The sequence below is a fragment of the Bhargavaea massiliensis genome, assembly GCF_050480245.1.
Lineage (GTDB): Bacteria > Bacillota > Bacilli > Bacillales > Anoxybacillaceae > Anoxybacillus.
Genome location: NZ_JBCNEQ010000019.1, coordinates 115344 through 200839 on the forward strand (window position 1 = coordinate 115344; position 85496 = coordinate 200839).

Annotated in this window: 94 protein-coding genes (1 of these 94 only partly in view); all 94 read left to right on the forward strand. The window is 42.4% G+C overall.

Annotated elements, in window-relative coordinates:
- Nucleotides 1-601, forward strand: partial view of a signal recognition particle protein gene (gene ffh, locus ABEV15_RS05260; protein ID WP_498852565.1) — the end only. Its footprint begins 740 nt before the window's first position; the window shows 601 of its 1341 coding nt (coding positions 741-1341); its start codon lies off the left edge, out of view; the stop codon is at nucleotides 599-601.
- A 95-nt stretch (nucleotides 602-696) separates the two neighbouring features.
- Nucleotides 697-969 carry a 30S ribosomal protein S16 gene (gene rpsP / locus ABEV15_RS05265; protein WP_004891099.1) on the forward strand — a complete coding sequence of 91 codons (273 nt, stop codon included), beginning with the start codon at nucleotides 697-699 and terminating at the stop codon, nucleotides 967-969.
- Nucleotide 970: 1 nt separating this feature from the next.
- Nucleotides 971-1198, forward strand: a complete 228-nt coding sequence (locus ABEV15_RS05270) for a KH domain-containing protein (RefSeq protein ID WP_192954014.1) — start codon at nucleotides 971-973, stop codon at nucleotides 1196-1198.
- Between the two features lie 82 nt (nucleotides 1199-1280).
- A complete protein-coding gene (locus ABEV15_RS05275; protein ID WP_429631757.1) occupies nucleotides 1281-1664 on the forward strand; it encodes a YlqD family protein in 384 nt (127 codons plus the stop codon).
- Nucleotides 1664-2185: a ribosome maturation factor RimM gene (gene rimM, locus ABEV15_RS05280; protein ID WP_498852612.1), complete on the forward strand. Its 522-nt coding sequence runs from the start codon at nucleotides 1664-1666 to the stop codon at nucleotides 2183-2185. The genes ABEV15_RS05275 and rimM overlap by 1 nt, the downstream gene beginning before the upstream one ends.
- A complete protein-coding gene (trmD, locus tag ABEV15_RS05285; protein ID WP_498852566.1) occupies nucleotides 2182-2919 on the forward strand; it encodes a tRNA (guanosine(37)-N1)-methyltransferase TrmD in 738 nt (245 codons plus the stop codon). The genes rimM and trmD overlap by 4 nt, the downstream gene beginning before the upstream one ends.
- Nucleotides 2920-3044: 125 nt before the next feature.
- Nucleotides 3045-3389 (forward strand): 50S ribosomal protein L19, encoded by a 345-nt coding sequence (rplS, locus tag ABEV15_RS05290; RefSeq protein ID WP_429631761.1) that lies wholly within the window; start codon nucleotides 3045-3047, stop codon nucleotides 3387-3389.
- Between the two features lie 72 nt (nucleotides 3390-3461).
- The gene (gene lepB / locus ABEV15_RS05295) at nucleotides 3462-4013 is read left to right on the forward strand and encodes a signal peptidase I (protein ID WP_429631763.1); all 552 of its coding nucleotides are present in this window, start codon (nucleotides 3462-3464) and stop codon (nucleotides 4011-4013) included.
- A gap of 14 nt (nucleotides 4014-4027) precedes the next feature.
- The gene (gene ylqF, locus ABEV15_RS05300; RefSeq protein WP_429631765.1) at nucleotides 4028-4882 is read left to right on the forward strand and encodes a ribosome biogenesis GTPase YlqF; all 855 of its coding nucleotides are present in this window, start codon (nucleotides 4028-4030) and stop codon (nucleotides 4880-4882) included.
- Between the two features lie 58 nt (nucleotides 4883-4940).
- Nucleotides 4941-5720, forward strand: coding sequence for a ribonuclease HII (rnhB, locus tag ABEV15_RS05305; RefSeq protein WP_498852567.1), 780 nt, complete (start codon nucleotides 4941-4943; stop codon nucleotides 5718-5720).
- Between the two features lies 1 nt (nucleotide 5721).
- Nucleotides 5722-5991: an EscU/YscU/HrcU family type III secretion system export apparatus switch protein gene (locus ABEV15_RS05310; RefSeq protein WP_429631769.1), complete on the forward strand. Its 270-nt coding sequence runs from the start codon at nucleotides 5722-5724 to the stop codon at nucleotides 5989-5991.
- A 115-nt stretch (nucleotides 5992-6106) separates the two neighbouring features.
- Nucleotides 6107-7267: an ADP-forming succinate--CoA ligase subunit beta gene (gene sucC / locus ABEV15_RS05315; RefSeq protein ID WP_183241586.1), complete on the forward strand. Its 1161-nt coding sequence runs from the start codon at nucleotides 6107-6109 to the stop codon at nucleotides 7265-7267.
- A 19-nt stretch (nucleotides 7268-7286) separates the two neighbouring features.
- The gene (gene sucD / locus ABEV15_RS05320) at nucleotides 7287-8189 is read left to right on the forward strand and encodes a succinate--CoA ligase subunit alpha (protein ID WP_498852568.1); all 903 of its coding nucleotides are present in this window, start codon (nucleotides 7287-7289) and stop codon (nucleotides 8187-8189) included.
- Nucleotides 8190-8250: 61 nt separating this feature from the next.
- The gene (dprA, locus tag ABEV15_RS05325) at nucleotides 8251-9138 is read left to right on the forward strand and encodes a DNA-processing protein DprA (protein ID WP_498852569.1); all 888 of its coding nucleotides are present in this window, start codon (nucleotides 8251-8253) and stop codon (nucleotides 9136-9138) included.
- Between the two features lie 104 nt (nucleotides 9139-9242).
- Nucleotides 9243-11312, forward strand: a complete 2070-nt coding sequence (gene topA, locus ABEV15_RS05330) for a type I DNA topoisomerase (protein ID WP_498852570.1) — start codon at nucleotides 9243-9245, stop codon at nucleotides 11310-11312.
- 46 nt (nucleotides 11313-11358) lie between these two features.
- Nucleotides 11359-12657, forward strand: a complete 1299-nt coding sequence (trmFO, locus tag ABEV15_RS05335) for an FADH(2)-oxidizing methylenetetrahydrofolate--tRNA-(uracil(54)-C(5))-methyltransferase TrmFO (protein WP_498852571.1) — start codon at nucleotides 11359-11361, stop codon at nucleotides 12655-12657.
- A gap of 60 nt (nucleotides 12658-12717) precedes the next feature.
- Nucleotides 12718-13620: a tyrosine recombinase XerC gene (gene xerC / locus ABEV15_RS05340; protein ID WP_498852572.1), complete on the forward strand. Its 903-nt coding sequence runs from the start codon at nucleotides 12718-12720 to the stop codon at nucleotides 13618-13620.
- Nucleotides 13621-13632: 12 nt separating this feature from the next.
- Nucleotides 13633-14181 (forward strand): ATP-dependent protease subunit HslV, encoded by a 549-nt coding sequence (hslV, locus tag ABEV15_RS05345; RefSeq protein WP_429631781.1) that lies wholly within the window; start codon nucleotides 13633-13635, stop codon nucleotides 14179-14181.
- Between the two features lie 13 nt (nucleotides 14182-14194).
- Nucleotides 14195-15574 carry an ATP-dependent protease ATPase subunit HslU gene (gene hslU / locus ABEV15_RS05350; RefSeq protein WP_498852573.1) on the forward strand — a complete coding sequence of 460 codons (1380 nt, stop codon included), beginning with the start codon at nucleotides 14195-14197 and terminating at the stop codon, nucleotides 15572-15574.
- A gap of 14 nt (nucleotides 15575-15588) precedes the next feature.
- The gene (codY, locus tag ABEV15_RS05355) at nucleotides 15589-16368 is read left to right on the forward strand and encodes a GTP-sensing pleiotropic transcriptional regulator CodY (RefSeq protein WP_429631785.1); all 780 of its coding nucleotides are present in this window, start codon (nucleotides 15589-15591) and stop codon (nucleotides 16366-16368) included.
- A gap of 159 nt (nucleotides 16369-16527) precedes the next feature.
- Nucleotides 16528-16908: a flagellar basal body rod protein FlgB gene (gene flgB, locus ABEV15_RS05360; RefSeq protein ID WP_498852574.1), complete on the forward strand. Its 381-nt coding sequence runs from the start codon at nucleotides 16528-16530 to the stop codon at nucleotides 16906-16908.
- A gap of 3 nt (nucleotides 16909-16911) precedes the next feature.
- On the forward strand, nucleotides 16912-17349 hold the full coding sequence (gene flgC, locus ABEV15_RS05365) for a flagellar basal body rod protein FlgC (protein WP_429631789.1): 438 nt from the start codon (nucleotides 16912-16914) through the stop codon (nucleotides 17347-17349).
- 11 nt (nucleotides 17350-17360) lie between these two features.
- Nucleotides 17361-17654 carry a flagellar hook-basal body complex protein FliE gene (gene fliE / locus ABEV15_RS05370; protein ID WP_498852575.1) on the forward strand — a complete coding sequence of 98 codons (294 nt, stop codon included), beginning with the start codon at nucleotides 17361-17363 and terminating at the stop codon, nucleotides 17652-17654.
- A 29-nt stretch (nucleotides 17655-17683) separates the two neighbouring features.
- The gene (gene fliF, locus ABEV15_RS05375; RefSeq protein WP_498852576.1) at nucleotides 17684-19270 is read left to right on the forward strand and encodes a flagellar basal-body MS-ring/collar protein FliF; all 1587 of its coding nucleotides are present in this window, start codon (nucleotides 17684-17686) and stop codon (nucleotides 19268-19270) included.
- 13 nt (nucleotides 19271-19283) lie between these two features.
- Nucleotides 19284-20303 carry a flagellar motor switch protein FliG gene (fliG, locus tag ABEV15_RS05380; protein ID WP_429631795.1) on the forward strand — a complete coding sequence of 340 codons (1020 nt, stop codon included), beginning with the start codon at nucleotides 19284-19286 and terminating at the stop codon, nucleotides 20301-20303.
- Complete coding sequence (gene fliH, locus ABEV15_RS05385; RefSeq protein WP_498852577.1) at nucleotides 20287-21066, forward strand: flagellar assembly protein FliH; 780 nt, start codon at nucleotides 20287-20289, stop codon at nucleotides 21064-21066. The genes fliG and fliH overlap by 17 nt, the downstream gene beginning before the upstream one ends.
- Nucleotides 21063-22376, forward strand: coding sequence for a flagellar protein export ATPase FliI (fliI, locus tag ABEV15_RS05390; protein ID WP_429631799.1), 1314 nt, complete (start codon nucleotides 21063-21065; stop codon nucleotides 22374-22376). Before fliH ends, fliI begins: the two co-directional genes overlap by 4 nt.
- A gap of 7 nt (nucleotides 22377-22383) precedes the next feature.
- A complete protein-coding gene (fliJ, locus tag ABEV15_RS05395) occupies nucleotides 22384-22827 on the forward strand; it encodes a flagellar export protein FliJ (protein WP_429631801.1) in 444 nt (147 codons plus the stop codon).
- Between the two features lie 6 nt (nucleotides 22828-22833).
- A complete protein-coding gene (locus ABEV15_RS05400; protein WP_498852578.1) occupies nucleotides 22834-23442 on the forward strand; it encodes a MotE family protein in 609 nt (202 codons plus the stop codon).
- A gap of 14 nt (nucleotides 23443-23456) precedes the next feature.
- Complete coding sequence (locus ABEV15_RS05405; protein ID WP_498852579.1) at nucleotides 23457-24692, forward strand: flagellar hook-length control protein FliK; 1236 nt, start codon at nucleotides 23457-23459, stop codon at nucleotides 24690-24692.
- Between the two features lie 10 nt (nucleotides 24693-24702).
- Complete coding sequence (gene flgD, locus ABEV15_RS05410) at nucleotides 24703-25170, forward strand: flagellar hook assembly protein FlgD (RefSeq protein WP_498852580.1); 468 nt, start codon at nucleotides 24703-24705, stop codon at nucleotides 25168-25170.
- 13 nt (nucleotides 25171-25183) lie between these two features.
- A complete protein-coding gene (locus ABEV15_RS05415; protein ID WP_498852581.1) occupies nucleotides 25184-25546 on the forward strand; it encodes a TIGR02530 family flagellar biosynthesis protein in 363 nt (120 codons plus the stop codon).
- 82 nt (nucleotides 25547-25628) lie between these two features.
- The gene (gene flgG / locus ABEV15_RS05420; protein ID WP_498852582.1) at nucleotides 25629-26450 is read left to right on the forward strand and encodes a flagellar basal body rod protein FlgG; all 822 of its coding nucleotides are present in this window, start codon (nucleotides 25629-25631) and stop codon (nucleotides 26448-26450) included.
- 44 nt (nucleotides 26451-26494) lie between these two features.
- The gene (locus tag ABEV15_RS05425; protein WP_429631813.1) at nucleotides 26495-26722 is read left to right on the forward strand and encodes a flagellar FlbD family protein; all 228 of its coding nucleotides are present in this window, start codon (nucleotides 26495-26497) and stop codon (nucleotides 26720-26722) included.
- A gap of 1 nt (nucleotide 26723) precedes the next feature.
- Nucleotides 26724-27137, forward strand: a complete 414-nt coding sequence (gene fliL, locus ABEV15_RS05430; protein WP_429631948.1) for a flagellar basal body-associated protein FliL — start codon at nucleotides 26724-26726, stop codon at nucleotides 27135-27137.
- Between the two features lie 31 nt (nucleotides 27138-27168).
- Nucleotides 27169-28167: a flagellar motor switch protein FliM gene (fliM, locus tag ABEV15_RS05435; RefSeq protein ID WP_498852583.1), complete on the forward strand. Its 999-nt coding sequence runs from the start codon at nucleotides 27169-27171 to the stop codon at nucleotides 28165-28167.
- Nucleotides 28157-29323, forward strand: coding sequence for a flagellar motor switch phosphatase FliY (fliY, locus tag ABEV15_RS05440; RefSeq protein WP_498852584.1), 1167 nt, complete (start codon nucleotides 28157-28159; stop codon nucleotides 29321-29323). Before fliM ends, fliY begins: the two co-directional genes overlap by 11 nt.
- Before the next feature lie 19 nt (nucleotides 29324-29342).
- Nucleotides 29343-29702, forward strand: a complete 360-nt coding sequence (gene cheY, locus ABEV15_RS05445; protein ID WP_003394872.1) for a chemotaxis protein CheY — start codon at nucleotides 29343-29345, stop codon at nucleotides 29700-29702.
- Nucleotides 29703-29714: 12 nt separating this feature from the next.
- Nucleotides 29715-30347: a flagella biosynthesis regulatory protein FliZ gene (fliZ, locus tag ABEV15_RS05450; protein WP_429631817.1), complete on the forward strand. Its 633-nt coding sequence runs from the start codon at nucleotides 29715-29717 to the stop codon at nucleotides 30345-30347.
- A complete protein-coding gene (fliP, locus tag ABEV15_RS05455) occupies nucleotides 30340-31005 on the forward strand; it encodes a flagellar type III secretion system pore protein FliP (RefSeq protein WP_429631819.1) in 666 nt (221 codons plus the stop codon). The genes fliZ and fliP overlap by 8 nt, the downstream gene beginning before the upstream one ends.
- Nucleotides 31006-31019: 14 nt before the next feature.
- Nucleotides 31020-31289, forward strand: coding sequence for a flagellar biosynthesis protein FliQ (fliQ, locus tag ABEV15_RS05460; RefSeq protein ID WP_498852585.1), 270 nt, complete (start codon nucleotides 31020-31022; stop codon nucleotides 31287-31289).
- A complete protein-coding gene (gene fliR / locus ABEV15_RS05465; protein WP_429631823.1) occupies nucleotides 31286-32065 on the forward strand; it encodes a flagellar biosynthetic protein FliR in 780 nt (259 codons plus the stop codon). Before fliQ ends, fliR begins: the two co-directional genes overlap by 4 nt.
- Before the next feature lies 1 nt (nucleotide 32066).
- Nucleotides 32067-33149 (forward strand): flagellar biosynthesis protein FlhB, encoded by a 1083-nt coding sequence (gene flhB / locus ABEV15_RS05470; RefSeq protein WP_498852586.1) that lies wholly within the window; start codon nucleotides 32067-32069, stop codon nucleotides 33147-33149.
- Nucleotides 33150-33179: 30 nt separating this feature from the next.
- Complete coding sequence (flhA, locus tag ABEV15_RS05475) at nucleotides 33180-35216, forward strand: flagellar biosynthesis protein FlhA (RefSeq protein WP_498852587.1); 2037 nt, start codon at nucleotides 33180-33182, stop codon at nucleotides 35214-35216.
- Nucleotides 35213-36313 (forward strand): flagellar biosynthesis GTPase FlhF, encoded by a 1101-nt coding sequence (gene flhF / locus ABEV15_RS05480; protein ID WP_429635260.1) that lies wholly within the window; start codon nucleotides 35213-35215, stop codon nucleotides 36311-36313. The genes flhA and flhF overlap by 4 nt, the downstream gene beginning before the upstream one ends.
- On the forward strand, nucleotides 36310-37179 hold the full coding sequence (locus ABEV15_RS05485; RefSeq protein WP_498852588.1) for a MinD/ParA family protein: 870 nt from the start codon (nucleotides 36310-36312) through the stop codon (nucleotides 37177-37179). The genes flhF and ABEV15_RS05485 overlap by 4 nt, the downstream gene beginning before the upstream one ends.
- Nucleotides 37180-37191: 12 nt before the next feature.
- Complete coding sequence (locus ABEV15_RS05490) at nucleotides 37192-38262, forward strand: protein-glutamate methylesterase/protein-glutamine glutaminase (protein ID WP_498852589.1); 1071 nt, start codon at nucleotides 37192-37194, stop codon at nucleotides 38260-38262.
- Between the two features lie 14 nt (nucleotides 38263-38276).
- On the forward strand, nucleotides 38277-40280 hold the full coding sequence (locus ABEV15_RS05495; protein WP_498852590.1) for a chemotaxis protein CheW: 2004 nt from the start codon (nucleotides 38277-38279) through the stop codon (nucleotides 40278-40280).
- A 25-nt stretch (nucleotides 40281-40305) separates the two neighbouring features.
- Nucleotides 40306-40737: a chemotaxis protein CheW gene (locus tag ABEV15_RS05500; RefSeq protein WP_498852591.1), complete on the forward strand. Its 432-nt coding sequence runs from the start codon at nucleotides 40306-40308 to the stop codon at nucleotides 40735-40737.
- 7 nt (nucleotides 40738-40744) lie between these two features.
- Nucleotides 40745-41380, forward strand: coding sequence for a chemotaxis protein CheC (locus ABEV15_RS05505; protein ID WP_498852592.1), 636 nt, complete (start codon nucleotides 40745-40747; stop codon nucleotides 41378-41380).
- A complete protein-coding gene (locus tag ABEV15_RS05510) occupies nucleotides 41373-41873 on the forward strand; it encodes a chemotaxis protein CheD (protein ID WP_429631841.1) in 501 nt (166 codons plus the stop codon). Before ABEV15_RS05505 ends, ABEV15_RS05510 begins: the two co-directional genes overlap by 8 nt.
- On the forward strand, nucleotides 41873-42187 hold the full coding sequence (locus tag ABEV15_RS05515; protein ID WP_429631843.1) for a hypothetical protein: 315 nt from the start codon (nucleotides 41873-41875) through the stop codon (nucleotides 42185-42187). The genes ABEV15_RS05510 and ABEV15_RS05515 overlap by 1 nt, the downstream gene beginning before the upstream one ends.
- Nucleotides 42188-42224: 37 nt before the next feature.
- Nucleotides 42225-42956: a FliA/WhiG family RNA polymerase sigma factor gene (locus ABEV15_RS05520; protein ID WP_429631845.1), complete on the forward strand. Its 732-nt coding sequence runs from the start codon at nucleotides 42225-42227 to the stop codon at nucleotides 42954-42956.
- A 34-nt stretch (nucleotides 42957-42990) separates the two neighbouring features.
- Complete coding sequence (locus ABEV15_RS05525) at nucleotides 42991-43248, forward strand: hypothetical protein (RefSeq protein WP_498852593.1); 258 nt, start codon at nucleotides 42991-42993, stop codon at nucleotides 43246-43248.
- 10 nt (nucleotides 43249-43258) lie between these two features.
- Complete coding sequence (locus tag ABEV15_RS05530) at nucleotides 43259-43714, forward strand: hypothetical protein (protein WP_498852594.1); 456 nt, start codon at nucleotides 43259-43261, stop codon at nucleotides 43712-43714.
- 139 nt (nucleotides 43715-43853) lie between these two features.
- Complete coding sequence (gene rpsB / locus ABEV15_RS05535) at nucleotides 43854-44561, forward strand: 30S ribosomal protein S2 (protein WP_004891029.1); 708 nt, start codon at nucleotides 43854-43856, stop codon at nucleotides 44559-44561.
- A gap of 130 nt (nucleotides 44562-44691) precedes the next feature.
- Complete coding sequence (tsf, locus tag ABEV15_RS05540) at nucleotides 44692-45573, forward strand: translation elongation factor Ts (RefSeq protein WP_429631849.1); 882 nt, start codon at nucleotides 44692-44694, stop codon at nucleotides 45571-45573.
- A gap of 62 nt (nucleotides 45574-45635) precedes the next feature.
- A complete protein-coding gene (gene pyrH / locus ABEV15_RS05545; protein ID WP_009732917.1) occupies nucleotides 45636-46358 on the forward strand; it encodes a UMP kinase in 723 nt (240 codons plus the stop codon).
- 1 nt (nucleotide 46359) lies between these two features.
- Complete coding sequence (gene frr / locus ABEV15_RS05550) at nucleotides 46360-46911, forward strand: ribosome recycling factor (RefSeq protein ID WP_429631852.1); 552 nt, start codon at nucleotides 46360-46362, stop codon at nucleotides 46909-46911.
- Between the two features lie 93 nt (nucleotides 46912-47004).
- Entirely contained in the window at nucleotides 47005-47769 is a 765-nt protein-coding gene (gene uppS / locus ABEV15_RS05555) for an undecaprenyl pyrophosphate synthase (RefSeq protein ID WP_429631854.1), read from the forward strand.
- 6 nt (nucleotides 47770-47775) lie between these two features.
- The gene (locus ABEV15_RS05560; RefSeq protein WP_429631856.1) at nucleotides 47776-48543 is read left to right on the forward strand and encodes a phosphatidate cytidylyltransferase; all 768 of its coding nucleotides are present in this window, start codon (nucleotides 47776-47778) and stop codon (nucleotides 48541-48543) included.
- A gap of 15 nt (nucleotides 48544-48558) precedes the next feature.
- On the forward strand, nucleotides 48559-49704 hold the full coding sequence (dxr, locus tag ABEV15_RS05565) for a 1-deoxy-D-xylulose-5-phosphate reductoisomerase (RefSeq protein ID WP_429631858.1): 1146 nt from the start codon (nucleotides 48559-48561) through the stop codon (nucleotides 49702-49704).
- A 15-nt stretch (nucleotides 49705-49719) separates the two neighbouring features.
- Entirely contained in the window at nucleotides 49720-50976 is a 1257-nt protein-coding gene (rseP, locus tag ABEV15_RS05570; RefSeq protein ID WP_498852595.1) for an RIP metalloprotease RseP, read from the forward strand.
- 25 nt (nucleotides 50977-51001) lie between these two features.
- A complete protein-coding gene (locus tag ABEV15_RS05575) occupies nucleotides 51002-52696 on the forward strand; it encodes a proline--tRNA ligase (protein WP_498852596.1) in 1695 nt (564 codons plus the stop codon).
- A gap of 104 nt (nucleotides 52697-52800) precedes the next feature.
- Nucleotides 52801-57093: a PolC-type DNA polymerase III gene (locus ABEV15_RS05580; protein ID WP_498852597.1), complete on the forward strand. Its 4293-nt coding sequence runs from the start codon at nucleotides 52801-52803 to the stop codon at nucleotides 57091-57093.
- 148 nt (nucleotides 57094-57241) lie between these two features.
- Entirely contained in the window at nucleotides 57242-57712 is a 471-nt protein-coding gene (rimP, locus tag ABEV15_RS05585) for a ribosome maturation factor RimP (RefSeq protein ID WP_498852598.1), read from the forward strand.
- A 27-nt stretch (nucleotides 57713-57739) separates the two neighbouring features.
- Nucleotides 57740-58843: a transcription termination factor NusA gene (nusA, locus tag ABEV15_RS05590; protein WP_429631868.1), complete on the forward strand. Its 1104-nt coding sequence runs from the start codon at nucleotides 57740-57742 to the stop codon at nucleotides 58841-58843.
- Between the two features lies 1 nt (nucleotide 58844).
- Nucleotides 58845-59129 carry an RNase P modulator RnpM gene (gene rnpM, locus ABEV15_RS05595; protein WP_429631870.1) on the forward strand — a complete coding sequence of 95 codons (285 nt, stop codon included), beginning with the start codon at nucleotides 58845-58847 and terminating at the stop codon, nucleotides 59127-59129.
- Nucleotides 59119-59418, forward strand: coding sequence for a YlxQ family RNA-binding protein (locus tag ABEV15_RS05600; RefSeq protein ID WP_429631872.1), 300 nt, complete (start codon nucleotides 59119-59121; stop codon nucleotides 59416-59418). Before rnpM ends, ABEV15_RS05600 begins: the two co-directional genes overlap by 11 nt.
- An 18-nt stretch (nucleotides 59419-59436) precedes the next feature.
- Nucleotides 59437-61620 (forward strand): translation initiation factor IF-2, encoded by a 2184-nt coding sequence (gene infB / locus ABEV15_RS05605; RefSeq protein WP_498852599.1) that lies wholly within the window; start codon nucleotides 59437-59439, stop codon nucleotides 61618-61620.
- Nucleotides 61617-61895, forward strand: a complete 279-nt coding sequence (locus ABEV15_RS05610) for a DUF503 domain-containing protein (protein ID WP_429631876.1) — start codon at nucleotides 61617-61619, stop codon at nucleotides 61893-61895. Before infB ends, ABEV15_RS05610 begins: the two co-directional genes overlap by 4 nt.
- Before the next feature lie 14 nt (nucleotides 61896-61909).
- Nucleotides 61910-62269 carry a 30S ribosome-binding factor RbfA gene (gene rbfA / locus ABEV15_RS05615; protein ID WP_003394813.1) on the forward strand — a complete coding sequence of 120 codons (360 nt, stop codon included), beginning with the start codon at nucleotides 61910-61912 and terminating at the stop codon, nucleotides 62267-62269.
- A gap of 47 nt (nucleotides 62270-62316) precedes the next feature.
- Nucleotides 62317-63213 carry a tRNA pseudouridine(55) synthase TruB gene (gene truB, locus ABEV15_RS05620; protein ID WP_498852600.1) on the forward strand — a complete coding sequence of 299 codons (897 nt, stop codon included), beginning with the start codon at nucleotides 62317-62319 and terminating at the stop codon, nucleotides 63211-63213.
- 9 nt (nucleotides 63214-63222) lie between these two features.
- The gene (gene ribF / locus ABEV15_RS05625; RefSeq protein ID WP_498852601.1) at nucleotides 63223-64194 is read left to right on the forward strand and encodes a bifunctional riboflavin kinase/FAD synthetase; all 972 of its coding nucleotides are present in this window, start codon (nucleotides 63223-63225) and stop codon (nucleotides 64192-64194) included.
- 82 nt (nucleotides 64195-64276) lie between these two features.
- Entirely contained in the window at nucleotides 64277-64546 is a 270-nt protein-coding gene (rpsO, locus tag ABEV15_RS05630; protein WP_429631883.1) for a 30S ribosomal protein S15, read from the forward strand.
- A gap of 109 nt (nucleotides 64547-64655) precedes the next feature.
- Entirely contained in the window at nucleotides 64656-66764 is a 2109-nt protein-coding gene (pnp, locus tag ABEV15_RS05635) for a polyribonucleotide nucleotidyltransferase (RefSeq protein ID WP_429631885.1), read from the forward strand.
- A gap of 156 nt (nucleotides 66765-66920) precedes the next feature.
- Nucleotides 66921-67847: a polysaccharide deacetylase family protein gene (locus tag ABEV15_RS05640; protein WP_498852613.1), complete on the forward strand. Its 927-nt coding sequence runs from the start codon at nucleotides 66921-66923 to the stop codon at nucleotides 67845-67847.
- The gene (locus ABEV15_RS05645) at nucleotides 67840-69081 is read left to right on the forward strand and encodes a M16 family metallopeptidase (RefSeq protein ID WP_498852602.1); all 1242 of its coding nucleotides are present in this window, start codon (nucleotides 67840-67842) and stop codon (nucleotides 69079-69081) included. The genes ABEV15_RS05640 and ABEV15_RS05645 overlap by 8 nt, the downstream gene beginning before the upstream one ends.
- Before the next feature lie 57 nt (nucleotides 69082-69138).
- Nucleotides 69139-69375 (forward strand): YlmC/YmxH family sporulation protein, encoded by a 237-nt coding sequence (locus tag ABEV15_RS05650; protein ID WP_429631889.1) that lies wholly within the window; start codon nucleotides 69139-69141, stop codon nucleotides 69373-69375.
- A gap of 114 nt (nucleotides 69376-69489) precedes the next feature.
- Nucleotides 69490-70392, forward strand: a complete 903-nt coding sequence (gene dpaA, locus ABEV15_RS05655; RefSeq protein WP_429631891.1) for a dipicolinic acid synthetase subunit A — start codon at nucleotides 69490-69492, stop codon at nucleotides 70390-70392.
- The gene (gene dpaB / locus ABEV15_RS05660; RefSeq protein WP_429631893.1) at nucleotides 70389-70982 is read left to right on the forward strand and encodes a dipicolinate synthase subunit B; all 594 of its coding nucleotides are present in this window, start codon (nucleotides 70389-70391) and stop codon (nucleotides 70980-70982) included. Before dpaA ends, dpaB begins: the two co-directional genes overlap by 4 nt.
- Nucleotides 70983-71086: 104 nt before the next feature.
- Nucleotides 71087-72136, forward strand: coding sequence for an aspartate-semialdehyde dehydrogenase (asd, locus tag ABEV15_RS05665; protein WP_498852603.1), 1050 nt, complete (start codon nucleotides 71087-71089; stop codon nucleotides 72134-72136).
- 22 nt (nucleotides 72137-72158) lie between these two features.
- Nucleotides 72159-73388, forward strand: a complete 1230-nt coding sequence (gene dapG / locus ABEV15_RS05670; protein WP_498852604.1) for an aspartate kinase — start codon at nucleotides 72159-72161, stop codon at nucleotides 73386-73388.
- Between the two features lie 12 nt (nucleotides 73389-73400).
- Nucleotides 73401-74270, forward strand: a complete 870-nt coding sequence (dapA, locus tag ABEV15_RS05675) for a 4-hydroxy-tetrahydrodipicolinate synthase (protein WP_429631899.1) — start codon at nucleotides 73401-73403, stop codon at nucleotides 74268-74270.
- 109 nt (nucleotides 74271-74379) lie between these two features.
- Nucleotides 74380-76041: a ribonuclease J gene (locus tag ABEV15_RS05680; protein ID WP_429635507.1), complete on the forward strand. Its 1662-nt coding sequence runs from the start codon at nucleotides 74380-74382 to the stop codon at nucleotides 76039-76041.
- A 110-nt stretch (nucleotides 76042-76151) separates the two neighbouring features.
- A complete protein-coding gene (locus tag ABEV15_RS05685; RefSeq protein WP_429631903.1) occupies nucleotides 76152-76865 on the forward strand; it encodes a ClpP family protease in 714 nt (237 codons plus the stop codon).
- Complete coding sequence (locus tag ABEV15_RS05690; RefSeq protein ID WP_429631905.1) at nucleotides 76862-77086, forward strand: YlzJ-like family protein; 225 nt, start codon at nucleotides 76862-76864, stop codon at nucleotides 77084-77086. Before ABEV15_RS05685 ends, ABEV15_RS05690 begins: the two co-directional genes overlap by 4 nt.
- 65 nt (nucleotides 77087-77151) lie before the next feature.
- The gene (locus ABEV15_RS05695; protein ID WP_498852605.1) at nucleotides 77152-79392 is read left to right on the forward strand and encodes a DNA translocase FtsK; all 2241 of its coding nucleotides are present in this window, start codon (nucleotides 77152-77154) and stop codon (nucleotides 79390-79392) included.
- A gap of 201 nt (nucleotides 79393-79593) precedes the next feature.
- Complete coding sequence (locus ABEV15_RS05700) at nucleotides 79594-80319, forward strand: GntR family transcriptional regulator (RefSeq protein ID WP_498852606.1); 726 nt, start codon at nucleotides 79594-79596, stop codon at nucleotides 80317-80319.
- 112 nt (nucleotides 80320-80431) lie between these two features.
- Nucleotides 80432-81490, forward strand: coding sequence for a BMP family lipoprotein (locus ABEV15_RS05705; protein WP_498852607.1), 1059 nt, complete (start codon nucleotides 80432-80434; stop codon nucleotides 81488-81490).
- 120 nt (nucleotides 81491-81610) lie between these two features.
- Nucleotides 81611-83140, forward strand: a complete 1530-nt coding sequence (locus tag ABEV15_RS05710) for an ABC transporter ATP-binding protein (RefSeq protein WP_498852608.1) — start codon at nucleotides 81611-81613, stop codon at nucleotides 83138-83140.
- Nucleotides 83137-84183 (forward strand): ABC transporter permease, encoded by a 1047-nt coding sequence (locus ABEV15_RS05715; protein ID WP_429631915.1) that lies wholly within the window; start codon nucleotides 83137-83139, stop codon nucleotides 84181-84183. Before ABEV15_RS05710 ends, ABEV15_RS05715 begins: the two co-directional genes overlap by 4 nt.
- Nucleotides 84184-85137 (forward strand): ABC transporter permease, encoded by a 954-nt coding sequence (locus tag ABEV15_RS05720; RefSeq protein ID WP_429631917.1) that lies wholly within the window; start codon nucleotides 84184-84186, stop codon nucleotides 85135-85137.
- 213 nt (nucleotides 85138-85350) lie between these two features.
- Nucleotides 85351-85496 (forward strand): malate:quinone oxidoreductase (locus ABEV15_RS05725; RefSeq protein ID WP_498852614.1); only part of this gene is annotated, 146 nt, incomplete at its 3' end.

Consider the following 85496-nt stretch of genomic DNA (forward strand, 5'->3'; position numbering starts at 1 on the left):
TTTGACGAAGCTCGATGGCGATACGCGCGGCGGGGCGGCATTATCGATTAAAGCGGTCACAAACACGCCAATTAAATTTGTCGGAATGGGCGAAAAACTCGATGCGCTAGAGCCGTTTCATCCTGAGCGGATGGCGTCGCGTATTTTAGGCATGGGCGATGTGTTGACGCTCATTGAAAAGGCGCAAGCGGCTGTCGATGAAGAAAAAGCAAAAGAGCTCGAACAAAAAATGCGCACCGCATCATTCACCCTTGACGACTTTTTAGAGCAGCTTGGCCAAGTGCGCAAACTCGGCCCGCTCGATGAAATTTTAAAAATGTTGCCCGGTGCCAATAAAGTGAAAGGGCTCAACAACTTACAGATTGATGAAAAACAAATTAGTCGCGTCGAAGCGATTATTCGCTCGATGACAAAAGAAGAAAAAATGAATCCAGACATCATTAACTCAAGCCGCAAAAAGCGGATCGCCAAAGGAAGCGGAACGACGGTTCAAGACGTCAACCGCTTATTGAAACAGTTTGATGAGATGAAAAAGATGATGAAAATGATGACGACGATGCCAAAAGGGAAAAAGAAAGGATTCCGTTTCCCATTCATGTAAACAAAATAGCAGTGTTAAGAAAAAACACTTTACAAACAAATCGTTTATTGCTAATATACTATCTTGTGTGAAATATTTTCGGAGGTGCTATCATTATGGCAGTAAAAATTCGTTTAAAACGTATGGGTGCAAAAAAATCACCATTTTATCGTATCGTTGTTGCAGACTCCCGTTCTCCACGTGACGGTCGTTTCATTGAAACAATCGGCACATACAATCCGTTAACAGAGCCTGCAGAAATTAAAATTAACGAAGAGCTTGCATTAAAATGGTTGCAAAACGGTGCAAAACCATCTGACACTGTGCGCAACTTGCTTTCAAAACAAGGAATTTTAGAAAAATTCCACAACTTAAAGTACGGAAAGTAATATGAAAACGTTGCTTGAGACGATTGTTCGGTCACTTGTCGATCATCCACAATGCGTCGTCATTCGCGAAACGGAACAACAACAATCGATCACATATTCGATTGCCCTTCATCACGAAGACGTTGGAAAAGTGATCGGAAAAAACGGGCGAATCATTCAAGCGATTCGCACCGTTGTTCAAGCAGCAAATGAGTCGAAGAAGCGAATAGACGTACGCATCGAAGAGTAAGGGAGAGGGAGATACCTCCCCTTTTTTCGTTGTTATGTCGAGGGAAGTTGCTTTCCGCTCTTCTGAAGAAAGGCGGTGCGCCATGAAAATTATTCAAACGGTTGAAGTGAGACAACGATTAACGGAAAAAAGCAAGCAACAACTCATGCAACAATTTACGGCACAAAAACAGCAACTTGAACAACAATGTGAACAGCTCATTTTTGAGCAAAAACGAATGGAAAGACAAACATCGTTTTCACCGAAACAAATTAAAGAAAAATTTGAGCGGGAAATGCAAGTCCGCCGCCAAAAAATAGCGGAACTTGATTTCCTTCTTGAACAATTGCGCATATTACCGATAGGAAGCGAAATTAAAGAACGAGAAGTCGAGGCGATCATCGACGTTCAAATCGGCGCGCGGTGGGCGCCTCTGAAAACAATCGTCATCGAAGACGGAATCGTTGTCGACATACGTGAGGGGTGATTGTTGTGAAATGGTTTAATGTCGGAAAAATTGTCAATACGCATGGCATCCGCGGTGAAGTGCGCGTCATTTCACGCACAGATTTTGCGCAAGAGCGGTATAAAATCGGAAATGTGCTATATATTTTTATGGAAAACAAACCGCCAATTGAAGTAAAAGTGGCGAGCCATCGTGTGCATAAGTCATTCGATTTATTAGCGTTTGAAGGATACGACAACATTAACTTAGTCGAAAAGTTTAAAGGGGCGATGATTAAAGTGCCCGAAAGCCAACTGCAGCCGCTAGATGAAGGGGAATATTATTTCCACGAAATTATCGGTTGTACGGTTGTAACTGAAGATGGTGAAACGATTGGCGAAATAAAAGAAATTTTAACGCCAGGCGCTAATGACGTATGGGTTGTCAAACGAAAAAAAGGTGGGGATGTGTTAATCCCGTACATTGCAGACGTTGTCAAACAAGTCGATGTTGAAAATAAAACGATTACGATTCATGTGATGGAAGGATTGCTTGACGAATGAAAATCGATGTGCTCACCTTATTTCCAACGATGTTTACGGGCGTGCTGAACGAGTCGATTTTGAAGCGAGCGCAAGAAAAAGGGGCGGTCGCGTTTCAGCTCGTCAATTTTCGTGAATTCGCCGATAATAAACACCAAACAGTAGACGACTATCCTTACGGCGGGGGCGCAGGCATGGTATTAAAACCGCAGCCGATTTTTGATGCGATCGATCACTTAACGAAACAAAGCGACCATCGTCCGCGCATTGTTTTACTTTGTCCACAAGGCGAACGTTACACACAAAAAAAAGCAGAAGAACTTGCTAAAGAACAACATATCATTTTCATTTGTGGACATTATGAAGGGTACGACGAGCGTATTCGTGAGCATCTGGTAACCGACGAAATTTCTATTGGAGATTACGTCTTAACAGGTGGGGAGCTCGCAGCGATGGTCGTCATTGACAGCGTCGTTCGTTTGCTTCCTGGCGTGCTTGGCAATGAACACTCGCCCGTACACGATTCGTATAGCTCTGGCTTGCTTGAGCACCCTCATTATACGCGCCCTGCGGATTTCCGCGGCATGAAAGTGCCAGACGTCCTTCTTTCTGGCAACCATCGATTAATTGAAGAATGGCGCCAAAAAGAATCGTTGCGTCGCACATGGCTGCGCCGTCCCGACTTGCTTGAGACGTATGAACTAACGGAAAAACAAAAAAAATGGATTGAACAATGGGAAAAAAATGAGCGGTAACTCTTGCATCCTGTACATCTTTATGCTAGTATAAACGTTGTGACTTATGTCGCACGCAAAACGATGTTCCGCTGCTATGAACAATAAACATAAGCATGAGCATCTGTTGGAAGGAGATGAATACGATGCATCATTTAATTCAAGAAATTACAAAAGAACAACTACGTAACGATCTTCCAGAATTTCGCCCTGGTGACACAGTGCGCGTTCACGTGAAAGTTGTTGAAGGAAGCCGTGAACGTATCCAAGTATTCGAGGGCGTTGTAATCAAGCGTCGTGGTGGTGGAATTAGCGAAACATTTACAGTTCGTAAAGTATCTTACGGTGTAGGTGTTGAGCGTACATTCCCATTACACACGCCGAAGATTGCTAAATTAGAAGTTGTTCGTCGCGGTAAAGTTCGTCGCGCGAAATTGTACTACTTGCGTCAACTCCGCGGTAAAGCAGCACGCATCAAAGAAATCATCTAACAAACGAAACGATTGCGAGGAGCTTGATCATCAAGCTCCTTTTTCAACATTCATCATATAGGTGGGAGAAGGATGGCAAAACAAAAAAATGAATGGTTTGAATGGCTGAAAGCGATTTTGATTGCGGTGGCGTTAGCAGGTGGTATTCGCTATTTTATTTTTGCCCCGATTATCGTTGAAGGGGAATCGATGATGCCGACGTTACACAATCAAGACCGGATGATTGTCAATAAAATGGCATACAAAATTGGCGAACCAGAACGATTTGATATTATTGTGTTCCACGCAGAAGAAGGAAAAGATTATATTAAGCGCGTCATTGGGTTGCCGGGCGACCAGATCGAATATAAAAACGACACGTTATACGTCAACGGAAAGCCGTATAAAGAACCATACTTAGATGAAGAAAAAAAACAACTGTTTGACGGTCCGTTAACGGAGTCATTTACACTCGAAGAACTATGGGGACGAAAAACGGTTCCAGAAGGTCATTTATTCGTGCTCGGGGATAATCGCAGATACAGCAAAGATAGCCGCCATATCGGATTTATCCCGATGGACAAAGTTGTCGGCAAAACGTCGGTCGTCTATTGGCCCCTTTCTGATGCTCGCATTGTCGAATAACATAATAAAAGTAGGTGGCAACGATGACGATTCAATGGTTTCCCGGCCATATGGCGAAAGCGAAACGGGAAGTAACGGAAAAGCTAAAGCTCATTGATATCGTATTTGAACTTGTTGATGCGCGCATTCCGCTTTCATCGCGCAATCCGTTAATTGATGAAATTGTGGCGAATAAACCGCGCATCATGCTGTTAAATAAAGCCGATATGGCTGATCCAGACGTCACAAAACAATGGATCGACTTTTTCGCTGCGCAACAAATTGAAGCGATTGCGATCGACTCACAAAGCGGAACAGGTGTCAAGCAAATTGTAGCGGTAGCCAAAGAGAAATTGCGTCCGAAATTTGAGAAAATGATCGCCAAAGGGATTAAACGCCCACGTGCGATGCGCGCGTTAATTGTCGGCATTCCAAACGTCGGAAAATCAACGCTCATTAATCGACTCGCAGGAAAGCATATTGCCAAAACAGGCGATACACCGGGAGTCACGAAAGCGCAGCAATGGATTAAAGTGGGCAAAGAGCTTGAGCTACTTGATACACCAGGGATTTTATGGCCAAAATTTGAAGATGAAGAAGTCGGATTAAAGCTTGCTACAACGGGAGCGATTAAAGATACAATTTTAAATTTACAAGACGTTGCTGTTTATGCGTTGCGCTTTCTAGCTGCTTATTATCCTGATCGTTTAAAAGAGCGATATGCTCTTTCTCATCTTCCCGACGACATCGTCCAATTATTTGACGAAATCGGGAAAAAACGAGGCTGTTTAGCTTCTGGTGGCGTCGTCGACTACGATAAAGTCGCTGAGCTTGTGTTGCGCGACATTCGCACAGAAAAATTAGGACGGCTTAGTTTTGATCGCTTGTAAGGTTCGCATACGCGAGCCTTTATTTTTTTATGAATGAGCCGATATAAAAATGTAAGGAGTGATGGCGGTGAACATACAAGAGATTAAGCAACGACTACAAACGATTCACGATGAAACGGATGAATGGTTTCAACAACTATTGCATGACGAACGAAAAGGCGTCCAGCGCCTCGTTCAACTATGGTATAAGCAAAAAGAAGAAGAAAAACGGGAGCGGGAACGTTTTTTGCATATGTTGCAATATGAGCAGGCGCTATACGAAAAAGGGGTACGCTACATTGCCGGCGTAGACGAAGTGGGACGCGGTCCGCTTGCCGGTCCGGTCGTTGCTGCGGCAGTTATTTTGCCAAAAGACGTGTTTTTACCTCATGTAGATGATTCAAAAAAACTATCGGAAACGAAGCGCGAACAACTGTTTTCTGTTATTCAACAAACGGCGCTTGCGATCGGCATTGGCGTCGTCAGCGCGCGTGAAATTGATGAGCTAAACATTTACGAAGCAACAAAAAAAGCGATGGTGCAAGCCGTCAAAGCGCTTGCGATCGTTCCAGAACATTTGCTCATTGATGCGATGCACATTCCGCTATCGATTCCACAAACGTCAATCATTAAAGGAGATGCGCATAGTGCATCCATTGCGGCAAGTTCGATTGTAGCGAAAGTGACGCGCGATCGGATGATGAAACAGCTAGGTGAAAAATATCCGCAATATGGCTTTGAACAACATATGGGATACGGAACGAAAGCGCATTTACAAGCGATTGAACGATACGGAGTCATTGAAGAGCACCGTCGCTCCTTTGCGCCGATTCGCGAGCGATTAAAGCGGGGGAAATAGGATGAAACGAAAGTGTGCGGTTGCTTTGTCGTACGACGAACAACATATTGCACCAGTCGTTGTCGCCAAAGGAGAAGGGGCGGTTGCAGAGCGCATTATTGAACGCGCGAAACAATACGATGTCCCGATTTACGAAGATGAAACGCTGGCTGCGATGCTCGGGCAACTGCAGTTAAACGAAACGATTCCTGAGGAACTGTACAAAGTCGTTGCCGAAGTATTCGCGTTTATTTATCAAGTCGAAAAAAAGGCAGAGGGGCGATTGGAATGATCGCTTCTTTTTTATTTGTTAAAGAATTTTCTGTCTAAATGGTAGACAACTGACAAAGTATCATTATACAATGAAAGCGCTAGTACTTTTATTTTTATACATAGGAGGATGGGGTATGAATATTCATGAGTATCAAGGAAAAGAGATCCTCAGAAGCTACGGAGTGAGCGTGCCGAACGGCCGTGTCGCGTTTACGGTTGAAGAAGCGGTCGAAGCGGCGAAAGAGCTCGGCAGTAGTGTTTGTGTCGTCAAAGCGCAAATTCATGCCGGCGGTCGCGGAAAAGCAGGGGGGGTAAAAGTCGCAAAAAGTTTAGAAGAAGTTCGTACATATGCGAGTGAGCTATTAGGCAAAGTGCTTGTCACGCATCAAACAGGTCCAGAAGGAAAAGAAGTGAAGCGCCTTCTTATCGAAGAAGGATGCGACATTAAAAAAGAATATTACATCGGGCTTGTTGTGGATCGTGCGACGTCCCGCGTCGTTTTAATGGGCTCAGAAGAAGGCGGAACAGAAATTGAAGAAGTCGCAGCAAAAACGCCAGAGAAAATTTTTAAAGAGTATATCGACCCAGCTGTCGGCTTACAAGCGTTTCAAGCGCGCCGGATGGCGTTTAACATCAACATTCCAAAGGAGCTTGTCAACCAAGCGGTAAAATTTATGTTAGGATTATATCAAGTGTTCGTTGAAAAAGACTGCTCGATCGCTGAAATTAACCCGCTCGTTGTGACAGGCGACGGAAAAGTCATGGCGCTTGATGCAAAGCTCAACTTTGATTCTAATGCGCTATATCGTCATAAAGACATTTTAGAATACCGCGATTTAGATGAAGAAGATCCAAAAGAAATTGAAGCGTCGAAATACGATTTAAACTACATTTCGCTTGACGGAAATATCGGCTGCATGGTAAACGGTGCGGGCTTAGCGATGGCGACGATGGATATTATTAAATATTACGGTGGCGAGCCAGCAAACTTTTTAGATGTTGGTGGCGGTGCGACGACAGAAAAAGTAACAGAAGCGTTTAAAATCATTTTATCTGACCCGAAAGTAAAAGGCATTTTCGTTAACATTTTCGGGGGCATTATGAAATGTGACGTCATCGCAAACGGCATTGTTGAAGCGACGAAGCAAGTCGGCTTAAATCTTCCGCTTGTCGTCCGTTTAGAAGGAACGAACGTTGAATTAGGGAAAAAGATTTTAGAAGAGTCTGGACTAAACATTACAGCCGCTGAATCGATGGCAGACGGCGCGCAAAAAATCGTTTCGCTAGTAAGCTAATAGAAGGGATGGGAGAAACGTGAGCGTTTTTGTTAATAAAGAGACGAAAGTGATCGTGCAAGGAATTACAGGTTCACAAGGATTGTTCCATACAAAGCAAATGATCGAGTACGGCACAAACATCGTTGGCGGTGTGACACCAGGAAAAGGCGGTACAGAAGTTGAAGGTGTATCTGTTTTTGATACGGTTTCTGAAGCGGTTGAAAAAACGGGAGCGAACGCTTCAGTCATTTACGTTCCGCCTGCGTTTGCAGCAGACGCGATTATGGAAGCTGTCGATGCGGAAATCGACCTAGTTGTTTGTATTACGGAAGGCATTCCTGTATTAGATATGGTGAAAGTGAAGCGCTACATGGAAGGAAAGAAAACGCGCCTCATCGGACCGAACTGCCCTGGTATTATTACACCAGAAGAATGCAAAATCGGCATTATGCCAGGTTACATTCATAAAAAAGGGCATGTCGGCATCGTTTCGCGTTCAGGTACGTTAACGTATGAAGCGGTACACCAATTAACGCAAGCGGGCATCGGTCAATCGACAGCGGTTGGTATCGGCGGTGACCCAGTCAACGGCACAAACTTCATCGACGTATTAAAAGCGTTTAATGAAGATGAAGACACGTATGCGGTCATTATGATCGGTGAAATTGGTGGAACAGCGGAAGAAGAAGCGGCAGAATGGGTAAAAGCGAACATGACAAAACCGGTTGTCGGCTTTATCGGTGGGCAAACTGCTCCTCCAGGAAAACGCATGGGACATGCCGGTGCGATCATTTCTGGCGGAAAAGGAACAGCAGCAGAAAAAATTAAAACGATGACAGCATGCGGTATTAAAGTTGCGGAGACGCCGGCAGTCATCGGCGAAACGCTTATCTCGGTATTAAAAGAGCGCGGCTTATACGAAAAATGTAAAACACATTAATAATCGCGAATCGTCCTAAGGCACAAACCTTAGGACGATTTTTATAAATAGGAGGGATATCATGTACGATACAACTCGCGAACGGCTTATTCATTTACATCATTGTCGCGGCATTGGATGGAAAAGCATAGCACGCTTACTTCATTTTGACCCATCGCTATCCTCGATTTTTCACCTTTCTTATGGGCGACTTCAACGCTTACTTCCCATTCCACAAAAACATTTTACTGTCTTTTTCCATGATTTGCATTGTCACAAGTTGAGACGTATGATAAAAACATATGAGGAGCAAAACATTCATATTGTGACAATAAAGGATGATAGTTATCCGAATTGGCTCAAACATATATACGATCCCCCGTGGGTACTATATGCGAAAGGAAACGTGCAATTGTTAGCGCGACGAAAAATGATTAGCGTCGTTGGCACACGGACTCCAACGCGTCAAGGGCTTGTAGCGATGCAAACCGTTCTTCCTTCGCTCATTCAAAACGGTTGGGTCATTGTGAGCGGACTAGCAAAAGGCATTGATGCAGAGGCGCACCGTTTATGTTTGCGCTACAATGGCGAAACAATTGCGGTCATTGCTGGTGGACTGCATTACATGTACCCTCCCGAAAATGAATCATTATTTCGACAATTAGCGACAACACAACTTATTATTTCTGAATATCCGCCAGTTGTTCGACCACAAACGTGGCATTTTCCGATGCGCAATCGCATCATTAGCGGTTTGTCTGTCGGCACGCTTGTCGTACAAGCGAAAGAGCGAAGCGGTTCGCTTATAACAGCTGATTTTGCGTTGCAGTACGGGAGAGAAGTGTTTGCGATTCCTGGTGACATATCGACAGAAGAAGCGCGTGGGACGAACCGTCTCATTCAACAAGGAGCGAAATTAGTACTGTCAAGTGAGGATATTGAAGAGGAATTTCGACATCTTTTTACATGAACGAAAGAAAAAATCGAAAAATGATGTTTGACAAATGAACGAATCATCATTAATAATAATGAGGATTTTACTTTACGAATTACCTCTTGAGGGAGGACAAAATGATGTCAGACTACTTAGTCATTGTAGAATCGCCAGCGAAGGCGAAAACGATTGAACGATATTTAGGAAAAAAGTATAAAGTAAAAGCATCAATGGGTCATGTGCGCGATTTGCCAAAAAGTCAAATGGGCGTTGATATACAAAACGACTATGAGCCAAAGTATATTACGATTCGTGGAAAAGGCTCCGTGATTAAAGAGTTGAAGGCAGCAGCGAAAAAAGCAAAAAAAGTATTTCTTGCCGCCGACCCAGATCGTGAAGGAGAAGCGATTGCTTGGCATTTAGCACATTTGCTTGATTTAAATACAGACTCACCATGTCGCGTTGTATTTAACGAAATTACGAAAGATGCCATTAAACAATCATTTGAACAGCCGCGCGCCATTAACATGCATTTAGTTCATGCCCAACAAGCGCGGCGCGTGCTAGATCGCCTTGTCGGCTACAACATTAGCCCGCTGCTTTGGAAAAAAGTTAAAAAAGGATTAAGTGCAGGGCGTGTACAATCCGTTGCGCTTCGCTTAATTATCGATCGGGAAAAAGAAATTCAATCGTTCCAGCCCGAAGAATATTGGACAATTCAAGGAACGTTTGTCAAAGGGAATGACATATTTGAAGCACAATTTTACCGACTTGATAGCGAAACGTTCGATTTAAAAACAGAGCAAGATGTCCAACATGTGTTAAGCCATATTCAAGGCAATGAATTTGTTGTTACGGCGGTAACGAAAAAAGAGCGAAAGCGCAATCCCGTCGCCCCGTTCATTACATCGTCGTTACAACAAGAGGCGGCTCGGAAATTAAATTTCCGCACGAAAAAAACGATGATGGTTGCACAGCAGCTATATGAAGGCATCGATCTTGGAAGCGAAGGAACTGTCGGTTTAATTACATATATGCGTACAGACTCGACACGCGTGTCCGAAAGCGCTCAACAAGAGGCGATTCAGTATATTGAACAGACGTTCGGCATATCATATGTAGCAACAGAAAAAAGAAAGGAAAAACAAAAAGCGAACGCGCAAGATGCGCACGAAGCGATTCGTCCAACGTCCGTCTGGCGTCATCCTAGCGCGATTAAGCCATATGTGACACGCGATCAATATCAGCTATATAAACTCATTTGGGAGCGTTTTATCGCGAGCCAAATGGCGCCAGCTGTGCTCGATACGGTAGCAGTTGAGCTTTCAAACGGCTCGGTCGTCTTTCGCGCGACAGGTTCGACAGTAAAGTTTCCGGGTTTTATGAAAGTGTATGTCGAAGGAACGGACGACCCAAAAGATGAGCAACAGCGATTATTGCCGGACTTTGTGGAAGGAGAGCGCGTCTTTAGCAAAGATATCGAAGGGAAGCAACATTTTACGCAACCTCCGCCACGCTACACGGAAGCGCGCCTTGTGAAAACGTTAGAAGAACTCGGCATCGGCCGCCCATCGACGTATGCCCCGACGCTCGATACGATTCAAAAACGCAATTATGTAACGCTTGAAAATAAGCGATTTGTGCCAACGGAACTTGGCGAAATTGTACTTGATTTAATGATGCAATTTTTCCCGGAAATTTTAGATGTCGAATTTACAGCAAAAATGGAAAAAAACTTAGACGACATCGAAGAAGGAAAAGTCGAATGGGTGCGCATTATTGATGAATTTTATCGTGAGTTTGAAAAACGGTTAAAGATTGCTGAAGTAGAAATGGAGAAAGTAGAAATAGCCGATGAATCAGCAGATGTAGATTGCGACGTATGCGGAAGCCCGATGGTATATAAAATGGGGCGCTTCGGAAAGTTTATCGCTTGTTCAAACTTCCCACAATGTCGCAATACAAAAGCGATTGTCAAAGATATTGGCGTGAAATGTCCGCGCTGTCATGAAGGAAACATCGTCGAACGAAAAAGTAAAAAGAAACGCATGTTTTATGGTTGCGACCGTTTCCCGACGTGCGATTTTGTTTCGTGGGATAAACCGATCAGTCGACCGTGTCCAAAGTGCGGCGGCATGCTTGTTGAGAAAAAAGGGAAAAAAAGCGTGCACATTCAATGTACGCAATGTGAATATAACGAACAACAGTAAGGTGAGGCGCATACCCTCACCCATTTTATCGAGGAGGGACTATTCTATGGAAGTCACAGTCATTGGAGCAGGATTAGCAGGAAGTGAGGCCGCATGGCAACTGGCGAAGCGCGGTGTTCGTGTTCGATTGTATGAAATGCGTCCGGTCAAACAAACCCCAGCGCATCATACCGACAAATTTGCTGAACTCGTATGCAGTAACTCGTTGCGTGCGAATACATTAACGAATGCAGTTGGCGTGTTAAAAGAAGAAATGCGTCGATTAGACTCTGTCATTATGAAAGCAGCAGACTCTTGTTCTGTCCCAGCCGGTGGGGCTTTAGCAGTCGATCGTCACGAATTTGCTGCAAAAGTAACAGAAATGGTGGCAAATCATCCGAATGTGACTGTTGTGCGTGAGGAAGTGACGTCGATTCCAACAGGTCCGACGATTATTGCGACAGGTCCGTTAACATCGCAACCGCTTTCGGAACAGCTTCAGGCGTTAACAGGAGAAGCATATTTATATTTTTACGATGCCGCTGCACCGATTGTTGAGAAAGAAAGCATTGATATGGAAAAAGTATATATAAAGTCTCGCTATGACAAAGGGGAAGCAGCATATATTAACTGCCCGATGACAGAAGAGGAGTTTGAACGATTTTACGATGCGCTCATCTCTGCTGAAACGGTGCCGTTAAAAGAGTTTGAAAAAGAAATTTATTTTGAAGGATGCATGCCAATTGAAGTAATGGCGCGACGCGGAAAGAAAACGTTGCTGTTTGGACCAATGAAACCTGTCGGCTTAGAAGATCCACGTACAGGCAAACGTCCTTTTGCTGTTGTCCAACTTCGCCAAGATGATGCCGCAGGAACGTTGTACAACATTGTCGGGTTTCAAACGCATTTAAAATGGGGGGCGCAAAAAGAAGTCATTCGGCTTATTCCCGGGCTTGAACAAGCAGAAATTGTGCGCTACGGTGTGATGCACCGCAATACGTTTATTAATTCGCCGAAGTTACTAAAACCGACATACCAATATAAAGAAAGAGACGATTTATTTTTTGCAGGACAAATGACCGGTGTCGAAGGATATGTTGAGTCAGCGGCATCAGGACTTGTGGCGGGGATTAATGCGGCACATTACGTACTCGGAAAAGAACTTGTGGTGTTTCCGCAAGAAACAGCGATCGGCAGCATGGCGCACTATATCACATCAGCCAATCCGAAACATTTTCAACCGATGAATGCGAATTTCGGCTTATTTGCGCCGCTCGATGAGCCGATTAAAGATAAAAAGAAAAAAAATGAACAGTATGCAGAACGAGCATTGAGAACAATTCAGAATTTTTTAAAAAAGTTGTGAAATTCATTGCAAGAGCTGCTAAATTATGCTACTATTTAGTAGCTCTTGTGAGGTGATCGAATGGAAAATGTGAATTTTACGTTACATTTGTTCATTGAATATTTACAAATAGAAAAAAATTATTCAGAATATACAATTGCGTGTTATAAGCATGATATTGGCGAATTTTTTGAATTTATGGAGCGCGAACAAGTGAAACGATTGCAAGATGTTTCTTATAGCGACGTTCGCTTGTTTTTAACCGAGCTTCATCAGCGAAAGCAATCAAGCCGTTCGATTGCCCGGAAAATGTCGAGCCTGCGCAGCTTTTACAAATTTTTAGTGCGGGAGAAAATCGTTTCTGAAAATCCGTTTGCGCTTGCTTCGTTGCCGAAGAAAGAACAGAAAATTCCACATTTTTTGTATCCAGATGAATTAGAACAATTGTTTGTTGTCAATGATTTGAATACAGCGATCGGTCAACGAAATCAAGCGATCATCGAGCTGTTATATGCCACAGGCATTCGTGTAAGTGAATGTTGTAACATTCGCCTGTCGCACATTGATTTTTCTGTATGCACCATTTTAATTTACGGAAAAGGGAACAAACAGCGATATGTCCCGTTCGGTACGTATGCCAAAAAGGCGCTCGAACGATATATACAAGACGGACGTCAGCAACTTGTCAGCAAGGCAAAGGTGCCCACGGACGTACTTTTTTTAAATGCGCGCGGTGGCGCGTTAACGCCAAGGGGAGTGCGTCACATCTTAAACGAGATCGTCGAACAGGCAGCCCTTTCGTTAAAAGTAAGCCCCCATGTGTTTCGGCATACGTTTGCAACGCATTTATTAAACGAAGGCGCTGATTTACGTTCTGTACAAGAATTGTTAGGACATACGCATCTTTCATCGACGCAAGTGTATACACATGTAACGAAAGATCATTTGCGCCACATTTATTTACATTCCCACCCGCGCGCATAATGAAAAAGGAGGATGTTTATGAGTCAATTTCATGCGACGACGATTTTTGCGATTCGCCATCAAGGAAAAGGAGCGATGGCGGGCGATGGTCAAGTGACGTTCGGCAATGCCGTAGTGATGAAACATACAGCGCGAAAAATTCGTAAACTTTTTCATGGCAAAGTATTAGCTGGTTTTGCAGGAGCAGTAGCTGATGCGTTTACGCTGTTTGAAATGTTCGAAGGAAAGTTAGAAGAATATAACGGAAATCTACAACGGGCTGCGGTTGAACTAGCGAAAGAGTGGCGAAGCGATAAAGTGTTGCGACGATTAGAGGCGATGTTAATCGTCATGGATGCAACACATGTACTGCTCATTTCTGGAACGGGTGAAGTCATCGAACCAGATGACGATATATTAGCGATCGGTTCAGGCGGCAACTATGCGCTAGCCGCAGGTCGTGCATTAAAGGCGTATGCAGGTGAACATTTAACAGCGAAGCAAATTGCAGAAGCCGCATTAAAAGTAGCGAGCGATATTTGCGTGTACACAAACGATTGCATTATTGTCGAAGAGCTGTAGAGGGGGGAGCGGCATGTTAACGCCAAAACAAATTGTTGAAAAGCTTGATCAATTTATCGTCGGTCAGCATGAAGCGAAAAAAGCGGTGGCGATTGCGCTAAGAAATCGTTATCGTCGCAGTTTATTAGATGAAAAGTTGCGCGATGAAGTCGTTCCGAAAAACATCTTAATGATCGGACCGACTGGTGTTGGGAAAACAGAAATTGCTCGGCGATTAGCGAAACTTGTTGGCGCTCCGTTCGTAAAAGTAGAGGCGACGAAATTTACGGAAGTCGGTTATGTTGGCCGCGACGTAGAATCTATGGTGCGCGATCTCGTTGAAACGTCCGTACGCATCGTGAAAGAACGAAAAATGAATGAAGTAAAAGATCGTGCGCAACAATTGGCGAACCATCGTATCGTTGAACTGCTCGTTCCTGGGAAAACGAAGCAGACGATGAAAAATCCGTTTGAACTTTTGTTTGGTGGTGCACAAGAGCAAGCGGACGTCGGATATGATGAGCAAAACCTCGCTGAAAAGCGGCGACAAGTAGCGTGGAAACTCGCGAACGGTGAGTTAGAAGATGAATTTGTGACCGTTGAAATTGAAGAGCAACAACCGCTTATGTTTGATTTATTTCAAGGTGCGGGCATGGAGCAAATGGGCGCCAATATGCAAGATATGTTAAGCAGCTTTATGCCGAAAAAACGAAAGAAACGAAAATTAAAAGTAAAAGAAGCGCGCTACGTGCTCACCAACGAAGAAGCGCAAAAGCTGATCGATATGGATGAAGTGACGCAAGAAGCGATTCGATTAGCTGAACAATCAGGCATTATTTTTATTGACGAGATTGACAAAATTGCGCGCAGAGGACAGACAGGGGCATCGGCTGACGTTTCGCGTGAAGGCGTACAACGCGATATTTTGCCGATCGTCGAAGGTTCGACCGTCATGACGAAATACGGACCAGTCAAAACGGACCATATTTTATTTATTGCTGCTGGTGCGTTTCATATGGCGAAACCGTCTGACTTAATTCCAGAGTTGCAAGGCCGTTTCCCGATTCGCGTCGAGCTGACGAAGCTGACTGTCGATGATTTTGTGAAAATATTAGTGGAACCAAACAATGCGCTTTTAAAACAATACGTTGCCTTACTTGCTACGGAAGGTATACAACTTGAATTTTCTGACGATGCTATTCGTAAAATTGCCGAAGTTGCTTTTGAAGTAAACCAACAAACCGATAACATTGGAGCACGTCGCCTTCATACGATTATGGAAAAATTGTTAGAAGACTTATTGTATGAAGCGCCGGATGTACATCTTGAAAAAGTAGTGATCACTTCGCAATATGTGGAGAAAAAACTAGGAAACATTGTGCGAAATAAAGATTTAAGCCAGTTTATTTTATAAGAGGAGGATGCGAGATGAACTTACTTCAAAAAACAAGAAAAATTAATGCGATGTTGCAAAACGCAGCTGGAAAGCCGGTAAACTTTAAAGAGATGGCAGAAACGCTTTGCGAAGTCATCGAAGCAAACGTTTTCGTTGTGAGCCGTCGCGGAAAGCTGCTTGGCTTTGCGATTAAACAAACGATTGAAAACGAACGAATGAAAAAAATGTTAGCGGATCGTCAATTCCCAGAAGAATATACAAAAAATTTATTTAACATTACAGAAACGTCGCCAAACCTTGATATTCATAGCGAGTATACGGCATTTCCTGTCGAAAATAAAGACTTATTTAAAAATGGTTTAACGACAATCGTGCCGATTATCGGTGGTGGTGAACGTCTAGGAACGCTCATTTTATCTCGCTTAGATAAAGAATTTCACGATGACGATTTAATTTTAGCTGAATACGGAGCAACGGTTGTCGGAATGGAAATTTTGCGTGAAAAAGCGGAAGAAATTGAAGAAGAAGCGCGCAGCAAAGCTGTTGTTCAAATGGCGATCAGCTCGCTTTCGTATAGTGAATTAGAAGCGATTGAGCATATTTTTGAAGAGTTAGATGGAACAGAAGGATTGCTTGTTGCAAGTAAAATCGCTGATCGTGTCGGGATTACGCGCTCAGTTATTGTCAACGCGCTTCGTAAATTAGAAAGTGCCGGAGTCATTGAATCTCGTTCGCTTGGAATGAAAGGAACGTACATTAAAGTATTAAACGATAAGTTTTTAACAGAACTTGAAAAATTAAAACATCATTAAAAACAAGAAGGCATCTTTGCAAGAAAGATGCCTCTTTTGTTAAAGTATGTGAAAATGTTAAAGTATGTGAAAAATGGTCCAATGTTCCCTATATACAATATGTAAATAATTTTTTACAATAAAGGTGTCAAACGGTGTCTATGTGGGGAGGAATATGCCGTGAGATTGTTTTCAAATACATTCCAAATATTAGAAAAAGGGTTAAATTATTCATCGTTGAAACAAAAAGTGATCGCAAACAATATCGCGAATGTCGATACACCAAATTTTCAAGCAAAAGACGTCCAATTTCGTACAGAATTTCATCAAGCACTGCAAGCGTACCGCACAGATCCGCGTCATTTTGAGTTTAAAGGAAGCACAAACAAATTTTTCATGACGACTAAAAACGATCTCGTTTACAATCATAATAAGAATAATGTCGATCTAGATCAAGAAATGTCGGATTTAGCGCAAAACCAAATTTATTACAACGCTTTAGTCGAACGAATAAACGGAAAGTTTAACTCCTTAAAAACGGTCATTAAGGGAGGAAAATAATACATGTTTCAAAGTTTCAATGTGTCTGCTTCTGCATTAACTGCTCAACGGTTGCGCATGGATGTCATTTCTGCAAATATGGCAAACGTCGATACGACGCGGGCAAAAATGGTAGACGGAAAGTGGCAACCGTATCGTCGCAAAATGGTTGTGATGCAGCCGAACGAATCGTTTTCTTCTTTTTTACATCAAGCGATGAACGAGCGGTCGGCAGGCGGAGTCAAAGTGACAAAAATTGTCGAGGATCAAACGCCATTTAAACTTGTATATGATCCGTCTCATCCGGATGCAGATGAAAACGGATATGTGCAGCTGCCAAACGTCGATCCGTTAAAAGAAATGGTTGATTTAATGAGCGCGACTCGCTCGTATGAAGCAAACGTGACAGTATTAAATGCGACAAAAGGGATGTTAATGAAGGCGTTAGAGATCGGAAAATAGGGGGGTAAACGATGATTGATCGCATCCAACGTACAGTTTTATCACCAGCTGCACAGCAGCAAGCGATAAAGCCCGCGGAAGCACAACGGGCGTTTTCTCAATTTTTAAAAGAAGCGATTAACGAAGTAAATAAACAGCAAATGGAATCGGATCAGTTGACAACAAAGTTAGCAAAAGGAGAAAACGTGGATTTGCACAATGTTATGATCGCTTCACAAAAAGCGAGCGTATCACTTCAATTAGCGATTGAAGTGCGCAATAAAGTCATTGAAGCATATCAAGAATTGATGAGAATGCAAGTATAATTGACCTCAAGAGATAGCGGAGGGAGCGTATGAATGAGCGATTAAAACAAGCGATAGAACGATTAAAATTGTTTTGGAGCGAGAGAACAAAACAGCAAAAAGCGATGGCTTTAGGACTTGCTGTTTTGGTGGTCGTTGCTGTTGCGCTTACTGCTTTTTTTGCGACGCGAACGAATTTTGTTCCTCTCTACAGCAATTTATCGCCGCAAGAAGCTGGACAAATTAAGGCAACGCTTGATCAGCGCGGTATTCAGTCGCAAGTTGCCGATAACGGCACGACCATTTTAGTGCCCGAACAGCTTGTAAACACGTTAAAAGTTGAATTAGCAGCAGAAGGCATTCCAGACAGCGGGAGCATTGATTATTCATTTTTTGGGAAAAACTCTGGCTTCGGCATGACAGATAATGAATTTAACGTGTTAAAAATTGAGGCGATGCAAACAGAGCTCGCCAACTTAATAAAAAGTATAGACGGGGTAGAAGATGCGAAGGTGATGATTAATCTACCCCAGCCGACCATATTTGTTGGTGACCAACAGGAAGAGGCATCTGCTTCCATCGTTTTGAAAACAAAGGCAGGATATAAATTTAATGAACAGCAAATTAAATCGTTATACCACCTTGTTTCCAAAAGCGTGCCGAACCTTCCTACTGAAAATATCGTCATTATGAATCAATATTTTGAGTACTTTGATTTAAAAAATGAAGAAAATTTTTCGTCTGGCAAAACATTTGCAGAACAATATGAAATTAAACAAGAAATTGAGCGCGATATTCAACGTCGCGTCCAAAAAATGTTAGGAACGATGATCGGACAAGATAAAGTCGTCGTTTCTGTCACAGCAGACGTTGATTTCACGCAAGAAAATCGCCAAGAAGAGCTTGTTGAGCCAGTAGATAAAGAAAATATGGAAGGCATTGCAGTAAGCATACAGCGCATTACTGAAACGTTTTCCGGTCAAGGGGCTCAACCGGGCGGCACAGTAGGGACGGGAGAAAACGACGTGCCAGGTTATCAAGGAGCGAATGGCGAGACGAATGGGGATTATGAGCGAATTGAGGAAACAATTAATAACGAGGTTAATAGAATAAAAAGGGAGATTGTTTCAAATCCTTATAAAATAAAAGATTTAGGCATTCAAGTGATGGTTGAACCGCCAAAACCTAATGATCCGAACTCACTTCCTGCACAAACGGTTGATGACATTACAAAAATTTTAGGTACGATCGTGCGTACGTCAGTCGACAAAGAAATTGCAGGACAATGGACGGACAACGATTTGCAAAATCGCGTTGTCGTTTCAGTTCAGCCGTTTAACGGAAAAGTGCAGTTTGACGAAGAAACCGCAACGATTCCGACATGGGCATATATAGCTGGTGGCGGAGCGCTTATTTTGCTTCTTGCTTTGATCGTCTTTTTATGGTTGCGCAAACGCAAGAAAGAAGAAATGGACGAACAACCAGTGCAAGAAGAGCGAGTGGCAGTACAAATTCCAGACGTCAACGAAGAAGTCGAAACGGAAGCAACATTACGTCGCAGGCAGCTTGAAAAACTCGCAAAAGAAAAGCCAGAAGAATTTGCGAAATTGCTAAGAACATGGCTTGCAGAGGAATAAAGGAGGGGATTGTATGGCGAAACGCGATCAAAAAGGCGAATTGACAGGAAAACAAAAGGCAGCCATTCTCCTCATTTCATTAGGACCAGACGTCTCAGCATCTGTATATAAACATTTGTCTGAAGAAGAAATTGAAAAATTGACGCTTGAAATTTCTAACGTTCGTCAAGTTGATGCTGAGAAAAAAGAAATGATTTTAGAAGAATTTCATCAAATCGCATTAGCGCAAGATTACATTTCGCAAGGTGGAATTGCCTACGCGAAACAAGTGCTTGAAAAAGCGCTCGGTCCAGAACAGGCGATGAACATTATTAATCGCTTAACGTCTGCTTTGCAAGTGCGTCCGTTTGATTTCGCACGCAAGGCGGATCCGGCGCAAATTTTAAACTTTTTACAAAACGAACATCCACAAACGATTGCGCTCGTGCTGTCGTATTTAGAACCAGCGCAAGCCGGTCAAATTTTATCGGCGCTTCCGCAAGAAATGCAAGCGGATGTCGCTCGGCGCATCGCCTTGATGGATCGCACATCACCAGAAATGATTAATGAAGTCGAACAAGTGCTTGAACGGAAACTATCGACGACAGTTGTACAAGATTACACGCAAACTGGTGGTATTGAAGCTGTTGTTGAAGTGTTGAACGCTGTCGATCGCGCAACCGAGCGCACCATTTTAGATGCCCTTGAAATTCAAGATTCAGAGCTAGCAGAAGAAATTAAAAAGCGCATGTTTGTATTTGAAGATATCGTTACGCTTGATAATCGTGCGATTCAACGCGTCATTCGCGAAGTGGACAATGCAGACTTGTTGCTTGCGTTGAAAGTGTCTAGCGATGAGGTGAAAGAAGTTGTATTCCGCAACATGTCTTCACGCATGGCGGAAACGTTTAAAGAGGAAATGGAGTTTATGGGTCCTGTTCGTCTTCGCGACGTAGAAGAAGCGCAATCGCGTATTGTTGCAGTGATTCGTCGTCTCGAAGAAGCGGGTGAGATTGTCGTCGCTCGTGGCGGAGGAGATGATATTATTGTCTAAAGTCATTAAAGCCCCTTTTGCTCGGACGTGTACCGAACAACGAGCGGTCATCCAAGTAAAAAAGGTGCTGCCTGACATGCAACAGGAAGCGCATGAGCAACATGAGGAAGCAACGATACAACATGTGCAAATGATGATCGAGCAAGCCGAGCAACAAGCGGCAAATATTCGTCAAGAAGCGGACATGTATTACGCATCTGTCCAACAACAGATTGCAGAAGAACAGAGAAAATGGGAAGAAGAACGAAACGAATGGATAAACGAAGCGCGCCAAGAAGGATATGTGGTCGGTTTAGAACAAGGGCGACAAGACGGGCTCCAGCAATATATGGAGGCGATCCGCGAAGCGAAGCAAATTGTGCAATCAGCCAACGAACAGTTTTATCACATTTTACAGTCGGCGGATGAAACGATTTTACTTGTCGCTTGTAAAGTGGCCGAACGGATCATCGGTGAACGTCTTGCTGAAAATAAAGAACATTTTCTCGGACTTGTCAAACAAGTGATTAAAGAAGTTCGGGAACATGAAGAAGTGAAAATATACGTTCATCCGGCTTATTATGACGTTGTCGTTCGTCAAAAGGAGGAGTTAAAAGCATTATTTAGCCAAGACGTTCATTTGTTTATTTATCCTGATGAAACATTAGCTGAAACAAGCTGTATCGTCGAATCGCCGTTTGGTCGTATTGACGCAAGTGTGGATACGCAGCTTGAGCAACTGAAGCAACAATTGCTCGAGCGGATCGAGGGGGCAAACGAATGAATTGGCAGGCACTTATCAATGAAATTGAGCTGCTCGATCCGTATAAACGATTTGGCAAAGTGACGCGCGTTATCGGCTTAATGATTGAAGCAAAAGGACCAGAAAGTTCCATTGGAGATGTTTGTTATATTCATATTGGTCATAAAAAAAAGAAAAAAATTCAAGCGGAAGTTGTCGGATTTCGCGACGAATATGTGCTTTTAATGCCGTATGCAACCGTTCAAGATATTGCTCCAGGGTGTATTGTCGAAGCGACAGGTACTCCGCTCGACATCAAAGTTGGTTCAGCGCTTGTCGGACGTGTCATTGATGCATTAGGCGCCCCGCTCGATGATCAGCCGCTTCCAAAAGGGTTGACAGCCGTTCCGATCGATCGCCAACCGCCAAATCCGATGACGCGACCAACAATTTCGGAACCGATTGAAGTCGGCGTGAAAATGATCGACAGTTTGCTGACGGTTGGAAAAGGGCAGCGTGTCGGAATTTTTGCTGGCTCTGGCGTCGGAAAAAGTACGTTAATGGGGATGATTGCTCGCAACACAAACGCAGATTTAAACGTCATTGCGCTGATCGGCGAACGTGGCCGTGAAGTGCGCGAGTTTATTGAGCGCGACCTCGGTCCAGAAGGGCTGAAACGATCTATTGTCGTTGTAGCGACGTCAGATCAGCCTGCGCTGATGCGCATTAAAGGAGCGTATACAGCCACGGCCATTGCCGAATATTTTCGCGATCAAGGGCTTAACGTCATGTTTATGATGGACTCGGTCACGCGCGTTGCGATGGCACAGCGCGAGGTCGGATTAGCTGTCGGGGAGCCGCCGACGACGAAAGGATATACACCGTCTGTTTTTGCTATTTTACCGAAATTGCTTGAGCGAACAGGGACGAACGAACACGGAACGATTACCGCGTTTTATACGGTGCTCGTTGACGGCGATGATATGAATGAGCCGATTGCTGATACCGTTCGTGGCATTTTAGACGGGCACTTCGTATTAGAACGACAACTAGCAAATAAAGGTCAATACCCAGCGATTAACGTATTAAAAAGCGTCAGCCGCGTCATGAACTACATTGTCACGCCAGAACATCGAAAAATGGCAGAGAAGCTACGTGAGCTGTTAGCGACATACGTTCAGTCTGAAGATTTAATTCAAATTGGTGCGTATAAACGTGGCTCGTCGCGAGAAATTGACGAAGCGATTCGCTACTATCCGAAAATCATTTCATTTTTAAAGCAAGATGTTCATGAATCGTACACAATTAACGAAAGCGTTCAACAGTTGTTTCAACTTATTGAACAAGGGTGAATAAATAATGGCACCGTTTAAATTAACAAAAATTTTAAACTTGAAAGAACATGAAAAGCAAAAAGCATTGCACGAATATGAAGAAGCGCGTAGCCGATTTGAAGAAGTGGCTGAAAAGCTATACCATTTTTTAAAGCAAAAAGAAGATTATGAAGAACAACATAAACAACAATTACAATTAGGGCTAGCGATTCAACATATTCGTTCGTTTCAAAGATTTATGAACAATTTGCAACGCGTCATTGATCATTATCAACATCTCGTTATGCAAGCACGTCAACAAATGGAATTGAAACAACTCAAATTAGTTGAGTTGAATGTCGAAGTGAAAAAATACGAAAAAATAAAAGAAAAATATGACGACATGATTGCAGCGCAACTACGAATGGCTGAACAAAAACAGATGGACGATATTTCCATACAGCAATATTGCTATCGAGAAACAAGGTGAGCGTCAATGGAACAGTTTGAAAAAGAAGAAGAAACGAAAAAAACAAGCAAGTTTCAATGGTTTCTTTTTGTCGTTTTTATTCCGCTTTTATTTACGATCTCGGTTGTTTTGTTGATTTTAACATTCTCTGGCATTAACGTATTTGAACAAGGGAAAAAATATGCAAGTCAATTGCCGTTTGTTTCGCAATGGATTGAAGGAACAGAAGCAAACGAAAAAAAGAAACTGCAAGAACAAATTGTCGAGTTAAAAGCAACGATTGTTGAAAAAGAGAAACAACTAAAAAAAGCGAACGATGCGCTCAAAGAAAAAGAAGCGGAAATTGATGCGCTAAAGCAAGAAATCGCACGTTTGCAGACAGAAAAAGAACAAGCACAACAGCCGACAACACCGTCAACAGAGCAGACAGATGCTACGCGTGTAGACGTTGTGAAAATGTATGAGACGATGTCACCAAAAAAAGCAGCGGAAATTATTCCGCAAATGTCGGATCAAGAAGCGGTCAATTTGTTGTCAAAATTGAAAGCAGACAAAGTGGCGGCCATTTTAGAAAAAATGGATGCACAAAATGCGGCAAAATATACGAGCTTACTTGCGAAAAAAGCGAACAATTGAAAGGAGGTGAAAAAATGAATATCGCGGCGATTTCTTCCATGGCTCCATTCAGCGGATCAAATCAACAAACGACTGTTGAAACGGGCGATGGATATGCATTTGCTCATTTGCTTTCCTCGTTGCGTCAAAAATCGGAGCCGGTGCAACCGTTGTCAGAACAGTCGGAAGCGATGCAACGAATCGATTGGGAGCAGTTGCAGCAATGGTTTGCTCAACTTCCGCTTCATGATGGATATGCCGAGAGACAAACGTTAGCAAATGAAATGATTCAATCGTTTCTTTCTCTTTTGCCAGAAGAAACGAAAGAACAAATCGTTCAACAATTTTCAGCCGAACAGCCGTTTGAAACGATGTTTTCAGCGTCCGATGATCATGATGAAAAAGATGAACTGATGCTCGTCATCGCTCTGTTTCAACTTGAACAAAAGCAATGGACGATTCCAGAGCCGATCGTCGAACATGCACGTGCAATGCTTCGCAACGTGTTCGGAACAAACGATGAACAAAGCAATACGATGAAAGACATGTTGCAAAAATTAATCGAGTTCGGCGACAGTGAAAAGACACGACGTCATATGGGACAAGTAGAAACAGGACAGATGCAAAAAGTTACAGGACATCCACGTGCTTTATTTTCGACTGTTGATCGTGAAAAAGCGATATCCGATATGAAATACGCTGTTGCACGTTTACAAGAACAACCTTGGCAACCTATACAAAAAGAAGTTGCACCATTACCACAAGAGCGTAAGCAACCGATTGTTCGCCTGTCGGAACAGATGCTACATGTCGCTCAACAATCAGATGATAAACATGTCCCGTTTGACCGACCAACGATTGATACGACGAATGAAACACCGTTTGTCGCACAGTTTGAGCGAATTGTTCGTTCAAGTCAATTCACGCGATGGAAAAACGGCAATGCACAAATGCTTATTCGCCTTCATCCTGAACATTTAGGATATATAACAATTAAGCTTATTCAACAAAAAGGAAAGCTAACGGCAAAAATGATTACATCGACCGAAGCGGCGAAACAGCTAGTGGAACAACATATTCATCAGCTTGCGCATATTGCCGATCACATTACGGTTGAACAATTTAACGTATTTGATCAAGCGAAATTTCGCGATCATTCATTCCAGCAACAAAAGCAGCAACAGCAACAACAAGAGCAACAAAGAGAAGAGAAAAGTGAGCGTGATCAATCGTTTGATGAGTGGTTAAAAGAGTGGTTTGACTTTGAATAGAGGTGATCATATGACTGCGATCGATCCAAGTTTGCTTTTATCGCAACGCCAAGTCGCGCAGCGTGAAACAGGGAAAAGCTCGTTAGGAAAAGATGATTTTTTGAAAATTTTAATTACTCAATTGCAACACCAAGATCCGCTCAATCCGATGGAAGACCGGGAATTTATTTCACAAATGGCAAACTTTTCATCACTTGAGCAAATGGTCAATATGTCAAATATGATGAGCAAGTTTATTGAGACACAAACGGGTACATCGGAAAAACTTACAGGCACATTAGATGCATTGCAAAAGCTTATCCAGCAACAGTCTGCGCCGTCGCTTGCACAATATAGTGAATGGATCGGCAAGACGGTAACATGGGATGAAAAAAGCGGTGTTGTTCAAGCGGTCGTTCAAAAAGGAACGGATATATGGTTAGAGCTTGAACAAGGAGAAACGGTGTTAGCCTCTCGCGTCACAAAAGTGTCGCAATAAAGGAGGTGAGAAAATGAATCGCATTCAATTTTTTCCGCACACCCCGTTGATTCCGGCGAAAAAACAGGCGGCTGTCCAAACAGAGCAACAATCGTTTCGCGATGCGCTTATTGAAGCAGGAAAAGGGCTAAAAATAAGCAAACATGCGCAACAACGTTTGCAAGAGCGAAATATTCACATTAACGACGAACAGTGGGCGATGATTGGGCAAAAAATTGTAGAGGCGAAACAAAAAGGGGTGCGCGATTCACTCGTCATTACAAATGAAGCTGCATTAATTGTGAGCGCTGTGAATGAAACGGTCATTACTGCAATGGATCGCAATGAAGCACAGAGCCAATTGTTTACAAACATTAACGGAGCCATTATTATATAAGGCTGGACCTTTACAGGAAGCCTTTGAGCGTGCGGAATGACAGAAGCCGCTCATTTAAAATGATGAGAAAGGGAGAGGTTTTATGCTACGTTCTATGTACTCTGGAATCGGAGGAATGAAAAATTTCCAAGTGAAATTGGATGTAATAGGAAATAATATTGCTAACGTAAACACATATGGTTTTAAAAAGGGACGTACTATTTTTAAAGACTTAGTTAGCCAACAAATTTCAGGAGCAAGTGGTGCGTCAGGAGGGAAAGGTGGAGTTAATCCAAAACAAGTGGGTCTAGGTTCTCAATTATCAGTTATTGATACAGTGCATACTCAAGGTAGCTTGCAAACAACAGGCCGCGTTCTTGATTTGGCGATTTCTGGAGATGGATTCTTCGTTGTTGGAAATGTAGCAACTCCACCTGGTGCTGCCACAAATTTAGCATATACGAGGGCGGGGAATTTTTATCTTGATCAAAATGGAGATATTGTAAATGCGGATGGCTTGTATTTGATAGGACAAGTAAGTAATCAAATTGGAAAAATTAACATTCCTACAGACGCTAAAAGTTTTAGCATCGGTGCAGATGGAACAGTTAGTTATGTGGATGCTTCAGGGAACTTGAGGACTGCTGGGACAATACGTTTAGCAAAATTTAATAACAATGAGGGACTAGAGAAAGTAGGGCAAAATCTTTATCGACCAACAACAAACTCTGGTGCAGCGGTTGATACCCCTCCGGGACTGAACGGAGCAGGAATACTAGTCCCAGGTACGTTAGAAATGTCCAACGTTGACCTTTCCGAAGAGTTTACGGAAATGATTGTCGCGCAACGCGGCTTCCAAGCAAACACGCGCATTATTACAACATCGGACGAGATTTTACAAGAATTAGTTAACTTAAAGAAATAATAAGGGAGGGGGGGCACTAGGCTCCGTCTAGTGCCCGCATACATATGATTACATTAACGCGGTTAAATGGAAAACAATTCACACTAAACGCGATATACATAGAACAAGTTGAAGCGTTCCCAGACACGACCATTACGTTAACGAATGGCAAAAAGTTTGTCGTGCGGGAGTCTGTTGAAGATGTTATGTTATTAGTAGAAACGTTTTATCGTAACATTTCTGTTCTCGGATTAAGGAGAGATGCGGAGGGATCCGACGTTGAAGGACAATAAAATGTTAAAAATTATGCTTATTGTCATGGGGGGTATTACGCTAGTTAGCGTCGTCGCGCTTGTTGTCGTTATGAAATTTATGGGGAATGATGAACCGAAAGAGCCGTCGGTCGATGAAATTGTTGCAAGCTCGTTTGACGTGCCCGAAATGATGACGAATTTAATGGATGGTAGCTTTATTAAAATTGCGTTTAAAATTCAAACAGATAGCGAAAAGGCAAAAGAAGAAGCAGAAAAACGCGATTTTCAAATTAAAAGTATCATTATTGAAGAGCTGTCAGAAATGACGGCGGAGCAGTTTAAAGGAAAGCAAGGAAAACTTCTTTTAGAGAAAAAACTGCGCGAACGCATAAACGAGCTTATGCAAGAAGGAAAAGTTGAGAAAATTTATATAACCTCCTTTATTCTCCAGTAAATAAAATGAATAGGAGTAGGAGGTGAGAACGGTGTCAGGAGAAGTTTTATCGCAAAGTGAAATAGACGCCCTGCTTGCAGCGCTATCCGCGGGAGAAATGAGCGCTGATGAACTGAAAAAAGAAGAAGCAGAAAAAAAAGTGAAAGTATACGACTTTAAACGGGCATTGCGGTTTTCTAAAGACCAAATTCGCAGTTTGACGCGCATCCACGAAAACTTTGCCCGATTGTTAACGACGTTTTTTTCCGCGCAGTTGCGCACATATGTGCAAATTTCTGTCGCATCGGCTGACCAATTGCCATATGAAGAATTTATTCGCTCCATTCCGAAAATGACGATTTTAACAGTATTTGAAGTCCCGCCTCTTGATGGGCGCGTACTGTTAGAAGTCAATCCTAATATCGCCTATGCGATGCTTGATCGCGTACTAGGTGGCAGAGGTGTGAGTTTAAATAAAATTGAAAATTTAACAGAAATTGAAACGAAAATTATGTCCAATTTGTTTGAAAAAGCGTTCAGCAACTTGCGCGAAGCGTGGGAATCTGTTGCGGACATCGATCCGATGCTTACAGATTTTGAAGTGAACCCGCAATTTTTACAAATGGTATCACCGAATGAAACGATCGTTGTCATTTCGTTAAATACGCAAATTGGCGATACGAGTGGAATGATTAATATTTGTATTCCGCATGTGGTGTTAGAGCCAATTATTCCGAAATTGTCTGTCCATTATTGGATGCAAACGCAAAAAAAAGAGCGTGAACCAGGAGAAGTTGCAACGCTACAAAAGCGATTAAAGCAAACGAAAGTGCCGATGATTGCGGAACTTGGCACATCGACCATTTCCGTACAAGAGTTTCTGCAACTTTCCGTTGGCGATGTGATTCAGCTTGATCAAACGGTGCGCGATCCGCTTATTATTAAAGTAGGAGACGTGCCGAAATTTATCGGTCAGCCAGGAAAAATGAATAAACGATTAGCCGTACAAATTTTGGATGTCATAAAGGGGGAAGACGGCGATGATGAGTGACGATATGTTATCTCAAGATGAGATTGATGCGTTGTTGCGGGGAATTGAAGAAGACCCGATGCCGTCTAGCACAATGTCGATTGATGAAGTGTTGACGCCGATTGAACAAGATGCGCTTGGTGAGATCGGGAATATTTCGTTTGGCAGTTCAGCGACAGCGTTATCGATGTTACTAAATCAAAAAGTTGAAATTACGACGCCGAACGTTTCGCTTATTGAGCGTGCGCGCATCGCTGAAGAGTTTCCGCATCCGTACGTTGCGATTCAAGTCAGCTATACCGAAGGATTTTTAGGAACAAATTTACTTGTCATTAAACAATCTGACGCTGCGATTATCGCAGATTTAATGATGGGGGGGGATGGCACAAATCCATCCGCCTCTATGGATGAAATTCAATTGAGTGCTGTACAAGAAGCGATGAACCAAATGATGGGTTCGGCTGCGACGTCGATGTCGACGATCTTTAGCAAAAAAGTTGATATTTCCCCACCAAGCTTGCATTTGCTTGATTTGTCAGAAGGCGAAGGATTTGAATATTTGCCGCCGGACGATGTACTTGTTAAAGTATCGTTCCGTTTAAAAGTAGGCAATTTAATTGATTCGAATATTATGCAACTGTTGCCAATTCATTTTGCGAAAGAATTAGTCGAAAATTTATTAAATCCGTATAGTACAAAGACCGAAACATCAGCTACAATAAATACGAACGAGCCACGCCAAACAGCGCCATCCGCACAAACGAAACCAGCACAAACGAAACCAGCGCCTTCATCGGCTCAACAAACGCAAAAAGAAGCTCCTCAACATTTTGGGACGGGAGCCGTGCAGCAGCCTGTCAACGTCCAGCCTGTTGCTTTTGCGAGTTTTGAACCAGCGCCATTGCCAGAGGCGGAGTCGCGCAATCTTGATATGTTGCTTGACATTCCGTTGCAAGTGACGGTAGAGCTTGGGCGAACGAAGCGTTCTGTGCAAGATATTTTAAGTTTATCTTCAGGATCGATTATTGAGCTTGATAAACTGGCTGGTGAGCCGGTTGACATTTTAGTGAACAATAAATTGATTGCCAAAGGTGAAGTGGTTGTCATCGATGAAAATTTCGGGGTGCGGGTGACAAGCATTATTAGCCAGAGCGATCGGTTAAACAAATTACGATAATTCGGGAGGTTTTTGGAGAATGGCGAGAATTTTAATTGTTGATGATGCAGCATTTATGCGAATGATGATTAAAGATATTTTAACGAAAAACGGACACGAAGTTGTAGCTGAAGCAGCTGATGGGGCGCAAGCGGTCGAAAAATATAAAGAGTTTCGTCCAGACTTAGTAACGATGGATATTACAATGCCAGAAATGGACGGCATTACGGCGCTTAAAGAAATTAAAAAAATTGATAGCAACGCCAAAGTCATTATGTGTTCGGCCATGGGGCAACAGGCGATGGTTATTGATGCGATCCAAGCAGGAGCAAAAGACTTTATCGTCAAGCCGTTTCAAGCGGATCGCGTCATTGAAGCGATTAATAAAACGCTCGGTTAGAGGTGGAATTCATTGCGCTATATTCGCATCATCATGTTGTGCGCATTCGTTGTTCTGCAAGCAGTTTCTCCTGCTTTTGCAGAACAAACGAATAGCGTAAAAGAATGTTTAGAGCATCCAGAAAAGTGTAAAGAGCAACAAACGAACGATACAAAACAAAACGAAAACGAAACGATTGTCCAGCCGTCTCCGGTCACGGTTTGGGACTTTATTAAACTCATCGTTGCAACGGCTTTTGTTATATTTTTGTTATATGCGCTTTTAAAATGGTTAAATAAACAAAACCGATTTTATGAGCGAAAAGGGCTCATTCAACATTTAGGCGGGGCAAGTTTAGGAACGAATCGAACGATTCAAATTGTAAAAGTCGGTCGACGCGTATTTGTTGTCGGTGTAGGAGAATCTATTCACTTATTAAAAGAAATTACCGATGAACAAGAAATTGAAGAACTGCTTAAGCAACATGAAGCGCGTCTTGATTCGTTGCTTGATACGAGCGTATGGAAATCGCTCCAATCGCTTTTGCAACGAAAAACGAACGAATCCCGTTTTCGCCAGTTGTTCGATCGGGAGTTACAACAGTTGGCGGATGAGCGAACAAAAGCGATGAGAGCGCTAGAAAAAGAAAGGGATCGACATGAATGAAGTGATGCAATTTTTTAACAATAGCGCACCCGAAAATGTAGCGACATCTGTGAAGCTGTTATTGTTGTTAACCGTCTTATCGATTGCGCCAGGCATTTTAATTATGGTGACATCGTTTACGCGCATCGTCATCGTCCTATCGTTTGTTAGAACAGCGCTCGGTACGCAACAAATGCCGCCAAACCAAGTGATCATCGGGCTATCGCTATTTTTAACATTTTTTATTATGGCACCGACGTTTCAACAAATTAACCGCGATGCATTACAACCATTATTTGATGAAAAAATTAACTTAGAACAAGCGTATGAACGAGCGGAAGCACCGTTGAAAGAATTTATGAGCAAACATACACGCCAAAAAGATTTAGCGTTATTTTTAAGCTACGCAGGGGCGGAGCAGCCGAAAACGGTGAAAGACATTCCGATGTCAGCGCTTGTGCCAGCTTTTGCGATTAGTGAACTAAAAACAGCTTTTCAAATAGGCTTTATGTTATTCATCCCGTTCTTAGTCATTGATATGATTGTCGCTAGTGTATTAATGTCAATGGGGATGATGATGCTGCCGCCGGTGATGATTTCGTTGCCGTTTAAAATTTTATTATTTGTTCTTGTGGACGGTTGGTATTTAGTTGTGAAGTCATTATTAGAAAGCTTTTAAAGTAGGTGGGAAAAATGAGTCCCGATTTTGTCATTCAAGTGGCCGAACGAGGCGTATATATGGTGCTTGTGATATGTGGTCCGCTCATGTTGCTTGCCCTTGCAGTTGGATTGTTTGTCAGCATTTTGCAAGCGACGACGCAAATTCAAGAACAGACGTTGGCGTTTGTACCGAAAATTGTTGCGGTACTCATCGGCCTTGTGTTTTTCGGGCCGTGGATGCTTTCACGGATGGTTTCGTATGCGTACGATATTTTTAGCAATTTAAGTAAATTTGTAGGATGAGACGTATGGAGCTATACACATATTTGCCAACTTTTTTGCTCGTTTTTGCGCGCGTCGCTTCCTTTTTTGCAACGATGCCACTTTTCTCTTATCGAAACGTACCGAACGTTCATAAAATCGGTTTTGCCTTTTTTGTTAGCTGGTTGATGTTTTTAGCGCTTGATCCAAAGCCATTGGATATTGACGGAACGTATATGATGCTGCTAATGAAAGAAGTGCTTGTTGGGCTTTTGATTGGTCTTGTTGCATTTATCATTATGTCGGCCATTCAAATTGCAGGCGGACTCATTGATTTTCAAATGGGGTTTGCGATTGCAAACGTCATTGACCCACAAACAGGAGCACAAAGCCCGTTAATGGGACAATATTTATATACGATCGCCTTATTTTTTTTGCTAGCCGTCAATGGACATCATTTGTTGTTAGACGGTATTTTTTATAGCTACCGATTCATTCCGCTCGACCATCTGATTGCTTTTGAAAACGGACAAATCGCAGAACAAGTTGTTCGTTTGTTTCAAGCGATGTTTGTCATCGCGTTACAAATGGCGATTCCGATTGTCGGTTGCTTATTTTTAGTAGATGTAGCGCTTGGCATTGTGGCGCGAACCGTTCCGCAAATGAACATTTTTGTCATTGGGCTACCTGTGAAAATTATCGTCAGTTTTGTTTTGTTTGTCGTTGTGTTTTCGAGCATGTTCGTCGTCACGAAGCATTTGTTTGAACTCACCGTTATGTCGATGCGCGTCATGATGAAATTATTAGGAGGAACGTAATGTGAGCTGGCTGTCGGTTGACTTGCAGTTTTTTGCTGACGAAAAAACAGAAAAAGCAACGCCGCGAAAACGGCAAGAAGTACGCAAAAAGGGACAAGTAGCAAAAAGTGCTGATGCGACCGCTGCCTTTTTAATGCTCGTCGTTTTCCTTATTCTTTCCTTTTCTTCGGACGTGTGGGGAAATGCGATTATACGGCTATTTTACCAATCGTTTCAACATTATTTTTTCATGGACGTCACGATCGATTCTGTGCAGCTTATTTTTGTTGACCTCCTTCGTCAGATGGCGGTGCTCGTTGGTCCGATTTTTTTAGCCGCCATTGCTGCTGTCCTGTTTGCAAACTTTGTGCAAATCGGGTTTTTATTTACGACTGAACCGTTGCAAATGAAACTAAGCAAACTCGATCCGATTCAAGGATTTAAGCGCATCTTTTCACTGCGTGCGCTCGTGGAATTGTTAAAATCGATTTTAAAAGTGTTATTTGTTGGCGTTGTGACGTTTTCTGTTTTATGGATGCACATGGGCGATATTTTATCGCTGTCGCATAAATCGATTGGCGCGATTGCGGCAACGCTTGGACGTTTAACGATTCAAATGGGTCTTGCTGCTTCTGTCGCTTTACTCCTTCTTTCCTTGTTCGATTATTTGTATCAACGGTATGATTTTGAAAAAAATATTCGTATGTCAAAGCAAGAGATTAAAGACGAGTATAAAAAGATAGAAGGTGACCCGCTCATTAAATCGCGCATTAAACAGAAGCAGCGAGAAATGGCGATGCGTCGAATGATGCAGGAAGTGCCAAAAGCGGATGTCGTCATTACAAACCCAACGCATTTTGCAGTTGCGTTAAAGTATGATGAACAGCAAGCAGACGCTCCGATTGTTGTTGCAAAAGGGGCAGATTATATGGCACAAAAAATAAAAGATATCGCTAAAAAACACGATGTCATGATCGTTGAAAATCGCCCGCTTGCCCGCGCACTATATGATCAAACAGATGTCGGAATGGTCATTCCGGAAGCTTTTTTTAAAGCGGTGGCGGAAATTTTAGCGTACGTCTATAAAATGAAAAATAAACTTTAATTTTATGTATGCGAACAGGAGAGAACGTTTATGTCGGCAAGGGACTTATCTGTATTAATTATGGTTGTATTAATTATAGCGATGCTCATTATTCCTCTACCATCGTGGTTGCTTAGCGTCCTCATTATCATTAATATTTCTCTTGCGTTGCTCGTTCTCTTAACATCGATGAATATGAGCGAACCGCTCCAATTTTCGATCTTCCCTTCGCTTCTTCTTTTGCTTACATTATTTCGCCTCGGTTTAAACGTTTCAACGACTCGTGCTATTTTAAGCAAAGGGGAGGCAGGCGGGGTTGTTGAAACGTTTGGAACGTTTGTTATTGGTGGAAACGTTGTTGTCGGTTTTGTCGTCTTTTTAATTTTAATTATTATTCAATTTATCGTCATTACAAAAGGAGCGGAGCGCGTATCCGAAGTAGCAGCGCGCTTTACGCTTGATGCGATGCCAGGAAAACAAATGAGCATTGATGCTGATTTAAATGCTGGAATCATTTCTGAACAACAAGCGAAAGAGCGGCGGGAAAAAATTGCTCAAGAAGCTGATTTTTATGGCGCGATGGACGGTGCAAGTAAATTTGTCAAAGGTGACGCGATCGCCGGCATTATTATCGTATTAATTAATATGTTATTTGGCATGGTCATTGGGGTTGTACAACAAGGTATGGATATAGGTGAAGCAGCGAAACGATATACGTTGTTAACGGTTGGTGATGGAATTGTTAGCCAAATTCCTGCATTATTAATTTCAACTGCAACAGGTATCGTTGTCACTCGTGCTGCTTCAGACGACAACTTAGGTGCCGATATTACGCGACAACTACTTGCGTATCCAAAAATGTTATACGTTACAGCAGGAACGATTTTTTTACTCGGATTGTTGACCCCGATTAACGACTTGTTAACGATCCCAATTGCTGCTTTGCTCGCTTTTGGCGCACATCAATTTACAAAACAAGAAAACGTGCCACAAACCGCAACCGAAGAGACAGAAGAGGAAATAGAAATGGATCAAATGAAAAGCCCAGAAAGCGTCGTTAGTTTATTAAGCGTCGATCCGATTGAGTTTGAATTTGGATACGGGTTAATTCCGCTTGCGGACGCCAATCAAGGCGGAGATTTGTTAGACCGCATCGTTATGATTCGCCGTCAGCTCGCTTTAGAGCTTGGCATTGTCATTCCTGTTGTTCGCATTCGCGATAACATTCAACTGCAACCGAATGAATATCGTTTAAAAATTAAAGGAAATGAAGTGGCACGTGGCGAGTTGTTGCTTGATCATTATTTGGCGATGAGTCCCGGCATTGAAGATGATTCGATCGAAGGAATCGATACGGTTGAGCCAGCGTTCGGCTTGCCGGCAAAATGGATTTCTGAAGAAATGAAAGAGCGAGCTGAAATGTTTGGATATACAGTTGTTGATCCGCCATCTGTCGTATCGACGCACATAACGGAGCTGTTAAAAGCGCATGCCCATGAATTGCTCGGCCGTCAAGAAACGAAGCAGTTAATCGATCACGTGAAAGAATCGTATCCGATTTTAGTCGAAGAAGTGACACCAAATCCGTTGTCGGTTGGTGATATTCAAAAAGTACTTGCAAATTTATTGCGCGAAAAAGTATCGATTCGCAATTTGCCGGTCATTTTTGAGACGCTTGCGGATTTTGGGCGAATGACGACAGATCCAGATTTGTTAACTGAATACGTTCGTCAAGCGCTCGCTCGTCAAATTACGAGCCAATACGTTGTAGAAGGTCAGCCGCTACGCGTCATTACGTTATCAGGAAAAGTCGAAAAAATGATTGCAGAAGGAGTACAACAAACGGAGCACGGCAATTATTTAGCGCTCGATCCAGTCGTTTCGCAAGCGATTATTGAAGCGATTGCCATGCAAATTGAACAATTTCCGTTTCAAGATCAATCGCCAATTTTACTTTGCTCACCGGCTGTGCGCATGTATGTGAGACAATTAACGGAACGATATTTCCGTCACGTTCCGGTATTATCGTATAATGAACTTGAAGCAAATGTGGAAGTTCAAAGCGTTGGGGTGGTGAATATCGAATGAAAGTAAAAAAGTTTGTTGCTTCGTCTATGCCTGAAGCGATGAAAATGATTCGAGCCGAGCTCGGGAATGATGCTGTGATATTAAATTCGAAAGTTGTGCATAAAAAAGGGTTTTTAGGTTTATTTTCCCGAAAAAATATCGAAGTGATTGCTGCCGTTGATCCGAAACCAGCCACTCCGCCTGTTCAAAAAATAAAAGAAAAAAGAAAAGAGCGCACAGAACCAATGCGTGATGAGCAGCTATTAAAAGAAATTCACGAATTAAAAGCGACGATTCATCAGTTGTCACAAGGGGGGGGAATCTATCCAACTCCGTTAAAAGCGATCGATGGGCATTTAATCGATCAAGAAATAAGCGATGATGTGCGGGCGATGTTTATGGCTCCGTTGTTGCAACGATGGTATACGTCTGGAGCAAATGCGCCTTATGAAGAAGTGAAGCAATGGCTTCATGAGGAAATTATCAAAACATTGACCCCCCTTTCGTTTGGTGGGATTTCATTTGAAAAAAAATTCGTCAATGTTGTCGGGCCGACAGGGGTTGGCAAAACGACAACGCTTGCGAAAATGGCCGCCGGTTGCGTCATTAAATATCGGAAAAAAGTCGCGTTTATTACGACTGATACGTATCGTATTGCAGCGATTGACCAGCTGGAAACATATGCCAAAATTTTGGATGTACCGCTTGAAGTATGTTACAATCTCGATGATTTTCGTCAAGCGAAAGAAAAGCTGGCATCATACGATATTGTATTTATTGATACAGCTGGGCGGAATTTCCGAAACGCCCAATATGTGAACGATTTGAAAAAAATGATTGATTTTAATGAAGAAATGGAAACGTTTCTTGTATTATCACTAACAGCAAAATGGCGGGATATGAAAGACATTTATACACAGTTTTCGCTCATTCCCATTCATAAATTTATTTTCACGAAAGTCGATGAAACGAGTCGACATGGTGCGATGTTAAATATGATGGTTCAATGTGGCATTGGGGCGGCGTATATGACGCATGGGCAAAACGTGCCAGATGATATTGTTGAAGCTACTCCACAGCTTGTTGCAAATATGATTACTGGGGTCGAGCAGCGATGATGAGAGATCAAGCCGAAAGCTTACGTTTACGCGTGAAAAAAATGCAGCACGGGGCAGAAACGAAAACGATTGCCGTATTGAGCGGCAAAGGTGGCGTTGGCAAGTCGAACGTTTCGTTAAACTTTTCATTAGCGCTACGTCAACGCGGAAAAAATGTATTGCTTTTTGATATGGATATTGGCATGGGAAACATCGATATTCTACTTGGACAAACGTCATTTCATACAATTATCGATATTTTTCGTCTAAATGTCACCATTCATGATATTATAAAAACAGGACCAGAACAGTTATCGTTTATTGCAGGGGGAACGGGATTAACGGAAATTTTTCATATGGATGAGCAAAAAGTCGAATATTTTATTGAACAATTGCAACTCGTTTCCGAGCAATACGATTACATGATTTTTGATATGGGAGCGGGCATGTCTGAAGATCGTCTTCAACTGTTGAAGGCAGTTGATGATATTTTCATTGTAACAATACCTGAACCAACTGCCTTGACAGATGCGTATGCAACAATGAAATACATTCATGTAGCGGCTCCCCAACTTCCTATTTATGTGCTAGTCAATCGGGCACGTTCAGACAAAGAAGGAGTAGAAACGCTACAACGTTTAAAACAAGTGGCGAAACGTTTTTTAGGAAAAGAACTACATGCGTTAGGTTATGTACCAGAAGACCGAATAGTAAGCACTGCCGTCATTCGCCAAACGCCTTTTATTTTGTTTGACCCAGGCGCGAAGGCGAGCAAGGCGCTTGTACAAATGGCAGATCGCTATTTAGCAAATGAAGAACATGAAGAACAGGCGAAACGTCCGTTTCATTTTTTTGCAAAATTGCGTCAATACTTTTTAGAAAGGTAGGTTATCATCGTTGTGAATAAAGCAAAAGTGCTTGTCGTTGATGACTCTGCTTTTATGCGAAAATTAATTAGCGACTTTTTGTCAGAACATCCGCGATTGCACGTTGTTGGCACAGCACGTGACGGACAAGAGGCGTTACAAAAAATTGAGCAACTAAAACCTGATGTTGTAACGTTAGACGTTGAGATGCCTGTCATGAACGGGCTCGAGACGTTAAAGCATATTATGCAAAAACAACCGCTTCCTGTCGTTATGATTTCAAGTACGACGAAAGAAGGAGCGGAAAATACGATTTTAGCGCTTCAATACGGGGCGGTTGATTTTATTGCTAAGCCTTCGGGAGCCATTTCACTAGATTTATATAAAATTAAAGATAAAATGATCGAAAAAGTACTTTTAGCAAGCGAAGCGAATTTGCGGACAGTGAAGGCGAAGCAAAAAATGTCTATGTTGTCGCAAAAGCAATATAGCAAAATAGAGGTAAGTGAACGACAAAACGTAAGCGGGAAGAAAAAAATTATTGCGATTGGGACATCCACAGGGGGACCGCGTGCGCTTCAGCACGTGCTAACGAAATTTCCGGCAACTATTGACGCACCGATTTTCATTGTTCAACATATGCCGAAAGGATTTACAAAATCATTAGCAACCCGTTTGGACTCATTAAGTAGCATCCGTGTCAAAGAAGCAGAAGACGGTGAAATTGTTCAAACAGGAACAGCATATATTGCTCCAGGTGGAAAACATTTATATGTTAAACGCGTCGGCACATCGCTTGCCATCCATCTCGATGAAGCGGCACCGCGAAACGGACATCGCCCTTCCGTTGATGTCATGTTGGAATCGTTAAGTGCGCTTACAAATTACGAAAAAGTTGCGGTCATTATGACAGGAATGGGGTCAGATGGCACAGCGGGGCTAAAGCAGTTAAAGGCGTCTGGCAAGACGTTTGTTATTGCAGAATCTGCTGAATCATCCGTCGTATTCGGCATGCCAAAATCCGCAATTGCTGCAAACGTTGTTGATGAGATCATTCACGTTGATGACATTGCTGAAGCGGTAATGAAGCACGTACAAGTTTGAGGGGGATAGGAACCATGGACATGAGTCAATACCTCGAGGTGTTTATTGATGAAAGCAAAGAACATTTACAAACGATTAACGAACAGTTGTTAGAACTTGAAAAAAATCCGGATGACGTGTCGATCGTTAATGAAATTTTTCGTTCCGCTCATACGTTAAAAGGAATGTCGGCAACGATGGGATTTGAGGACTTGGCGAATTTGACACATCAAATGGAAAATGTCCTTGATGCGATTCGCAACGGGAAAATTGCTGTAACACCAGAATTGCTTGACGTCATTTTCCGAGCTGTTGACGATTTAGAAGCGATAGTCGTTTCCATTGCAGAAGGCGGCGATGGAAAGCGTGACGTAACAGATGTCGTTGCGCAGTTAAAGCAAATTGAAAAAGGAGAAGCAGTCGTTGCTCCGAAAAAAAGCGCCCCAACATATGAACAAACATATGACGAATTTGAGTATACGATTTTAAAACAGTCAGCTGAACAAGGGTTTCACAGTTATGAAGTGAAGGTGAAGTTGCGCTCGGACTGTTTATTAAAAGCTGCCCGTGTATTTATGATTTTTGAAGTCATTGAACAAATCGGAGAAGTAATTAAATGTGTTCCAACGGTTGAAATGCTAGAAGCTGAACAGTTTGATGATCAATTTGTTGTTACGGTTGTGACAAAAATATCAGAAGATGAATTGCAAAAGCGCATGATGAAAGTATCTGAAGTAGAAGAAGTATTTGTCCAACCGGTTGACTTATATAGACCTGTTGCACAAGAACAGCTGATGGAGCAAAAACAGAAAGAAGAGCAAAAAACGGTCGAGCAAGCTGTCGAGAAAAAACAAGAAGGACAAGAAGAAAAAGCGACCGGAAAGCAAGTAAGCAACAAAACGATTCGCGTCAATATTGAACGTCTTGACGTATTAATGAACTTATTTGAAGAACTTGTTATTGATCGTGGTCGACTTGAACAAATTTCTCGCGAGTTAAACAATCCAGAGTTACATGAAACCGTTGAACACATGTCACGCATTTCAGGGGACTTACAAAACATTATTTTAAATATGCGCATGGTTCCTGTTGAAACTGTATTTAACCGTTTCCCTCGCATGGTTCGCCAATTGGCTCGCGATTTAGGAAAGAAAATTAATCTTGAAATTATCGGGGCAGAAACAGAACTCGATCGTACGGTGATTGACGAAATTGGCGATCCGCTTGTCCACTTGTTGCGCAACGCCATCGACCATGGTATTGAAACACCAGATGTGCGTCGGGCGAAAGGAAAACCGGAAGAAGGAACGGTGAGGTTAAAAGCGTATCATAGCGGCAACCATGTATTTATTGAAATTGAAGATGACGGTGCTGGCATTAGCCGCGAAAAAGTATTAAGAAAAGCAATAAGCAAAGGTATTATTTCCGAGCAAAGTGCAGCGAATTTAACAGATAAACAAGTATATGAACTTATTTTTGCTTCAGGTTTTTCGACAGCGGATAAAGTATCTGACATTTCAGGACGCGGCGTCGGATTAGACGTTGTAAAAAGTACGATTGAGTCGCTTGGTGGATCGGTATCGATTGACTCGGAAGAAGGAGTCGGCTCTGTCTTTTCGATTCAGCTACCGCTCACATTATCGATCATCTCTGTCATGCTAGTTGAAATTCAAAACGAAAAATATGCGATTCCGTTGTCATCGATTATCGAGACGGCCATTGTGAAAAAAGAAGACATTTTACATGCTCATAATCAAAAAGTCATTGATTTCCGTGGCAAAGTTGTTCCGCTTTTATTTTTAAAAGATATTTTTGAAGTACCGGTCATCAAAGAAGAGGACGATTTCTTATCGGTCGTCATTGTGCGTAAAGGTGAAAAAATGGCCGGTCTTGTCGTCGATTCATTTATCGGTCAACAAGAAGTGGTGTTAAAATCGCTTGGCAACTACTTAACGTCCGTGTTTGCGATTTCTGGGGCGACGATTTTAGGTGACGGACAAGTCGCGCTCATTATTGATTGCAACGCGCTAATTAAGTAGGGGCAAGCGAGAGGGGGAATGAAATGTGGCTGAGCTGAAAGTAATCGTGTTCCAATTAAAAGATGAAGAATACGCTATTCCGGTTCAACAAGTGCGCTCGATTGAAAAAATTCAGCATATTACGCGCGTTCCTCGCGTTCCGAAATATGTGAAAGGCGTTATCAATTTGCGTGGAGTCGTTACGCCAATTATCGACTTGCGTATGCGTTTTGGATTAGAGGAAGCGGAATTTTCTGACCATACGCGCGTCATTATCATCGCGCTTGACGACATTGAAGTCGGCTTAATTGTTGATGCAGCAAACGATGTGATAGATATTTCGACAGAAGCGATTGAACCGCCACCGGAAGTAGTTGATGCAACAACAGCAGACTATATTAATGGTGTTGTAAAAATCGGAAAACGTCTATTCATTTTATTAAACTTAGAAAAAGTATTAAAAACAAAGAAAGGATAAATCGTCCATGTCATATTTTGAACGGATGGATGACGTCCATATGGACATACTAAAAGAAATTGGAAATATTGGTGCGGGTCATGCAGCAACAGCGCTATCGAAGCTACTGAATAAAAAAATTGAAATGACGATTCCCGATGCGCGCGTGATTTCATTTGATGACATGATGGACATTGTTGGAGGAGCTGACAATGTCGTTGCTGCCGTTTTTTTGCGCATTGAAGGAGATGCGCCAGGCAATATGTTTTTCGTATTATCAATTGAGCAAGCGGAACGATTTATTCAGCAAATGATCGGCGATGAGCAATTTCAACTAGAAAAAGATCGTTCCGAACTGTCGCTATCTGCCTTGCAAGAGCTTGGCAACATTTTAGCAGGCTCGTATTTATCGTCTTTATCAGATTTCACGCATTTAAAATTATATCCATCTGTTCCTGGGCTCAGCATTGATATGATCGGGGCGATTTTAAGCTACGGCTTAATCGAAATGTCGCGCGTCGGTGATCATGTTATTGTTATTAATACGGCTATTCATGAAGAACATCAACCGAATGATCGTGTAAGTGGCCACTTTTTCTTGCTTCCTGACCCTGAATCATTTCGTATCATCTTTCGGGCTTTAGGTGTGGACGATGATGAGTGAAATTGACCAAGTAGTGAAAGTCGGAATTGCTGACATGAACGTTGTAAAAGCGCCACATGTCATTCGGACGTGCGGACTTGGTTCGTGCGTTGGTGTCGTCGTGTACGATCAAGCGAAAGAAGTGGCAGGGATGGCGCACGTCATGTTACCTGATTCATCGTTAGCAAAATCTGACCAAATGAATGTAGCGAAATATGCAGACACCGCGATTGAAGAGTTAGTGCGGCGCGTCATCGGGGCAGGGGGACGAAACGGTCATTTAAAAGCGAAAATGGCTGGTGGTGCACAAATGTTTCAATTTCGTACAGGAGCGACAGATATGATGCGCATTGGGCCGCGCAACGTTGATGCTGTTCGCGAGCAGCTTCAACGGTTTCGCATCCCGATCGTTGCTGAAGATGTTGGAGGGAGTAGTGGACGGACGATTGAATTTCATCCGAAAACAGGCATGTTGCTCATTCGAACAGTAAATCAAGGGGTACGGGAAATTTAATGGCTGGTACATGGAAATTTAACGTTATTTTTGCTTTATTCGGCTGTATAATCGCCTTGTTTTCCTCATTATTGCAAAATAGCATATGGACGTCTACTATACGTGCGTTGATTGCATTTGTTGTTTTCTTTATTTTTGCTTTTATCATTCGTTGGATGATCGCATTTATTCAAAAAGATACATCAACGTCAAATGTCTCTTTCACACAATCAGACGATGTACATATCGAACAAATGATAGAGAGCCTAAACGAAGAAGAGCAGGAAAAAGTAGCAGAATATATTCGTCAATTATTAAACCGCGACGAAAAATAATTCAGCTTTTGAAACGTAGCTTAGGGGGGATGATATATTGTGCTGGCAAAAGTGGATAGACGTCCGAGATCGTGAAGCGGGCGACCAACTCATTGAAAAATATATGCCGCTTGTCGATTATCACGTACAACGTATTGCCTCATCCCTTCCGAAAAGCGTAAAAAAAGAAGATTTGAAAAGCTTAGCTTTATTCGGATTATACGATGCGCTAGAAAAATTCGATCCTTCACGTGATTTGAAATTCGACACGTATGCTTCATTTCGTATTCGCGGGGCCATTTTAGATGGATTGCGTAAAGAAGATTGGCTTCCGCGTAGCGTGCGGGAAAAAGCAAAAAAAATTGAAGCGACGATTGAACAGTTGCAACAAACATATATGCGTGATGTAAGTGCAAAAGAAGTTGCTCATGCATTAAACATGTCAGAAGATGAAGTATATGCTGTCATGAGTGAACAGTTTTTCGCCAATGTTTTATCGCTTGATGAGCGTCCGTTTGACGATGATGATGACCAAACATCGTTTACCATTCGCGATGATCAATCGCCGTCGCCAGAAGAACACGTTTTGCGTGAAGAACGAATTGCCCAATTAGCGAACGTCATTCAACAATTAAATGAAAAAGAGCAGCTCGTCATTAGTTTATTTTACAAAGAGGAACTGACGTTTACAGAAATCGGTCATATTATGGGGCTGTCAACGTCACGAATTTCCCAAATTCATGCGAAAGCTTTATTTAAAATGCGAAAACTGATTGAGCAAGCGATATGACAGTCCTTCATCATTTTATGAAGGAAGTGAGAACATGAGTTTGAAATTAGTCGAGTTACAAGTAGCGTTGCCGAAAACGCATGAGCTTGGAAAATGGCAAGAACATATGCTACAGTACGGACAGCTTGCTCAACAACAGCTTGCAGCCGAAATGAAAAAACAAGATGAGCGCATTCGGCAACAAGTGACGAAGACGGAACAAAGTGAACAGGCTAAATGGAAAAAGCAGTCTGAAAAAAAAGAAAAAAGCAAACATCCTTACAAAGGAACACATATTGATTTTATCGGATAAGAGGGATGATATGACGACGTTTTTATGGATGATTAGCTTCGTTTTGCACGGCATTTCGCTTTTTCTCATTATTCTTTTATCGTTAAAATGGATAAAAATTAAAGAAAATGAAAAAGAGCAAGCGGAGCTGATTCGCGAAATGGAAGCGATGATGACGACATATTTAATGCAGTTTAAAGAAGAAAATGAGCGATTTATTAAACAATTGACATCATCGCCTATTCGCCAAAAGAAAAAAGAAGCCCCTCCTTCTTTTCAAGAAGAACAAGTTTTGCTTCCAGTCGAGCAAGTTGTGGATCGGATTGAATTATCGACAACAGCACCGAAGAAAGAACAATCGGTTGAATCGCTCGTTTCTGAAGCATTAAAACTTCAACAACAAGGAAAGACGATCGAGGAAATCGCGAAGACGTTAAAACGTGGCAAGACAGAAATGGAGCTTTTGCTTAAATTTCACCAAAAGTAGTTGAATGTGTTTTTTAATTATGATATAGTTCTACTTGGTGTGAATACACACGCTCATCGATTTAAGCAACGGTGCTGCACTGCAGTCTTGCTTAAAAATGACATGAGCGGAGGAAAAAAACCGTCTAGGAGGATGAAAGATGTCTGTCATTTCAATGAAACAATTGCTTGAAGCAGGGGTTCACTTCGGGCATCAAACACGTCGCTGGAACCCAAAAATGAAAAAGTACATTTTCACTGAGCGCAATGGTATTTATATCATTGACTTGCAAAAAACAGTGAAAAAAGTAGAGGAAGCGTACAATTTCGTAAAAGAACTTGCGGCAAACGGCGGCAAAATTTTATTCGTTGGTACGAAAAAACAAGCGCAAGATTCTGTAAAAGAAGAAGCAGAACGTTCTGGTATGTTCTACGTGAACCAACGTTGGTTAGGTGGAACGTTAACAAACTTCGCAACAATTCAAAAACGTATTAAACGTTTAAAAGAAATCGAAAGAATGGCTGAAGACGGCACATTCGATGTATTGCCTAAAAAAGAAGTGGTAAAACTAAAGAAAGAATTAGAGCGTCTTGAAAAGTTTTTAGGCGGTATTAAAGAAATGAAAGAATTACCAGATGCATTGTTTGTCATCGACCCACGCAAAGAACGCATTGCCGTTGCAGAAGCTCGCAAATTAAACATTCCGATCATCGGAATCGTGGATACAAACTGCGATCCAGACGAAATCGACTACGTCATTCCTGCAAACGACGATGCGATTCGCGCTGTGAAACTTCTTACATCTAAAATTGCTGATGCAATTTTAGAAGCGAAACAAGGCGAAGAAGCTGTTGTCACAGCTGAGTAAGCATGCGAAAGGTGATAAGAGGGGGAAGCCTTTTATCACCTTTTTTTAAGAAAATCGGGCATACTAAGCATGCAAGCCATCACGGTTTGTGTACATACGATCTTGCGTACAAAAAAGGAGGATGTTTAACATGGCAATTACTGCTCAAATGGTAAAAGAATTGCGCGAAAAAACAGGCGCAGGAATGATGGATTGCAAAAAGGCGTTAACAGAAACAAACGGCGATATGGAAAAAGCAATCGACTGGCTTCGTGAGAAAGGAATGGCGAAGGCGGCGAAAAAAGCAGATCGCATCGCAGCTGAAGGAACAACATTAATTGAAGTTGATGGAAATACAGCAGTTATTTTAGAAGTAAACTCTGAAACAGACTTCGTTGCGAAAAACGAGGGATTTAAAACATTAGTAAAAGAATTAGCAGACCATTTATTAAAACATAAGCCTACAACAGTAGAAGAAGCATTACAACAAAAAATGGATAACGGTGCAACAGTAGAAGAGCACATTAACGCAGCTATTGCTAAAATTGGTGAAAAAATTACGTTGCGTCGTTTCGCTGTTGTGGAAAAAAGCGATAATGCTGCATTCGGTGCATATTTGCATATGGGTGGTCGCATCGGCGTATTGACTGTCTTAGAAGGCACAACAAATAATGATGTAGCAAAAGATGTAGCGATGCACATTGCAGCGATCAATCCAAAATACGTTTCTCGCGATGAAGTATCGGCTGATGAAATTGCTCGCGAGCGCGAAGTGTTAAAACAACAAGCATTAAATGAAGGAAAACCAGAAAATATCGTCGAAAAAATGGTTGAAGGTCGTTTAGGCAAATTCTTTGAGGACATTTGCTTACTTGAGCAAAACTTTGTAAAAAATCCGGATGTGAAAGTACGTCAATTTGTAGAATCAAATGGCGCAACTGTGAAAAGCTTCATCCGTTACGAAGTAGGCGAAGGCATTGAAAAACGTCAAGATAACTTCGCTGAAGAAGTTATGAGCCAAGTTCGTAAGTAATGAAGACAAATAGGGAACACATATGTGTTCCCTATTTTTAAAGAACGGTATGGAGGTTTACAATGGAAAGCCCAAAATATAAACGTGTCGTTTTAAAATTAAGTGGTGAAGCATTAGCTGGTGATCAAGGATTTGGAATTAATCCGTCTGTCATTAAATCCATTGCGCAACAAGTAAAAGAAGTAGCAGAACTTGGAGTGGAAGTTGCCGTTGTTGTTGGAGGAGGAAACATTTGGCGTGGAAAAATTGGCAGTGAAATGGGGATGGATCGCGCTACAGCCGATTATATGGGCATGTTAGCGACGGTGATGAACTCGCTCGCTCTCCAAGATAGCCTAGAGCAACTCGGTGTACAAACGCGCGTGCAAACGTCCATTGAAATGCGCCAAGTGGCAGAGCCGTACATTCGAAGAAGAGCGATTCGTCACTTAGAGAAAAAACGTGTCGTCATTTTTGCTGCCGGAACAGGGAACCCATATTTTTCAACAGATACGACAGCTGCGCTTCGTGCCGCTGAAATTGAAGCAGACGTCATTTTAATGGCGAAAAACAATGTAGACGGTGTATATAGTGCCGATCCAAAAGTAGACAAAAACGCCGTCAAGTATGATGAGCTATCTTATTTAGATGTTATCAAGCAAGGACTAGGCGTTATGGATTCGACTGCTTCATCGTTATGTATGGATAACGATATCCCACTCATCGTCTTTTCGATTATGGAAGAAGGCAATATTAAACGTGCTGTATTAGGCGAAAATATCGGAACAATTGTAAGGGGGAAATAACATGCAAGTATTAACAAGCGCGAAAGAAAAAATGGATAAAGCTGTCCAAGCTTTTTCTCGTGAACTCGCAACGATTCGTGCAGGTCGTGCCAATCCTGCGTTGTTAGAAAAAATTACAGTGGATTATTACGGTATGCCAACGCCAATTATTCAGTTAGCCGGCATTCAAGTGCCAGAAGCGCGCCTTCTTGTTATCCAACCGTATGACAAGTCGGTATTAAAAGAGATTGAAAAAGCCATTTTAGCATCAGATTTAGGGTTAACACCTTCAAATGACGGTTCCGTCATTCGTATCGCCATTCCGCCGCTTACAGAAGAGCGTCGTCGTGAACTTGTTAAGTTAGTGAAAAAATATGCGGAAGAAGCGAAAGTTGCTGTGCGCAACATTCGTCGCGATGCAAATGATGAGTTGAAAAAGCTAGAGAAAAACGGCGAGATTACAGAAGATGAATTGCGTGGATATACAGAAGATATTCAAAAATTAACTGACGATCACATCGCAAAAATTGATGCGATTACGAAAGAAAAAGAGAAAGAAGTGATGGAAGTATAAGTCCCTCTATGTTTATAGAGGGTTTTTTGTTATAATTACGAAATAGGACGCACAGCCTAATTACGATGGACGAGAGCTGGAGGATATGCGCTTATGTTTGAAAAGATGAAAAGATGGAAAAACAAAGAAGAAGGATATGCAAAAGAATCTATTTTACAGGGACCGATTCCTGCACATGTCGCGATCATCATGGACGGAAATGGGCGGTGGGCGAAAAAGCATGCGTTGCCGCGTATGGCTGGGCATTATGAAGGCATGCAGACGGTGCGGAAAATTACGCGCTTTGCGAACGAACTAGGTGTGAAAGTGTTAACGCTATACGCGTTTTCAACAGAAAATTGGAAGAGACCGAAAACAGAAGTTGATTATTTAATGCAGTTGCCTGAACAATTTTTAAACACCTTTTTACCTGAGTTAATCGCAGAAAATGTGCAAGTGCGCGTCATGGGACATAAAGATCAACTTCCTTTACATACATTACGTGCAGTCGAACAAGCGATGAAAGAAACAAAACAAAATACCGGCTTAATTTTAAATTTTGCGCTAAACTACGGAAGCCGCGCGGAAATCGTGCATGCGGTTCAAAAACTTATTGACGATGTGCAAAATGGAGCGATTCAAGCAAGCGATGTGAGTGAACAGCTGTTTCATTCATATTTAATGACAAACGATTTACCAGATCCCGACTTGCTCATTCGGACAAGCGGAGAAATTCGTTTAAGCAATTTTATGCTTTGGCAGTTGGCATATACAGAGTTTTGGTTTACAGATGTATTATGGCCAGACTTTACAGAACAACATTTTTTACAGGCGGTGCATGAATTTCAACAACGAAGCCGCCGATTTGGAGGCGTATAATTTCGTATGAAACAAAGAATTGTGACAGCAGTGATTGCAGCTTCAGTCTTTTTACCTATTGTTATATACGGCCAATGGCCATTTCTCGTTTTAACGTATGCGTTAGCGACGATTGGTTTATTTGAGCTTATTCGCATGAAACGTCTTTCGCTCTTTTCGTTTCCAAGCATCGTTAGTTTTCTTGCATTATGGCTCTTTTTATATCCATATAAGCATATGATAAACATATGGATTCTCATCGTTACACTCTTTTTGTTGCTCATTTATACGGTCATTTCAAAAAATGCGTTTACGTTCGACGATGCAGGCTTTATGATTGCTTCTTTGTTATATGTAGGCGTCGGATTTTATTCCTTTTTACAAGTGCGAGAAGCAGGATTGTCTTATATTTTTTATGCGTTATTTTTAATTTGGGCAACGGATAGCGGGGCGTATTTTATCGGTCGTGCGTTCGGAAGACGAAAGCTATGGGAGCATATTAGCCCAAATAAAACAGTTGAGGGTGCCATTGGCGGTATTTTATGCGCGCTTCTTGTCGTAAGCGTGTATGAGTGGCTATCTCCGTTTGCACCATCTTTCCTTCTGTTGCTTATTGCAACGGTCGTCTTATCAATTTTCGGTCAGTTAGGTGATTTAGTTGAGTCAGCGTTTAAACGCCACTATGGAGTAAAAGATTCGGGGGCCATTTTACCGGGGCATGGTGGCATTCTAGACCGTTTTGATAGTTTGTTATTTATTTTGCCGATTTTACATTTGTTTTACCTTATTGCTTAAAAAGGAGTGGACAGTTTGCGAGCAATTAGTTTATTAGGAGCGACTGGCTCGATCGGGATGCAAACGCTAGACGTCATTCGTACTCATCGTGATGCGTTCCATCTCGTTGCTTTTTCAGCTGGACGAAATATTGAACAAGCAAGAATCATTATTGAGCAATTTTCTCCGAAAGTTATATGTGTCGCTCAAAAAGAAGATGCTGAACGGTTACAAAGTGAATATAAGGGACGCGTGCGCATCGTTTTTGGTGAAGATGGACTTATAGAAGTGGCGACTGTTCAAGAGGCGGACATTGTTGTCAATGCGGTTGTAGGAAGTGTCGGATTAGTGCCTACGTTACAAGCGATCGAAGCAAAAAAAACGATCGCGTTAGCCAATAAAGAAACGTTAGTTACCGCTGGGCATCTTGTCATGAAGCATGCAACCGATTATGGAGTAACAATTTTGCCGGTTGATAGTGAACATTCTGCTATTTTTCAATGTTTGCAAGGAGAACAACAAAAAAATGTCGAATGTATTATTTTAACAGCATCTGGTGGTAGTTTTCGCGACCACACGCGCGAGCAGCTACAACATGTGACGGTTGAGGAAGCGTTAAAACATCCGAATTGGTCGATGGGAGCAAAAATTACGATCGATTCTGCAACGATGATGAACAAAGGGCTTGAAGTCATTGAAGCGCATTGGCTGTTTCATTTACCGTATGAGCAAATTGACGTACTATTACATAAAGAAAGTATTATTCATTCAATGGTGCAATTTCACGATGGAAGCATTATCGCTCAACTCGGAACACCAGATATGCGCGTACCTATTCAATATGCGTTAACATATCCAGATCGTTTTCCACTCCATATTGAACGGCTAAACTTCGCGCAAGTGGCAACGTTACATTTTCAAAAAGTGGACATGAACCGGTTCCGTTGTTTACAATTTGCTTATGAAGCAGGAAAAATAGGTGGAACGATGCCAACCGTATTAAACGCAGCAAATGAAGAAGCAGTGGCTGCCTTTTTAGCTGGAAAAATATCGTTTTTGGCCATTGAGCAATGCATTGAACAAGCGATGGAGCGGCACGTACCGATTGCTCATCCAGATCTTGAGACGATTCGCGCAGTCGATTGCGAAACGCGACAATATGTAAAATCACTACAAATGTAAAAGGTGGTTGAAATTTTGGAGACGGCTATTGCGTTTATTGTTATTTTTGGTACGCTTGTGTTTTTTCATGAATTAGGTCATTTCATTTTCGCCAAGCGAGCGGGTATTTTATGCCGTGAGTTTGCGATTGGATTCGGTCCGAAAGTGTTCTCGATGAAAAAGGGGGAAACGACGTATACGATTCGTTTGCTTCCGCTCGGCGGTTTCGTACGCATGGCGGGTGAAGACCCGGAGATGATTGATGTCAAGCGCGGTCAAGTTGTCGGCTTATTGTTTCATTCAGACGGCAAAGTGAAAAAAGTGATCGTCAGTCATAAAGACGAATATCCAGATGCGAAAATGATTGAAGTCGAACGAGCTGATTTTGAACACGGGTTATATATTGAAGGTTATGAAGATGGCGATGATCGCTTACAACGTTTTGAGTTAAGTGACCCAGCTTACATCGTTATTGCTCGCGAAGAAGTGCAAATTGCACCGTACGATCGCCAATTCGGTTCAAAAACGCTCGGACAGCGTGCGATGGCCATTTTTGCCGGACCACTTATGAATTTCATCTTAGCGCTTGTCATCTTTATTCTTATCGGCTTATTGCAAGGGTATCCTGTTGACAAACCGATCATTGGTGAGCTGACAGAAGATGGAGCGGCACGCCAAGCGGGATTAAAACAAGGAGACGTCGTTGTTTCGATTGACGGGCAACCGATGTCTTCATGGACAGATGTCGTCGCAATCATTCGTAAAAGCCCTGAAAAACCGCTTCAATTCCAAGTGAATCGCAACGGTCAAATGCTCGATCTCACTGTCACACCAGAAAAGAGAACGATAGAAGGCGAGACAATCGGGTTGATCGGCGTGTACGGACCGATGGAAAAATCGGTTGTTGGGGCGATTAAACAAGGGGCGTTAGAAACGTATTATTGGACAAAAGAAATTATCGTTGGTTTAGGTCATTTATTGACAGGGAAATTTTCGTTTGATATGTTATCTGGACCTGTTGGCATTGCGGTGTCGACTCATAAAGTCGCCCAATCTGGCGTGTATTACTTAATGAAATGGGGAGCTATTTTAAGCATTAACTTAGGGATTATTAACTTGCTCCCACTTCCTGCGCTCGATGGTGGACGCTTAATGTTTTTTGCGCTTGAAGCGTTGCGCGGAAAGCCGATTGATCGTCAAAAAGAAGGAATTGTGCATTTTATCGGCTTTGCCCTTTTAATGTTGCTTATGCTTGTTGTCACATGGAACGATATTCAAAAATTTTTCCTATAGATCAATGAAGTAAGAGGTGCAAGAGATGAAACAAAGTATGTCGTTTATTCCTACATTACGTGAAGTGCCGGCAGATGCGGAAATTAAAAGCCATCAACTGCTGCTTCGCGCCGGCTTCATTCGCCAAAATGCAAGCGGAGTATATAGCTTTTTGCCACTTGGTAAACGTGTATTACAAAAAATTGAAGCGATCATTCGTGAAGAAATGGAGCGCGCTGGCGCTGTTGAACTGTTGATGCCAGCGCTCCAACAAGCGGAATTATGGCAAGAATCGGGACGGTGGTATTCGTACGGACCGGAATTAATGCGGTTAAAAGATCGCCATGATCGCGACTTTGCGCTCGGTGCGACACATGAGGAAGTGATCACTGCGCTCGTTCGCGATGAAGTGAAGTCATATAAACGTTTGCCGCTTACGCTTTATCAAATTCAAACAAAGTTTCGTGACGAAAAACGTCCGCGTTTCGGTTTGCTTCGTGGCCGTGAGTTTATTATGAAGGACGCGTATTCGTTTCATGCTTCACAAGAAAGTTTAGATGAAGTGTACAATAAAATGTACGAAGCATATGCAAACGTGTTCCGTCGTTGCGGATTAAATTTCCGTGCCGTGATTGCCGATTCTGGCGCCATGGGTGGAAAAGATACACACGAATTTATGGTTTTATCCGATGTCGGAGAAGATACAATTGCATACTCAGATTCGTCTGATTATGCGGCGAACATTGAAATGGCGCCAGTCATTACGACATATGAGCGAAGCGATGAACCGCATGCACCGCTTGAGAAAGTGCATACGCCAGAACAACGTTCGATTGAAGAAGTGAGCCAATTCCTTCAAGTGCCAAAAGAAAAATGTATCAAGTCGTTACTGTTTAAAGTGGACGATCGTTACGTGCTCGTTCTCGTTCGCGGCGATCATGAGGTTAACGATGTGAAAGTGAAAAATATATTAGAAGCAACTGTTGTGGAATTAGCAACACCAGATGAAACGAAACAAGTAATGAACTGTGAAGTTGGTTCGCTCGGTCCAATCGGCGTGAGCGATGATGTACTCGTTTTAGCTGACCATGCGGTAAAAGCGATTGTCAACGGCGTATGTGGAGCAAATGAAGCACACTATCATTATAAAGGGGTCAACCCAGACCGTGACTTTGTTGCGCAATATGCGGATGTTCGTTTCATTCAAGAAGGGGATCCGTCGCCAGATGGAAAAGGAACGATTCGTTTTGCGCGCGGCATTGAAGTTGGCCACGTATTTAAACTTGGAACACGTTATAGCGAAGCGATGAATGCCACGTATTTAGATGAAAATGGACGCACGCAGCCGATGATTATGGGATGCTACGGCATCGGTGTGTCTCGTACGCTTGCCGCCATTGCTGAACAGCATAATGATGAGCATGGGCTCGTTTGGCCGACAGCCGTGGCACCGTTCCATGTTCATTTAATTTCTGTCAATCCGAAAGTGGACGAGCAGCGAGAACTTGCAGACGAATGGTACATCCGTTTGCAACAAGAAGGATTTGAAGTGTTGTATGACGATCGGGCAGAGCGTCCAGGGGTGAAATTTGCTGACAGCGATTTAATTGGTTTACCTGTGCGTGTAACGGTTGGAAAACGCGCAGGCGAAGGAATAGTTGAAGTAAAAGTACGACAAACAGGTGAAACAGAAGAAGTACACGTGTCGCAATTAGTTGAAACGTTGCGCCGTTACTTATAAGCGATAGAGAGGGGGCTCCCCCTCTTTCTGTCGTCTATCACTCCCAAACGATGTATAAAAAAGACGGGGAGGTGTACCGTTACATTATTTTGTAACGAACAACGATGAGAGAAGAACAAAAGGAACGGTTTTCCATTTTACTGCAGCAGCTGCAACTTTCTTCTTCTAACATGGCAAATGACTTAGCGCATGGACGAATTGAAAAAGTTGTTGTCGACAAACGAACGAAATGTTGGCATTTTTATTTTCAATTTCCTGCGATTTTACGAGCACACGTATATGCACAATTTCGCAAACGATTAATCGAGCAATTTCGTCATATCGCCCATGTGCAATGTACGATTGAAGCGGAAGATCAAACGTTTACCGCTGAAGACGTCATATCGTATTGGCCGATGTTTGTGGAGACGATTCAACAAAGCTCGCCTCTTCTTTCACTACTGATAGAGCAGCAACCGCACGTCAAAGGAACGAAAGTAATTGTCCAAGCACGCAATGAAGCAGAAGCGATTGCTTTAAAAAAACGATTTGCGGAAATATTTGCCGAGACGTATGCTTCATTCGGCTTTCCGCATTTACAATTAGAAGCTGATGTGAAGCATGATGAACAACAATTTGAAAAATTTTTAGCTCAAAAGCAAAAAGAAGATGAAGAGCGAGCATTAGCTGCGTTTATGGAAGCAATGCCGAAACAAGAGCAGTCTAACGTAAGCGAAGAAAGCGGTCCGCTTGTCATCGGCTATCAAATTAAAGAGGAAGAACATATTCGTCCACTTGATCAAATTGTGGAAGAAGAACGGCGTGTCGTTGTGCAAGGATACGTCTTTGATGCTGAAGCAAAAGAACTAAAAAGCGGACGAACGTTATTGACGTTAAAAATGACAGACTATACAAACTCTATTCTTGTGAAAATGTTTTCACGCGATAAAGAAGATGCGGAATTGATGCAACGCGTGAAAAAAGGAATGTGGGTTAAAGTGCGCGGGAGCGTGCAAAACGACACGTTTGTACGCGACCTTGTACTTATTGCGAACGATTTAAATGAAGTGAAACCAAATGAACGTCAAGATACAGCGGAAGAAAAGCGCGTGGAATTGCATGTTCATACCCAAATGAGCCAAATGGATGCTGTCGCTTCCGTTACAAAGCTTGTTGAACAAGCGAAAAAATGGGGACATGAGGCGATCGCCGTAACGGATCATGCCGTCGTTCAATCGTTTCCTGAAGCGTATAGTGCAGGAAAAAAATACGGTGTAAAAATTTTATATGGACTAGAGGCAAATATTGTCGACGATGGCGTACCGATCGCTTATAATGAAGCGCATCGACGGCTCATGGACGATACGTTTGTCGTATTTGACGTGGAAACGACGGGGCTTTCTGCTGTATATGACACCATCATTGAGTTAGCGGCAGTAAAAGTGAAAAACGGGGAAATTATCGACCGTTTTGAATCGTTTGCTAACCCGCATCATCCGCTTTCTGCGACAACTATTGAATTAACAAAAATTACAGATGACATGTTAAAAGACGCACCAGACGTCGAAGAAGTATTGGAAAAGTTTTACCATTGGATTGACGATTGCGTGCTCGTTGCCCATAATGCAACGTTTGATATTGGCTTTTTAAATGCAGGATTTAAAAAAATCAATCGCGGCAAAGTGAAAAACCCCGTCATTGATACGTTGGAGCTTGCTCGCTACTTATACCCAGAGCTAAAAAACCATCGCTTAAATACGCTTTGTAAAAAGTTTAATATTGAATTAACTCAACACCATCGTGCCATTTATGATGCGGAAGCGACAGGGTATTTGCTCATTCATTTGTTGAAAGAGCTTGATGAAAAAGGAATCCAATATCTTGATCAGCTAAACGAAGCATCAAAAGAGCAAGGAGCGTTTCAACGATCTCGCCCGTTTCATGCAACGTTGCTTGTACAAAATGAAGTTGGGTTAAAAAATTTATTTAAACTCGTATCATTTTCACATGTGCATTATTTTTATCGCGTTCCACGCATTCCGCGTTCGGTATTGCAACAACATCGCGAAGGTATTTTAGTCGGATCAGGCTGTGATAAAGGCGAGCTATTTGAAGCGATGATGCAAAAAGGAATCGAAGAAGCAGAGGCGATTGCCCCGTTTTATGATTTCCTTGAAGTGCATCCGCCAGAAGTGTACGCACCGCTTATTGCGATGGAATATGTGCGCGATGAGGACGCGCTAAAAGAAATTATTACAAATATTGTGCAACTTGGCGAACGGCTCGGCATTCCGGTTGTCGCTACAGGAAACGTACATTATATCAATAAAGAAGACAAAATTTATCGCAAAATTTTAATTCATTCACAGTCTGGTAGTAATCCGTTAAATCGTCACGAATTGCCGGATGTTCATTTTCGTACAACGAACGAAATGTTAGAGGCGTTTTCGTTTCTCGGTGAACAAAAAGCAAAAGAAATTGTTGTAACAAATACGAAAAAAATTGCCGATTTAATTGGAGAAGTCAAACCGATTAAAGATGAATTGTATACGCCAAAAATTGAAGGAGCGGACGAAGAAATTCGCCGAATGAGCTATGAGCGCGCAAAAAGCATTTATGGTGATCCGCTCCCGGACATCGTTGAAAAACGATTGGAAAAAGAGTTGAAAAGCATTATTGGCCACGGATTTGCGGTCATTTATTTAATTTCTCATAAACTCGTAAAAAAATCGCTTGATGACGGTTACCTTGTTGGATCGCGTGGCTCGGTTGGTTCGTCGTTTGTCGCAACGATGACCGAAATCACAGAGGTGAACCCGCTCCCACCGCATTACGTTTGCCCGAACTGCAAACATTCCGAGTTTTTCGATGACGGTTCGGTCGGCTCGGGATTTGACTTGCCAGATAAAGACTGTCCAAAATGTGGCACGCGGTACAATAAAGATGGTCACGATATTCCGTTCGAGACGTTTTTAGGGTTTAAAGGCGATAAAGTTCCAGATATTGATTTAAACTTTTCAGGCGAGTATCAACCGCGAGCGCATAACTATACGAAAGTGCTATTCGGTGAAGATAACGTATATCGTGCTGGAACGATTGGTACCGTTGCCGACAAAACGGCGTATGGATTTGTCAAAGGGTATATAAGCGATAAAAACCTTCATGTACGCGCGGCAGAAATTGATCGTTTAGCAGCAGGATGCACGGGAGTCAAACGGACGACAGGTCAACACCCAGGGGGCATTATCGTTGTTCCAGATTACATGGACATTTATGACTTTACGCCAATTCAATACCCAGCTGACGATATAGAAGCGGAATGGCGGACGACGCATTTTGACTTCCATTCCATTCACGATAATTTATTGAAGTTAGACATTCTCGGACACGATGATCCGACGGTCATTCGGATGTTGCAAGATTTAAGCGGTATTGATCCGAAGACCATTCCGACCGACGATCCAGAAGTGATGAAAATTTTCAGCAGTACGGAGTCGCTCGGTGTGACACCTGAACAAATTATGTGCAATACCGGTACGCTTGGCATTCCAGAGTTCGGTACGCGCTTTGTTCGTCAAATGTTAGAAGAAACGAAACCGAAGACGTTTTCGGAGCTTGTGCAAATTTCAGGATTATCACATGGGACGGACGTTTGGCTTGGTAACGCTCAAGAGCTTATTCAAAGCGGAACGTGTACGTTATCAGAAGTGATCGGATGTCGCGACGACATTATGGTGTATTTAATTTATCGCGGTTTAGAGCCATCGTTAGCATTTAAAATTATGGAGTCCGTTCGTAAAGGAAAAGGATTAACGCCGGAATTTGAAGAAGAAATGCGCAAACATCATGTGCCAGAATGGTACATTGAATCATGTAAAAAAATTAAATACATGTTCCCGAAAGCGCATGCCGCTGCTTACGTGTTAATGGCGGTGCGCATCGCATACTTTAAAGTGCATCATCCACTTCTTTACTACGCATCGTACTTTACAGTGCGTGCAGAAGATTTTGATTTGGACGTCATGATTCAAGGGTCTGCTGCCATTCGCAAACGCATTGAGGAAATTCAAGCAAAAGGGCTTGATGCGTCTGCGAAAGAAAAAAACTTGTTAACTGTGCTTGAAATTGCTCTTGAAATGTGTGAACGAGGTTTTTCGTTTAAAAATATTGATTTGTATCGTTCACAAGCAAAAGAGTTTATCATTGACGGAAATTCGCTTATTCCACCGTTTAATGCCATTCCTGGACTAGGGACAAACGTTGCCCACAGCATTGTGCGAGCACGTGAAGAAGGGGAGTTTTTATCGAAAGAAGATTTGCAACAACGAGGCAAAGTTTCAAAAACGATTTTAGAATATCTCGAAAGCCGTGGATGCTTGCAGTCGCTACCAGATCACAATCAATTGTCGCTCTTTTGAATGAGTTGCAATTTTTTTGCCAATATGTTATAGTTCTAGAGGAAATGGTAAAGATAATGGACAAAAAGAGTGGGGAAACCCACTCTTTCGTATTGATTCGAGATTCCTTGCCGTTGCAAGGGATTTTCTTGCAGTTAGGAGGACCGACATGAAGAAAGTCACGCACATCGTTGAGGAGCTCGTTACCCCGATTGTGACAGAGATGGGGTTAGAACTTGTCGACATTGAATATGTGAAAGAAGGAAAAAGTTGGTTTTTACGTGTCTTTATTGATTCACCAACGGGAATTGATATCGATCAATGCGGTGTCGTTAGTGAGCGGCTAAGTGAAAAGCTTGATGAAGTTGATCCAATTCCACACAATTACTTTTTAGAAGTATCATCACCGGGAGCAGAGCGTCCGCTCAAAAAAACGAAAGATTTCGAGCGCGCTGTCGGGAAAAACGTTTATGTCAAAACGTATGAACCAATTGATGGCCAAAAAGAATTTGAAGGATCGTTAACAGCGTTTGACGGGCAAACGGTGACGTTAGAAGTGAAAGTGAAAACAAAGAAAAAAACGGTAACGATTCCGTACGAAAAAGTAGCTAGTGCACGGCTAGCTGTCATTTTCTCTTAATTCACATTAAAGGGGGACGACCGGTTCATGAATACAGAATTGTTAGATGCCTTAACAGCGCTCGAGCGCGATAAAGGCATTAGTAAAGAAGTGTTAATTGAAGCGATTGAGGCGGCGATCGTGTCCGCTTATAAACGTAATTTTAATCAAGCGCAAAACGTTCGCGTTGATTTTAATCAAGAAACGGGAACGATTCGCGTATTTGCGCGCAAAGAAGTAGTAGATGAAGTGTATGATTCACGCTTAGAAATTTCTCTCGACGAAGCAAAGCGAATTAATCCGAACTATCAAGTAGGCGACATCGTTGAAATTGAAGTGACGCCGAAAAACTTTGGGCGCATCGCTGCCCAAACAGCGAAGCAAGTCGTAACGCAGCGCGTTCGTGAAGCGGAACGTGGCGTCATTTACGCCGAATTTGTTGATCGTGAAGAAGATATTATGACCGGCATTGTACAGCGGACGGACTCGAAATTTATTTACGTCAGCCTCGGTAAAATTGAGGCGTTGCTTCCGGTGAGCGAACAAATGCCGAATGAAACATATAAGCCGCACGACCGCATTAAAGTGTACATTACAAAAGTGGAAAAAACGACAAAAGGTCCACAAATTTACGTATCACGCACGCATCCAGGGCTACTAAAACGGTTGTTTGAATTAGAAGTACCAGAAATTTATGACGGAACGGTAGAAATTAAATCTGTCGCGCGTGAAGCAGGGGATCGCTCAAAAATTTCTGTTCATTCCGATAATCCAGAAGTCGATCCGGTTGGTGCATGTGTCGGACCAAAAGGACAACGGGTACAAGCAATTGTGAACGAGTTAAAAGGCGAAAAAATCGATATTGTGCGTTGGTCCGCGGATCCTGTCGAATTTGTAGCTAATGCGTTAAGCCCATCAAAAGTGCTTGACGTCATCGTTAACGAAGAAGAAAAAGCAACGACGGTTATTGTGCCGGATTATCAACTATCGCTTGCGATCGGAAAGCGTGGACAAAATGCTCGCTTAGCAGCGAAATTAACAAATTGGAAAATTGATATTAAAAGTCAGTCTGAAGCAGAGCAACTAGGTATTTACCCTCGTTCTTCATCATCGCTCCAAGTAGACGAAGAGGAGATTAGTGAGGTGGAATAACATGCCGAAAAAAGTTCCGATGCGCAAATGCGTAGTCACAGGGGAAATGAAGCCAAAAAAAGAGCTCATTCGCATTGTTCGTTCGAAAGAAGGCGACGTGTCGATTGACCCAACAGGAAAAAAAGCTGGACGCGGTGCGTACATTACGTTAAGCAAAGAATGCATTTTGCTTGCGAAAAAGAAAAATACTTTAGCGCATCATTTGAAAGCGACAATTGACGATTCCATTTATGAACAGCTATTACAGCTCGCTGAAAAGGAGAACGGAGAAACAAATGAATCATAAACCGTGGGCTTCTTTTCTCGGATTAGCGAATCGGGCGCGCAAAGTCATTTCGGGAGAAGAGCTTGTTGTGAAAGAGATTCAGCGTAAGCGCGCGAAGCTTGTCATTTTATCGGAAGATGCGTCAGAAAATACAAGAAAAAAAATTTCCGATAAATGTGCGTTTTATCGCGTTCCGCTTTGTTACGTGGACAATCGTCACGAATTAGGTTGGGCGATTGGAAAAGGAGCACGAGTTGTTGTAGCGATTACGGATGAAGGATTCGCACAAAAGCTGAAAACGATGCTCTAACATTTTGGGGGTGAATGTATGTCAAAAATGCGTGTATATGAATATGCCAAAAAACATAATGTGTCAAGTAAAGATGTGATTCATAAGCTAAAAGAAATGAACGTCGACGTATCGAGCCATATGACGATGATTGAAGCGGATGTCGTAGCACAATTAGAACGTTCGTTTAAACAAGAACAAAAACAAGAGCAAAAACAAGAAATGAAAACAGAAGAAAAAAAGGAACCTGTCAAAAAACCTGTTTTAGAACAATTTGAAGAAGATGACGATGAAGTCATTCAAAAGAAAGTGCCGATTAAAAAAGCAGTAGTAAAAAATCGCGAAGGGAAAAAACACGACTTGCAAATTCAACAAAAAGAAAAGAAAATTTTCAATAACAAAAAAAATAAAAAACAAAAACCTCAGCAAGCTCCACAACAAGAAGTACAAAAGAAAAAGGAAAAAGAGCTTCCGAAAAAAATTACATTTGAAGGCTCATTAACGGTCGCTGAGCTAGCGAAAAAACTAGGCAAAGAGCCTTCAGAAATTATTAAAAAGTTATTTATGCTCGGCATTATTGCAACGATTAACAAAGATTTGGATAAAGATGCGATCGAGTTAATCTGCTCCGATTACGGCGTGGAAGTAGAAGAAAAAGTAACGATCGATGAAACAGAATTTGAGACAATTGAAATTGTCGATAACCCAGAAGATTTAGTCGAACGTCCGCCTGTTGTAACGATTATGGGACACGTTGACCACGGAAAAACAACGTTGCTTGACTCGATTCGCCATACGAAAGTTACCGAGCAAGAAGCGGGAGGCATTACGCAACATATCGGTGCATATCAAGTTGTTGTCAACGGCAAAAAAATTACGTTTTTAGATACGCCTGGTCACGAAGCGTTCACAACGATGCGTGCACGCGGAGCGCAAGTGACAGACATCGTCATTCTCGTTGTCGCAGCAGATGACGGAGTGATGCCACAAACTGTTGAAGCCATTAACCATGCCAAAGCAGCGAACGTCCCAATCATTGTAGCGGTCAATAAAATCGATAAACCGACAGCAAATCCAGACCGCGTCATGCAAGAATTAATGGAGTACGAACTCGTTCCAGAAGAATGGGGCGGAGATACGATTTATTGTAAATTATCGGCGTTAACGGGTGAAGGAATTGACAACTTGCTTGAAATGATTTTGCTTGTTAGCGAGATGGAAGAATTAAAAGCAAATCCAAATCGTCGTGCGACAGGAACAGTGATTGAAGCGAAGCTCGATAAAGGTCGCGGACCGGTTGCTACGCTTCTCGTTCAATCAGGTACGTTGCGCGTCGGCGATCCGATTGTTGTCGGTTACACGTACGGACGTGTGCGGGCGATGACGAACGATCTTGGTCGTCGTGTAAAAGAAGCTGGTCCGTCCACACCGGTTGAAATTACGGGATTAAACGAAGTGCCACAAGCCGGCGATCGTTTCATGGTATTTGAAGATGAGAAAAAAGCGCGTCAAATTGGTGAAGCGCGTGCGCAAAAACAAATTGTGCAACAACGAAGCGTCAAAGCTCGCGTGAGCCTAGATGACTTGTTTGAAAAAATTAAGCAAGGCGAAATGAAAGAATTAAACATTATCGTCAAAGCGGATGTACAAGGCTCCGTGGAAGCGCTCGTTGCGGCGTTGCAAAAGATTGAAGTAGAAGGTGTGCGCGTCAAAATTATTCACTCTGGTGTTGGAGCAGTGACGGAATATGACATTATGCTTGCATCCGCATCGAATGCTATTGTCATCGGCTTTAACGTTCGTCCAGATGCAAACGCGAAACGCGTAGCTGAAGCGGAAAAAGTAGATATTCGTCTCCATCGCATCATTTATAAAGTCATTGAAGAAATTGAAGCAGCGATGAAAGGAATGCTTGATCCGGAGTACGAAGAAAAAGTGATCGGTCAAGCGCAAGTTCGTCAAACATTTAAAGTATCGAAAGTCGGCACGATCGCAGGTTGCTATGTGACAGATGGAAAAATTACGCGTGACAGCAGCGTGCGCCTCATCCGTCAAGGCATCGTCGTTTACGAAGGGCAAATTGACACATTAAAACGTTACAAAGATGATGTGAAAGAAGTCGCTCAAGGATACGAGTGCGGCATAACGATTAAAAACTTTAACGATATTAAAGAAGGCGACGTCATCGAAGCATATATTATGCAAGAAGTTGAACGGAAATGATCGGATACGTCGAATGTGAATGCATCATTTACGACGTCCAATCATTAAAAGAAAAACGAGCCGTGTTGCAGCGTGTTGTCACACGGCTCAAACAAAAATATAATATATCCGTAGCCGAAGTAGATTATCAAAACGTATGGCAACGAACGAAGCTCGGCATTGTAGCGGTTACAGCTGAGCGGACTGCCACAGAACAAGAGCTTCAGCGTGCGTTGCAATTTATTGATTCGTTTCCAGAAATCGAACGAACGGTAACAACATTTGAGTGGTTTTAATTGAGGTGATGATGATGAGTTTGCGAGCCACACGTGTAGGCGAACAAATGAAAAAAGAATTAAGTGATATTATCGGACGCAAACTAAAAGACCCGCGCATCGGTTTTGTTACTGTGACAGATGTCCGGGTAACAGGCGATTTGCAACAAGCGAAAGTATATATTTCTGTTCTCGGTGATGAAGAACAAAAGAAAAATACGTTAAAAGGATTAGCGAAAGCGACGGGCTTTATCCGCTCCGAAATCGGTCAGCGCATTCGCTTGCGCAAAACGCCAGAAATTTATTTTGAAATTGATGAAACGATCGATTACGGACAACGAATTGAAAGTTTAATTAAACAAATTTCCGAAGAAAAAGAACATAAAGAAGAATAATGGATAGACATGCGTCTATCCATTTCCGCTATTTTAGAGGTGAAGCGATGGACGGAGTGTTATTGTTACATAAACCTGCGGGCATGACGTCACACGATTGTGTCATGCGCATTCGCAAGTTATTCCAAACAAAAAAAGTTGGTCATACAGGAACGCTCGATCCCGATGTATCTGGTGTGCTGCCGATTTGCATCGGCAAAGCGACGAAAATTGTTGAACTGTTAACAGCAGAACAAAAAACGTATGAAGGAGAAGTGACGTTAGGCATTGCGACAACAACGGAAGACGCATCAGGCGACATCGTCTCTATAAAACAAATCGAACGACCGATTACTCGTCATGAAATTGAGCGTGTTTTTGCTGAGTTAACAGGGGAGATTGAACAAATTCCACCGATGTATTCTGCGGTAAAAGTCAATGGAAAAAAGCTATATGAGTACGCACGCGCTGGTATTGACGTTGAGCGACCGAAGCGAAACGTCCACATTTATGAGCTACAACTTCTTGATGACCGAGACATTTTTATAGGTGAACGTATATCGTTTCGCTTTCGTGTGACATGTAGTAAAGGGACGTATGTGCGTACCCTTGCGGTGCAAATCGGGGAACGTCTCGGCTATCCAGCGCATATGTCACATCTTGTTCGTACGGCGTCAGGGGCGTTTCCACTTAATGAATGCGTGACATTTGCCGATATTGAACAACATATGGAAAATGGTACAGCGCATACGTTGCTTTTGCCGATTGAACGAGCGTTAGCCCATTTGCCAACGTATCGAATCGATCGAAAGGAAGAACAAAAAGTGAAAAATGGCGCTGTTCTTCCTGCACCGTTGTCGATGCCTGAACAGCTGTTGATGATCAACGAAATGGGCAAAGCGGTAGCGATTTACATGCCTCATCCGACAAAACAAAGTTATATGAAGCCTTTAAAAGTATTGTAGGTGAAAACGATGAAAACCATTTGGCTCTCCCATCCGTTAAAAGAAAAAAACGATCATCCGCTTGTTATGGCGCTCGGTTATTTCGATGGCGTCCATCTCGGGCATCAAAAAGTTATTCAAACGGCAAAACAAATCGCAGATCGTAACAAATATAAAAGCGCGGTCATGACGTTTCATCCGCATCCGTCTGTCGTGCTTGGACGCTCACAGCAACATATTCGTTTTATTACACCGTTAAAAGAAAAAGAAAAGCAAATTGCCAAACTTGGCATCGATTATTTATACGTCGTTGAATTTACACCAGAATTTGCCCATTTGTTACCACAACAATTTGTCGATGAATATATCATCGGACTCGGTGTGAAACACGTTGTAGCAGGATTTGACTTTACGTACGGTCGCTTAGGGAAAGGAACGATGGAAACATTGCCGTTTCATTCCCGTGAACAATTTACGCAAACGGTCATTCCAAAACAGACGTTTGGTGAAGAGAAAATTAGTTCGACATATATTCGCCAGCGGTTAGCTGAAGGGGACGTTGAGCAACTTCCGCATTTGCTTGGTCGATTATATGAAGTGACGGGCACAGTTGTTCATGGGGATAAACGTGGGAGAACGATCGGATTTCCAACGGCAAATGTTGCGCTTGACGATGATTACATCATTCCGCGTATTGGAGTATATGCGGTAACGGTCACGATCGACGAAAAAACGTGGACAGGAGTGTGTAACGTCGGGTATAAACCGACATTTCACGCACAACAACCGAAAGAACCAACGATTGAAGTGTATTTATTCGATTTCTCGGCAGACATTTACGGTGCGAGCGTATCGATCCAATGGCATAAACGATTGCGTGATGAACGAGCGTTTTCTTCTATTCAAGAGTTGATTGAACAAATTCATCGCGATGCGCAAGCGGCACGCGAATATTTTCAAAACCCCCTTGCATTTTATCGAAAAAACATGTATTCTGTTTAATGTATGTTAACCATTGCTGGGCAATACGAGTCACCGCCGTTTGCTCGGTAATTGGGGCTGAAAAAAGAGGAGGTGAACAAGGATGGCATTAACACAAGAGCGTAAAAACGAGATCATCAACCAGTTCAAAATTCACGAAACTGACACAGGTTCTCCTGAAGTACAAATTGCTATCCTTACAGAGCAAATTAACAACTTGAACGATCATTTACGCGTTCATCGTAAAGACCATCATTCTCGTCGCGGTCTTTTGAAAATGGTTGGTCGTCGTCGTAACTTACTTACGTACTTACGCAACAAAGACATCAACCGTTATCGTGAATTGATTAACAAACTCGGATTACGCCGATAAGTAAAAAGCGGGAGCATTCCCGCTTTTTATTAGTATTTGCACCGATATTTGATTATACTAAAACAAATATGATTTTTGATTTGTACATAGAGAGGGGTACTCGGTTTATATGGAACAAGAAAAACATGTATTTTCGATCGACTGGGCAGGTCGGCCGTTAACCGTTGAAATTGGCGAATTAGCTAAGCAAGCAAACGGGGCTGTATTAGTTCGCTACGGTGATACGGTCGTATTAAGCACAGCGACAGCATCGAAAGAGCCAAAAAGCGTTGACTTTTTCCCGTTAACGGTCAACTATGAAGAACGTTTATATGCCGTCGGTAAAATCCCGGGGGGATTTATTAAACGAGAAGGGCGTCCGAGCGAAAAAGCCATTTTAGCGAGCCGTCTCATCGACCGGCCAATTCGTCCGCTATTTGCTGAAGGATTCCGTAACGAAGTGCAAGTTGTCAGCATGGTCATGAGTGTAGATCAAGATTGCTCACCAGAAATGGCAGCCATGTTTGGTTCTTCGCTAGCATTGACGATTTCCGATATTCCTTTTGAAGGACCGATTGCAGGAGTGACAGTTGGTCGCGTCAATGGGGAGTTTGTCATTAACCCGTCTGTCGCACAAATGGAACAAAGCGATATGCACCTTGTTGTTGCAGGGACAAAAGACGCAATTAACATGGTTGAAGCAGGGGCAAACGAAGTACCGGAAGAAATTATGCTTGAAGCCATTATGTTCGGCCATGAAGAAATTAAGCGGCTCATCGCATTTCAAGAGGACATCGCAGCGAAAGTCGGCAAAGAAAAGATGGAAGTCGTTCTCTATGAACTCGATGCCCAACTTGAAGCAGAAATTCGCGCTCGCGTTGAGGGTGAGATTAAACGTGCGGTTCAAGTACCAGAAAAATTGGCGCGTGAAGCAGCGATCGAACAATTAAAATCGGAAGTTGTTGCTTCATATGAAGAGCAAGAAGCAGACGAAGAAACGATTAAGCAAGTAAAAGAAATTTTATATAAACTTGTGAAAGAAGAAGTGCGTCGCTTAATTACAGAAGAAAAAGTGCGTCCAGACGGACGAAAAGTCGATGAAATTCGCCCGCTTTCGTCAGCTGTTGGACTTTTACCACGTACACACGGATCCGGCTTGTTTACACGCGGTCAAACGCAAGCGCTTAGCGTATGTACGCTTGGAGCACTTGGCGATGTACAAATTTTAGACGGGCTTGGCATTGAAGAAACGAAACGATTTATGCACCATTATAACTTCCCACCGTTTTCTGTTGGAGAAACGGGAGCAATGCGTGGGCCAGGCCGTCGTGAAATTGGACATGGAGCGCTTGGTGAGCGTGCGCTTGAGCCGGTCATTCCATCTGAAAAAGAGTTTCCATATACAATTCGCCTTGTATCTGAAGTGTTAGAATCAAACGGTTCGACATCGCAAGCGAGCATTTGTGCGAGTACGCTTGCCATGATGGATGCGGGAGTGCCAATTAAAGCGCCGGTTGCTGGTATTGCGATGGGGCTTGTGAAAAGTGGCGAACATTATACGATTTTAACGGACATTCAAGGCATGGAAGACCACCTTGGCGATATGGACTTTAAAGTGGCTGGTACGGAAAAAGGAGTTACCGCCTTGCAGATGGATATTAAAATTAAAGGATTGTCGCGTGAAATTTTAGAAGAAGCGTTGCAACAAGCGCGCAAAGGTCGCCTCGAAATTTTAAAACATATGATGCAAACGATTAGTGAACCGCGCAAAGAATTATCGAAATATGCGCCGAAAATTTTAACGATGCAAATTAACCCAGATAAAATTCGTGACGTCATCGGTCCGAGCGGAAAGCAAATTAACAAAATTATTGAAGAAACTGGCGTAAAAATTGATATTGAACAAGACGGTACAATTTTCATTTCGTCTGTAAACGAAGAAATGAATCAAAAGGCGAAAAAGATTATTGAAGATATCGTCCGCGAAGTGGAAGTTGGACAAGTATATTTAGGAAAAGTGAAACGAATCGAAAAATTTGGGGCGTTTGTCGAGTTGTTTAGCGGAAAAGACGGCCTCGTCCACATTTCAGAACTAGCTGAAGAACGCGTCGGAAAAGTAGAAGATGTCGTTTCGATCGGTGATGAAATTTTAGTAAAAGTGACAGAAATCGATAAACAAGGCCGTGTCAACTTATCACGTAAAGCGGTGTTACGCAGTCAAAAAGAAGCCGAGCAATAAAATTGGAGCCTTGGGTTCGCATCCCCTTGGCTTCTTTGCTGTGTGTAAAATTTTTTCATGCTCGTTCTACCTTGTCCCTCTTATACATACCCTCTTTATTAGAAAAGGAGGGGATGAAGCGTGCGGCGAGCGTTTTTCTTAACGATGATCATATGTATGGCAGCTATGATTGTACAAAACCCATGGACGACAACGTACATCCATGAGTTACGGCATGTGACGGTGGCAAAACAAAGCGATCCGCTATACATTCAAATTACGGAGCGAGCAGAGCAGTATAATATTCCTGCGCAAAATGCGAAGGTAGATGCTGTATGGAAAGCCATTCCTGGATATAATGGGCTAGTCGTAGATGTTGAGGCATCATATAAGCGAATGAAGCGAAATGGGATATTTTCTGAACAACAGCTTGTATATAAACAAGTATCGCCGTCTATTCACTTATCTGATTTGCCCCCATCGCCCATCTACCGAGGGCATCCCGATAAACCGATGGTCTCGTTTTTAATTAATGTTGCATGGGGAAGCGAACATATCCCAAGTATGTTACATATTCTTGAAAAATACAACGTACGTGCAACGTTTTTTTTAGAAGGGCGTTGGGTAAAAGAAAATCCACAACTAGCGAAAATGATTGCAGATGCCGGGCATGAAATTGGCAATCATTCATACAATCATCCAGATATGAAAACGATGAGTAAACAAGCCATTCGGGAACAAATTGTCAAAACAAATGATGCAATTGAGGCGGCAACAGGAATAAAACCTCGTCTATTTGCTCCGCCAAGCGGCAGTTATCGTGATGATGTCGTATACATTGCCCATGAGCTTGGGATGTACACGATTTTATGGACGGTCGATACAATTGATTGGCAAAAACCATCACCTTCTGTTATAGTGGAACGAGTAACATCAAAAGTGCACAACGGAGCGATGATTTTAATGCATCCGACCGTATCAACGGTAAAGGCGTTAGAGCCGTTAATTCAATCATTACAAAAACAAGAATACGCAATTGACAATGTGTCCACATTATTAAGTGAGGAAAGAATTGTAAAAAGTAGGAGGAAGGGACTTGATTAAAACATATACGTGTCAAAACGGGGTAAGAGTTGTACTCGAACACATTCCAACGGTTCGATCCGTGGCGATCGGCATTTGGATTGGCACCGGATCACGCAATGAAAATGAACAAAACAACGGTATTTCACACTTTCTTGAACATATGTTTTTTAAAGGAACGAAAACGCGCACAGCGCGCGATATTGCGGAATCGTTCGATCGCATTGGCGGTCAAGTCAATGCGTTTACGTCGAAAGAATATACGTGCTATTACGCAAAAGTATTAGATACGCATGCATCATTTGCTTTAGATATACTAGCCGACATGTTTTTCCACTCTACGTTTGTTGATGAAGAGCTACAAAAAGAGAAAAACGTTGTATTTGAAGAAATTAAAATGTATGAAGATACGCCAGATGATCTCGTTCATGACTTACTTAGCAAAGCAAGTTACGGCAATCATCCGCTCGGCTACCCGATTTTAGGAACGGAACAAACATTGGCGACATTTACAGGCGATACGTTGCGGCAATACATGTACGAAACGTATACTCCAGATCGGGTCGTCATTTCGATCGCAGGGAATGTCGATGAATCGTTTATTCAACAAGTAGAAGCTTACTTTGGTTCGTTTACGAGACAAAAAGGAAACGATACGCATATGACGCCAACATTTTATCCAAATAAAATGGCGCGTAAAAAAGATACAGAACAAGCGCACGTATGTATCGGATTTAACGGACTACCGATTGGTCATGAAGATATTTATAGCTTAATTATTTTAAACAACATTTTAGGGGGAAGCATGAGCAGCCGCCTTTTCCAAGAAGTGCGTGAGCAACGTGGGTTAGCTTATTCCATTTTCTCTTATCATTCCGCATATCGTGACGGGGGAATGGTAGCGATTTACGGAGGCACAGGTAGCCAGCAGCTTGATCTTTTATTCGAGACGATTCAACAAACGATTGAACAATTAAAACAAGATGGAATTACTGAAAAAGAACTAGAAAATAGCAAAGAACAAATGAAAGGAAATTTAATGTTAAGTTTAGAAAGTACAAACAGTCGAATGAGTCGCAACGGAAAAAATGAGTTGTTGCTTGGTCGCCATCGTTCGCTCGATGAAATGATTGAAAGCATTGATCGCGTGACGAAGGAAAGCGTTGACCGCATGGCGCAAACGATTTTTACAGATGACTTCTCTGTTGCGCTAATCAGCCCGGAAGGAAAGTTGCCAAAAAGCCTGCAACAATGAACTTGCAGGCATTTTTTTATGCCTTTTTTCTACAATGATAAAGAAAGGGGGAATCATATGCGATTAAGTGAGTTGAGCGGGAAAGAAATTGTCGATATGAAACGAGCAGAGCGGCTCGGTATTTTAGGACAGACTGATTTAGAAATTAATGAACGAACAGGTCAAATTCAAGCACTCTTAATTCCAACAACAAAATGGTTTGGCTTTCGGAAAGATGGAACAGATATACGCGTACCATGGAGCCATGTAAAAAAGATCGGATCAGATATGATTTTAATTGATGTCGACGACTAGACACCTCAAGGGGTGTCTTTTTTCATTTTCCGCTCACCGTTTGATGACTGACATCATAAGATGTGAAAGTAACGATAGGCAAAAAACTAGTTGTATAAGAAGGTGAATGAACTCATGCTGACAGGAATGCATGTTGCGATCATCGGTGGGGACGCTCGGCAGCTTGAAGTCATTCGGAAATTGATGGAACTTGACACAAAATTGTCACTTGTTGGCTTCGATCAATTAGACCATGGCTTTGCTGGGGTAACAAAAATGAAAATTCATGAAGTTGATTTTCATGATGTAGACGCCATTATTTTACCCGTTCACGGAACGAATATGGATGGCGAAATTCAAACGGTATTTTCAAATGAAAAAATGACGTTTACAGAAGAACTGCTTCGCCAAACACCGACGCATTGTACCGTTTATTCGGGAATTACAAATGATTATTTAGACCATGTCGTCAAGGCGGTCGGACGGAAACATGTTCAACTTTTCGAACGGGACGATGTCGCCATCTATAACTCTATTCCAACGGCAGAAGGAACGGTGATGATGGTCATTCAACATACAGATGTGACGATCCATGGGTCGCGCATTGCTGTTTTAGGGTTAGGGCGTGTAGGCATGACAGTTGCACGGACGTTTGCCGCCTTAGGTGCGCGAGTAAAGGTAGGTGCTCGCCGTTCTGAACATTTGGCACGCATTGCGGAGATGTCGCTAGAGCCGTTTCATTTAAACGATTTAGAACAGCACGTAAAAGATATTGACGTTTGCATTAATACCATTCCACATATGGTTGTTACCGCAAGCGTCATCGCGAAAATGCCCGCCCATACGCTCATTATCGATTTAGCGTCAAAACCGGGCGGAACGGACTTTCGCTATGCTGAAAAGCGCGGCATTCAAGCGCTATTAGCTCCAGGACTTCCTGGTATTGTCGCCCCGAAAACAGCGGGGCAAATTGTAGCGAACGTATTAGCGCAACTTCTTTCTGCAGATTTGAAAAAACGAAAGGAGAATAAAAAATGAACGTACAAGGAAAGCGCATTGGCTTCGGTTTAACAGGCTCACATTGCACGTATGATGCGGTGATGCCAGAAATTGAAAAATTAATAACGAAAGGGGCGGATGTCATACCGATCGTTTCGTATACGGTACAATCGACAAATACGCGATTTGGCAAAGGGGAAGAATGGGTAAAAAAGCTTGAAGAGATGACAGGGCATCAAGTCATTGATACAATTGTAAAGGCTGAGCCATTAGGACCGAAATTGCCGCTCGATTGCATGGTCATTGCACCGTTGACAGGAAATTCGATGAGCAAGTTAGCAAGCGCGATGACAGATTCTCCTGTATTAATGGCTGCCAAAGCAACGATGCGCAATCATCGTCCGGTCGTTGTCGGCATTTCAACAAACGATGCGCTCGGATTAAATGGCGTGAATTTAATGAGATTAATGGCAGCAAAAAATATTTATTTTATTCCATTTGGGCAAGACGATCCGTTTAAAAAGCCAAATTCGATGGTGGCTCATATGCCTTTATTGCTTGATACGGTAGAAGCAGCGCTAGAAGGTCGGCAAATTCAGCCGGTCATCCTTGAATATCGTCGCTCATAAATAAACAGTTGCAAGAAAATTTATAAAAATGTCTCTCCTTTATGAATGAATGTGCTAAAATAAATGATATTAAAATTGTCTATGAGTTGGAAGGAGAAGAAGAGATGGAGCAAAAAGGATTACATGTCGCCGTCGTTGGAGCGACTGGAGCTGTCGGACAGCAAATGATTCAAACGTTAGAAAAAAGAAATTTCCCAATCGCCAAATTATCTTTGCTTTCGTCGGAGCGTTCAGCTGGAAAAAAAGTCTTGTTTAAAGGCGAAGAAATTGAAGTGCAAGCAGCAAAGCCAGAAAGCTTTGAAGGAGTGCATATCGCGCTATTTAGTGCAGGAGGAGCGGTGTCAAAGCAACTTGCTCCTGAAGCGGTGAAACGTGGGGCAATTGTTGTTGATAATACGAGCGCATTTCGTATGGATGAAAACGTACCGCTTGTCGTTCCTGAAGTGAATGAAGCAGATTTACATTGGCATAATGGAATTATTGCTAATCCAAACTGCTCAACGATTCAAATGGTCGTTGCACTTGAACCGATTCGTCAAGCGTTCGGACTAAAGCGCATCATCGTCTCAACATATCAAGCAGTGTCAGGAGCGGGAGCGCAAGCAGTTGAAGAGTTAAAAACGCAAACGGCGCAAATGTTAAACGGCGAAGAAGTGACGCCGGAAATTTTACCGGTAAAATCGGATCGTAAACATTATCCGATCGCGTTTAACGCCATTCCACAAATTGATAAATTTCAAGATAACGGGTTTACATTTGAAGAAATGAAAATGATTAACGAAACGAAAAAAATTATGCATATGCCTGAGTTGGAAGTAGCGGCAACATGCGTGCGCATTCCGGTCATGACAGGGCATTCCGAATCTGTATATATTGAAATTGAGCAAGAAGGCGTAACGGCCGAGCAGTTGAAGTCGTTACTAAAAGAAGCGCCTGGTGTCGTGTTGCAAGACGATCCGAGCGAACAGCTATATCCGATGCCGTTGTTTGCAACAGGGCAAAATGACGTATTCGTCGGTCGCATTCGCAAAGATTTACATCGTGATACAGGGTTCCATTTATGGATCGTTTCTGATAACTTGTTAAAGGGAGCGGCGTGGAACTCTGTTCAAATCGCTGAAAGTCTTTTAAAATTAGGGCTTGTAAAAGCGTAAAATCAGCATCGAGGTGTTGACGTTGAAAATTATCGTTCAAAAGTTTGGTGGCACGTCTGTTCGTGATGAACACGGCCGGAATTTAGCGCGCAAACATATTGAAAAAGCGTTGCAAGACGGTTATAAAGTCGTTGTCGTCGTTTCTGCGATGGGGAGAAAAGGGGATCCGTATGCAACAGATACGTTGCTCAGCCTCATTGATGGAGCGAATGCACATGTGACAAACCGCGAAAAAGATTTATTGATGGCATGCGGTGAAATTATTTCAAGCGTCGTTTTTACAAACATGTTAAACAAACATGGGATCAAAGCGACAGCCTTTACAGGAGCGCAAGCTGGTTTTCGCACAAACAACGACCATACGAATGCAAAAATTATTGATATGCGTTGTGAACGGTTGTTGCGTGCGCTAAAAGAGCATGATGTTGTCGTTGTCGCTGGTTTTCAAGGTGTTGCCGAAAACGGAGATGTGACAACGATTGGACGGGGAGGAAGCGATACGTCGGCAGCTGCCCTTGGTGCCGCCATTGGCGCGGAATGGATTGACATTTTTACCGATGTCGAAGGCGTGATGACAGCGGACCCGCGCATCGTAGAAAATGCGCGTCCGCTTGATGTTGTGACATATACAGAAATTTGCAACATGGCGTATCAAGGAGCAAAAGTCATTCACCCACGTGCAGTTGAAATCGCGATGCAAGCGAAAGTGCCGCTTCGCATTCGTTCGACGTATTCTGATGCGCCAGGAACGCTCGTCACATCGATTGCGAAAAAAGGAAGCGATGTGAAAGAGCGGCTAGTGACAGGAATTGCCCACGTTTCAAACATTACGCAAATTAAGGTGCCAGCAAAAGAGGGACATTACGATTTACAAGCTGAAGTATTTAAAGCAATGGCAAATGAAGGAATTAGTGTAGACTTTATTAACATTTCACCAAATGGCGTTGTATATACGGTATCAAGCGACGTCGCAGATCGAGCAATCGCCACGTTGCAAAAGCTTGGCTATGAACCGACAGTCACTCGTGGATGTGCAAAAGTATCGACTGTCGGTGCGGGAATTGCTGGTGTTCCAGGTGTGACAGCGAAAATTGTCACCGCATTATCCGAACGCGGCATTCAAATTTTACAGTCTGCCGATAGCCATACGACCATTTGGGTGCTCGTCAAAGAAGAACATTTAAAAGAAGCAGTGAATGCGCTTCATGATGCGTTTCAGCTTGCGGAACAGGAACAATATGATTTTAGTTAGGAGTGAAACATTGTGGTTCAATTTGGTCAAATTGCCACAGCGATGGTTACCCCATTTGACAGTAAAGGGAACATCGATTTTGCGAAAACGACACAATTAGTCAATTATTTAATTGAAAACGGCACCGATTCGCTTGTTGTCGCTGGAACGACAGGAGAATCGCCAACGTTAACGACCGAGGAAAAGTTGGCGCTGTTTCGCCACGTTGTCGAAGTTGTTAACGGGCGCGTACCGGTCATTGCAGGAACGGGAAGCAACAATACGCGCGCATCGATTGAACTGACAAAAAAAGCAGAAGAAATCGGTGTCGATGCGGTCATGATCGTTGCTCCTTATTACAATAAACCGAATCAAGAAGGCATTTATCAACATTACAAAGCGATTGCAGAGAGCACGTCTTTGCCGGTCATGGTATACAACATTCCGGGACGGTCGGTTGTCAATATTTCTGTTGAAACGATCGTCCGTCTTTCCGAAATTCCAAACATTGTAGCCGTCAAAGATGCCAGCGGCAATTTAGATGCGATGACGGAAATCATTGCAAAAACGCGCGATGATTTTATGTTGTATAGCGGAGATGATGGATTGACGCTTCCTGTGTTAGCGATTGGCGGAAAGGGTGTTGTTTCTGTTGCTTCGCACATTATTGGAAATGAAATGAAAGAAATGATAGAAGCATTCACGCGTGGAGACAATAAAAAAGCGGCAGCGATGCATCAACAGTTATTGCCGATCATGAAAGCATTATTTGCTGCGCCAAGCCCTGTGCCGGTCAAAACCGCTTTACAACTGAAAGGGTTAGATGTCGGGTCTGTTCGACTTCCACTTGTGCCGCTTACTGAATCAGAACGTTTGCAGCTGATGAATGTTTTACAAGGTTAAAAGAAAGAAAGGGAATTCATCCCTTTCTTTTTTATTGTCGAATCAGTTATAATGGATGTAAGTGACTTTGAGCGGGTGAGTTTGGCTGATTGTAGGAGGATTTTACGATATGAAACAAGCAGAGAAAATTCGTGTATTTGCCCTCGGCGGCGTTGGAGAGGTAGGAAAAAATATGTATGTCGTCGAGGTGGACGAAGACATTTTCGTCCTTGATGCAGGACTTATGTTTCCAGAGGACGAGATGTTCGGTATTGATATGGTCATTCCTGATATTTCTTATTTAGTTGAGCAACAGACGCGCATTCGTGGTATTTTTTTAACACACGGTCATGACGATCATATTGGAGCGATCGCGTATGTGTTAAGAAAAATGACTGTACCTGTGTATGGGGCGAAATTAACGCTTGCGTTGATGGAAGAAAAGTTAAAAGAACAAGGAATTACAACGAAAGCAAAACGTATCGAAATAAACGCGGATAGTGAAATTGTATTTGACAAAGCTGTCGTATCGTTTTTCCAAACAAATCACAGCATTCCGGATTGCCTCGGGGTAAGCATTCAAACATCGCAAGGAGCCATTGTATATACGAGCGATTTTAAATTTGATCAAACGCCTGTTGGCATATGCCGTACCGATTTTGGTAAAATGGCACAAATTGGGGCGAAAGGTGTGCTCTGCTTATTATCCGATAGCACGAATGCGGAAAAGCCGGGATATACCGGATCAGAAGCTGTCGTTGGTCAAGAAATTTCCGATGTCATTTGCAACGCGCGCGGACGCATTATTGTTGCTTGCTTTGCATCAAACATTACACGCATTCAACAAGTGTTAAATGCTGCACGCGATCATAGAAGGAAAGTCGTCATTATGAGCCGTCACATGCATAAAGTGATTGATATTGCGGTGCGCCTCGGATATTTAAAACTTGATGAAAATATGATCATTCCGATGAGCGAAGTGGATCGCTACAATGATCGCGATTTAGTCATTTTAACGACAGGCAATCAAGGAGAGCCGATGGCAGCACTCGCTCGCATGGCGAAACAAGCGCATAAATATATCAATATTAAAGAAGGGGATACGGTCATCGTTGCTTCTTCTCCAATGCCAGGTCATGAGTTGTTTATCGCTCGAACGATTGATGCGTTATATCGCGCAGGAGCAAACGTCGTGTACGGTCAACGTCAAGTTCATGTGTCTGGACACGGTTACCAAGAAGAATTAAAGCTCATGTTAAATTTCATGAAGCCGAAATATTTCATCCCTGTACATGGAGAATTTCGGATGCAGAAGGCGCACGGCAGAATTGCTCAAGCTGTCGGCATCCGTCAAGATGCAATCTTTTTAATTGAAAAGGGAGAAGTGATCGAGTTCTGTAACGGCCACGCCCGTTTTGGCGGAAAAGTGCCAAGCGGTCAAATTTTAATTGACGGATTAGGCGTTGGTGATGTAGGCAATATTGTATTGCGCGATCGTCGTTTACTTTCACAAGATGGAATTATGATCGTTGTTGTGACGTTAAGTAAACAAGATAAGCGCATTGTTGCTGGTCCGGAAATGATTTCACGCGGCTTCGTATATGTGCGCGAATCCGAAACGCTGTTTGGAGAATCGGTAAAAATTGTGAAAGAAATTGTAGAAAAAAGTATGGAAGATTATGTAATCGAGTGGTCTTCATTAAAAACAAATATTCGAGATGCATTAAGCCAATATTTATTTGAAAAAACGAAACGAAAACCAATGATTTTACCAATTATTATGGAAGTATAAAACAACATGCTCAAAGTCAAGGAAACACCTGCAATGCGCAGGTGTTTTTTGTATGAACATGTCGATGTTCACGTATACTAACGACATCACGCAACAGAAAGGGGATTGTTATGGAAGAACGAGATGTATCTCAAGAGGAAACGAAGCCGTCTTCGGTAGAAAATATTGTGCAGCTCGGTCAAACGAACGTTCCGCAGCTTTCTTCTGATTCAACGATTCATTGTTTAACGATTGTCGGGCAAATTGAAGGGCACATTCAATTACCGCCACAAAATAAAGCGACAAAGTATGAACATATTATTCCGCAAATTGTGGCGATTGAGCAAAATCCAAATATTGAAGGATTGCTTGTCGTATTAAATACCGTTGGTGGCGATGTCGAAGCCGGGTTAGCTATTGCAGAAATGTTAGCATCGATGTCCAAACCGACTGTTTCGATTGTGCTCGGCGGAGGTCATTCGATCGGCGTGCCGATTGCCGTATCGTGCGACTATTCATTTATTGCGGAAACCGCAACGATGACGATTCATCCGATTCGTCTCACCGGCCTTGTTATCGGTGTGCCACAAACGTTTGAGTACTTAGACAAAATGCAAGAGCGCGTCGTCAATTTTGTTGTGAAACATTCCAACATTAGTGAAGAAAAATTTAAGGAACTGATGTTTTCACAGGGAAATTTAACGCGTGATATCGGAACGAATGTCGTTGGGACAGATGCCGTCAAGTACGGTTTAATTGATGAAGTCGGAGGCCTTTCACAAGCGATGCGCAAATTGCGCGAATTAATTGATCATTCCAATCAACAAGGAGCGATGCTACAATGATTTTACACACGATCGTTCCTGAATTTATCATTTTTCAAACAAATGAAGCGGACTATAAAAAACAACGAACCGCTCATTATAACGGCGTCCCTTTACTTGTACAACAAACGGAAACAAATGAATATGAAATTGTACGCGTATTAAGTAGCGATCCGCAACATTATTTGATGTACGAACCGGGCACAAAACTTTATGCGACATCACTACAATTTATGGTATAATTAAGAACAAGCAGCCACGCTCTTCTGTTGGCTGCTTTTTCATCTTACATGTTGGAGTGGGCGAAATGGGAAAGAAAAATAAGCGTCGCACAAACAAACAAAATCAATGGAAAACGACATTGCGCTTTGAATTAATCGGTTTAACGATGTTAGCATGTACGGTCATTGCGATGGCCAACGTTGGCGCTGTTGGCCGTTCGCTCGTTTTTGTTGCTCGCTTTTTTATGGGGGAATGGTATATCGTGGCGCTATTAGGGGCGCTCGTGACATCGCTATATGTCATTTGGAATCGAGCGTGGCCACTGTTTTTTCAACGCGTTTTGATCGGATTGTATTTAATTGTTCTTTCACTATTGTTATTTAGCCATGAAACGTTATTTCACATTTTATCACGAAATGGAAAATTGGTGAATCCAAGCATTATTCGGACGACATGGGATTTATTTTGGGTAGATGTGCGCGGGGAAAACGCTTCTTTTTCTGATTTAGGCGGAGGAATGCTCGGGGCATTATTGTATACGATCAGCTATTATTTATTTGATCAGCTTGGGACAAAATGGATCGCTTCGCTGTTGCTCATTATCGGTGTGCTGCTTGTTACAGGAAAGACGTTGCGAGATACGGTCGGGAAGGGAATGGAATGGTTCATTTCGTTCGTTCAAACGCAAGCGAAAGCGGTCATTTTAGATATTCGTTCGTTTTTGAAGCGGCCGAAGAAAGAAAAGCAACAACCATCGCATATTGAAGTTGTGACTGCACTAGAAGAACAAGAGGAAAAAGAGGAAGAAACGGAAGACATTATTGTCGAAGGACCGTTCATTTCCAATTTCAATGAAGCGGCGGAAGAAGAAAAAGCGATGTCATTTACGTCAACACATGCAACCGATTATGCGTTGCCGCCGATTGATTTACTTTCTCCGCCGAAAGCAGTCGACCAATCACGTGAAAAAGAAAGCATTTATGAAAATGCTCGCAAGCTTGAAAAAACGTTTCAAAGCTTCGGCGTAAAGGCGAAAGTAACAAAAGTGCATATCGGTCCAGCTGTCACGCGATATGAAGTATATCCGGACGTCGGTGTGAAAGTAAGTAAAATTGTTAGTTTAAGCGACGACTTAGCGCTCGCTCTAGCGGCAAAGGACATTCGAATTGAGGCGCCGATTCCGGGGAAATCAGCGATCGGCATTGAAGTGCCGAATGAAGAAATTGCGATGGTTTCGTTACGCGAAGTATTAGAGGCGAAAGAAGCAGATAAGCCAGAGGCGAAATTGTTAATCGGGCTCGGACGTGACATATCGGGACAAGCGGTACTTGCTGAGCTCAATAAAATGCCTCATTTACTTGTTGCTGGTGCGACAGGAAGCGGAAAAAGTGTATGTATTAACGCCATTATTGTCAGCTTGCTGATGCGCACGAAGCCGCATGAAGTCAAAATGATGATGATTGATCCGAAAATGGTCGAGTTAAGTGTATATAACGGCATTCCGCACTTGCTTTCTCCGGTAGTGACGGATCCGAAAAAAGCGTCCCAAGCATTAAAAAAAGTAGTGAGCGAAATGGAGCGGAGATACGAGTTATTTTCACATACAGGAACGCGCAATATTGAAGGGTATAACGAATATATTGAGCGTCATAATGAAACAGCGGAAACGAAGCAACCTCTTTTGCCGTACATTGTTGTCATTGTTGATGAGCTCGCTGATTTAATGATGGTTGCTTCTAGCGATGTGGAAGATTCGATTACACGTCTTGCACAAATGGCGCGAGCAGCAGGCATTCATTTAATTATCGCAACGCAACGTCCATCAGTCGATGTCATTACCGGCGTCATTAAAGCGAACATCCCATCGCGTATCGCATTTAGCGTATCGTCACAAACGGACTCGCGGACAATTTTAGATATGGGCGGAGCCGAAAAATTGCTCGGACGCGGAGATATGCTCTTTTTACCTGTTGGTGCAGCCAAGCCTGTTCGCGTGCAAGGAGCGTTTGTGTCCGATCAAGAGGTGGAGACGGTCGTACAATACGTCATTTCGCAACAGCAAGCACAATATGAAGAAACGATGATTGCCCAAGATGATGAACCGAAAGAAGCGTTTGATGATGAACTATTTGATGAAGCTGTCCAGTTGGTCATCGACATGCAAAGTGCATCCGTTTCTATGTTGCAACGGCGTTTTCGCATCGGCTATAACCGTGCTGCACGTTTAATTGATGCGATGGAAGCGCGCGGCATTGTCGGCCCGTATGAAGGAAGTAAACCGCGTGCTGTGCTTGTATCATCAAATGATCAAGCAAAAACATCATAAAAGAGGCTAAAAAACAAGCCTCTTTTTTGTATAAATGGGGAATAATAATGACATATTATTACAATCGCTTGCATAAATTTCAAACGACTTTTTTCGACATTTTTTTTATTCACTATTTATTTATAGATGAAAAAATGTTATATTACTAATAAGAAATTCGTCTAACATCAGATGTCTGATATCTAAGGTGGGGGATGGTGAATGTCTGTTAAAACGGATCATCGACACTTATATTTACAAGTGATTGATCGAATTAAAAAAGATATTGAGCAAGGGGTATATAAAGAGAAAGAAAAACTTCCTTCTGAATTTGAATTGGCGAAACAATTAGGAGTGAGTCGTGCGACATTGCGTGAAGCACTACGGGTGTTAGAAGAAGAAAACGTCATCATCCGCCGCCACGGTGTTGGGACGTTTGTTAGCGCCCGTCCAATGTTCACCTCTGGTATTGAACAACTAAGTAGCGTGACGGAAATGATTCGTCAAGCTGGTCGCAAACCGGGGACGATCTTTTTATCTTCTTCTATCCAGAAGCCGACTGAAGATGATATAAAGCGCTTTCAATGTAAAAAAGAGGAAGATTTACTTATCGTTGAGCGAGTGCGTACAGCCAATAACGAACCGGTCGTCTACTGCATTGATAAAGTTCCTTGTAAATATTTACCTAAAGGGATTACTTATGAAAATGAGTCGTTATTAGAAATATTACATAATGAAGCGAATCGGTACATTGCTTATGCTGTGACGCATATTGAACCGCTCGGCTATCACGAAAAAGTGTCTCCGATTTTAGAATGCGAGCCAGAAACAGCGCTTTTAGTTTTAAAACAAATGCATTTCGATGAAAATGACGAGCCGATTTTGTACTCAATTGACTACTTTAAATCAGATAAGTTTAGCTTCCACGTGTTGCGAAAACGCGTGTAGCTTCTTATACAGGCGCTTATCCTATTAAGGAGGTGACATTGGAGGGAGTAGGATATGTATAAATTTCGCATTTTCGCTAATTTATATTTTTAACATGAGGGGGTAATCATTAATGAAGAAAAAACGTTTTGGATTGACCATGTCTTTATTACTTACTGCCGGCATGCTTCTTGGTGGCTGCGGACAAGCGAAAGAAGAAGGAAAAGCATCTGACTTTAGCGTAGCGATGGTTACAGACGTTGGTGGAATTGACGATAAGTCGTTCAACCAATCTGCATGGGAAGGATTACAAAAATTCGGTGAAGAAAACGGCTTGAAAAAAGGAAAAGGCGGCTATGACTACTTACAATCACAAAGCGATGCGGACTATGCAACAAACTTAAATAAACTTGTGCGCAACGGCTTTGATCTCATTTACGGTATCGGTTTCTTAATGACAGATGCTATTACAGAAATTGCAGATCAAAAGCCAGATAACAAATTTGCCATCGTTGATAGCGTTGTTGAAAAACCAAACGTGGCAAGCATTACATTTAAAGAGCACGAAGGTTCATTCCTTGTTGGTGTTGTCGCTGGTTTAATGACAAAAACGAACAAAATCGGTTTCGTTGGCGGTATGGAAATTCCGATAATCGAAAAATTCGAAAGTGGTTTTATTGCCGGCGTCAAAGCTGTCAATCCAAAAGCAACAGTTGAAGTGCAATACGCAGGTGCGTTTGACAAAGCCGACAAAGGAAAAGCGATCGCATCAAGCATGTACGCTTCTGGCATCGACATTATTTACCACGCAGCTGGTGCGACAGGAAACGGTGTGTTCTCTGAAGCAATCGACTTGAAAAAACAAGATCCAAACAAAGAAATTTGGGTCATCGGTGTTGACCGCGACCAGTACGAAGAAGGAAAAGTTCCAGGAACAGATAAAAGCGTAACATTAACATCGATGGTAAAACGTGTTGACGTTGCTGTATATGACTTAGCGACAAAAACGAAAAACGGTAACTTCCCTGGCGGTCAAGCAGTGGAGTACGGCTTGAAAGAAGATGGTGTTGGTATTGCACCAACAACGAAAAATAACGTTCCTGAAGATGTGTTGAAAAAAGTTGATGAATGGAAACAAAAAATTATTAACGGCGAAGTAAAAGTACCTCAGACTCGTGAAGAGTTGAAATAAGGACATTGTTGTTCTCCGAAGGACGCGTTTCTTCGGAGAACCACTAAATGAAGGGTTGCAACATATTGCAGCTTTTCATTTAGTGATGTAAACCATGCTCATATAAGGAGTGGATCACGTTTGGAATACGTAATTGAGATGTTAAATATCCGCAAAGTTTTTGGGAATTTTGTGGCAAACGATAACATTACGTTGCAGTTAAAAAAAGGGGAAATTCATGCGCTGTTAGGTGAAAACGGTGCAGGGAAATCCACGTTAATGAACGTGCTATTCGGTTTATATCAGCCGGATGGAGGGGAAATTCGCGTCAAAGGGAAAAAAGTAAACATCGCGAATCCGAACGTCGCAAACGACTTAGGGATCGGGATGGTGCACCAACATTTTATGCTCATTGATACGTTTACGGTAACAGAAAACATTATTTTAGGAAGCGAACCAACAAAAGGTGGACAAATTGATATTGAACGAGCAGAAAAAGAAGTGCGTGAGCTGTCTGAACGTTACGGCTTAGCCGTTGATCCGAAAGCGAAAATTGCGGGCATTTCTGTCGGCATGCAACAGCGTGTAGAAATTTTAAAGACGTTATATCGCGGGGCAGATATTTTAATTTTTGACGAGCCGACAGCTGTATTAACACCGCAAGAAATTCAAGAGCTTATCCAAATTATGAAATCGCTTGTACGTGAAGGAAAATCAATCATTTTAATTACGCATAAATTAAAAGAAATTATGGAAGTGTGTGATCGCGTTACTGTCATTCGACGCGGAAAAGGAATTGGCACATTAAACGTATCGGAAACAAATCCGAACGAACTTGCTGCGTTAATGGTCGGTCGTGAAGTGCATTTCAAAACAGAAAAACAGCCTCCGAAAGCGGGCAAACCTGTACTTGAAATTGAAAATTTAGTCGTTAAAGATTCTCGTGGTGTGACTGCTGTCGATCACTTGAATTTAACGGTACACGCAGGAGAAATTGTCGGAATTGCAGGGGTTGACGGAAACGGGCAAACGGAGCTTATCGAAGCGATTACGGGCTTAATCAAATCAGAATCAGGCTCCATTCGTTTAAACGGCAAAGAAATTCGTAATTTAACACCGAGACAAATTACAGAAACGGGTGTAGGACATATTCCACAAGACCGTCATAAACACGGCCTTGTGCTTGACTTCCCAATCGGAGAAAATATGGTGCTTCAAACATATTATAAAGAGCCGTACTCCAAACGCGGCATTTTAAATTTTAAAGCGATTTATGATAAAGCGCGCCAGCTTATTCAAGAATTTGACGTTCGTACGCCAGATGAATATACGAAAGCGCGTGCCTTATCAGGCGGAAACCAACAAAAAGCTATTATCGGTCGTGAAGTCGACCGCGACCCAGATTTACTTATCGCGGCGCAACCGACGCGCGGCTTGGACGTTGGAGCGATTGAATTTATTCATAAACGTTTAATTGAACAACGCGACAAAGGAAAAGCGGTATTGCTCGTCTCATTTGAATTAGATGAAATTATGAACGTCAGCGATCGCATTGCTGTTATTTATGAAGGAAAAATTGTGGCGATTGTCGATCCGAAAGAAACGACAGAGCAAGAGCTTGGTTTATTGATGGCAGGAAGCAAACGGAAGGAAGCAGGTGTATCATCATGAGTGAAAATCGTTTAACGAATATTCTCGTCCCTGTGTTTGCGGCTATTCTCGGAATTATCGCCGGTGCAATTGTAATGATCGTCAGCGGTTACGACCCGATTGCGGGATATTCCGCTTTATTGTACGGTGCTTTTGGGGATCGATACTATATTGGAGAAACGATCCGTCAAGTCACGCCATATATTTTAGCTGGTTTAGCTGTTGCTTTTGCATTTCGAACAGGATTATTTAATATCGGGGTAGAAGGACAACTTATCGTCGGTTGGCTCGTTGCTGTTTGGGTAGGTGTGGCTTTTGAACTTCCAAAAGTGATTCATTTACCGCTTGCGATTCTCGCAGCTGCCGCAGCCGGAGCGCTTTGGGGATTTATTCCCGGCTTTTTAAAGGCGCGTTTCCGCGTTCATGAAGTTATCGTGACGATTATGATGAACTATATTGCGCTATACATATCGAATGAGATTATCCGTTCAGTTTTATCTGATCAAGGATTTAAGTCGGAAAAAATTCATCCGTCAGCATCATTACGTTCGGAGTTTTTACAATCGTTAACAGATTATTCTACGCTCCACTACGGTATTATTATTTCGTTAATTGCGGCTGTCGTTATGTGGTTCTTGCTTGAAAAAACAACGACGGGATATGAATTACGTGCCGTCGGTTTTAACCAACATGCGTCGCATTATGCTGGAATGAACGTCAACCGCAACATTATTTTAGCAATGGTTATTTCTGGCGCATTCGCAGGCATGGCTGGGGCGATGGAAGGATTAGGAACATTTGAAAACGTCTCAGTCAAAGCTGGATTTACCGGGGTCGGATTTGATGGAATTGCGGTCGCCCTTCTTGGTGGAAATAGCGCCTTTGGCATTATTTTAGCAGCCGTTTTATTTGGAGCGTTAAAAGTTGGAGCGCTCGAAATGCCATCAGCAGCTAATGTGCCGACAGAACTTGTTGATATCGTCATTGCGTTAATTATTTTCTTCGTTGCATCAAGCTACTTAATTCGTCTTGTGCTTACGCGCTTCAAAAAGGAGGGAAAATAAATGTTACACATCCTTGAAATTATTATTCCTTCCGCGATTTTCTTTGCGGCACCACTTATTTTTACGGCGCTCGGTGGCGTATTTAGTGAGCGTTCCGGTGTTGTAAATATCGGATTAGAAGGGTTAATGGTTATCGGCGCGTTTACCGGTGTAGTGTTTAACTTAACGTTTGCCGATCAATTTGGACAACTGACACCGTGGCTTGCGATACTTGTTGCGATGATTGTTGCTTCGATTTTCTCGTTGATGCATGCGGTGGCGGCGATTTCCCTTCGCGCTGATCAAGTTGTTAGCGGGGTAGCCATCAACTTTTTAGCATTAGGTTTATCACTGTTTCTTGTGAAAATGTGGTACGGAAAAGGACAAACGGATCAAGTGCAAGTTGGATTTGATAAAATCGACATTCCGATTTTAAGTAAAATTCCAGTTATCGGTCCGATTTTATTCTCAAACGGGTATGTGCCATCTTATTTAGCGATTGTATTAGCGTTTGTTGTATGGTACGTCATTTATAAAACACCGTTTGGTCTTCGTCTTCGTGCTGTTGGGGAACACCCGATGGCAGCGGATACGTTAGGAATTAACGTCGCAAAAATGCGCTATATCGCTGTTATGTTAAGTGGTGCGCTTGCAGGAATTGGTGGTTCTGTTTATGCAACAATCATTTCGCGTGATTTTAGCCATGCAACGATCTCAGGTCAAGGATTTATGGCGCTTGCTGCGATGATTTTCGGAAAATGGCATCCGCTTGGGGCGATGGGTGCGGCACTTTTCTTCGGATTTGCGCAAAGCTTAAGCATCGTCGGACAGGCGATTCCATTTTTGAAAAACGTACCAACCGTTTACTTGCTCATTTTACCGTATGCTTTAACGATTTTAGCGTTAACTGGATTTATCGGACGGGCAGATGCGCCAAAAGCGCTCGGTACGCCGTATGTAAAAGGAAAACGTTAATAGAAAGAGACTTCGGGCTGCCCGGAGTTTCAGACTGTTGACAAAATGGTTGTAAGACAGTTGTTTTACAACCATTTTGTTCCATTTTTATAAATAAAGCTAGCAAAATATCAAATTATTTTGTAAAATCATTAAAAGAAAAATATTGTTTCTTTTTGTTGAACATGTGTGAGTATATTCGTTTTTATTCAATTATATAAACATTTTTGTAATATGTTATTTGAGCATTTAGAACATAAGCATGTGAATTTGTATTATAAACATCATGTTGAAGATATGAAACGAACAAGTGACAACTTATGGGAAGTAAAAGTACGCAATTTAGCGACAGGGGAAGCTGACGTTCACACAGCGAAGTT

What these genes read in the sequence shown, in the direction of transcription:
- rpsP (WP_004891099.1), top strand. Translation starts at nt 697, where the DNA reads ATGGCAGTAAAAATTCGTTTAAAACGTATGGGTGCAAAAAAATCACCA.
- ABEV15_RS05270 (WP_192954014.1), top strand. Translation starts at nt 971, where the DNA reads ATGAAAACGTTGCTTGAGACGATTGTTCGGTCACTTGTCGATCATCCA.
- ABEV15_RS05275 (WP_429631757.1), top strand. Translation starts at nt 1,281, where the DNA reads ATGAAAATTATTCAAACGGTTGAAGTGAGACAACGATTAACGGAAAAA.
- trmD (WP_498852566.1), top strand. Translation starts at nt 2,182, where the DNA reads ATGAAAATCGATGTGCTCACCTTATTTCCAACGATGTTTACGGGCGTG.
- rplS (WP_429631761.1), top strand. Translation starts at nt 3,045, where the DNA reads ATGCATCATTTAATTCAAGAAATTACAAAAGAACAACTACGTAACGAT.
- lepB (WP_429631763.1), top strand. Translation starts at nt 3,462, where the DNA reads ATGGCAAAACAAAAAAATGAATGGTTTGAATGGCTGAAAGCGATTTTG.
- ABEV15_RS05310 (WP_429631769.1), top strand. Translation starts at nt 5,722, where the DNA reads ATGAAACGAAAGTGTGCGGTTGCTTTGTCGTACGACGAACAACATATT.
- sucC (WP_183241586.1), top strand. Translation starts at nt 6,107, where the DNA reads ATGAATATTCATGAGTATCAAGGAAAAGAGATCCTCAGAAGCTACGGA.
- dprA (WP_498852569.1), top strand. Translation starts at nt 8,251, where the DNA reads ATGTACGATACAACTCGCGAACGGCTTATTCATTTACATCATTGTCGC.
- topA (WP_498852570.1), top strand. Translation starts at nt 9,243, where the DNA reads ATGTCAGACTACTTAGTCATTGTAGAATCGCCAGCGAAGGCGAAAACG.
- trmFO (WP_498852571.1), top strand. Translation starts at nt 11,359, where the DNA reads ATGGAAGTCACAGTCATTGGAGCAGGATTAGCAGGAAGTGAGGCCGCA.
- xerC (WP_498852572.1), top strand. Translation starts at nt 12,718, where the DNA reads ATGGAAAATGTGAATTTTACGTTACATTTGTTCATTGAATATTTACAA.
- hslV (WP_429631781.1), top strand. Translation starts at nt 13,633, where the DNA reads ATGTTTATGAGTCAATTTCATGCGACGACGATTTTTGCGATTCGCCAT.
- hslU (WP_498852573.1), top strand. Translation starts at nt 14,195, where the DNA reads ATGTTAACGCCAAAACAAATTGTTGAAAAGCTTGATCAATTTATCGTC.
- codY (WP_429631785.1), top strand. Translation starts at nt 15,589, where the DNA reads ATGAACTTACTTCAAAAAACAAGAAAAATTAATGCGATGTTGCAAAAC.
- flgC (WP_429631789.1), top strand. Translation starts at nt 16,912, where the DNA reads ATGTTTCAAAGTTTCAATGTGTCTGCTTCTGCATTAACTGCTCAACGG.
- fliE (WP_498852575.1), top strand. Translation starts at nt 17,361, where the DNA reads ATGATTGATCGCATCCAACGTACAGTTTTATCACCAGCTGCACAGCAG.
- fliF (WP_498852576.1), top strand. Translation starts at nt 17,684, where the DNA reads ATGAATGAGCGATTAAAACAAGCGATAGAACGATTAAAATTGTTTTGG.
- fliG (WP_429631795.1), top strand. Translation starts at nt 19,284, where the DNA reads ATGGCGAAACGCGATCAAAAAGGCGAATTGACAGGAAAACAAAAGGCA.
- fliH (WP_498852577.1), top strand. Translation starts at nt 20,287, where the DNA reads ATGATATTATTGTCTAAAGTCATTAAAGCCCCTTTTGCTCGGACGTGT.
- fliI (WP_429631799.1), top strand. Translation starts at nt 21,063, where the DNA reads ATGAATTGGCAGGCACTTATCAATGAAATTGAGCTGCTCGATCCGTAT.
- fliJ (WP_429631801.1), top strand. Translation starts at nt 22,384, where the DNA reads ATGGCACCGTTTAAATTAACAAAAATTTTAAACTTGAAAGAACATGAA.
- ABEV15_RS05400 (WP_498852578.1), top strand. Translation starts at nt 22,834, where the DNA reads ATGGAACAGTTTGAAAAAGAAGAAGAAACGAAAAAAACAAGCAAGTTT.
- ABEV15_RS05405 (WP_498852579.1), top strand. Translation starts at nt 23,457, where the DNA reads ATGAATATCGCGGCGATTTCTTCCATGGCTCCATTCAGCGGATCAAAT.
- flgD (WP_498852580.1), top strand. Translation starts at nt 24,703, where the DNA reads ATGACTGCGATCGATCCAAGTTTGCTTTTATCGCAACGCCAAGTCGCG.
- ABEV15_RS05415 (WP_498852581.1), top strand. Translation starts at nt 25,184, where the DNA reads ATGAATCGCATTCAATTTTTTCCGCACACCCCGTTGATTCCGGCGAAA.
- flgG (WP_498852582.1), top strand. Translation starts at nt 25,629, where the DNA reads ATGCTACGTTCTATGTACTCTGGAATCGGAGGAATGAAAAATTTCCAA.
- ABEV15_RS05425 (WP_429631813.1), top strand. Translation starts at nt 26,495, where the DNA reads ATGATTACATTAACGCGGTTAAATGGAAAACAATTCACACTAAACGCG.
- fliL (WP_429631948.1), top strand. Translation starts at nt 26,724, where the DNA reads ATGTTAAAAATTATGCTTATTGTCATGGGGGGTATTACGCTAGTTAGC.
- fliY (WP_498852584.1), top strand. Translation starts at nt 28,157, where the DNA reads ATGATGAGTGACGATATGTTATCTCAAGATGAGATTGATGCGTTGTTG.
- cheY (WP_003394872.1), top strand. Translation starts at nt 29,343, where the DNA reads ATGGCGAGAATTTTAATTGTTGATGATGCAGCATTTATGCGAATGATG.
- fliP (WP_429631819.1), top strand. Translation starts at nt 30,340, where the DNA reads ATGAATGAAGTGATGCAATTTTTTAACAATAGCGCACCCGAAAATGTA.
- fliQ (WP_498852585.1), top strand. Translation starts at nt 31,020, where the DNA reads ATGAGTCCCGATTTTGTCATTCAAGTGGCCGAACGAGGCGTATATATG.
- fliR (WP_429631823.1), top strand. Translation starts at nt 31,286, where the DNA reads ATGAGACGTATGGAGCTATACACATATTTGCCAACTTTTTTGCTCGTT.
- flhA (WP_498852587.1), top strand. Translation starts at nt 33,180, where the DNA reads ATGTCGGCAAGGGACTTATCTGTATTAATTATGGTTGTATTAATTATA.
- flhF (WP_429635260.1), top strand. Translation starts at nt 35,213, where the DNA reads ATGAAAGTAAAAAAGTTTGTTGCTTCGTCTATGCCTGAAGCGATGAAA.
- ABEV15_RS05485 (WP_498852588.1), top strand. Translation starts at nt 36,310, where the DNA reads ATGATGAGAGATCAAGCCGAAAGCTTACGTTTACGCGTGAAAAAAATG.
- ABEV15_RS05495 (WP_498852590.1), top strand. Translation starts at nt 38,277, where the DNA reads ATGGACATGAGTCAATACCTCGAGGTGTTTATTGATGAAAGCAAAGAA.
- ABEV15_RS05505 (WP_498852592.1), top strand. Translation starts at nt 40,745, where the DNA reads ATGTCATATTTTGAACGGATGGATGACGTCCATATGGACATACTAAAA.
- ABEV15_RS05510 (WP_429631841.1), top strand. Translation starts at nt 41,373, where the DNA reads ATGAGTGAAATTGACCAAGTAGTGAAAGTCGGAATTGCTGACATGAAC.
- ABEV15_RS05515 (WP_429631843.1), top strand. Translation starts at nt 41,873, where the DNA reads ATGGCTGGTACATGGAAATTTAACGTTATTTTTGCTTTATTCGGCTGT.
- ABEV15_RS05525 (WP_498852593.1), top strand. Translation starts at nt 42,991, where the DNA reads ATGAGTTTGAAATTAGTCGAGTTACAAGTAGCGTTGCCGAAAACGCAT.
- ABEV15_RS05530 (WP_498852594.1), top strand. Translation starts at nt 43,259, where the DNA reads ATGACGACGTTTTTATGGATGATTAGCTTCGTTTTGCACGGCATTTCG.
- rpsB (WP_004891029.1), top strand. Translation starts at nt 43,854, where the DNA reads ATGTCTGTCATTTCAATGAAACAATTGCTTGAAGCAGGGGTTCACTTC.
- tsf (WP_429631849.1), top strand. Translation starts at nt 44,692, where the DNA reads ATGGCAATTACTGCTCAAATGGTAAAAGAATTGCGCGAAAAAACAGGC.
- pyrH (WP_009732917.1), top strand. Translation starts at nt 45,636, where the DNA reads ATGGAAAGCCCAAAATATAAACGTGTCGTTTTAAAATTAAGTGGTGAA.
- frr (WP_429631852.1), top strand. Translation starts at nt 46,360, where the DNA reads ATGCAAGTATTAACAAGCGCGAAAGAAAAAATGGATAAAGCTGTCCAA.
- uppS (WP_429631854.1), top strand. Translation starts at nt 47,005, where the DNA reads ATGTTTGAAAAGATGAAAAGATGGAAAAACAAAGAAGAAGGATATGCA.
- ABEV15_RS05560 (WP_429631856.1), top strand. Translation starts at nt 47,776, where the DNA reads ATGAAACAAAGAATTGTGACAGCAGTGATTGCAGCTTCAGTCTTTTTA.
- ABEV15_RS05575 (WP_498852596.1), top strand. Translation starts at nt 51,002, where the DNA reads ATGAAACAAAGTATGTCGTTTATTCCTACATTACGTGAAGTGCCGGCA.
- ABEV15_RS05580 (WP_498852597.1), top strand. Translation starts at nt 52,801, where the DNA reads ATGAGAGAAGAACAAAAGGAACGGTTTTCCATTTTACTGCAGCAGCTG.
- rimP (WP_498852598.1), top strand. Translation starts at nt 57,242, where the DNA reads ATGAAGAAAGTCACGCACATCGTTGAGGAGCTCGTTACCCCGATTGTG.
- nusA (WP_429631868.1), top strand. Translation starts at nt 57,740, where the DNA reads ATGAATACAGAATTGTTAGATGCCTTAACAGCGCTCGAGCGCGATAAA.
- rnpM (WP_429631870.1), top strand. Translation starts at nt 58,845, where the DNA reads ATGCCGAAAAAAGTTCCGATGCGCAAATGCGTAGTCACAGGGGAAATG.
- ABEV15_RS05600 (WP_429631872.1), top strand. Translation starts at nt 59,119, where the DNA reads ATGAATCATAAACCGTGGGCTTCTTTTCTCGGATTAGCGAATCGGGCG.
- infB (WP_498852599.1), top strand. Translation starts at nt 59,437, where the DNA reads ATGTCAAAAATGCGTGTATATGAATATGCCAAAAAACATAATGTGTCA.
- ABEV15_RS05610 (WP_429631876.1), top strand. Translation starts at nt 61,617, where the DNA reads ATGATCGGATACGTCGAATGTGAATGCATCATTTACGACGTCCAATCA.
- rbfA (WP_003394813.1), top strand. Translation starts at nt 61,910, where the DNA reads ATGAGTTTGCGAGCCACACGTGTAGGCGAACAAATGAAAAAAGAATTA.
- truB (WP_498852600.1), top strand. Translation starts at nt 62,317, where the DNA reads ATGGACGGAGTGTTATTGTTACATAAACCTGCGGGCATGACGTCACAC.
- ribF (WP_498852601.1), top strand. Translation starts at nt 63,223, where the DNA reads ATGAAAACCATTTGGCTCTCCCATCCGTTAAAAGAAAAAAACGATCAT.
- rpsO (WP_429631883.1), top strand. Translation starts at nt 64,277, where the DNA reads ATGGCATTAACACAAGAGCGTAAAAACGAGATCATCAACCAGTTCAAA.
- pnp (WP_429631885.1), top strand. Translation starts at nt 64,656, where the DNA reads ATGGAACAAGAAAAACATGTATTTTCGATCGACTGGGCAGGTCGGCCG.
- ABEV15_RS05640 (WP_498852613.1), top strand. Translation starts at nt 66,921, where the DNA reads ATGGCAGCTATGATTGTACAAAACCCATGGACGACAACGTACATCCAT.
- ABEV15_RS05650 (WP_429631889.1), top strand. Translation starts at nt 69,139, where the DNA reads ATGCGATTAAGTGAGTTGAGCGGGAAAGAAATTGTCGATATGAAACGA.
- dpaA (WP_429631891.1), top strand. Translation starts at nt 69,490, where the DNA reads ATGCTGACAGGAATGCATGTTGCGATCATCGGTGGGGACGCTCGGCAG.
- dpaB (WP_429631893.1), top strand. Translation starts at nt 70,389, where the DNA reads ATGAACGTACAAGGAAAGCGCATTGGCTTCGGTTTAACAGGCTCACAT.
- asd (WP_498852603.1), top strand. Translation starts at nt 71,087, where the DNA reads ATGGAGCAAAAAGGATTACATGTCGCCGTCGTTGGAGCGACTGGAGCT.
- ABEV15_RS05680 (WP_429635507.1), top strand. Translation starts at nt 74,380, where the DNA reads ATGAAACAAGCAGAGAAAATTCGTGTATTTGCCCTCGGCGGCGTTGGA.
- ABEV15_RS05685 (WP_429631903.1), top strand. Translation starts at nt 76,152, where the DNA reads ATGGAAGAACGAGATGTATCTCAAGAGGAAACGAAGCCGTCTTCGGTA.
- ABEV15_RS05690 (WP_429631905.1), top strand. Translation starts at nt 76,862, where the DNA reads ATGATTTTACACACGATCGTTCCTGAATTTATCATTTTTCAAACAAAT.
- ABEV15_RS05695 (WP_498852605.1), top strand. Translation starts at nt 77,152, where the DNA reads ATGGGAAAGAAAAATAAGCGTCGCACAAACAAACAAAATCAATGGAAA.
- ABEV15_RS05700 (WP_498852606.1), top strand. Translation starts at nt 79,594, where the DNA reads ATGTCTGTTAAAACGGATCATCGACACTTATATTTACAAGTGATTGAT.
- ABEV15_RS05705 (WP_498852607.1), top strand. Translation starts at nt 80,432, where the DNA reads ATGAAGAAAAAACGTTTTGGATTGACCATGTCTTTATTACTTACTGCC.
- ABEV15_RS05715 (WP_429631915.1), top strand. Translation starts at nt 83,137, where the DNA reads ATGAGTGAAAATCGTTTAACGAATATTCTCGTCCCTGTGTTTGCGGCT.
- ABEV15_RS05720 (WP_429631917.1), top strand. Translation starts at nt 84,184, where the DNA reads ATGTTACACATCCTTGAAATTATTATTCCTTCCGCGATTTTCTTTGCG.